Source organism: Streptomyces sp. NPDC090045 (genome assembly GCF_044747975.1).
Classification (GTDB): Bacteria; Actinomycetota; Actinomycetes; order Streptomycetales; family Streptomycetaceae; genus Streptomyces.
Genome location: NZ_JBIVFA010000002.1, coordinates 54,526 through 150,514 on the forward strand (window position 1 = coordinate 54,526; position 95,989 = coordinate 150,514).

Annotated in this window: 92 protein-coding genes and 2 pseudogenes (1 of these 94 cut by a window edge); 49 read left to right on the plus strand and 45 right to left on the minus strand. The window is 72.1% G+C overall.

Translation table 11 applies throughout. The features are described 5' to 3' along the window. The 13 genes from ACIPYQ_RS05130 to ACIPYQ_RS05190 form a co-directional block, all read right to left on the minus strand. Window positions 1–117: the beginning of a PAAR domain-containing protein gene (locus ACIPYQ_RS05130; protein ID WP_401246263.1), read on the minus strand. The gene continues 201 nt to the left of window position 1, outside the view; only the first 117 of its 318 coding nucleotides appear in the window; the start codon lies at window positions 115–117; its stop codon lies off the left edge, out of view. Window positions 118–168: 51 nt separating this feature from the next. Next, window positions 169–1,986 (minus strand): VgrG-related protein, encoded by a 1,818-nt coding sequence (locus ACIPYQ_RS05135; protein ID WP_401246266.1) that lies wholly within the window; start codon window positions 1,984–1,986, stop codon window positions 169–171. Then, window positions 1,983–2,708, minus strand: coding sequence for a LysM peptidoglycan-binding domain-containing protein (locus ACIPYQ_RS05140; RefSeq protein ID WP_361761627.1), 726 nt, complete (start codon window positions 2,706–2,708; stop codon window positions 1,983–1,985). Before ACIPYQ_RS05140 ends, ACIPYQ_RS05135 begins: the two co-directional genes overlap by 4 nt. Before the next feature lie 73 nt (window positions 2,709–2,781). Continuing rightward, a complete protein-coding gene (locus ACIPYQ_RS05145; RefSeq protein WP_030710062.1) occupies window positions 2,782–3,207 on the minus strand; it encodes a phage tail protein in 426 nt (141 codons plus the stop codon). Window positions 3,208–3,241: 34 nt separating this feature from the next. Beyond that, complete coding sequence (locus tag ACIPYQ_RS05150; protein ID WP_401246270.1) at window positions 3,242–6,796, minus strand: hypothetical protein; 3,555 nt, start codon at window positions 6,794–6,796, stop codon at window positions 3,242–3,244. 4 nt (window positions 6,797–6,800) lie between these two features. Further along, on the minus strand, window positions 6,801–6,959 hold the full coding sequence (locus tag ACIPYQ_RS05155; protein WP_185092612.1) for a DUF6760 family protein: 159 nt from the start codon (window positions 6,957–6,959) through the stop codon (window positions 6,801–6,803). Next, window positions 6,956–7,453, minus strand: coding sequence for a hypothetical protein (locus ACIPYQ_RS05160; protein ID WP_319732171.1), 498 nt, complete (start codon window positions 7,451–7,453; stop codon window positions 6,956–6,958). The genes ACIPYQ_RS05155 and ACIPYQ_RS05160 overlap by 4 nt, the downstream gene beginning before the upstream one ends. Further along, a complete protein-coding gene (locus tag ACIPYQ_RS05165) occupies window positions 7,450–7,890 on the minus strand; it encodes a phage tail protein (protein WP_030388073.1) in 441 nt (146 codons plus the stop codon). The genes ACIPYQ_RS05160 and ACIPYQ_RS05165 overlap by 4 nt, the downstream gene beginning before the upstream one ends. A gap of 59 nt (window positions 7,891–7,949) precedes the next feature. Next, a complete protein-coding gene (locus tag ACIPYQ_RS05170; RefSeq protein ID WP_401246275.1) occupies window positions 7,950–9,509 on the minus strand; it encodes a phage tail sheath family protein in 1,560 nt (519 codons plus the stop codon). Window positions 9,510–9,719: 210 nt separating this feature from the next. Next, window positions 9,720–11,813, minus strand: a complete 2,094-nt coding sequence (locus ACIPYQ_RS05175; protein WP_401246278.1) for an ATP-binding protein — start codon at window positions 11,811–11,813, stop codon at window positions 9,720–9,722. After that, window positions 11,810–12,514 carry a DUF4255 domain-containing protein gene (locus ACIPYQ_RS05180; RefSeq protein WP_401246281.1) on the minus strand — a complete coding sequence of 235 codons (705 nt, stop codon included), beginning with the start codon at window positions 12,512–12,514 and terminating at the stop codon, window positions 11,810–11,812. The genes ACIPYQ_RS05175 and ACIPYQ_RS05180 overlap by 4 nt, the downstream gene beginning before the upstream one ends. Then, complete coding sequence (locus ACIPYQ_RS05185; RefSeq protein WP_401246284.1) at window positions 12,511–15,702, minus strand: hypothetical protein; 3,192 nt, start codon at window positions 15,700–15,702, stop codon at window positions 12,511–12,513. The genes ACIPYQ_RS05180 and ACIPYQ_RS05185 overlap by 4 nt, the downstream gene beginning before the upstream one ends. A gap of 218 nt (window positions 15,703–15,920) precedes the next feature. Beyond that, a complete protein-coding gene (locus ACIPYQ_RS05190; RefSeq protein WP_361761649.1) occupies window positions 15,921–16,592 on the minus strand; it encodes a response regulator transcription factor in 672 nt (223 codons plus the stop codon). Window positions 16,593–16,760: 168 nt separating this feature from the next. Here ACIPYQ_RS05190 and ACIPYQ_RS05195 point away from each other — a divergent pair, with 168 nt between their 5' ends. Continuing rightward, window positions 16,761–18,161, plus strand: coding sequence for a hydrolytic protein (locus ACIPYQ_RS05195; RefSeq protein ID WP_401246287.1), 1,401 nt, complete (start codon window positions 16,761–16,763; stop codon window positions 18,159–18,161). Between the two features lie 301 nt (window positions 18,162–18,462). Beyond that, window positions 18,463–19,511, plus strand: a pseudogene (locus ACIPYQ_RS05200) (helix-turn-helix domain-containing protein). Here ACIPYQ_RS05200 and ACIPYQ_RS05205 read toward each other — a convergent pair. After that, window positions 19,508–21,166, minus strand: a complete 1,659-nt coding sequence (locus ACIPYQ_RS05205) for an ice-binding family protein (protein WP_401246290.1) — start codon at window positions 21,164–21,166, stop codon at window positions 19,508–19,510. The pseudogene ACIPYQ_RS05200 and the gene ACIPYQ_RS05205 overlap by 4 nt on opposite strands. 900 nt (window positions 21,167–22,066) lie before the next feature. Further along, entirely contained in the window at window positions 22,067–23,266 is a 1,200-nt protein-coding gene (locus ACIPYQ_RS05210) for a PP2C family protein-serine/threonine phosphatase (RefSeq protein ID WP_401246293.1), read from the minus strand. A gap of 205 nt (window positions 23,267–23,471) precedes the next feature. Between ACIPYQ_RS05210 and ACIPYQ_RS05215 the strand changes: the two genes are divergently transcribed. Then, window positions 23,472–24,740 carry an ATP-binding protein gene (locus ACIPYQ_RS05215; RefSeq protein ID WP_401246296.1) on the plus strand — a complete coding sequence of 423 codons (1,269 nt, stop codon included), beginning with the start codon at window positions 23,472–23,474 and terminating at the stop codon, window positions 24,738–24,740. Between the two features lie 14 nt (window positions 24,741–24,754). Here ACIPYQ_RS05215 and ACIPYQ_RS05220 read toward each other — a convergent pair whose 3' ends face one another. From ACIPYQ_RS05220 to ACIPYQ_RS05235, 4 genes are all read right to left on the minus strand, one after another. Further along, a complete protein-coding gene (locus tag ACIPYQ_RS05220) occupies window positions 24,755–25,039 on the minus strand; it encodes a hypothetical protein (RefSeq protein ID WP_361761670.1) in 285 nt (94 codons plus the stop codon). Window positions 25,040–25,107: 68 nt separating this feature from the next. Next, window positions 25,108–25,374, minus strand: coding sequence for a hypothetical protein (locus ACIPYQ_RS05225; RefSeq protein ID WP_030664179.1), 267 nt, complete (start codon window positions 25,372–25,374; stop codon window positions 25,108–25,110). 94 nt (window positions 25,375–25,468) lie between these two features. Continuing rightward, the gene (locus ACIPYQ_RS05230; RefSeq protein ID WP_401246299.1) at window positions 25,469–25,657 is read right to left on the minus strand and encodes a hypothetical protein; all 189 of its coding nucleotides are present in this window, start codon (window positions 25,655–25,657) and stop codon (window positions 25,469–25,471) included. A gap of 5 nt (window positions 25,658–25,662) precedes the next feature. After that, a complete protein-coding gene (locus ACIPYQ_RS05235; RefSeq protein ID WP_401246302.1) occupies window positions 25,663–26,235 on the minus strand; it encodes a DUF5994 family protein in 573 nt (190 codons plus the stop codon). 319 nt (window positions 26,236–26,554) lie between these two features. On the opposite strand from ACIPYQ_RS05235, the gene ACIPYQ_RS05240 reads away from it, so the two are divergent. Beyond that, window positions 26,555–27,052 carry a DUF5994 family protein gene (locus tag ACIPYQ_RS05240; protein ID WP_401246304.1) on the plus strand — a complete coding sequence of 166 codons (498 nt, stop codon included), beginning with the start codon at window positions 26,555–26,557 and terminating at the stop codon, window positions 27,050–27,052. A gap of 33 nt (window positions 27,053–27,085) precedes the next feature. Here the strand turns inward: ACIPYQ_RS05240 and ACIPYQ_RS05245 are convergent, their stop codons facing one another. Further along, window positions 27,086–27,286 carry a hypothetical protein gene (locus tag ACIPYQ_RS05245; protein ID WP_401246307.1) on the minus strand — a complete coding sequence of 67 codons (201 nt, stop codon included), beginning with the start codon at window positions 27,284–27,286 and terminating at the stop codon, window positions 27,086–27,088. Window positions 27,287–27,424: 138 nt separating this feature from the next. On the opposite strand from ACIPYQ_RS05245, the pseudogene ACIPYQ_RS05250 reads away from it, so the two are divergent. Next, window positions 27,425–27,640, plus strand: a pseudogene (locus tag ACIPYQ_RS05250) (hypothetical protein); the annotation flags it as partial. Between the two features lie 32 nt (window positions 27,641–27,672). Here ACIPYQ_RS05250 and ACIPYQ_RS05255 read toward each other — a convergent pair. Next, window positions 27,673–28,281, minus strand: a complete 609-nt coding sequence (locus ACIPYQ_RS05255) for a hypothetical protein (protein WP_361761685.1) — start codon at window positions 28,279–28,281, stop codon at window positions 27,673–27,675. Between the two features lie 133 nt (window positions 28,282–28,414). On the opposite strand from ACIPYQ_RS05255, the gene hemL reads away from it, so the two are divergent. From hemL to ACIPYQ_RS05300, 9 genes are all read left to right on the plus strand, one after another. Continuing rightward, complete coding sequence (gene hemL / locus ACIPYQ_RS05260) at window positions 28,415–29,737, plus strand: glutamate-1-semialdehyde 2,1-aminomutase (protein WP_078892852.1); 1,323 nt, start codon at window positions 28,415–28,417, stop codon at window positions 29,735–29,737. Then, window positions 29,734–30,414 carry a histidine phosphatase family protein gene (locus tag ACIPYQ_RS05265; protein ID WP_401246310.1) on the plus strand — a complete coding sequence of 227 codons (681 nt, stop codon included), beginning with the start codon at window positions 29,734–29,736 and terminating at the stop codon, window positions 30,412–30,414. The genes hemL and ACIPYQ_RS05265 overlap by 4 nt, the downstream gene beginning before the upstream one ends. A 175-nt stretch (window positions 30,415–30,589) precedes the next feature. After that, window positions 30,590–31,813: a hypothetical protein gene (locus tag ACIPYQ_RS05270; RefSeq protein WP_401246313.1), complete on the plus strand. Its 1,224-nt coding sequence runs from the start codon at window positions 30,590–30,592 to the stop codon at window positions 31,811–31,813. A 109-nt stretch (window positions 31,814–31,922) separates the two neighbouring features. Beyond that, window positions 31,923–32,570: a TlpA disulfide reductase family protein gene (locus tag ACIPYQ_RS05275; protein WP_361761696.1), complete on the plus strand. Its 648-nt coding sequence runs from the start codon at window positions 31,923–31,925 to the stop codon at window positions 32,568–32,570. 55 nt (window positions 32,571–32,625) lie between these two features. Continuing rightward, window positions 32,626–33,348: a cytochrome c biogenesis CcdA family protein gene (locus ACIPYQ_RS05280; RefSeq protein ID WP_401247651.1), complete on the plus strand. Its 723-nt coding sequence runs from the start codon at window positions 32,626–32,628 to the stop codon at window positions 33,346–33,348. Between the two features lie 13 nt (window positions 33,349–33,361). Next, on the plus strand, window positions 33,362–35,143 hold the full coding sequence (locus ACIPYQ_RS05285; RefSeq protein WP_401246316.1) for a cytochrome c biogenesis protein ResB: 1,782 nt from the start codon (window positions 33,362–33,364) through the stop codon (window positions 35,141–35,143). After that, entirely contained in the window at window positions 35,140–36,225 is a 1,086-nt protein-coding gene (gene ccsB, locus ACIPYQ_RS05290) for a c-type cytochrome biogenesis protein CcsB (protein WP_361761702.1), read from the plus strand. Before ACIPYQ_RS05285 ends, ccsB begins: the two co-directional genes overlap by 4 nt. Before the next feature lie 25 nt (window positions 36,226–36,250). Continuing rightward, on the plus strand, window positions 36,251–36,754 hold the full coding sequence (locus tag ACIPYQ_RS05295) for an SRPBCC domain-containing protein (protein ID WP_401246319.1): 504 nt from the start codon (window positions 36,251–36,253) through the stop codon (window positions 36,752–36,754). 187 nt (window positions 36,755–36,941) lie between these two features. Further along, window positions 36,942–37,406, plus strand: coding sequence for a hypothetical protein (locus ACIPYQ_RS05300; protein ID WP_401246322.1), 465 nt, complete (start codon window positions 36,942–36,944; stop codon window positions 37,404–37,406). A 131-nt stretch (window positions 37,407–37,537) separates the two neighbouring features. Here ACIPYQ_RS05300 and ACIPYQ_RS05305 read toward each other — a convergent pair whose 3' ends face one another. Next, window positions 37,538–38,002, minus strand: coding sequence for a MarR family winged helix-turn-helix transcriptional regulator (locus ACIPYQ_RS05305; RefSeq protein ID WP_401246325.1), 465 nt, complete (start codon window positions 38,000–38,002; stop codon window positions 37,538–37,540). A 94-nt stretch (window positions 38,003–38,096) separates the two neighbouring features. Between ACIPYQ_RS05305 and ACIPYQ_RS05310 the strand changes: the two genes are divergently transcribed. Continuing rightward, window positions 38,097–38,468 (plus strand): cupin domain-containing protein, encoded by a 372-nt coding sequence (locus ACIPYQ_RS05310; protein ID WP_401246328.1) that lies wholly within the window; start codon window positions 38,097–38,099, stop codon window positions 38,466–38,468. Continuing rightward, complete coding sequence (locus ACIPYQ_RS05315) at window positions 38,465–39,739, plus strand: hypothetical protein (protein WP_401246331.1); 1,275 nt, start codon at window positions 38,465–38,467, stop codon at window positions 39,737–39,739. The genes ACIPYQ_RS05310 and ACIPYQ_RS05315 overlap by 4 nt, the downstream gene beginning before the upstream one ends. On the opposite strand, the gene ACIPYQ_RS05320 is transcribed toward ACIPYQ_RS05315, so the two are convergent. Further along, window positions 39,736–40,074: a PLD nuclease N-terminal domain-containing protein gene (locus ACIPYQ_RS05320; RefSeq protein ID WP_401246334.1), complete on the minus strand. Its 339-nt coding sequence runs from the start codon at window positions 40,072–40,074 to the stop codon at window positions 39,736–39,738. The two genes, ACIPYQ_RS05315 and ACIPYQ_RS05320, sit on opposite strands and share 4 nt — an antisense overlap. Before the next feature lie 89 nt (window positions 40,075–40,163). Between ACIPYQ_RS05320 and ACIPYQ_RS05325 the strand changes: the two genes are divergently transcribed. The 4 genes from ACIPYQ_RS05325 to mqnP are packed head-to-tail and all read left to right on the plus strand — an operon-like array spanning window position 40,164 to window position 43,415. Next, a complete protein-coding gene (locus ACIPYQ_RS05325; protein WP_361761720.1) occupies window positions 40,164–41,621 on the plus strand; it encodes a menaquinone biosynthesis decarboxylase in 1,458 nt (485 codons plus the stop codon). Next, the gene (locus ACIPYQ_RS05330; RefSeq protein ID WP_401246338.1) at window positions 41,618–42,094 is read left to right on the plus strand and encodes a hypothetical protein; all 477 of its coding nucleotides are present in this window, start codon (window positions 41,618–41,620) and stop codon (window positions 42,092–42,094) included. Before ACIPYQ_RS05325 ends, ACIPYQ_RS05330 begins: the two co-directional genes overlap by 4 nt. Then, entirely contained in the window at window positions 42,091–42,495 is a 405-nt protein-coding gene (locus ACIPYQ_RS05335; protein ID WP_401246341.1) for a hypothetical protein, read from the plus strand. The genes ACIPYQ_RS05330 and ACIPYQ_RS05335 overlap by 4 nt, the downstream gene beginning before the upstream one ends. Then, the gene (gene mqnP / locus ACIPYQ_RS05340; protein WP_401246344.1) at window positions 42,492–43,415 is read left to right on the plus strand and encodes a menaquinone biosynthesis prenyltransferase MqnP; all 924 of its coding nucleotides are present in this window, start codon (window positions 42,492–42,494) and stop codon (window positions 43,413–43,415) included. Before ACIPYQ_RS05335 ends, mqnP begins: the two co-directional genes overlap by 4 nt. A 55-nt stretch (window positions 43,416–43,470) precedes the next feature. On the opposite strand, the gene ACIPYQ_RS05345 is transcribed toward mqnP, so the two are convergent. Further along, on the minus strand, window positions 43,471–44,091 hold the full coding sequence (locus ACIPYQ_RS05345) for a rhomboid family intramembrane serine protease (RefSeq protein ID WP_401246347.1): 621 nt from the start codon (window positions 44,089–44,091) through the stop codon (window positions 43,471–43,473). 91 nt (window positions 44,092–44,182) lie between these two features. On the opposite strand from ACIPYQ_RS05345, the gene ACIPYQ_RS05350 reads away from it, so the two are divergent. After that, the gene (locus ACIPYQ_RS05350; protein WP_401246350.1) at window positions 44,183–44,872 is read left to right on the plus strand and encodes a UbiX family flavin prenyltransferase; all 690 of its coding nucleotides are present in this window, start codon (window positions 44,183–44,185) and stop codon (window positions 44,870–44,872) included. Here the strand turns inward: ACIPYQ_RS05350 and ACIPYQ_RS05355 are convergent. Further along, on the minus strand, window positions 44,869–45,003 hold the full coding sequence (locus ACIPYQ_RS05355) for a hypothetical protein (protein ID WP_267884487.1): 135 nt from the start codon (window positions 45,001–45,003) through the stop codon (window positions 44,869–44,871). The two genes, ACIPYQ_RS05350 and ACIPYQ_RS05355, sit on opposite strands and share 4 nt — an antisense overlap. A 122-nt stretch (window positions 45,004–45,125) precedes the next feature. On the opposite strand from ACIPYQ_RS05355, the gene ACIPYQ_RS05360 reads away from it, so the two are divergent. From ACIPYQ_RS05360 to ACIPYQ_RS05380, 5 genes are all read left to right on the plus strand, one after another. Beyond that, window positions 45,126–45,581: an Lrp/AsnC family transcriptional regulator gene (locus tag ACIPYQ_RS05360; protein WP_030710106.1), complete on the plus strand. Its 456-nt coding sequence runs from the start codon at window positions 45,126–45,128 to the stop codon at window positions 45,579–45,581. Window positions 45,582–45,642: 61 nt separating this feature from the next. Further along, a complete protein-coding gene (gene mqnE, locus ACIPYQ_RS05365; RefSeq protein ID WP_030722449.1) occupies window positions 45,643–46,806 on the plus strand; it encodes an aminofutalosine synthase MqnE in 1,164 nt (387 codons plus the stop codon). Between the two features lie 107 nt (window positions 46,807–46,913). Then, window positions 46,914–47,438: a GNAT family N-acetyltransferase gene (locus tag ACIPYQ_RS05370; protein WP_362234022.1), complete on the plus strand. Its 525-nt coding sequence runs from the start codon at window positions 46,914–46,916 to the stop codon at window positions 47,436–47,438. Between the two features lie 135 nt (window positions 47,439–47,573). Continuing rightward, the gene (locus ACIPYQ_RS05375; RefSeq protein ID WP_361761743.1) at window positions 47,574–47,885 is read left to right on the plus strand and encodes a DUF4229 domain-containing protein; all 312 of its coding nucleotides are present in this window, start codon (window positions 47,574–47,576) and stop codon (window positions 47,883–47,885) included. 369 nt (window positions 47,886–48,254) lie between these two features. Continuing rightward, window positions 48,255–49,577: a dicarboxylate/amino acid:cation symporter gene (locus ACIPYQ_RS05380; protein ID WP_361761746.1), complete on the plus strand. Its 1,323-nt coding sequence runs from the start codon at window positions 48,255–48,257 to the stop codon at window positions 49,575–49,577. A 69-nt stretch (window positions 49,578–49,646) separates the two neighbouring features. Here ACIPYQ_RS05380 and ACIPYQ_RS05385 read toward each other — a convergent pair whose 3' ends face one another. From ACIPYQ_RS05385 to ACIPYQ_RS05400, 4 genes are read right to left on the minus strand one after another with little or no spacing between them, the layout of a single operon-like run. Next, window positions 49,647–49,985, minus strand: coding sequence for a hypothetical protein (locus ACIPYQ_RS05385; RefSeq protein ID WP_401246355.1), 339 nt, complete (start codon window positions 49,983–49,985; stop codon window positions 49,647–49,649). Then, window positions 49,958–50,278, minus strand: a complete 321-nt coding sequence (locus ACIPYQ_RS05390; RefSeq protein WP_401246358.1) for a hypothetical protein — start codon at window positions 50,276–50,278, stop codon at window positions 49,958–49,960. Before ACIPYQ_RS05390 ends, ACIPYQ_RS05385 begins: the two co-directional genes overlap by 28 nt. After that, on the minus strand, window positions 50,275–51,675 hold the full coding sequence (locus ACIPYQ_RS05395; RefSeq protein WP_401246361.1) for a hypothetical protein: 1,401 nt from the start codon (window positions 51,673–51,675) through the stop codon (window positions 50,275–50,277). The genes ACIPYQ_RS05390 and ACIPYQ_RS05395 overlap by 4 nt, the downstream gene beginning before the upstream one ends. Next, window positions 51,672–52,112 (minus strand): hypothetical protein, encoded by a 441-nt coding sequence (locus ACIPYQ_RS05400; RefSeq protein WP_401246364.1) that lies wholly within the window; start codon window positions 52,110–52,112, stop codon window positions 51,672–51,674. The genes ACIPYQ_RS05395 and ACIPYQ_RS05400 overlap by 4 nt, the downstream gene beginning before the upstream one ends. A 529-nt stretch (window positions 52,113–52,641) precedes the next feature. On the opposite strand from ACIPYQ_RS05400, the gene ACIPYQ_RS05405 reads away from it, so the two are divergent. After that, the gene (locus tag ACIPYQ_RS05405) at window positions 52,642–53,484 is read left to right on the plus strand and encodes a helix-turn-helix domain-containing protein (protein ID WP_401246367.1); all 843 of its coding nucleotides are present in this window, start codon (window positions 52,642–52,644) and stop codon (window positions 53,482–53,484) included. Between the two features lie 21 nt (window positions 53,485–53,505). On the opposite strand, the gene ACIPYQ_RS05410 is transcribed toward ACIPYQ_RS05405, so the two are convergent. After that, on the minus strand, window positions 53,506–53,934 hold the full coding sequence (locus ACIPYQ_RS05410) for a MarR family transcriptional regulator (protein ID WP_361770535.1): 429 nt from the start codon (window positions 53,932–53,934) through the stop codon (window positions 53,506–53,508). A 132-nt stretch (window positions 53,935–54,066) separates the two neighbouring features. Here ACIPYQ_RS05410 and ACIPYQ_RS05415 point away from each other — a divergent pair, with 132 nt between their 5' ends. The 3 genes from ACIPYQ_RS05415 to ACIPYQ_RS05425 are packed head-to-tail and all read left to right on the plus strand — an operon-like array spanning window position 54,067 to window position 56,320. Further along, window positions 54,067–54,951: an MBL fold metallo-hydrolase gene (locus ACIPYQ_RS05415; protein ID WP_401246371.1), complete on the plus strand. Its 885-nt coding sequence runs from the start codon at window positions 54,067–54,069 to the stop codon at window positions 54,949–54,951. Window positions 54,952–54,995: 44 nt separating this feature from the next. Continuing rightward, entirely contained in the window at window positions 54,996–55,343 is a 348-nt protein-coding gene (locus ACIPYQ_RS05420) for a GntR family transcriptional regulator (protein ID WP_361770541.1), read from the plus strand. Then, the gene (locus ACIPYQ_RS05425; RefSeq protein ID WP_401246375.1) at window positions 55,340–56,320 is read left to right on the plus strand and encodes a DUF1648 domain-containing protein; all 981 of its coding nucleotides are present in this window, start codon (window positions 55,340–55,342) and stop codon (window positions 56,318–56,320) included. Before ACIPYQ_RS05420 ends, ACIPYQ_RS05425 begins: the two co-directional genes overlap by 4 nt. 4 nt (window positions 56,321–56,324) lie before the next feature. Here ACIPYQ_RS05425 and ACIPYQ_RS05430 read toward each other — a convergent pair whose 3' ends face one another. Then, window positions 56,325–57,308, minus strand: a complete 984-nt coding sequence (locus ACIPYQ_RS05430) for an AraC family transcriptional regulator (protein ID WP_401246378.1) — start codon at window positions 57,306–57,308, stop codon at window positions 56,325–56,327. A gap of 82 nt (window positions 57,309–57,390) precedes the next feature. Between ACIPYQ_RS05430 and ACIPYQ_RS05435 the strand changes: the two genes are divergently transcribed. From ACIPYQ_RS05435 to ACIPYQ_RS05445, 3 genes are all read left to right on the plus strand, one after another. Beyond that, on the plus strand, window positions 57,391–58,221 hold the full coding sequence (locus ACIPYQ_RS05435; RefSeq protein ID WP_401246380.1) for an NAD(P)H-binding protein: 831 nt from the start codon (window positions 57,391–57,393) through the stop codon (window positions 58,219–58,221). 240 nt (window positions 58,222–58,461) lie between these two features. Continuing rightward, window positions 58,462–60,345, plus strand: coding sequence for an AMP-dependent synthetase/ligase (locus ACIPYQ_RS05440; protein ID WP_401246383.1), 1,884 nt, complete (start codon window positions 58,462–58,464; stop codon window positions 60,343–60,345). A gap of 762 nt (window positions 60,346–61,107) precedes the next feature. Further along, a complete protein-coding gene (locus tag ACIPYQ_RS05445; RefSeq protein WP_401246386.1) occupies window positions 61,108–62,655 on the plus strand; it encodes an alpha/beta hydrolase in 1,548 nt (515 codons plus the stop codon). 202 nt (window positions 62,656–62,857) lie between these two features. Here the strand turns inward: ACIPYQ_RS05445 and ACIPYQ_RS05450 are convergent, their stop codons facing one another. Continuing rightward, entirely contained in the window at window positions 62,858–63,070 is a 213-nt protein-coding gene (locus ACIPYQ_RS05450; RefSeq protein WP_401246389.1) for a hypothetical protein, read from the minus strand. A 341-nt stretch (window positions 63,071–63,411) separates the two neighbouring features. On the opposite strand from ACIPYQ_RS05450, the gene ACIPYQ_RS05455 reads away from it, so the two are divergent. The 7 genes from ACIPYQ_RS05455 to ACIPYQ_RS05485 all read left to right on the plus strand — a co-directional run bounded on the left by ACIPYQ_RS05455 (window position 63,412) and on the right by ACIPYQ_RS05485 (window position 69,753). Further along, window positions 63,412–63,987 (plus strand): hypothetical protein, encoded by a 576-nt coding sequence (locus ACIPYQ_RS05455; protein ID WP_401246392.1) that lies wholly within the window; start codon window positions 63,412–63,414, stop codon window positions 63,985–63,987. A 13-nt stretch (window positions 63,988–64,000) separates the two neighbouring features. Then, a complete protein-coding gene (locus ACIPYQ_RS05460) occupies window positions 64,001–64,594 on the plus strand; it encodes a hypothetical protein (protein ID WP_401246395.1) in 594 nt (197 codons plus the stop codon). A gap of 284 nt (window positions 64,595–64,878) precedes the next feature. Beyond that, complete coding sequence (locus ACIPYQ_RS05465) at window positions 64,879–66,807, plus strand: PQQ-binding-like beta-propeller repeat protein (protein ID WP_401246398.1); 1,929 nt, start codon at window positions 64,879–64,881, stop codon at window positions 66,805–66,807. Between the two features lie 444 nt (window positions 66,808–67,251). Beyond that, on the plus strand, window positions 67,252–67,803 hold the full coding sequence (locus tag ACIPYQ_RS05470) for a hypothetical protein (RefSeq protein ID WP_401246401.1): 552 nt from the start codon (window positions 67,252–67,254) through the stop codon (window positions 67,801–67,803). A gap of 75 nt (window positions 67,804–67,878) precedes the next feature. After that, complete coding sequence (locus ACIPYQ_RS05475) at window positions 67,879–68,502, plus strand: histidine phosphatase family protein (protein WP_401246404.1); 624 nt, start codon at window positions 67,879–67,881, stop codon at window positions 68,500–68,502. A 344-nt stretch (window positions 68,503–68,846) separates the two neighbouring features. Beyond that, window positions 68,847–69,116 carry a hypothetical protein gene (locus ACIPYQ_RS05480; protein ID WP_401246407.1) on the plus strand — a complete coding sequence of 90 codons (270 nt, stop codon included), beginning with the start codon at window positions 68,847–68,849 and terminating at the stop codon, window positions 69,114–69,116. Between the two features lie 97 nt (window positions 69,117–69,213). Continuing rightward, window positions 69,214–69,753: a hypothetical protein gene (locus ACIPYQ_RS05485; protein ID WP_401246410.1), complete on the plus strand. Its 540-nt coding sequence runs from the start codon at window positions 69,214–69,216 to the stop codon at window positions 69,751–69,753. Here ACIPYQ_RS05485 and ACIPYQ_RS05490 read toward each other — a convergent pair. The 3 genes from ACIPYQ_RS05490 to ACIPYQ_RS05500 form a co-directional block, all read right to left on the minus strand. After that, window positions 69,743–70,819, minus strand: coding sequence for an FUSC family protein (locus tag ACIPYQ_RS05490; protein ID WP_401246412.1), 1,077 nt, complete (start codon window positions 70,817–70,819; stop codon window positions 69,743–69,745). The genes ACIPYQ_RS05485 and ACIPYQ_RS05490 overlap by 11 nt on opposite strands. A 73-nt stretch (window positions 70,820–70,892) precedes the next feature. Then, window positions 70,893–71,090: a DUF397 domain-containing protein gene (locus ACIPYQ_RS05495; RefSeq protein ID WP_401246415.1), complete on the minus strand. Its 198-nt coding sequence runs from the start codon at window positions 71,088–71,090 to the stop codon at window positions 70,893–70,895. Further along, window positions 71,087–71,956, minus strand: coding sequence for a Scr1 family TA system antitoxin-like transcriptional regulator (locus tag ACIPYQ_RS05500; RefSeq protein WP_401246418.1), 870 nt, complete (start codon window positions 71,954–71,956; stop codon window positions 71,087–71,089). Before ACIPYQ_RS05500 ends, ACIPYQ_RS05495 begins: the two co-directional genes overlap by 4 nt. A gap of 139 nt (window positions 71,957–72,095) precedes the next feature. Between ACIPYQ_RS05500 and ACIPYQ_RS05505 the strand changes: the two genes are divergently transcribed. Further along, window positions 72,096–72,518: an ATP-binding protein gene (locus ACIPYQ_RS05505; protein ID WP_401247654.1), complete on the plus strand. Its 423-nt coding sequence runs from the start codon at window positions 72,096–72,098 to the stop codon at window positions 72,516–72,518. Between the two features lie 101 nt (window positions 72,519–72,619). Here ACIPYQ_RS05505 and ACIPYQ_RS05510 read toward each other — a convergent pair whose 3' ends face one another. The 3 genes from ACIPYQ_RS05510 to ACIPYQ_RS05520 all read right to left on the minus strand — a co-directional run bounded on the left by ACIPYQ_RS05510 (window position 72,620) and on the right by ACIPYQ_RS05520 (window position 74,673). Next, window positions 72,620–74,029 carry a Kelch repeat-containing protein gene (locus tag ACIPYQ_RS05510; protein WP_401246421.1) on the minus strand — a complete coding sequence of 470 codons (1,410 nt, stop codon included), beginning with the start codon at window positions 74,027–74,029 and terminating at the stop codon, window positions 72,620–72,622. Between the two features lie 150 nt (window positions 74,030–74,179). After that, the gene (locus tag ACIPYQ_RS05515; protein WP_401246424.1) at window positions 74,180–74,503 is read right to left on the minus strand and encodes a hypothetical protein; all 324 of its coding nucleotides are present in this window, start codon (window positions 74,501–74,503) and stop codon (window positions 74,180–74,182) included. Continuing rightward, complete coding sequence (locus ACIPYQ_RS05520) at window positions 74,503–74,673, minus strand: hypothetical protein (protein WP_401246427.1); 171 nt, start codon at window positions 74,671–74,673, stop codon at window positions 74,503–74,505. The genes ACIPYQ_RS05515 and ACIPYQ_RS05520 overlap by 1 nt, the downstream gene beginning before the upstream one ends. A 110-nt stretch (window positions 74,674–74,783) precedes the next feature. Between ACIPYQ_RS05520 and ACIPYQ_RS05525 the strand changes: the two genes are divergently transcribed. Next, entirely contained in the window at window positions 74,784–75,083 is a 300-nt protein-coding gene (locus ACIPYQ_RS05525; RefSeq protein WP_401246430.1) for a GNAT family N-acetyltransferase, read from the plus strand. Here ACIPYQ_RS05525 and ACIPYQ_RS05530 read toward each other — a convergent pair. Beyond that, window positions 75,065–77,797, minus strand: a complete 2,733-nt coding sequence (locus ACIPYQ_RS05530) for a PKD domain-containing protein (protein WP_401246433.1) — start codon at window positions 77,795–77,797, stop codon at window positions 75,065–75,067. The two genes, ACIPYQ_RS05525 and ACIPYQ_RS05530, sit on opposite strands and share 19 nt — an antisense overlap. A 136-nt stretch (window positions 77,798–77,933) precedes the next feature. Continuing rightward, window positions 77,934–78,530 carry a dihydrofolate reductase family protein gene (locus ACIPYQ_RS05535; protein ID WP_401246436.1) on the minus strand — a complete coding sequence of 199 codons (597 nt, stop codon included), beginning with the start codon at window positions 78,528–78,530 and terminating at the stop codon, window positions 77,934–77,936. A 291-nt stretch (window positions 78,531–78,821) separates the two neighbouring features. On the opposite strand from ACIPYQ_RS05535, the gene ACIPYQ_RS05540 reads away from it, so the two are divergent. Together ACIPYQ_RS05540 and ACIPYQ_RS05545 are read left to right on the plus strand one after the other, a co-directional pair. Continuing rightward, window positions 78,822–81,554 carry a PKD domain-containing protein gene (locus ACIPYQ_RS05540; protein ID WP_401246439.1) on the plus strand — a complete coding sequence of 911 codons (2,733 nt, stop codon included), beginning with the start codon at window positions 78,822–78,824 and terminating at the stop codon, window positions 81,552–81,554. 290 nt (window positions 81,555–81,844) lie between these two features. Then, on the plus strand, window positions 81,845–83,497 hold the full coding sequence (locus tag ACIPYQ_RS05545) for a hypothetical protein (RefSeq protein ID WP_401246442.1): 1,653 nt from the start codon (window positions 81,845–81,847) through the stop codon (window positions 83,495–83,497). 431 nt (window positions 83,498–83,928) lie between these two features. Here the strand turns inward: ACIPYQ_RS05545 and ACIPYQ_RS05550 are convergent, their stop codons facing one another. After that, window positions 83,929–84,132, minus strand: a complete 204-nt coding sequence (locus ACIPYQ_RS05550; RefSeq protein ID WP_007265804.1) for a cold-shock protein — start codon at window positions 84,130–84,132, stop codon at window positions 83,929–83,931. Between the two features lie 237 nt (window positions 84,133–84,369). Here ACIPYQ_RS05550 and ACIPYQ_RS05555 point away from each other — a divergent pair, with 237 nt between their 5' ends. The 3 genes from ACIPYQ_RS05555 to ACIPYQ_RS05565 all read left to right on the plus strand — a co-directional run bounded on the left by ACIPYQ_RS05555 (window position 84,370) and on the right by ACIPYQ_RS05565 (window position 90,980). Continuing rightward, the gene (locus tag ACIPYQ_RS05555; protein ID WP_401246445.1) at window positions 84,370–85,233 is read left to right on the plus strand and encodes a menaquinone biosynthetic enzyme MqnA/MqnD family protein; all 864 of its coding nucleotides are present in this window, start codon (window positions 84,370–84,372) and stop codon (window positions 85,231–85,233) included. Window positions 85,234–85,421: 188 nt separating this feature from the next. Next, a complete protein-coding gene (locus ACIPYQ_RS05560) occupies window positions 85,422–89,870 on the plus strand; it encodes an FtsK/SpoIIIE domain-containing protein (protein ID WP_401246448.1) in 4,449 nt (1,482 codons plus the stop codon). A gap of 258 nt (window positions 89,871–90,128) precedes the next feature. Then, window positions 90,129–90,980 carry a hypothetical protein gene (locus ACIPYQ_RS05565; protein WP_401246450.1) on the plus strand — a complete coding sequence of 284 codons (852 nt, stop codon included), beginning with the start codon at window positions 90,129–90,131 and terminating at the stop codon, window positions 90,978–90,980. A 40-nt stretch (window positions 90,981–91,020) separates the two neighbouring features. On the opposite strand, the gene ACIPYQ_RS05570 is transcribed toward ACIPYQ_RS05565, so the two are convergent. Further along, entirely contained in the window at window positions 91,021–92,421 is a 1,401-nt protein-coding gene (locus ACIPYQ_RS05570) for an ABC transporter permease (protein WP_401246453.1), read from the minus strand. A gap of 83 nt (window positions 92,422–92,504) precedes the next feature. On the opposite strand from ACIPYQ_RS05570, the gene ACIPYQ_RS05575 reads away from it, so the two are divergent. Beyond that, window positions 92,505–93,251 carry a hypothetical protein gene (locus tag ACIPYQ_RS05575; protein ID WP_401246456.1) on the plus strand — a complete coding sequence of 249 codons (747 nt, stop codon included), beginning with the start codon at window positions 92,505–92,507 and terminating at the stop codon, window positions 93,249–93,251. On the opposite strand, the gene ACIPYQ_RS05580 is transcribed toward ACIPYQ_RS05575, so the two are convergent. The 3 genes from ACIPYQ_RS05580 to ACIPYQ_RS05590 are packed head-to-tail and all read right to left on the minus strand — an operon-like array spanning window position 93,245 to window position 95,474. Beyond that, entirely contained in the window at window positions 93,245–93,772 is a 528-nt protein-coding gene (locus ACIPYQ_RS05580) for a hypothetical protein (RefSeq protein WP_401246458.1), read from the minus strand. The two genes, ACIPYQ_RS05575 and ACIPYQ_RS05580, sit on opposite strands and share 7 nt — an antisense overlap. A 50-nt stretch (window positions 93,773–93,822) precedes the next feature. Continuing rightward, window positions 93,823–94,833 (minus strand): hypothetical protein, encoded by a 1,011-nt coding sequence (locus ACIPYQ_RS05585; RefSeq protein ID WP_401246460.1) that lies wholly within the window; start codon window positions 94,831–94,833, stop codon window positions 93,823–93,825. Beyond that, complete coding sequence (locus tag ACIPYQ_RS05590) at window positions 94,821–95,474, minus strand: hypothetical protein (RefSeq protein WP_401246463.1); 654 nt, start codon at window positions 95,472–95,474, stop codon at window positions 94,821–94,823. The genes ACIPYQ_RS05585 and ACIPYQ_RS05590 overlap by 13 nt, the downstream gene beginning before the upstream one ends. A gap of 119 nt (window positions 95,475–95,593) precedes the next feature. Between ACIPYQ_RS05590 and ACIPYQ_RS05595 the strand changes: the two genes are divergently transcribed. Then, window positions 95,594–95,854 carry a hypothetical protein gene (locus ACIPYQ_RS05595; protein ID WP_401246465.1) on the plus strand — a complete coding sequence of 87 codons (261 nt, stop codon included), beginning with the start codon at window positions 95,594–95,596 and terminating at the stop codon, window positions 95,852–95,854. The last annotated feature ends 135 nt before the right edge of the window (window positions 95,855–95,989 follow it).

Consider the following 95,989-nt stretch of genomic DNA (forward strand, 5'->3'; position numbering starts at 1 on the left):
GGCGGCGGGCTGGCCGCCGATCAGCACCGTCGCCACCGACGCGGCGGCGCCGGGCGGCGGCGTGGCGATCCGGCCACCGTGGTTGGTGGGGTCGCCGGTGCGGGCTGCGGCTGGCATCGGGTTCTCCTCGGGGAAGGCGGTCGTGGTCCAAGCGGGAGGGGGCGGTGGTCAGTTGATCCGGATGAGCCGGGCCTTGAGGACGGCGAGCAGGCCGCCGTTGACGGTGACGTCCGAGGTGCCGTTCACCTTCACCGACCGGCCGCCGATGCTGACCCCGGCGGTGCCGTCGATGTCGACCTGGCGGCCGGACACCTTCACGTTGCCCTGGCGGGCGTCGAGCGTGATGCCGTTCTTGTCCATCACGACCGAGGTCAGCGGGCGGCCCCGCCCCGCGTACACGGTGAGCTCGATGCGGTCGCGGCGGTCGTCCATGCGTACTTCGAGCCGCTCGTCCCCGGTCACCAGCCGCAGCCCGGAGGGGCCCGGCGCCGGGGCGTCGAGCAGTTCCACGCGGTGGCCAGAACGCGACACGATCGAGCGGCGGTTGACCTTGCCGCTGGTCTTGTCGATCAGCGGCACGTCGTGGGGCGAGGGCTGGTCCACGCCGTTGTAGAGCCCGCCGATGACGTAGGGGCTGTCGAGCAGTCCCTGTTCGAACCCGACGAGCACCTCGTCGTTGACCTCGGGGCTCACCACGCCGCCTCCGCCCTTGCCGCCCCACTGGACGGTGCGCACCCAGTCGGTGACGTACGTGTCGTCGAGCCAGGGGAACTTCAGGCGTACCGCGCCGCGTTGGGACCCGTTCGGTTCGCGCACGTCCGTGACCACGCCGATCGCGAGACCGGGGATGCGCGGGCCGCGCCCCGGCGCGTTGGCGCCGGTCACCAGGCCGGCCAGGGAGCGGTCGGGGCTGGAGCTGACCCACACGGTGGTGCGGTAGCCGCCGTGCGGCTCCAGGACGTGCTGCACGGCCGTCGCCGTGTACCGGCCGGAGAAGGCCTGTCCGACGTTGCCGAGCGCGATCGCCTTGCCGGCCCGCAGCAGCGGGTTCCCCTCGGCCACCGCCTCCAGCTCGCCGAAACCGGAGCTGATCCGGTCCGCCGCCGCCTTCGCGACCGCCGTGGTCTCGGCCTGCGTACGGTACGGGGTGTCGGTGACGGCCACGGTCGACTTGCCGAAGCGCGCGGCGAGCGCGGGGCTGAGGCCCGGCACCACCGTGTCGCTGACCACCGACGGCTGCTGGGCGACCAGGGGCCGCTTGGTGGTCACGTCCCAGCCGCGGACCTGCACGGTCGAGGAGCCGTCGGCGGCCGAGAGCGCGGCCCGCAGGGCGAGGAGGTTCCGCCCGTACTCCAGGACCAGCGGATTGCGCACGGCCGACGTCGACGGGGCGGGCGCCCCGGACGCCTTCACCGGCCGGGTGAACTGGAGCGTCCCCTGGTCGTCGACGCGCACCTGCGCGCCGCTCTCGCCGGCGAGGTACTGCAGGAAGTCCCAGTCGGAGACGTTGGCCTGGGACAGCTGCTTGTACGTCACCGGCGCCGCCTCCACCTTCCCGACGGCCAGGCCCGCTCCGGCGGCGACCTTGCGGACGATCGCGGCGGCCGTCATGTTCCGGTAGGCGACGACCTTCCGGCCGCGCTGGAGGCGGTGCGCCTTGGAGTAGGCGCGGACGACGGTGAACGAGCCGGTGCGGTCCCGGTCGATCTCCAGGGCCGTGACCTCGCCGTTGAACAGCCGCTCCCGCGCCTGCCCCTTCACGGTCATCACCGATACGCGCAGCGGGCTGCCGATGGTGATGCCGGTGGCGCGCAGGAACTCGTGGTCGGGGTCGCGGTAGGTGAGCACGGCGGTGTCCGGCAGGCCCACGTTCTCGTCCACCACACAGCTCACCAGCTGCGCCGCCCAGATCGGCGGCAGTTCGCCGGGGGCCTCCACGATCGGGTCGGCCGCGAACGACCGGCCTCCGGGTTCGGACCCGCTCACCGCTGCTCCTCCTCGCCGTGCTGGTCGCGCGTGCCCGGCACCACGATCTCGGTGCCGGGGACGAGCGCCATCGGGTCGTCTATGCCGTTGGCCTCGGCGATGGCCCGCCAGGCCGTCGCGTCGCCGTATTCGCGCCAGGCCAGCATGGCCAGGCTGTCGCCCGCCACCACGGTGTGCGTGCTGCGGGCGGTGCGTGAGCCGGAGGTCGGGTTCTGGCCCGGCGGGTCGACGCTCGCCTCCTCGATGGACAGCGAGCAGGTGGCGCGCAGCGGCTTCCCGTCGACGTCGAAGAGCGTGTACGACACCGACAGGTTCGACAGGACCCCGTCGAACGAGGTTGTCCGCGCGCTGCCCCACTCGAAGCGCACCCAGGGGCTCGCCGGCTTCTTGCGGCCGAGGCTGGCCGGGGTCGGCACGCACGCCTTCATGAGCTTCTCCACCGCCTGTTCCACCGAGTTGTCGTGGGTGGCGGTGGCGTCCAGGAACACCTCCAGGCTCAGGGTGCGCGGACCGCTGCCGACGAACTCGGGCAGCGCCGACTGCCCCGCCATCCGGGACGGGGAGCGCCGCCACTCGGTGGTCTTGCCCAGCTGCAGGGTCGACGGGTTGAACTGGAGATCGAGCTTCGCGATCGTCCCGCCCGGCTTGGCCCCGACCGAGGTCGGGGGCTCCTTGAGGGTGAGCTGGGCCCTGGCGCGGCTGGCGCGTGCCGATGAGGCCATGGCGCGGACTCCCTTCCGGAGCGGGGGCGAGGACGAGGGCGAGGGCGAGGAGGATGGATGCGGGCGGGGGCGGTCAGGAGGGCAGCAGCCCCTGGTGGGCGATCTCCAACGTCTCCACCGCCGCGGCGGAGTTGGCGGGGTCGAAGGACGGCCCCTGCCAGCGGACCGGGACGATCCCGAACACCTGCCAGCTGATGATCCGGCTCAGGTCGGGTCGCAGGGCGACGATCTCGCCGTCCTTGGGCTCGACCCGCCGCAGCGTCTCGTCCAGCCAGCGGCCGATCTTCGCCGTGTCGGCGGTGACGGGCCGGGTGAGGGTGATGTTCGACCAGGTCACACGGCCCGGCAGCTGCCAGGTGAAGCCGTTGTTGCCGCCCTCGGCGTAGCTCTCCATCTCGACCTCGGCGCCCATGCCGGAGCAGGTGTGGAAGGCGCCCAGGTCGTTGCCGCCGATCGCCAGCCGGAAGAACACGCTGGTCGCGAAGATGTTGTCCGTCATCGGTCCGTCGTCCGTTTCTCGTGCGTACGTGTTCTCAGCGACGGCCGTCGAAGGGCCGGCCCGCGCGTTCCCGGCCGCGCCGCAGTTCGGTGCGCAGCAGGCGGGAGACCGGATCGAGCAGGCGGCGGGCGAGATCGTCCAGATCGGCGTCGGGGACCTGCGGTGCCGCGTGCCGGTCGGCCGGGGCGTGCCGGTCGGGCGTGCCGCCTCCGGCGGGGGCCGGGCCGGTCCGGGGGCCGCCGGGGGTGCGCTGCACGGGGGCCGCTGTCGGTGTCGGTGTCGGTGCCGGTGCCGGTGCCGCGGGGCTGGCGGCTCCCGGGACGGCGGTGGGGGCCGGTGTCCTGGGGCGCACGACGGGTACGGACTGCGCCGAGGGCACGGCCGGGGCCGGCTGGACCACGAGCGGCGGCGTGTGCGGGGAGGTCACGGGCAGGGGGGTGGCCGCGGCGCGGGCCGGGGCCGACGCGGGCGCGTGCCGCGGGCCGCGCGCCGGGCGTACGACGTGGCCGCCCCGCGGCCCGTCCACCGCGGCGCGCTGGACCTGCTGCGGTGCGGCGGACGGGGCGGGCCAGCGCGCCGCGACCACGGGGCGGCTCGCCGGGCGGGGGGCGGGCGGGGCCGCGCTCCCCATGTCCCGGGTGCCGAGGGGCAGCGGCCGCGCCGCCAGGAGCTGGAGGGCGCGGGAGGACGCCGCCGCGGAGGCGCCGACCGGCTTGTCGGTGACCGTGCGGGCGACGACCAGCGGGACCGGGCGGCCGGAACCGGAGGGCGTGCCGGGTGCGCCTGTACGGCGCGGTACGCCGCCGGCCCCCAGCAGGGGCGCGGGCGCACGCTGTACGTCGGCGGGGGAGGCGGGCCGAGCGGCCCGGGCCCGGTGTGCGGGGGAAACGGGCGGCGCCGCGCTCGGCGGCATCGAGGGCAGCGGAGCCCCCAGGCCGGTGCGGATGCGCGGCGCGGACCGGCCCTGGCCGGACCCGCGGGTCGGCTCGGCGGGCTGCGGCCCCGTGCTGTCGCCGGCCGACGGCTCCGCCTGGCGCTGCACGACGGGCAGCGCCGGGGCGGGCGCGGAGGCCGCTGCGGAACGGCCCGACGGCACGGCGGTGGCGGGCAGTTCGGTGAGAGGCGCGCCGAGCGGCGGCCGACTTCCCGCCCGCTGCCCGGGCGCGCCCGGGCCGGCTGTTGGCTCGGCCTGGCGCTGCGCGCCGGGCTTCGCCCCGCCGGTCTCGGAAGTGGCGGGCTCCGCCTGGCGCTGGACGACGGGCAGCGCCGGGGTGGGCGCGGAGGCCGTCGCGGAACGGCCCGACGGCGTGGCCGTGGCGGGGAGTTCGGTGAGGGGAGCGCCGAGCGGCGGGCGGCTCTGCGCGCGCTGCACGGGCACGCCCGGGCCGGCTGTTGGCTCGGCCTGGCGCTGCGCGCCGGGATTCGCCCCGCCGGTATCGGGAGCGGCGGGCTCCGCCTGGCGCTGGACGACGGGCAGCGCCGGGGCGGGCGCAGGGGCCGGTGCGGGCTGGCCCGACGGCGTGGCCGTGTTGGGGAGTTCGGTGAGGGGAGCGCCGAGCGGCGGCCGACTTCCCGCGCGCTGCCCGGGCGTGCCCGGGCCGGCTGTGGGCTCCGCCGGGCGCTGCGCGCCGGTCTCGGAAGTGGCGGGCTCCGCCTGGCGCTGGACGACGGGCAGCGCCGGGGCAGGCGTGGAGGCCGTCGCGGGCCGGCCCGATGGCGTGGCGGTGGAGGGGACTTCGGTGAGGGGCGTCCCGAGGGGCGGGCGGTTTCCCGCGCGCTGCACGGGCGCGTCCGGGCCGGTCGTGCTGTGCTTCGGGGCAGCGTTGCCGGGTGTGGCCGCGCCCTTGGCGGTGGGGTCTGCCTGGCGCTGCACGGGCGCGCCCGGGCTGGTCGCGCCGTGCTTCGGCGCAGCGTTGCCGGGAGTGGTGGGCTCCGGCTGGCGCTGGACCACGGGCATGGCCGGGGCGGGCGTGGGCGCCGTCGCGGGGTGGTCCGACGGTACGGCGGTGGCGGGGACCCCTGTGAGGGGAGTGCCGAGCGGCGGACGGATTTCGGCGCGCTGCAGGGGCGCGCCCGGGCCGGCTGCGGGCTCCGCCGGGCGCTGCGCGCCGGGCTTCGGCCGCCCGTTGCCGGGAGCGGTACCACCCTCGGCGGAGGGCTCGGCAAGGCGCTGGACCACGGGCAGCGCTGGGGTGGGCGCGGAGGCTGTCGCGGGGTGGTCCGACGGCGTGGCGGTGGAGGGGAGTTCGGTGAGGGGCGTCCCGAGGGGCGGGCGGTTTCCCGCGCGCTGTACGGGCGTGTCCGGGCCGGTCGTGCCGGGCGTCGGCGCACCGTTGCCGGGTGCGGTGGCGCCCTTGGCGGAGGGGTCTGCCTCGCGCTGCACGGTCGGCTGCTCCGCGCGGGGCTTCGTCGCACCGTTGCCGGGTGTGCCCGCGCCCTTGGCGGAGGGCTCCGCCTGGCGCTGCGCCGTCGGCTTCGTCGCGCTGTTGTCGGCAGCGGCGGGCTCCACCTGGCGCTGGACCATCGGCATGGCCGGGGCGGAGGGCGTTGCGGGGCGGTCCGACGGCGTGGCCGTGGAGGGCAGTTCGGTGACGGGCGTGCCGAGCGGTGCGCGGCTTCCCGCACCCTGCCCGGGCGTGTCCGAGGCGGCGGTGCCGAGCGGTGCGCGGCCTTCCGCGCCCTGTCCGGACGTGTCCGGGACGGGGGTGCCGAGGGGTGTGCGGTTCTCCGCGCGCTGTACGGGCGCGGCCAGGGCCGGCCGGACGGCGGGTACGCGGCGCCTGGGTGTGGCGGGGACGCGTGCGACGGTCAGTGTGCGGCCGACGGCGCGCGGCCGGACCGCGGCGGTGGCGGGGGTCTCCCCGCCCGTGCCCCCCGTAGAGCCGGACGGGCGGGCCGCGGACCGCTGGACGGGCGGCCCGGACGGGGGTGTGGCGGCACGCCCGGCGGACGCTCCCCGGGTCGCCGAGGCGTCGGGGACCACCGCGATCCGGCGGATCAGCGGGAACCGCGGCGGCGTCGGCGCACGGTCGGGTGCGGCAGGGGTCACGGCGGAGCGGCCGCCCGTCGCCGCGGCCCGCTGCACGGCGGGTACGGGCGTGGACGCGCCGCGTCCGCCCGGGCTGCTCGGACGGGACGACGGGGCGTCGGGGCGTACGGGTCCGGGGGCGCCCGGAGCCGGGGGCTGCTCCGCCGCGTCCGGCTGGCGCAGGGCCCGCAGCAGCAGCGGGCCGCCGCCAGCGGTGGAGCCGGGGCGGGCGGCGGCGGGGCGGGTGACCCCGCGTACGAGACCGGCCGGGGCGGACGGCAGCAGGGCGTGGGCGAGCCCGGTGTCGAACGACGGATCGCGCCACGCGGCCAGGCCGGACCGGAAGGCGAGCCCGTCGCTGACGCCGAGGGCCGCGCGGGACACGGTCAGTGCGGGCGGCGCCGTCATGCGCCAGCCGCCGTCCCAGTCGCCGGGTACGCCGGTCACCGGTGCGGCGGCCACCGGCGCGTCGGCCGTGTTCGGGGCCGTCGGCGCCGCTGCCCGGTCGGTCGCGGCGTCCGGCACGGCGGCGCGCCGACGCAGCCTGTCCCGCCATGCCATGCGTTCAACCGCCTTCGTTCACACGGGTGTTGATGCGAGCTATCTCGGAGACCCACTCCTGGCGCTCGCCGTGGGTGAGGTCGAGGATCTCCTCGCGTTGCCAGTGGAAGTGGTAGGCGATGTACGCGATCTCCTCCCTGAGCCGGGGGAGGGCGTACGTCACGATTCCCCCAGGCGCCCACCGGAGAGGTCGACCTCGAAGCCGCCTTCGCAGTGCGGGCAGGTGACCGCCGCGCGGGTGTGGCCCTCGCTGTTGACGCGCCGGTAGAAGTCCTGCAGGAACGCGACGTCGGTCGCGTACATCCGTTCCACGATCCCGGCGTGCACGTCGGTGATGGTGCCGAGCCGGGTGATCACCTGGCTGAGCAGCACCACGCTCAGGTACGCCGGGTTCTCCTTGACCCGCAGGTCGATCTGGGGCCGCAGTTCGTCGCGGGCGGTGGCCAGGCGCATGGAGCCGTGCCGGTGCACCGTGCCCGCTTCGTCGACATAGCCGCGCGGCAGCTCGAACTCGAACTCCGTCCGCAGCCCGTGGTCCTCGCGTGCCGCCGGAGCGGCGGCGGCCGGGGGCGCCGCCGCCTGCTCCGGGGCCGTCGTGGGCGCCGTGACCTGGAGGATCTCCTCCAGATTGCCCGCAGTCACCGTACGACGTCTCATTCGACGATGATCTCCTCGAACACGATGGTCACGGACTCGGTGGCCGCGGCGGACTCGCCGGCCTTGAGGGAGGGGCCCTCCCACTTGGAGGCCCAGCCCTGCATCAGCTGGATGCGGCGGACGGTCGCCCCCGTGGAGTCCTTGATCTCGATGGTGAGGTTCTGCCGAGCGGTGTCGACGGCCCCGTTGTTCAGGGTCTCCTTGATCCACTTGGTGAACTCGCTGCTCTTGTCGAGTCCCCGCGTGATCGTGACCTCGCCGGCCTGGCGGGCGCCGGGCTGCTTGCGGATGATCTGCTTGCCCTCCGCGCTGACCTGGCGGACCTCGACGACCTCTTCCTCGACGGTCAGGCCGCTGATCTCCTGGATCGATTCGACCAGGTAGCCGCCGAGCTGCACGCCGAAGATATGGGTGGAAAGAGCATCGCCCTCTGCCATGACTGTCCTTCACCTTTCCTTGCTGCTGCTGGTGCTGCCGGTGCTGCTGTCCCGGAGGGTCACTCGTCGACGAGGCTGGTGCTGTCGGAGAACTGGGCCAGCCGGAACACCACGAACTCGGCGGGCTTGACCGGCGACACGCCGATCTCACAGACCACGCGGCCCTGGTCGATCGACTCCTGCGGGTTGTTGTCCCGGTCGCACTTGACGTAGAACGCCTCCGCGGCCGTGCGGCCGAACAGTGCGCCGCGGCGCCACTCCTCGGTGAGGAACGCGGTGACGTTGCGCCGGATGCTCGACCAGAGCCGGTCGTCGTTGGGCTCGAAGACCACCCACTGGGTACCCAGGAGGATGGACTCCTCCAGGTAGTTGAAGAGGCGGCGCACGTTCAGGTAGCGCCAGGCCGGGTCGGAGGAGAGGGTGCGGGCACCCCAGATCCGGATGCCGCGGCCGGGGAAGGCCCGTACGCAGTTCACGCCGATCGGGTTGAGCAGGTCCTGCTCGCCCTTGCTCAGGCGCAGTTCGAGGTCCACCGCGCCGCGGATCACCTCGTTGGCGGGGGCCTTGTGCACACCGCGCTCGGCGTCGCTGCGCGCCCACACGCCGGCGACGTGGCCGCTGGGCGGGACGGTCGTGTTGCGGCCGGCGGCCGGGTCGAAGACCTTCACCCACGGGTAGTAGAGGGTGGCGTAGCGGGAGTCGTAGCCCGCCTCGTCGTTGCGCCAGGTGCGCACCTGCTGCGCGGAGAGTCCGGGCGGGGTGTCCAGGACGGCCACCCGGTCGCCCATCTGCTCGCAGTGCGAGATCACCGCGAGCTGCACGGTGCGGACGCCCTCGGAGTCGATGTCACCGCGCTGGTAGGCGCTCATCAGGTCCGGCACCGCGACCATGGTGATCTCGTCGATGGTCTCCAGGCCGGCGAAGCCGGTGCGGGCGGCGGAGTCGCCGACGTACTCGGCCGGGTCGAGCCGGGCCACGCCGCCGCGGCCGGCGGGGGCGGGCGACGCGGCGGCGGCGTCGGGCACGACGACGGTCTGCCCGGCGGGCCGGGTCTGGGTGGCGCCCCGCTGCTCGGTGACCTCGATCAGCTTCGAGGCGCGGGCCTGGGTGACGAGGTAGCCCTTGACGTTCTTGCGGGCGGAGACCTCGTAGGTCTCGGCCACCTGCTCGCCCTGGCGGACCAGGAGCTTGAAGCGGTCCTCGGGCGGGTTCTCGCCCTCCGCCTCGGCGATCTCCACGGACACGCCGGTGGCGCCCGGCCGGGCCGCGATCAGGAAGCCGCCGAGCTCGACCGGCTGCACGGCGCGGGGCTGCGTTGCGGTGCCCGCGGCGGCCGGTGCGGAGGCGTCCTGGGCCGGCCCGCCGATGCGGACGACGTAGGCGGCGCCGCCGCCGTTGGCGAAGTACCCGTAGACGGCGTGGGGCAGGTAGGTGCCCTCCGTGAAGCCGCCGAAGTGCTGGGAGTACTGGTCCCAGTTGGTGACCAGAGTCGGCTCGTGGAACGGACCGCTCTGGGCGAAGCCCACGAACGCGGCGACGGCGGTGCCGACCCCTTCGATCGGGCGAGCACCGGACTGCACCTCCTCCACGTACACGCCCGGGGTGAGGTACGTCGGCATGCTCGCTCCTTCGGGTTACGGCTTCACGATCAGGTCTGTCCACAGCCTTTCCGGAGGTCGCCGTCGGTGGCAGAGACATTCGGCCCTGGCCGGGGGCAAGTGCGATGCCCTCCGGGTCGCCCCCGCCGGACCGGCCAGGCACCGCGCCCGGCCGGTCGGCCAGGCACCGCGCCCGGCCGGTCGGCCAGGCGCCGTGCCCGGCCGCCCCGTTCACACCTGCGTGACCTCGCCCAGGTACGGCCCGAACTCGCTCTCCAGGACGAGGCGGCCGAGCTTGCGGTACTCCTGGGCGACGGCCGTCACCACCTGACTCATGGTCAGCGGTTCACCCGATGCGGCCGCGAAGTAGGCGGCCGTCACGGCGCAGGCCCGGATCGAGCCCCCGGCCAGTTCGAACCGGTCCGCGCAGAAGCCGAGATCGAGGTCCCCGGCCCGGGGCAGCCGGCCGCCGAGGCACCGCTCCCACAGGGCCAGGCGCTGGGTGGCGTCGGGCACCGGGAAGTCCGCGACCACGTCCAGGCGGCGGGTGAACGCCTCGTCGAGGTTGGCCCGCAGGTTGGTGGTCAGGATGGCGATGCCGTCGAACGACTCCATCCGCTGGAGCAGGTACGCCGATTCCATGTTGGCGTGCTTGTCGTGGGCGTCCTTCACCTCCGAGCGCTTGCCGAAGATCGCGTCGGCCTCGTCGAAGAGCAGGACCGCGTTGACGGCCGACGCCTCGGTGAAGATCCGCTCCAGGTTCTTCTCGGTCTCGCCGACGTACTTGTCGACGACCGTGGACAGGTCCACCACGTACAGGTCCATGCCCAGGTCGGCCGCCACGACCTCGGCGGACATGGTCTTGCCGGTGCCGGAGGACCCGGCGAACAGCGCGATCACCCCGCGCCCGCGCCCGCCGCCGGGCCGCATGCCCCACTGCCCGAGCACCTGGTCGCGGTGGCGGGCGCGTACGGCGAGTTCGCGCAGCCGGCGGTGGGTGGGGGCGGGCAGCACCAGGTCGTCCCAGCCCACGGCGGGCTCCACCCGGCGGGCGAGGCGGGCGAGCCCCGCGCCGTTCTGGGCCCGTACGGCGGTGCGCAGGTCGTCGGGGGAGAGCGGGCGGCCGTCGAGTGCGGCGGTGCGCACCGCGGTGTCGGCGGCGCGCCGCAGCTGCCCGGCGTCGAGGCGGTGCGCGGACACGGACCGGGCGAGCGCGTCGGCGTCCCCGCCCGTGCCGTGTTCCCCGTCGGCCCGCTCCAGCGCGTGCCGCCAGCGGGTGACGTGCCGGTCGGGAGTGGGGGCGGCCACCGTCAGCGTGACGGGGGTGTCGGCCGCCCAGGCCGGTTCCCAGCCGCTCGCTGCGTACGTGAACAGGGGGATGCCGCGCAGCACGGTGCAGAGGGTGCGCAGGACCCGGGCGCGTTCGTCGGGCTGGTCGGGCAGTTCTTCCAGCGGCCCGATCAGCACACCGGCGCCCGTCAGGCGGGCTTCGCGGGCGGTGGCGCGGGCGAGCTGCGGCAGGGCGCGGGCGTGGTGGGCCAGTGCCGCGGCGTCCAGAGCCAGGGGGCCCGGCCCGTGCGCCTGGAGGGCGGCGGTGGCCAGGCCTTCGGGATCGCCGCCGCGGGTGCGCAGGTGGACGTGGCGGGTGCCGCTGCCGGCCGCGGCGACGGCCTGCCGCAGCTCGGCCGGGTCGACGGCCGGGTCGTCGGTGGCCGTGCGGAGCACGTCGGCCAGACGCGGGTCGGGTGAGGCGTCGCCGAGCAGGTGGGCGGTGACCCGGTCCGGGACGGCCAGCACCCGCGACAGGGGCGGCCGTTCGGGCTCGGTGACCTCCAGCAGTCCGCCCGCGACGAGCGGTGCGGTGGGGGAGAGCCGGAACCGTGCCGCTGCCACGCCGGTGCGCCCGCACAGTTCGAGGGCGAGGCCGACGGTGGGCCGGCGGCGTGTCAGGTCGTCGTTGAGGTAGCCGTAGAGCCGTTCGAAGCGGGCGTCCAGGTCCGGCGCCATGGCCACCAGGAGCAGGTCCACGTCGAGCGGCTCCAGCCCGAAGCGCGTGGCGAGGAGGTCGAGCGGCGAGCCGGGCGGGGGCGCGGCGGGTGCGGGTGCGGGCAGGCCGGGGCCCTGGGGTGCGTCCAGGATGCGGGTGGCCGCGTCGGGCGTGAGGTACTGGCCCCGGTAGGGGTCGTCCGGGTCGGGATCGACGGCCCGCCGCAGCTCCACGGCCCGGCGTACCCGCTCCTCGACGAGCTGGAGCCGGGTCCACAGGTACGGGGTGGTGTCGGCCGGGACCGCGGGCGCGGCCTCCGGCGGGAGGGTGTGCGTCACGGCTGTCGTTCTCCCCGTCGGCGGCGGGCGGGGGCGTTCGGCCGTTCCCGGGAACTGCTGAAGCCCTCCGGTCCGGGCTCGGTCAGTCCGGTGTAGCGCAGCCGGCGGGCGTTCTCGGCCCCGTCCGGTTCGGCCTGCGGTACGGAGTTCACGACGAGCCCCTCGGTGACCGGCGGGGCCGTGATCGTGCTGATGCCCGCCAGCGGTGCCTTCACGCGCAGCCCGAGGGACGGCTTCAGCTCGCCGCCCAGTGCCGACCACACGTCGGAGGCGGCCGGTGCGTCCATGCCGGTGCCGCCCGCGTCCACGTCGACGAGCAGGCCGAGTTCGGCGAGCGTGCCGGTGAGCAGGCGCGGCGGCAGGGTGTCGGTGTTCACGAGGCAGGAGAGCACCTGGGAGAGCAGCCGGTGCTCGTCCTGCGGTCGGCTCGCCCACGCGGTGACCAGGTACGTCAGCTCGAACCAGCGCGGCGGGGTGCGGCGCGCGACGACGAAGCCGTCCGCGTCGTAGACCTCGCCCGCGCCGCTGCCGCGCCGGGTGTGGTCCTCGCGGATGTCGTACAGGAACACGCAGACCGTGGGCGCGCTGCGGCGGGCCGCCCATTCGCTCGTCGGGGCGTCGAAGACCACCTCGATGCCCGACGCCTCCAGGCCGGACTCCGCCAGCAGCCGGCGGAGCCCCTCGTCGACTTCGTGGATCATCGGCGGGTCACCTCGTCGGGCGGCTGCACCGAGCCGTTGACCACGAGGAAGTCGGTCTGCACCGGCGAGAAGCCGGGGCCGCTCGCGGTGATGATCCGGGGGCCCGTCTGGTCCTTGGCCAGGATCAGCAGCTGGCCGATGAACGTGCCGTCGCGCTGCGGGAGGGTCGGCGCCGCCGCCGCGGTGATGCCCGGCTTCCAGGCGAACCGCACGGGCACGCCGGGCGGGAAGTCCTCGCCGCGCACGGAGGTGACGAAGCCGGGCTTGCCGATCGGCGGCACGGCGACGATGCGCGGCTGGAGGATGCGCAGTTGCTGCTGGGCGGTGTTGTCGCGGGGGTCGGCGTCCGTGCCGGTCGTGGTCAGGTTGCCGGTCACCTGGGTGGTGAGCGCCTTGTCGGGGTTGAGGACGACCCGCAGGACGGTCCGGGCGCCCGGGGCCAGGTCGGGCAGGGAGCATTCCCCGTTCGCGCCGCATCCCGGCGGCATCCCGGCGTTCGGTACGCCCTGCGGGAGGCCGATGCGCAGCCGCAGGCCGGTGGCCAGCGCGTTGCGGCCGTTGCGGACGGTGTACGTGACGACGACCCGGCCGCCGACGTAGCCGGGGTTCGGCTGCGCCGTGATGCTCAGCCCGGGTCCGGCCGGGGGCGCGGGCGGCTCCGGCTGCGGCGCGGGAGTCGTCGGCGGGGCCGGGGTGGTGGGCGGGGTCGTGGGCGGGGCCGGGGTCGGCGTCGGCGGGGTGGGCTTCGGGGGTACGGGCGCCTCGCGCACCGGCACCACGGTCCGCCCGGAGTTGTCGCTGGGGCGGGGGTCGAGCACGGTGCCGGTGACCGACCAGTCGATCGGCTGGTCCCCGGGGGTGACGCAGGTGAGGGTGACGGTCACCGTGACGGTGGCGCCGGCGGGCACCACGCCCAGGGCGCAGGTCAGCGCGGCCGCGTCACAGGTGGCGCCGGGTGCGGTGAGCGCGGTGACGGTCAGGCCGAGCGGGGGCGCGACGGTCAGCCGGGTGCCGGGCGAGGCCGCCGGGCCGTGGTTGACGACGTCCACCCGGACCGTGCCGGAGCCGCCGACGGTGAGCGGAGGGGTCTTCTCGGGTGCCCGCACCGCGAGGTCCACCGACTGCTGCACGCCGGGTTCCTTCTGGCGGCCCGGCAGGCCGGTGACGAGCAGGTTGTGGTCCCCGGAGGCCACGTCCACCAGCTTCAGCTTCTCCGGGCTGTTGGGGGCCCGGGATCCGCGGGCACTGAGCACCAGGCTCTTGCCGTCGGCGGTCCATGCGGCGTCGCGGGGCTGGAACGGTCCCTTGGCCGTGGGTTCGGGCAGCTCCCGGCCGCAGGCCCCCGGCACGTCGCGGGCGGCGTCGGGCAGCAGGACCCGGCACCCCCCGCCGGTCGCGGAGGCGAGCAGGATGCCGCTGCGTTCGTCGACGCGGCCGGCGCCGTTCTTGCGGTTGAAGGCGATGGTGGTGCCGTCCGGCGAGAACGCCGGGCTGTCGTCGATGACCTCGCAGGCACCGGGACAGATGGTGGCGCTCAGGTCGCGCTGCCGGTCCAGGTGGTCCACGGGCACGGTCCAGACGTGCTTGTTGCCGCCGTTGCCGTTGATCACGAGGTTGCGGGTGAAGGCCAGTGCCGTGCCGTCGGAGGACCACGTGGGCTGGGCGTCGCCGCCCCGGGGCTGGCCGGCGGGCGGGGCGATCTCGCCGCGGATCGCGCCGGTGGCGGCGTCCGCGATCAGGATGCGGGAGGGTCCCGCGGCGCCGCCGACGCCGCCGGGCGAGGTGCGGGTGAAGGCCAGGAGGCGGCCGTCGGGGGAGAACGTGGGGTCGGTGTCCCAGTCCTTGGGGCCGCGGCCGGCGAGCGGCAGGGCTTCGGGATTGGTCCCGTCGGCGTCCGCCATCCAGATCCGCTGGATCCGGCTGTCGGGCTCGCCCTCGAAGCGGGTCAGCACGATCCTGCGCCCGTCGGGCGTGTAGTTCTGCCGTTCGGTCCACGGGTCGGAGCCGGGGGCCGGCTGGAACAGCGGATCCTTGGCCGGGTCGGTGTTGGTGTCGGCCGCCGGGTCCTCCTTGAGGATGTCCAGGCCGAGGTCGCGGGGGTCGGAGCCGTCCATCCGGGCGTCCTGGAGGGTCACCACGTGCGGTCCGGCCGCCGAGGTCCGCTCGACCACGCCGCCGCCGCCGGTCAGCGGGCCGAGCCAGGTGGCCGAACCGACCTCGCGGTCCTCGCTGAGCACCAGCTGGGGGGTTTCCGCCGCGTGCGCGGGCACCCGGAAGACGTGGTCCCAGTCGCCCTTGCAGTCACAGGTGCGGTCCGGGCTGAGGAAGAGCACGCCGTTCCCGTCGGGCAGCCACGCTGCCCCGCGGGTACGCCAGTTGGCCTGCGCGCCGGCCAGCAGCGGGCCGTCGGTGCGCCCGTCGGTCCACCGCAGGCGGGGCCCGGCGGAGTCGGGGCCGGTCGGGGTGGCGGTGTAGGCGATCACGTCCCGGTTCGCCTTGTCGTCCACCGGGTTCCACACCGGCTCGGTGGCCGTGCCGTTGCCGGGGCCGGTGACGCGGGTGGCGTCGCCGCCGCGCAGGGGGCGTACGTAGACCTGCCGTCCGGCGGCCCGGTCGCTGTCGGAGGAGTACGCCAGGCGGCCGCCCTCCGGGGAGACCGTGGGGTGCTCCTCGTTCGCGGGGGAGTCGGTCAGCCGGGTGAGGCCGGTGCCGTCGGTGCGCACCAGCCACAGGTCGCGCTGGATGCCGCCGGCCTGGGCGGGCTGGGCCGCGTCGAAGACGACCGACCGGCCGTCCGGGGTCAGCCGCGGGTTCGCCACGTCCAGGCCGCTGGTCAGGCGCCGTACCGAGCCGTCCGCGGAGCGCAGGTAGACCTGCGGGGTCCGCTCGTCGCGGCGGCTCGCGAAGACCAGCTGGTCGCCCAGTGCGGCCGGCTGGGTGTCCAGGTGGGCCGGACCCTCGCCGAACAGCGGCGTACTGGACGTGCCGGTCGCCACCCGGCCCAGGCTGCGGTGGCGCGTGCCGGCGTACACGACCCGGCCGTCACCGGCGTCGGCCGCCAGGGGGCGCGCCTCGGCGTCGCCCGGGCCGGTGGCCGCCGTCACCGCGAGCAGGGGCACCAGCAGCAGCAGCGGTGCGCCGGCCCTCCCCCAGCGGCGTCGACGACTGCCGGAGCCACCCGTGCCCATCACGGTCCACCTCACAGTCCGGTACAGCATTCACGTATGACCCCGCCACCTTGCGGCCCGGCGCGTGCGGCCGGCAGGGCCGTGGGGCCGCACCCGGGGGAAGCGCCCGGTGCGCTTTCGGGCAGCGCGGTGTGCGGCGGGCCGGTCCGCGCCGTACGTCGCCGGCCCTCGCCGTACGCCGCCGGCCCTCGCCGTGCGTGCCGGCTCCCGCCGCGCGGTCAGATCAGCCCGTTGCGCAGGGCGTAGCCGACCGCGTGCGTGCGATTGCGCAGCTGCAGCCGCGTGATGATCTCGTGCAGCACGTTCTTGACGGTCCGTTCGGAGTACGAGGTCTTGCGCGCGATCTCCGAGGTGTCCAGGCCCTCCGAGACCAGGCGCAGCATGTCCGCCTCGCGCGAGGTCAGCGTGGACAGGGAAACGGAGTGCGGGTCGAGGGTCGAACGCTGCAGGCTGCCCACGTGGTCGAGGAGTTTCGCGAGCAGGTCGCCGGGCAGCACGCCCTCGCCGTTGGCTATCGCCAGGACCAGGCGCAGGAGCCGGTCCTGGTCGGCCTCGGTGCGCCGCAGCACCGCGGTGACCCCGCATTCGATGGCGCGCTGCAGGGCGTCCCCGGACTCGAACGTGCCCACCACGAGCCCGGTGCGCGTGGCGGAGTTGTGCCGCAGCCGGTACAGCAGGGCGGCCGTCTCGTCGTCCACGCTGTCCACGGCGACGAGCGACACCTGCGCGCCGTCGGCGTCGGCGACGTCGACGAGTTCGATCTCGCGCCGCTGGCGCAACTGGTGGACGACTCCGACGTGCAGGACCGGGTCCGGTGCGTACACGGCCACGGTGACCCGTTCGCCGGCGCCGGATGAGGAGGCGGGTCCGTAGTTCTCAGTCTGGGTCATGTGTCGTACCTGTTCCATGATGCGTATGTGGGGCCACGGATGGAGAGGAATGGTCAACAGGGGTTTGCGTACCCGTAGTTGATGAGCGTCTGTGGGGGCATCGGGGTTGCCCGGGGCGTTGCCCTCGCGTCCGTGGATGCGGCCGGGACGGCGGCGTAGCGTCGAGGCGTGATATCCCCTGCTGCCTCTTCCAGCCCTGGCGCGCCCGGCCTCGACATCCCGCCGGTCTCGGTGACGCCGGGCGGTACCGCATCCACCACCCTGACCGTCCGCAACGACAGCGACATCGTCGAGGCGTACCGCCTGGAGGTCGTCGGCGACTGCGCTGCCTGGACCACGGTGGAACCCGAGCGCGTCTCCCTCTACCCCGGCACCTCGGAAACGGTGACGATCCGTCTGGCGCCGCCCCGTTCGCCGCAGGTGCGCGCGGGGGACGTACCGCTCGCCGTGCGCGTGCTGCCCACCGAGCACCCCGAGGCCGTGCGGGTCCCCGAGACCACCGTACATATCGAGGCATTCCGGGAACTCCGGGCTGAGAGCGCTCCCAAACGACGCCGCGGTTGGCTGCGCGGACGCTACCGACTGGCCGTGCGGAACGAGGGCAACTGCCCCGTGCAGCTCGGCTTCACGCCCGCCCAGCCGGGAGAGGAGCTGAAGTTCGCCTTCACCCCCGCGGTGCTGAAGCTGGAGCCGGGGGAGTCGGCGGAGGTGGGACTGCGGGTCCGCACCGGCAGCCCGGTGTGGTTCGGGGCGCCGGTGACCTGGCCGTTCACCGTGGAAGTGGCCGAAGTCGAAGCCGCAGCCGGTGACAGTGCCGCAGGCGCAGGCGCAGGCGCAGGCGCAGGCGAGGACGGCAGGGAGCGCCCGGAGCAGGAGCGCGTCCGGGCCTCGCTGGACGCGGAGTTCGTCCAGATCCCGATCTTCCCGACGTGGCTGCTCGCGGTGCTGGCCGCACTGCTCGCGCTGCTGCTCGCCTGGTTCCTGCTGGTACGTCCGGCCGTGCGCAGTACGGCCAAGGAGGCCGCCGACGAGGCGGTCCAGAAGAAGCCGACGCCCAGCGCGGACCTGAACGGGCAGACCCCGGTGACCGGCGGCGGCAAGCAGCCGGGCGGCGCGGGCAAGGGCACCCAGCCCGGCGCGGGCGGGGGCGGTACGGGAACCGGTACGGGTACGGGATCCGGCGGCGGCGGAGGCGGCGGTACGGGAGGCGGCGGGCAGCAGAGCTCGGCCACCATCGACCTGCAGACCGGCGGCGGGCAGAGCAAGACCGGCACCTACACGGTGCCCGCGGGCAAGGTCTTCGGGATCACGGACATCGTGGTCGCGAACTTCCAGGGTGACGAAGGCGTGGTCACCATCGACTTCGGCGACCGGAAGATCACCACGATCGCGCTGGAGACGTTCCGCAACCAGGACTACCACTGGGTCACCCCCATCAGCATCGCCGAGAGCCAGACTGTGACCGTCCAGGTGACCTGTGCGAAGCCGGGCACCCCGGCCACCGGCCGTCAGGCGCAGGAGTGTCACGAAGTACTCAATGTGAGCGGAGTACTGAGCGACCTCCGGTGACCGGGCGGCACGGACATCGTCGGTCAGGTTGCACGCCAGGGCAAAGGGGGCCCTTTGCCCTGGCGTCCGGAAATCGGTACTCCTGAGTAGCGAACGGACGTTCTCCTCGCTACCGCGCGCTTTCATTTCTGCAGCGCCTGGACCGGTTAACGCGGGTACGCAGGGCACCAGATGACGAAGCGCCAAAGATGGCCTGTTTTCGACTCTCCCTTTCGGTCCGGTCAGTGCGTGGGAACTCCCATCACAAGGTGTGGGCCGCAGCAGCTGATCTCCTGGCATATTGCCCGGAAACGTGCACCGGATGGCACCGTGCGCGACACGGTGCGAAGCCCGATCCCACAGCCCTTGGACATGGCAATCTGCTCGCCAGCGCAAGGGTTTGGAGCGGAGGAGAGCACGTCTCGTGGGTGTCACTGTCAATCCCACCGTCAGCAGGCGCCGACTGGGTTCGGAGCTGCGTCGGCTTCGGGAGATCAGCGGTATGACGACGCAGCAGGTGGCGGCACGCCTGCTGATTTCCCAGCCGAAGATCAGCCTGCTGGAGAACGGCCGCCGCCTCATCAAGCCGCGCGACGTGCGGGATCTCTGCGGGCTGTACGGAGTCCGGGACCAGCGGCGCGTCGATCATCTGATGCAACTGGCCAGGGAATCGGGCCGGCAGGGCTGGTGGAACGCCTACGACGACATCCCGTACGGCGCCTACATAGGCCTGGAGGCCGAGGCCGCCACGATCCGTATCTATGAGCCCTTGGTGATCCCCGGTCTGCTGCAGACTCCCGCCTACGCCCGGGCGGTCATCGCAGGAACGATCCCTCATGCCACTGCCGAACAGACCGCCACACGCCTCCAGGTACGGATGCGGCGCCAGGACCGGCTGCGCGCGCCGGGCAACCCGCTGCGGTTATGGGTCGTGCTGGACGAATCGGCGCTGCGGCGCGCGGTGGGCGGCCGCGAGGTCATGTGCGAGCAGCTGGACCATGTCGCCCGCCTCAGCGCTCAGCCGCACATCACCGTTCAGGTCCTCCCCCACGGTGTGGGTGCGCACCCGGGTGTCTCGGGACAGTTCTCGCTGCTCGATTCACCGATGCCGCCGATGCGACCGTGGTGTATCTGGAGAGGTTCACCAGCGACCTTTATCTGGAGAAACGATTTGACGTGTGCCGCTACAGCGACATGTACGCGCACCTGCAAGCCCAGGCACTGAGCCCGGACCGTACCCGGAACTTCCTTGGGGACGCCGTCAAGGCGCACGCGGGCACGGACCCCGCTGAGCCCCTGGACGGAGTGTCCAGGGGCTCAGCCGCCGGACGGCGGACCGGGTCGAAGACGGTCACGCCTGCGACGGGCTAGTCCTGTCGGGGTGTCGCACCTCGCCGGTTCCGCTTCATGGCGAAGAAGGCCGAGCCTCCGATGAAGGCGAACGCGGCTGCGGTGGCGGTCATGATGCCGGCCTCGCTGCCCGAGCCGGTCGCGGCGAGGTCTGCCGGCGCCGCCTTCGGCTGCCGGTCGGTGGCGGCGCTCACGTGGGCGAAGTTGACGCTCTTGGCGGTGTGGTCGGGGCGGAACTGGCCCAAGGCGTCGTCGAGGCCGCCGGGCAGGAAGTCAGCCCACGGGGGCTTGCCCTGGTCGGGGCCGTCGTGACCGTGGCCGGGCGGCTTTCCGTGGTCGTCGTCGTGACCGTGGCCGGGCTTGCCGTGGTCGTCATCGTCGTGACCGGGGCCGCCCTCGTGGCCCTCGTCGTCCTCGTCGTCGTGACCGTGATCGTGATCGCCCGAGTCACCCTTTTCGCCCTTGTCACCGCGAGGCCCCTTGGGCCCTGCGGGTCCGGCCGGTCCAGCGGGTCCAGCGGGTCCGGCGGGTCCGGCGGGTCCGGCGGGTCCTACGGGGCCGGCAGAACCAGTGGGTCCGGCGGGGCCGGGAGCGCCGTCAGGGCCGGGTGCACCAGGGGCGCCGGGGGCACCAGGGGCGCCGGGGCTGCCGGACGGGCCGGGTGCACCAGGGGCGCCGGGGCTGCCGGTCGGGCCGGGGGCGCCGTCGGGGCCGGGTGCGCCAGGGGCGCCGGGGGCTCCGGGTGCACCGGGGCTGCCGGTCGGGCCGGGGGCGCCGGGGCTGCCGTCGGGGCCAGGGGCTCCGGGTGCGCCGGGGCTGCCGGTCGGGCCGGGGGCACCAGGGGCGCCGGGGCTGCCGGACGGGCCAGGTGCACCAGGGGCGCCGGGGCTACCGGACGGGCCAGGGGGGCCGGGCTCACCCGTCGGGCCGGGAGAGCCGGTGGGGCCGGGAGAGCCCGTCGGGCCAGGCGAGCCAGTCGGTCCGGGAGGTCCGGGCGGGCCGGCGGCGCAGGTCGGCCTCGTAATGGTGTTGTTGTCCATCGTGACCGCGGCATTACGCGCCAGGGCGCGGCCTTCGATCACGGCGCTGTTGTTCACCGTGATGGAGTCCATGGCCAGGATGGTGCCCTTGAACTGGGTGGTCGTGCCGAGGGTGGCGGAGGTGCCCACCTGCCAGAACACGTTGCAGGCGTTTGCTCCGTTGATGAAGGCCACGACACTCGACGAAGCCGTGGTCAGGGTCGAGGGGATCCGGAAGATGAAGACGGAGTTGGGGTCGTTCTGGCCGTCGAGGGTGACCGTCCCGGTGAGTTGCAGGGACGGCGGGGACGCCGGGGCCGTGTAGACGCCGGGCCCCAGCGTCAGTCCGCCGATCTCGTCCGAAGCGAGAATGGTCCCGGGCCCCCGGCCTGCCGCGTCGTCGTAGGCGACGACGAGGTCGGACTTCGCCTGAGCGGCGGCGGCGTTGGGGGCCACGCGCGTCACTCCGTTGACGGTGCCGGGCGGGAAGCCGGTCACCGATGTGCCCGGATAGAGCCCCAGGTCGCCGTTGATGACGGTGGGGTTCGTGTTGGTGACCGTCGAACCCGCCAGGACCCCGTAACTGGCGGTGGTCCCCAGCAACACCGGGGCTTCTGCGGCGTGGGCGAGGGTCGGGACCAGGGCGGCCGACGCCATGAGCGCTGCGGGGAGGAGGGCAAAGGCTCCCCGTTTGAGCAGGTTGCGTTGAGGGCTTGCGTCGGGTGGAGCCGACCGGATGACATCCAATGCCATTGCAGGACCTTTCTTGTTGCTTCGGGTCCCGGACCTCCCGAAGGAGGAACCCGAGCTCCCGCGACGATGGCGACTCAGGGCCGCAAGTCCCCCTGCCTGCGCCGGTGTGCAGGCTCCCCTTGCGGGGACCGAGAACGACTCCCTGCCCGAGGTAGTGATACGCCGTCACGCGGGAGTAGTCACGCATATTTCGCAGCAATAGGCCGCAAATAAGAAAAAATGGTTCATTTGAGTGGCGCAATGTCAGAACCGCCGAACAGGCGGGGGCACCCCATCGGCCTGCCGGCTCGGGGCGGGCTCAGGCGGGCTCGGTGCAGCGGGCGACTTCGCGGCGTGATCCGGCAAGGGCGCAAGGCCACGCAAGGCCGGGCAGCCCCCCGTAGAGGGCCGCCCATCGTCGACGAAAGGCGAAGTCAGGGCCTGACCAGGTAGTACGGCTGGTGGCCCGCCTCGTGGAGGCGGTGGGAGAAGTCCTGCCACCCGTGGAGCAAATGACGGGCCCGTGGCCCTGACCTGGGGTTTCCCTATGAAATGTGTGCTGACCAGCGCGGCGGTGGCTGCCGGCAGATGTATGTGAGTCTGCGGGCACGGTGAGGGTGTAGCCGTTGCCCGCGCGTAGATGCCCGAGCCCGTCGGGGCGAGGTGATCGTATGTCCCTCGGGAGAGGGTCGGCTCTGCGGGTGAGGCGCAAGCTGCCGGGGGCCTGGTCGTAGGTGAAGGTGCCGGGCTCTGGGTGCCGGCTGTGGTCATCGAGGTTGCCCACCGTTCGCCGCTCCTGCTGGCAAGTTGTGGCACGGCCTTCCGTCATCCGCGCCATTCGAACAGGACGAGCGACGCATCGTCCGAGGTGGTCTCGCCGCGTGCCCTCTTGAGGGTGTGGGACAGGTCCCGGGCCACCGCGCGGATCCCGTGGTCGGCCTGCTCCAGCTGGTTCACCCAGTCGATCAGCTGCTTCTCGCCGAACTGCTCCTGCCCGGTTTCGTGTTCTTCGATCAGGCCGTCGGTGAAGCAGAGGACGCGGTCGCCAGGCTCCAGCTCCACCGCGCTGACCTGCGGCTGGGCCCCTCCGAAGCCGACAGGGAGGGTCGTGGGGCTGTCCAGACGGCGTACGACGCGATGCGCGCGGATCAGCATCGGCGCGGGATGCCCCGCGTTGACCCACTGGAGGCGCCCCGTGTCCGTGTCCAGGCGCATCATCTGGGCGGTCACGAAATGGTCCGGGTCGAACTGCTCCGCGACGGCCCGGTCCATGAAGAGGTAGATCTCGGACAGTTCGATGCTGATCCGGCGGGCGTGGCGGTACGCGCCGATGGCCACCGTGGCCATCGTGGCCGCGTCCAGGCCGTGCCCCATGGCGTCGACCATGGCGAGGTGCAGGACGTCGCCGTTCAGGGCGTAGTCGAAGCTGTCCCCCGCCACGGCGTAGGCGGGCTCCAGAACTCCGGCGACCGCGACGTGCGGCATCACCATCGACAGCGGTGGCAACAGGGACCACTGGATCTCCGCAGCCACGCTCATCGGTTCACCGCGGCGGGTCCGGAAGAAGAGGTCTGTGTAGCCGTTCTTGGTCTGCAGCAGGTCGGCCGCCAGGCCCGCGATCCTGCGCAGGAGGCGGCGGCTGTCGTCGTCGACCCCGTCCAGGGTGACCGCGAGCACCCCCACCTGGTCGCCGCCGTCCAGCAGTGGCAGGTGGACCCGTACGCCATCGGGCGTCAGGACTTCGACGGGGCGTGACTCCAGGAAGCACCGGCCGGCTTCGGACCGGTCGATGGGCAGCGGATCACCGGCGGCCACGCCGTCGGCGGGCAGGGGGACCAGCTGTTGCTGTCCGTAGTCCTGAAGCAGGATCTGCGGGTCACGTCCCCCCATGCGGGCCATCGTCTCCGCAACCAGCGGGCCGACCAGATGGGGTGGCAGCTCGTGCGCCCCGTCCAGGAGCACCCCGAGCAGTTCCTCCCCGAAGCTCTCCGAGCGGTCCGGGTCCGCGCGGCCTCCGACGGTCATCCTGTTGCCTCCAACCAGGCGGCGGGCGGCGTCCGGCTGCACGGGCGGCGTGGCTTCCAGGATGCTCCCCGGCGACCGGGCCCGCCACACGGCTTCGATGCTCCGCCCTCAAAAACGGCACTGCCGGGGCGCGCGCCGTCGCTGCCGCGCGCCCCGGCTCGCATCGGCCGATGATGGGAGTACGGCCGAACACGCGGAGCTGACCATGACCGGGTGGCGTGTCAGGGACTACACCCAGGACGATCTCGAATCGGTGCTCCGAGTCGACGCCGAGAGCGGCACGACCGAAGAGCCACCGCTCTTTCCGCTCTCGGACGCCGTGGCGGCCCTCCAGGCCCTCCACCCGGCGGTGGTGGCCACGGCGGACGACGTGGTGGTCGGTGCCGCGGTGAGCAGGGTGGACGGTGACCGGGCGTGGATCTTGCGCATCAGCATGGCGCCCGCCTGGCGGCACAAGGGGCTGGGCAGTGACCTGATCACGGCCTTGGAGCACCGGCTGTTCGCCGGTGGCGTCCGAACGGTGCACGCGGTCCTGCCCGACGGCGAGACCGGTGCCGCCGCCCTGTACAACTGCGGCTTCGGCGCCCGTCCGGGCCTGGTCTTCTTCGAGAAGCGCGGGCGAGTGACCCCTCAGGCGGTCAGCATGCTCGCGTCGCTGGGAGCGGAACTGCCGCCCGGGGGACTGTGGCAGAAGGTCGCGGGCATGCACCGAGAGAAGGAGCTCATCGAGCGGCGCCTGGTCCTGCCACTGGCCCATCCCGAAATGGCCGCCCAGCACGGCGTGGAGCTGCCGCGGGCCGTGATGCTGTTCGGGCCGCCCGGAACCGGCAAGAGCACGTTCGCGCACGCCATCGCCAGCCGCCTGCAATGGCCCTTCCTCGAACTGTTCCCCGCCCGGCTGGCCGCCGAGTACGGACTGGCGAGCGGGCTGAACCGGCGCTTCGACGAGATCGCCGGGCTCGACCACGTCCTGGTCTTCATCGACGAGGTCGAGGAGATCGCCGGGACCCGCAGCGGCGCGGACGCGACCGCGGTCGGCGTCGTCAACGAACTGCTCAAGGCGATCGTCCGGTTCCGGGGCCAGGACGGGCGGCTGCTCGTCTGCGCCACGAACGACGTGACCACGCTCGACTCCGCGTTCCTGCGGCACGGCCGTTTCGACTACGTCTTGCCGATCGGCCCCCCGGACCACCGCGCGCGGACCGCGCTGTGGGAGAGCTACCTGGACCGGGCGGGCGCGAAGGCCGACAGCACGGCGCTGGCGGACGCCAGCGAGGGGTTCACCCCCGCCGACATCGCCCATGTGGCGCGCACCGTCTCCCAGGTCCAGTTCGAGCACACCTTCGACACCGGGACCCGGGCCCGCCCCACCACCGAGGACTACCTGCGCACGATCGGCGAGACCAGGCCCACGGTCAGCGCGGCCATGGCACAGGAGTTCGCCCAGCAGACCGAGACGTTCGCCCGCATCTAGGTGTGCTGTACGGATCAGGCCGGGCCGGTGGCCGTCTCCTCCTCCTCTGCCTCCATGCGTCGGATTCCCTCGTGGGTGAGGGTGACCATCGCGGGGGTGTTGCCGGGTTCCCAGTCGACGGTGATCAGTCCTTCGCCCGCCAGGTAGGTGCAGGCGGCGGCGAGGTCCTGTTCCGGTACGTGGAGGTCGCGCCGCAGCTGCGCTCCGGTGATGCCGAGGAGGCGGTTGCCCTCGACGGCTTCGTACAGGACCCGGAGCACCTGGTCGCGGTAGGTCTTGCGTTCGCGCAGTGTGGCCATGACCGCGTCCTTTCGTGTGTGGGGTGGAGTGGGTTCCGGGGCCGTCGGGGCTTCTCCGAACCGTCCTCTCAGATCTCGTCGGAGTGCGCGCCGGTACCGGTCGGGGTCCTGCTGGCGGCCAGCCACGAGCGGGCGGGGCCGGCGGGTGTTGCCGTGTCCACGGTGAGGTGGAGGCGGGTGTTGCCGTCGAGGGCGGGGTAGCTGCGCTGTTCCGCGCCTGCGAAACAGCGGCGGAGCGCCTCCGCGACCGCTCGGGCGGCTTCGGGCGTGTGCGCGATGATCCGGACCTCGGCGTGCCCGAGCGAGGGCAGTGTCTGGGTCTCGATGTACTTCACGTAGGCGTGTTCCCTTTCGGAGTGGTGAGAGGCCGGCGGAGCGGGGCGCCGAGGCGTCCCGCCCGCTGCCCCCGGTCGGAGGAAGGTCTGTTCCTCACCGGTCGACACCCGGATGGTGGGCTCGACGACCGGTGTCGTCCGGCAGGCCGGGAGGCCTCGGCAGGGGGTCACTGAAGCGGTAGGCCTCGATCCGCGCGTCGTGCTGGGCGTTCAGCAGGTGGATCCAGCGCATTCCGATGCCGATCATGAGGATGATCACTGCGATGAGGACGACGGTTTCCACGGAGCTCACCTCCAGCCGTTTCCGGTCAGCGGCAGGGCGCTTCGTCCCATCGGCTCCCCGAAGGGGGACATGCAGGCCCCGCCTTCGCCCTCCCAGGTGGCTTCCCGGCGGCGGGCGTCGCGGATGCCGCGCCCGATGACGGTCTCGTTGGCCATCAGGACGTCGGCGGCCAGGACGCTGCCCGGGATCGCGGCGGCGGCCATCAGCCGGGCCGCGGCCGCGGGCTCGGTCTCGGGCGGGATCACCAGGAGGTCCCAGCGGCCGACGGTGTAGGAGAGCAGGATCAGCTTGTCGGGATCCTGTTCGGTGAACCAGCCCACGTGCAGCACGTGCCCGGCCACGGCAACCGTGCGCGGGACGACCGGCCAGCGGCTGGGGTTCACGCTGACGCGGGTGATGCGCCCCCAGGTCTCGTCCAGAGCGGCGGCGAGAGCGGGGAGCTCGGCTTCGAGGTCACGTGAGTACGGCCACCAGGCACCGTCCAGCCGGCCGGCGAGGGTGGTCTGCGGCGTAAGGGACAAGCGGGCCGGGCGCAGGACAACAGCCGGCTGCGCAGCGCGGTCGAGGGTCGTGGTCATGTCGCGGACCCGTCCCCGGACCGTTCGCGAACGGCCCGGTGCAGTGATCGCCGGAAACGACGTCCGCGTGGGAGCGGGTGTGCGAAATACTCCCGGTCTCTTCACCGTACTCCGGTTCGCGATCCAGGAAGCCGCTTCTGACCAGGTATTTTCCGGCGCAGACGGCGAGAGCGGCGCAGTCGGTTCCCCTCGCCGCACCGTGCGGGTGGGCGGAGTACCGTGAAACGACGGAGACGCTCCGCAGCTCAACAGCCTTTTCGACGCCGCTGCCGGCCGTCGAACGGGTAGCCGCCGCACGGCGAGACAGGGCGGAATCACCATGGCCGCATCCGACAACCCCGCGCCTTTGAAGCTCCTCCCGGACGCGATTCACCAAGCGGTCAAGCCGGGCGCCGCCCTGCTCCGGCTGGAAACCACGCGGTCCCGCCAAGGACTCTTGGACGGCGCCTGGTGGCCGCGCTCCAGGGACGTCACGATCGAGCTGCCCGCATTGATCACGGCACTGACCGCGCACCTCGGGCCCATCACGCGAGTTGGCCTGGACACCTCCGCCTGGCAGGACGTCCCGACCCGTCTGGTCATCGACGGCCAAGTCGTGCACCTCGACGCCGACCCCGTCGGCGACGACACCGTCCTCGTCACTCGCGGCCACAACGACCACTTCGCCCTGCTGGTGGTCCCCCCGGACACCACCGCCGACGCCGCCCGCGAAGCGATGGCCCGCGCCGTCCGCGCCGACAACATCACGCAGGCCACTCAGATCCTCATCGCGACCACACCCGAACCTGGGGACGGCGCCGCCGAGGCGGCGGGCTGACCCCGAATCCTCAGTGGCCGAGTGGTGCGCCGGTCAGAGCCCCTCGTCGTGCAGGTCCTCCTCGCGCAGAAGATCGTCCTCGCGGCGGCGCGAGGTCTCCTTCGGGCCGGACTTCTGTCCCTTCTCGCGGGAGGACTTGCCGGGCTGGGGCTGCGCGGGGTCGCCGGGGCGATGGTGTTCCTGCGCCTCGCGTCCCTTGCCCGGCTCCTGGCGCTTGTCCTGCCTACCGTCCATGACGGTCACTCCTCTTGATGCGTGGGGTACGGATTCCCCCTCCGTTCACGCTGACACGCGCCGCGACGGTCTGCATCATGTCGACCGCGAAGCGAGGCACACGAGGGACGCCCCTCCCCGGTGCGGCGTCGTCGGCAGTACTTCGGGCACTCCGACCCCGGCTTCACCTTGCGTACCTGCACGCACCTGCTGCCGGCGAGCGAGGGGCGGACGCGGAAGGCGATCGACGCGGCCTTCACAGACGACGGCACCGAGGTGCGAGGCACAGCCGGGGCACATTCCTCAGCCGTGTGCCCTCAATGTGCCCTGGCCCGCCTGACGGCGACTCCTGAGCAAGCTCGGGCAGCTGCCTGAAAGGAGCTGCCCGAGCACACCGACAGACCAGGTCAGGGCCAGACCAGGCAGTACGGCTGGTGGCCCGCCTCGTGGAGGCGGTGGGAGAAGTCCTGCCACTCGTGGAGCAGCTGGTAGACGTTGAAGGCGTCGCTCGGGCCGCCGCGGTCCGGGACCGTGGACCAGATGAAGGCCGCCGCGCCCACCGACTCCTCGCCGATGCCGCGCAGCGGGTCGACCACCGTCATGGGGAGCTTGACCACTGCGTAGTCGGGGTGGAGGACGACCAGCTCCAGCGGCGGGACCTTGTGGAGGGGTATGCCCTCGATGCCGGTCAGGACCATCGCGGCCACCGTCTCCGGCTTGATCTTGGTGAAGAGGCCGCCCATGCCGAGCTCGTCGCCGCCGAGCTCCTCGGGCCGCATGGTGACCGGGACGCGGGCGGCCGTGGCTCCGTCGGGGGCGCCGAAGTACTTGTACGTCACACCCATTCCGCGGCCCCTGGGCAGGTCCTCCTCGGGCGTCGTGGGTCCCGGGACGGCGTCGGCCGCCTCGGTGGCACGTCGGCGGTGCTTGCCCCGGCGGCGGGCCTCGCGGGCTTCGCGGGCGCGCTGCGGATCGAGGCCGTCCGTACCCTCGCCCGGTCCACCACCGCGTTGCATATCTCCACCCGACTGGTCTTGCTTGCCCCGGCCCCGCGGCCCCCGCCACGCAGCCTGATCATCATGGCAGTGACCTCCCCCGCGGCGACGCGGTGAAACGCCCGTCCGCAAGTCTGTCGCGGCCTCTGAGACCATGGCTGGTGTGAGCTACCCGTACCCGTATGAAGCCCCAGTTTCGCAGACGCTCTTCGAGCGCGCCTCCCTCGTGACCCCCGGCGGCGTGAACTCTCCCGTGCGCGCCTTCCGCGCCGTGGGCGGTACGCCCCGGTTCATGGTGTCCGGCACCGGTCCGTACCTCACCGATGCCGACGGTCGCGAGTACGTCGACCTCGTGTGCTCGTGGGGACCGATGATCCTCGGCCATTCCCACCCCGAGGTGATCGCGGCCGTCCAGGCGGCCGTGGCCCGCGGCACCTCCTTCGGCACGCCCGGCGAGGGCGAGGTGGCGCTCGCCGAGGAGATCGTGGCGCGCATCGAGCCCGTCGAGCAGGTGCGGCTCGTCTCCTCGGGGACGGAGGCCACGATGTCGGCGATCCGCCTGGCGCGCGGCTTCACCGGCCGGGCCAAGGTCGTGAAGTTCGCCGGTTGCTACCACGGACATGTGGACGCGCTGCTGGCCGCGGCCGGTTCCGGGCTCGCGACCTTCGCCCTGCCGGACACCCCCGGTGTGACGGGCGCGCAGGCCGGCGACACGATCGTCCTCCCCTACAACGACCTGGAAGCGGTCCGGGCGGCCTTCGCCGCGCACCCCGGCGAGATCGCCTGCGTGATCACCGAGGCCGCGCCCGGCAACATGGGCGTCGTGACCCCGGCCGAGGGCTTCAACCAGGGGCTCGCCGACCTCTGCCGCGAGAACGGCGCCCTGTACATCTCCGACGAGGTGATGACGGGCTTCCGTACCTCCCGCGCCGGCTGGTACGGCGTCGACGGGGTCAAGCCCGACCTGATGACCTTCGGCAAGGTCATGGGCGGCGGCTTCCCGGCGGCGGCCTTCGGCGGCCGCGCCGACGTCATGGGCCACCTCGCGCCCGCCGGCCCGGTCTACCAGGCCGGCACCCTCTCCGGTAACCCGATCGCCACCGCCGCCGGCCTCGCGCAGCTGCGCCTGCTGGACGCGGCCGCGTACGAGAAGGTCGACGCGGTGTCGAAGGAGATCCAGGGCCTGGTCAGCGGGGCGCTGGCCAAGGAGGGCGTGGCGCACCGGCTGCAGACCGCGTCGAACATGTTCTCCGTCTTCTTCACCGAGGACGAGGTGCGCAATTACGACGACGCCAAGAAGCAGGAGAGCTTCCGCTTCAACGGCTTCTTCCACTCGATGCTGGCGCAGGGCGTCTACCTGCCGCCGTCCGCCTTCGAGTCCTGGTTCGTTTCCACCGCCCACGACGAGCGGGCGATCGAGCGCATCGCGGCTGCGCTGCCCGCCGCCGCCCGAGCCGCCGCGGAGGCCACCGCATGAGCAGCAGCGAGATCACCGTCGTGCACCTGGTGCGCCACGGCGAGGTGCACAACCCGGACGGGGTCCTGTACGGGCGCCGCGAGGGCTACCACCTCTCCGATCTGGGCCGGCAGATGGCGGATCGGGTCGCCGAGCACCTCAAGACCCGGGACATCTCCTACGTGGTGTCCTCCCCGCTGGAGCGGGCGCAGGAGACGGCGGAGCCGATCGCCAAGGCCCACGGCCTGGGCCTGGCGACCGATGCCCGGCTGCTGGAGGCGGAGAACGTCTTCGAGGGCAAGACCTTCGGCGTCGGGGACGGCGCGCTGCGCAAGCCCGGCAACTGGAAGCACCTGACGAACCCGTTCAAGCCCTCCTGGGGCGAGCCGTACGTCGACCAGGTGGTCCGGATGATGAGCGCGCTGGAGGCCGCGCGCGACGCGGCCCGCGGCCACGAGGCCGTGGCGGTCAGCCACCAGCTGCCGATCTGGATCGTGCGCAGCTTCGCGGAGAAGCGCCGGCTGTGGCACGACCCGCGCCGCCGCCAGTGCACCCTCGCCTCGCTGACGTCCTTCACCTTCCAGGGCGACAAGCTGGTGTCGGTGGGCTACAGCGAGCCGGCCCGGGACCTGGTCCCGGCGCACCTGCTGGCCGGGGCGAAGCCGGTGAAGGGCGCGTCCAAGGCGTTCGGCGCCTGACGGATCGTTACTCCATCCGATTTCTTGATCGACGCTCTGTTACGAAGCGTTACAGTTTTACCTAAATAAATACAAGTTGCGCCGGGAATCACCCTTCCAGTGCCGCAAGTCGCTCCGAATTGTCCGTTTATATGGGATTCGGCGTGGGCTTGCGTGGGACGACGGGGAGGGTGGCGTGCGCGACTTCAGTCGAAGGGGAGTGCTCGGACTCGGACTTGGGGCCGCCGCCGCGGTGGGGATCGCGGGCTGCGGCGCACCCGCCGAGCCCGGCACCCCCGGATCGATCAAGAACCCCAGGCCCGGCGGGAAGGCGGCGGCGGCCGAGCTCATCGGCGACGGCTCCACCGCCGACACCGGCCCGCAGCCGAACCAGCCGGACCGGCCCGTGCCCCTGCAGCCTGGCGAGACCCCGCCGCAGTTCGTCGTCTTCAGCTGGGACGGCGCGGCGGAGATCGGCAACGGCCTCTTCCCGCGCTTCCTCAAGCTCGCCAGGGACCACGGTGCGGCCATGACCTTCTTCCTCTCCGGCATCTACCTGTTGCCCGAGTCGAAGCGGAGCCTCTACCGGCCGCCGAACAACCCCGTCGGGGCCTCGGACCTCGGCTACCTCAAGGACGAGAACGTCCGCTCCACCCTCAAGTGCCTCCGCGAGGCCTGGCTCGACGGGCACGAGATAGGCACGCACTTCAACGGCCACTTCTGCGACGGGCCCGGCTCCGTCGGCCGGTGGACCCCGGACGACTGGCGCAGCGAGATCGACCAGGCTGTGTCGTTCGTCACCAACTGGCGCACCCACACCGGTTTCACCGACCTCGACCCGCTGCCCTTCGACTACCGCAAGGAGCTGACCGGCGCCCGCACCCCCTGCCTCCTCGGCCGGGACGGCCTGCTGCCCACCGCCCAGCGGCTGGGCTGGCGCTACGACGCCAGCTCGCCCGGCGGCCTCCAGGTCTGGCCGGTGCGAAGGTCCGGCGTCTGGGACCTGCCGCTGCAGTCCCTGCCCTTCCCCGGGCACTCCTTCGAGGTGCTGTCGATGGACTACAACATCCTCGCCAACCAGTCGAAGAACACCACGAGGGGCGTGCCCGCCCACTACCCGGCCTGGCGCAGCCAGGCCACGGCCACCTACCTCGGCGGCTTCCGGCGGGCCTACGAGACCAACCGGGCGCCGCTCTTCATCGGCAACCACTTCGAGGAGTGGAACGGCGGCATCTACATGGACGCCGTCGAGGAGGCCCTCAAGGGCATGGCGGACAAAAGGGATGTACGGCTCGTATCCTTCCGGCAGTTCACCGACTGGCTGGACGTCCAGGACCCCAAGGTGCTCGCCAGGCTCCGCGGTCTGGGCCCGGGCCGGGCACCGGCTGGCGGGTGGAGCACGTACCTGACCGCGGCCTGACGGCGGCCTGACCGCGGCCGGTATCCGTCCGACCATCGCCTGACCAGGGCATTGACACCCCCGCGGGGGGCGCGGTAGATCGGCGAATTGCTCATGCGAAACTTTTCACATGAGCCTTAGCCGTGCTGCTGTCCGTCGAAGTAGCCGCCGCTCGACCAGCGGCCGCGCCACCGTCCTCACCGCGCTGACCGCGGTGACCGTCGCGGGCGTCATGACCCTGACATCCTGCACCGGCTCGGACGGCGGCAAGACGACCTCCACCGGTGGCAACTACGTCACGGGCGCGACCGGCATCACCACCGCCGCCAAGGGGGAGCGCGCCGAGGCCCCCAAGCTCGACGGCGAGACCGTCGACGGCAAGAACCTCGACGTCACCACCCTCAAGGGCAAGGTCGTCGTGCTCAACGTCTGGGGCTCCTGGTGCCCGCCGTGCCGCGCCGAGGCCCCCAGCTTCGCGAAGGTGTCCAAGGAGCTGGCCGACGCCGGCAAGGACATCGCCTTCGTCGGCATCAACACCCGCGACACCAGCACCCAGAACGCGGTCTCCTTCGAGGAGACCTTCGGGATCACCTACCCGAGCCTCTACGACCCCGCCGGGAAGCTGATACTGCGCTTCCCCAAGGGCACGCTCAACCCGAACGCGATCCCCTCCACGATCATCCTCGACCGGGAGGGCAAGATCGCCGCCCGCACCCTGGCCCCGCTGAGCGAGGAGCAGCTGCGCTCGATGATCGACCCGATCCTCGCGGAGCAGTGACCTCGTGGTCGACTACGTGCTCGCCGCCGAGGCGACGGGCGTGAACACCACCGTGATGAGCGGGGCGCTGCTGCTGGCCCTGCCCATCTCGGTCCTCGCCGGCCTCGTCTCCTTCTTCTCGCCCTGCGTGCTCCCGCTGGTCCCCGGCTACCTCTCGTACGTGACCGGCGTCAGCGGAGCCGACCTCGCCGAGGCGCGGCGCGGGCGGATGCTGGCGGGCGCGGCCCTGTTCATCGCGGGCTTCACCGCGGTCTTCGTCTCCACCGGCGCGCTCTTCGGCTACTTCGGGGAGACCCTCAAGGAGAACACCGAGATCATCTCCCGGGTCCTGGGCGGCCTGGTGATCCTTCTCGGCCTCTTCTTCATGGGAGCGATTCCGGGTCTGACGATGCGGGAGTTCCGCTTCCACAAGAAGCCGACGGCGGGCCTGCTCGGCGCCCCGGTGCTGGGTGTGCTCTTCGGGGTCGGCTGGACCCCCTGCATGGGCCCGACCCTCGCGGCCGTCACCACGCTCTCCCTCGACCAGGCGAGCGCCGGCCGGGGCGCGCTGCTGACCGTGGCCTACTGCCTCGGACTCGGCCTGCCGTTCATCCTCACCGCGATCGCGTTCCGCAAGGCGCTCGGCGCGTTCGGCTGGGTGAAGAAGCACTACGCGTGGGTGATGCGCATCGGCGGAGGCATGCTGATCCTGACCGGTCTGCTGCTCGTCACAGGAATGTGGGCCAGCATCGTCAGCGACATGCAGAGCTGGACCCAAAGCTTCACGGTGGGGATCTGAGGACAACACGGACATGAGTACGACTGACAAGGCACCCTCCGAGGCATCGCCCGAGTCCGCCACCGCGGACGCCACCGCGGACGCCACCGCGGACGCCACAGCGGACGCCGCCGAGTCCGCCGCCGCGGACCCCGCGGAGGCCGTGGCCGGCGCCCAGCTCTCCACCGCCCCCCTGGAGGACAGCCCCGCCGGGCCGGCCGTCGGCATCGGCGTGATCGGCTGGGCCCGCTGGTTCTGGCGGCAGCTCACCTCCATGCGGGTGGCGCTGATCCTGCTCTTCCTGCTGTCCCTGGGCGCCATCCCCGGCTCCCTCATCCCGCAGAGCAACGTCGACGAGACGAAGGTCGTCGACTGGAAGCGGGCCAACCCGTCCTGGGTGACCGTCGCCGAGAAGCTCCAGCTCTTCGACGTCTACAGCTCGGTGTGGTTCTCCGCGATCTACCTGCTGCTGTTCATCTCGCTGGTCGGCTGCATCCTGCCGCGCTCCTGGCAGTTCGTCGGCCAGCTCCGCGGCCGCCCGCCGGGCGCCCCCAAGCGGCTCGACCGGCTCCCCGCCCACACCACCTGGCGCACCGGGAAGACTCCGGACGAGGTCCTCTCGTACGCCACGGCGGTGCTCCGCGGGCGCCGCTTCCGGACCGAGGCGGGCCAGGGGCACGTCGCGGCGGAGAAGGGCTACCTCCGCGAGGCCGGCAACCTGATCTTCCACGTCGCGCTGATCGTGATGCTGGTGGCCTTCGCCTGGGGCCAGTACTTCAAGTCCGAGGGCGGCAAGCTGGTGCTGCGCGGCACCGGCTTCTCGAACACGCTCACCCAGTACGACGACTTCAAGTCCGGCACCCTCTTCCACCCGGACGACCTGCCGCCGTTCAGCTTCACGCTGGACCGGTTCGACGCGACGTACGAGCTGACCGGCCCGCAGAAGGGCACCCCGCGCGACTTCAAGGCGTACGTCACCTTCAGCGAAGGCGCCCACGGCAAGCCCCAGAAGCGCGAGATCCAGGTCAACAAGCCCCTCCAGGTCGACGGCTCCAAGGTCTACCTGCTGGGCCACGGATACGCGCCGATCATCTCGGTGACTGACCCCACCGGCAAGGTGATCTTCAAGGACGCCGTGCCGATGCTCCCGCAGGACTCCAACCTGACCTCCACCGGAGCGATCAAGGTCACCGACGGCTACAAGGACAAGAACGGCAAGCAGGAGCAGCTCGGCTTCAACGCCGTCTTCGTGCCGACCTACGCCGGCGAGGGCATGGGCACGATGTTCTCCCAGTTCCCGGCCGTGCTGCAGCCGCGGCTCATGCTCAACGCCTGGCACGGCAGCCTCGGCGTGGACTCGGGCCTGCCGCAGAACGTGTACGTGCTCAAGACGGACAAGATGCAGGCCTTCAAGGACGAGTCCGGCGAGGCGTTCAAGCAGAAGCTCTCGCTCGGCGACACGATGACCCTGCCGGACGGCGCGGGCACCGTGAAGTTCGAGGGCATCGAGCGGTGGGCCACCTTCTCCGTCACCCACCAGCCCGGCAGCGGCCTCGCCCTCGCCGGCGCGATCGCCGCCATCGCGGGCCTGGCCGGATCCCTGTTCATCCAGCGCCGCCGGATCTGGGTCCGCGCGGTGGCCGGCCCGGACGGCGTGACCGTCGTCGAAATGGCGGGTCTGGGCCGCAGCGAGTCCGCCCGGCTCCCGCAGGAGCTGGCGGCCCTCGCCGCCGCGCTGCACCAGCAGGCGCCGACCGCGCCCGCCGCACTTGCCGAACCACGTGTCGAAGAAACCCCTGAAGGAGAGCGCGGATGACGCCGCTCGCAGCCGCAGCCAATGAGAACCTGGCTCAGATCAGCAACTACCTGATCTATTCGTCGATGGCGGTCTACACGCTCGCCTTCTTCGCGCACATCGCCGAGTGGACCTTCGGCAGCCGCAGCAAGGTGGCCCGTACGGCCGCCGCGCTGACCGGCGCCGGGCAGGCCCAGGACGCGCCCGCCGTGCAGGTCCGCGGCAAGGGCGGCGGCACGGCCGTCCTCGACCAGCCGAAGGTCGTCACCCGTTCGGCCGCCGGCACCCGCGACGTGCCGGACGGCCCCGGCGCCGGCGGCGGCACCGTGCAGGGCGACCTCTACGGGCGGATCGCGATCTCGCTGACCGCGCTCGCCTTCCTCATCGAGGCGGGCGGTGTCCTCGCCCGCGCGCTGTCCGTGCAGCGGGCCCCGTGGGGCAACATGTACGAGTTCTCGATCACCTTCTCCACGGTGGCCGTCGGCACGTACCTGGTGCTGCTGGCCCTGAAGAAGAACGTGCGCTGGCTCGGCCTGATCCTGGTCACCAGCGTGCTGCTGGACCTCGGCATCGCCGTCAAGATCCTCTACACCGACAGTGACCAGCTGGTTCCGGCCCTGCACTCGTACTGGCTGTGGATCCACGTCTCCACCGCGATCTTCTGCGGCGCCGTCTTCTACATCGGCGCGGCCGGCGCGGTCCTCTACCTCTTCCGCGACGCCTACGAGGGCCGGCTGGCGAACGGCCGGACCGCGGGGAAGTTCTACGCGTCGGTCATGGAGCGGCTGCCCTCCGCGGCCTCGCTCGACAAGTTCTCGTACCGGATCAACGCGGCCGTCTTCCCGCTGTGGACCTTCACGATCATCGCGGGCGCGATCTGGGCGGGCGACGCCTGGGGCCGCTACTGGAACTGGGACCCCAAGGAGGTCTGGTCCTTCGTGACCTGGGTGGCGTACGCCGCCTACCTGCACGCCCGCGCCACCGCCGGCTGGAAGGGCCGCAAGGCCGCGTACCTCGCGCTCTTCGCCTTCGCCTGCTGGATCTGGAACTACTACGGCGTGAACATGTTCCTCAACGGCCTGCACTCCTACTCGGGCGTCTGACCGCCGGGAGTGGGACGCTGGTGGCATGTCTCTCGTGAGCCACGCCACCAGCGAGCGCCGCGGCGAGGACCGCTGGCTGCTCCGCTTCGAGCTGCACCTGCCGTGCTCCTACGCGGCGCTCTGGCCCGCCCTGACCACCCCGGACGGGCTGCGCGGCTGGCTGGCCGCGGCGGACGTCCTGGAGCGCAGGCTCGGCGGGGCGGTCACGCTGCGCTGGCTGAACACCGGAACCGTGGCGACCGGGCGGGTCACCGCCTGGGACACCGAACGGGTCGCTGAGTACACGGTCACCGAGCACGGCCGGATCCGCTTCCACCTGGAGGCGGTCGGGACCGATTCGACGGTGATCCGGTTCGTGAACGAGCGCGGCGGGCCGGAGGACGAGCGCCTCGACTGCCTGGCCGGCTGGCACGAGCACTTCGAGCTGCTGGAGTCCGCGCTGAGCGGCCGGCCGGCGAACTGGGCGGCCTGGACGGACGCCCGCTGGTCGCAGCTGCGCGACGCCTACGCCTCCTTCACCAGGGCTTAGGCCGTTCGAGACCCCCTTGTCGCCTTCTCAAGAGGCGGGCCGCTCCAGCCCTGTCAAGTCACGTCTTTTCGAGCCGTGACCCTTAGCGGGGCAAAGGGCCTACTTGGTGTGTGGTCACGCCGAAACGCGGCGGGGCCGAACCGATCCCGCGGTTTCGTTGCCGCCGGACACACATCAAGGAGCAGACATGGTCCACGACCTTCACGCCCCCGCCCCCGCCCCCAAGCGGCACATCGCGCGCCTCGGAATGGGCGTCACCGCGGCGGCCTTCGTCTCCGCCGCGATCGCTGTGCCGGCATCCGCTGCGATCGCCTCCCCGGCCCAGTCCACGGCCATGAGCGTCCGAGCCGTCGATCCCAACGCCCAGCCTGATGGCCAGTGCAAGTCGGGTTACGTCTGGCGGGACAGTTTTGAGGGCGACGGCCTGTGCGTCACACCATCGGAACGCGATACGGCGAAGGCCCAGAACCCCAACCGTCAGCCGGGAAGCAACGAGTGCCAGCCGGGGTACGTCTGGCGTGAAGCGTGGGACGGTGACGCGCACTGCGTCACGCCGGCGGAGCGCGCCAAGGCCAAGGCCAAGGCGAAGGCGAACGTCAAGGGCCAGCTGATCGACAACGGACCGAAGCTCACCGGCATACCGGGCCGGTGATCCTGAGCTCCGAGGGGCGCCCGTGTACCGGACGTACTCGGGCGCCCCGCCAACGCGGCGAGGTGCCGTGCCGGGCCGGGCCCGGCGAGATCAGGAAGGGCCGGCCCGGGCCGTCCGGCCGCCGCCCGCCGTCACCACACCGGGCGCAGGGGCGGCAGCCCGTCGTCCCCGTGGAGCGCGCGTACGAGGCGCCCGAGCTCCTGGCGCAGGACCGGGAGGTCGGCGCTGCCGGCGAGCTCCGCCTCCAGCCCGTGCAGGATCCGGCCCGCGACGGCGAGGTGGGCCTCGGCCGCCGGGGTCAGCACCACCAGTTTGCGGCGGCCGCCCCCGGGGTGCGGCTCGCGCCGGACGTAGCCCCGTTTCTCCAGGTCGTCGACGATCTGCCCGGCGGCCTGCTTGGTCACCCCGAGCCGTTCGGCGAGCTCGGTGGCGGTGGCGCCGGGGCCCTTCAGGGCCTGGAAGGCCATGCCGTGCAGGGGGCGCAGGTCCGTGTATCCGGCCTCGGCGACGCGCCGGGTGAACTCGCCCAGCAGCAGCTGGAAGCCCAGGCCGAGCAGGAAGGTCAGCTCGACGCCCTCGTTCTCGTCTCTCGTCACGCAAATATGGTGACACGACTGAGTCAAGCTGCTTTACTCACACTGTCGAGTAAAGCAGCTTGACTCATTCGCGACGAGAAGACCGAGGACCGCCTTGCACGTCATCACCGTTTCGCCCGAGCACGTCACCGCCACCCCGAACGCCACCATGACCGGCCGCGCCGCCCCCAGCCGCGGCAGCTCCGAGCTCAGCACCTGGCACGTCGACATGGCCGCCGGCATCACCGGACCCGAGCACTCCGTCAACCGCGAGCAGGTCTGGCTGCTCACCGCCGGCTCCCTGGAGGTCACCTGCGACGGCCGCACCGAGAAGGTCGCCGCCGGCCAGACCCTGGTCCTGCCGCCCGGTGCGCTGCGCCGGATCCACGCCTGCGAGCACTTCGAGGCGTACGTGGCCATGCGCGCCGACGGGGTGGCCACCGTCCCGGGCACCGAGGGCACCCGCGTCCTGCCCTGGGCGCAGTGACCCGGACGGCGCGGGAGCGCGCGGTCGCCGTACGGGCCTTCGCCGTACGGGCCTTCGCCGTACGGGCCTTCGCCGTACGCGCCTCCGCGCGCGCCGCGCTGGAAGCCTCCGGCCGAAACGTTCCTGCCTGCGGCACGCTTGGGGCCATGACGTCCGACGAGAATGCCAAGAGGCCCGCAGGTCAGACGAGTTGGCGGGCGACGGCGCTCCCGATCGGGATAGGCGCGGCCGCGCTGCTCGCGGGGGCTCTCCTGATGCTGGGGCCCGTGCGGAGCGCCGACGCGGCCGCCCGCGACTTCGCCGCCGCGCAGCCCTGCGCCCCCGGCCCGGCGCCGAGCGCGCAGGCGCAGTGCCGGAGCTCGGTCCCGGCGACGGTGGAGCGGTACTGGAAGACCGGGGCCAGGTCCATGGCCGGGCACATCGAGGTCGTGCGGCACGGCGACGGGCAACGGCAGATCCTCGACCTGGAGCGGGACTTCCGCCTGAGGGCCCCCGCGAGCGGAGACGAGGTGCGGCTGGTCGGCTGGCGGGGCGAGGTCCGTTACGTCACCTACGGTCCCGGGTACGGGCGCACCGTCTTCACCGAGGCGAATCCGTACACCGCCTACGCGGTGCCGTTCGGCTGGGGGGCCTTCCTGCTGTTCTTCGGGGCCATGCTGATCTGGATAGGTTCCTGGCAGCGCTGGCTGTCGCACCTCTCCCGGCGGGCCGCCCCCTGGCAGGTCATGGTGCCCACCGTGATGCTGGCCCTCCTGGCCGCCGGGGCGCCGGCCCTGGCCTTGGCCGGGGGCGTCCGGATCGAGGAGGCCCTGTCCGTGAGCGGCACCGGCGTCGGCCTCGCCGTCCTCGTCATCGGCGCCGTCTGGCTCTACAAGGCGTTGCGGGGGGAGAGCGACACGGTCGCGGTGGAGCCGCGCCGCGACGACCGGGAACACGTCTTCACCGCCCACGTCCTGGGGGACGACACCGGCTTCGGCCCCGGGCCCTACCTCGTGGTGGCGCCGGGGGTGCTCGCCTTCAGCGTCGACCCGACCGGGGCCTACCGCCGCGCCCCGCTGCCCTCCGGGCTGGTGCTGGAGCAGGTCCGCCCCGTCTTCGCCGCAGACCCCGGAGCCATGGACCTGTACGGCCGCCACGAGCCCGCGTACCTGGTGGCCCAGTGCCGGGACGGGGAGCGCGAGGTGCTCATCGCCGTCGCCCGCAAGAACATGCCGTGGCTGGTCGGCGCGCTGCCGCAGGCGGACCCGACGGCCGCGCCGGACCGGGCCTAGTCCTGGTCCTGGTCCCGGCCCGTGTCCTTGTCCTTCTTGTCTTTCCGGTCCTTGTTCTCCTGCTCGTCGCGCAGGGACTTGAGGAACTCCGGGTTGTCGTCGGGCGCGACCCACCGGGTCCGCCCCCGGGCCCCGCGACCGCCACCGCCGACGGCCGAGCGCTTCTTGCCCGCGAACAGCCAGACGACCGGTCCCACGATGGAGAAGAGCAGGATGATGATCACCCACACCACCTTGGGAAGGTGCTTGACCTCTTCCTCGGGGGTGTTGAGGCAGTCGATGAAGGCATAGATGGTCAGCGCGAGGATCAGCAGGAACGGCAGATAGCGCAGCACGGTGTGGAACCGACTCCCCGGCAGTGACGGCAGGCCCGCTCGGGCCCCGGTGACATCTCCAGAGTAGTTGGTGACGGATACTTGCCCCTATGGCTTACGACGATCTCCGCTCGCTGCTCCGGGCTCTGGAGCGGGAGGGCGACCTCAAGCGCATCAAGGCCGAAGTCGACCCGTACCTGGAGGTCGGGGAGATCGTCGACAGAGTGAACAAGGCGGGGGGCCCGGCCCTCCTCTTCGAGAACGTCAAGGGCTCGGCCATGCCGCTGGCCATGAACGTCTTCGGCACCGACCGCCGCCTCCTGAAGGCCCTCGGCCTGAAGTCGTACGGCGAGATCAGCGAGAAGATCGGCGGCCTGCTCAAGCCGGAGCTGCCCCAGGGCTTCATCGGCGTCCGCGAGGCCTTCGGCAAGCTCGGCTCGATGGTCCACGTGCCGCCGAAGAAGGTGAAGGGCGAATCCGCGCCCGTCCAGGAGGTCGTCCTCACCGGCGACGACGTGGACCTCGACCAGCTGCCGGCGCTCTTCACCTGGCCCAAGGACGGCGGGTCCTTCTTCAACCTCGGCCTGACCCACACCAAGCACCCCGAGACGGGCGTGCGCAACCTCGGGCTCTACCGCCTCCAGCGCCACGACAAGCGCACCATCGGCATGCACTGGCAGATCCACAAGGACAGCCGCAACCACTACGCCGTCGCCGCCAAGCGCGGCGAGCGGCTGCCGGTCGCGATCGCCTTCGGCTGCCCGCCCGCGGTGACGTACGCGTCCACCGCGCCGCTGCCGGGCGACATCGACGAGTACCTGTTCGCCGGCTTCGTCGCCGGCAAGCGGATCGAGATGGTCGACTGCAAGACCGTCCCGCTGCAGGTCCCGGCCAACGCCGAGGTCGTGATCGAGGGCTGGCTGGAGCCCGGCGAGACGCTTCCGGAGGGTCCCTTCGGCGACCACACCGGCTTCTACACCCCGCAGGAGCCGTTCCCGGCCCTGAAGATCGACTGCGTGACGATGCGCAGGCGTCCGCTGCTCCAGTCGATCGTGGTCGGCCGGCCGCCGACCGAGGACGGGCCGCTGGGGCGGGCCACGGAGCGGTTCTTCCTCCCGCTCCTCAAGATCATCGTTCCGGACATCGTGGACTACCACCTGCCCGAGTCGGGCGGCTTCCACAACTGCGCGATCGTCTCGATCGACAAGAAGTACCCCAAGCACGCGCAGAAGGTCATGCACGCCATCTGGGGTGCGCACATGATGTCGCTGACCAAGCTGATCATCGTGGTGGACGCCGACTGCGACGTCCACGACCTGCACGAGGTGTCCTGGCGGGCCCTCGGCAACACGGACTACTCCCGCGACCTCACCGTCGTCGAGGGGCCGGTGGACCACCTGGACCACGCCTCGTACCAGCAGTTCTGGGGCGGCAAGGCGGGCATCGACGCGACGAAGAAGCTGCCCGAGGAGGGCTACACCCGCGACGGCGGCTGGCCCGACATGGTCGAGTCCGACCCGGCGACCGCCGCCCTCGTGGACCGCCGCTGGAAGGAGTACGGCCTGTGAGCCCGATCCCCGTCACGGGCCCCGGCCTGCTCATCGGCAGCCCCACCGCCTACGTGACCCTCGAACGGCCGTGGATCGACCCCACCGACCCGGGCGTCCGGCAGGCCGCCGAGCGGGCGGGCGTGACGCCCGAGGAGTTCGCGGGCCCCGGCGACGTCTGGGCGCTGATGTGGGAACAGGAGGACGGCGAGGGCGGCGGCTTCGAGCTGCCGGGTCTGCGCGACGCCGAGGCCGAGGACTTCGCCGAGCGGCTGCGGCTCGCGCTGGGCAGCGGCGAGGCCTGCACGGTCGAGGCCGGGGCCGTGCTCCGTCTCGACGTCCGCCCGGCCGGCGCCGACGGCCACGCCTTCACCGCCCACGTCACCCCGCCCGAGGGCGAGGACGAGGAGGCGGCCGTGACCCTGGAGCTGGCCCCGGCCCGCACGGCTTCGCTCCTGGCCGACCTGGAAGAGTTCCACCGGAGCCTCGCGTGACCCCGAGACTGCGGATCGGTGACGACCAGGTCTGGGTCGCGCTCACCGGCCCCGAGGAGCCGTCCGACGGCTGGCGCGTCACCGCCGACTGGGACGGCGGGTTCACCGCGGACTTCGAGGCGTACGTGGAAGCCGAGGAGGTCGGCGCCTTCGCGGAGCGCCTGCTGGCCCGCACCCGCGCCGCCGAACCGGCCGCCTTCTGGGCCGAGGTGAGCGAGGGCCGCGGCAACCCCCTGCACCTGTCCGCCGTCCCCGTGTACGGCGAGGACGCGCTCGCGTTCGTGGTCCGGCTGACGCCCATGGGACACGACCAGACCAATCACCTCGACATGGAGATAGGGCCGGTACCGCTCGACGGGCTGAGGGCCGAACTCGAACAGTTCCGGAGGGATCTCGCATGATGACCACCGCCGAGGGCGTCCTCGGACCCGGCCCCACGCCGGAGACGAGCGGCAAGGTCAAGGCCTTCCTGCGGCTCGTGATGATCGAGCACTCGGTCTTCGCGCTGCCCTTCGCCTACATCGCGGCGCTCACCGCCATGTTCCAGCTCGACCGGAACGTGCACTGGGGCAAGCTGCTGCTCGTCACCGTCTGCATGGTGGGGCTGCGGACCTTCGCGATGGCGGCCAACCGGATCATCGACCGCGAGATCGACGCCCGCAACCCGCGCACGGCCGGCCGCGAGCTGGTCACCGGCGCGGTGTCGGTCCGCGCGGCCTGGACCGGCGCCGGCATCGCGCTCCTCGTCTTCCTCGGCTCGGCGGCGCTGCTGAACCCGCTGTGCCTGGTGCTGGCGCCCGTCGCGGTGATCCCGATGGTGGTGTACCCGTACGGCAAGCGGTTCACCAACTTCCCGCACGCCATCCTGGGCCTGGCCCAGGCCATAGGGCCGATCGGGGCCTGGCTGGCGGTCACCGGCGAGTGGTCCTGGGACACGGTGATCCTGGGCCTGGCGGTGGGCGTGTGGATCGGCGGCTTCGACCTGATCTTCGCCTCGCAGGACGTGGCCTCGGACCGCGCGGACGGCGTCAAGTCCGTCCCGGCCCGCTTCGGCGTCCCGGCCGCCCTCTGGGGCGCCCGCGGCGCGCACGTCGTGACCACGGCCCTGCTGGCCTGGTACGCCCTCGCCACCGACGCGGGCCCGCTGTTCTGGGTGGGCCTGGCGATCGTCGTCGTCGCCTTCTTCTACGAGCACACCATCGTGACCCCGCACGACCTGTCCCGCCTGAACCGCGCCTTCTTCACGGTCAACGGCTTCATCGGCATCGCGCTGTTCGTGTGCGCCCTGCTGGATCTCGTGGTCCGGGGTCTGACCTTCTGAGCGGTCCGGCCCGCCCGCGGACCCGTCAGCCCGTCAGCCCGTCAGCGTCAGCCTGTCAGCTCGTGAGGACGGGCCGGCGGCGGGCCGGGCGGCGGAAGAACAGGGCCGTCAGCACGCCGCCGACCAGGCCGCAGAGGTGGCCCTGCCAGCTGACGCCCGCGTCCGTCGGGAGGATGCCCGTCACGATCGTGCCGCCCCAGACGGCCGCGATGCCCACGGCGACGGCGACGCCCAGCGCCTTGCGCTCCACGAAGCCGCGGACCAGCAGATAGCCGAAGAGGCCGAAGACGACGCCCGAGGCGCCCAGGGTCATGGTGTTCGCCGGGGAGACCAGCCAGGTGCCGATGCCGTCCGCCAGGATGATCAGCCCGCACACGGCGAGGAAGTGCCGGATCCCGGACAGGGCCGCTATGAAGCCGAGGACCAGCAGCGGAACGCTGTTGGAGGCGACGTGGTCGAAGCCGAGGTGGAGGAAGGACCCGGTGACGACGCCCGTCAGGGTGTCCGGGTCGCGGGCCACCGTCCCGTACGCGTCCAGCGCGTGCCCGGTGGCGTAGTCGACGGCCTCCAGGACCCACAGCAGTGCCACCCAGCCCAGCATGAGCTTCGCGGCCGCCTTCGCCCGGTCGCTCTGCCGCCACTTGCCCTGATGCACCGTCGTGCTCGTCGTGCTCATCGTGTCCGTACCCCCTCGTCGCGCCCCAAGTACGGAACGTCCAGGCACCTTACCGAGTGCCCGTCGGCGGTGGCCGGATAGTCTCGGAGGTATGACTGAGCGCAAGCGCACCCCGTGGGTGGTCGGGGTTTCCGGGGCGTCCGGGACGCCGTACGCGGCGGCGGTGCTCCGCGGGCTGCTGGCGGCGGGCGAGAGCGTCGACCTGGTGGTCAGCCGGGCTTCGCGGCTCACCCTGTTGGACGAGACCGGGATCGCCTTCCGCGACGCGCACTGGCGGGACGATCTGGGGGAGTGGCTGCAGCGCGGGGCCGACGGGAAGCCCGGGACCTTCGCGCGGCCCGAACTGGACGACGTGCGCTACTGGGGCGCCGGGGACCTTGCCGCCGGACCGAGTTCGGGCTCGTACCCGGCCAAGGGGATGCTGATCGTCCCCGCCTCCACGGCCTGCGTGGCGGGGGTGGCGCTCGGACTGTCGAAGGACCTGCTCCAGCGCGTGGCGAGCGTGACGCTCAAGGAGCGGCGCCGGCTGGTGGTCGCGGTGCGGGAGACCCCGCTGAACGGGCAGACGCTGCGGCATCTGGTGGCGCTGGACGAGGCGGGCGCGATCGTGCTGCCCGCCTCTCCGGCGTTCTACGCGGGCGCGACGCACATCCAGGATCTGGTGGACTTCGTCGCGGGGCGGGTGCTGGACGCGGCAGGGGTGCCGCACCGGCTGTACCGCCGCTGGGAGGGGGAGCTGGGCGGTTCCCGTGCTCCCCGGGAGGCGAACGGTGGTGACTAGGCCTTCTTGCCGGACAGCGGCTTGCGGGCCTTGTCGACGCGGTAGGCGGCGGCGGGCTGGTGGGCACGGGATCGGTTGGCCAGCTCCTGGAGCTGTCGCATGTGTGCGTGGGCCATCTCGATCGTGAACACGGTGAACCACTCCTGAAGATCGTGATTGATCTGCTGAAAGATTTCGCAGGGTGTTGACCCTGTGTGCCTTAGATTCTATACCTAGACTTGCAGGATCGCCGAATAATGGAAGGCTCCACGTAATGGACACGGTGGACAGGCAGCTCATCCAGGCACTCCGGGAAAACGGTCGTGCCTCGTACGCGGAGCTGGGCCGTCTCGTGGGCCTCTCCGGCCCCAGCGTCACCGACCGCATCAACCGGCTGGAGACGGCCGGCGTCATCACCGGCTACCGCGCGACGGTGGACTCGCGTTCGCTCGGCCTCGGCGTCACCGCGCTGATCGGACTCTCCATGTCCGATGCCGCGGACCACGAGGACGTGGCCCGGCGGCTGCGCGACCTCAACGAGATCGAGGACTGCTGGTTCATCGCGGGCGACGACTCCTTCATGCTCAAGGTGCGCGCCAACGACGTGGACGGCCTGGAGAAGATCATCCGCAGGCTCTCCGGCACCAAGGGCGTCTCGCGCACCCGCACCACCATCGTGCTCTCCACGAAGTGGGAGAACCGGGTCGGGGAGCTGCCCGAGGAAGCCTGAGAGTACGGTTGGGCAGGGTTCGCAGGACAGGCAAGAGGCATCTAGAGGAGGCGACCGGTACATGGACGCTGGGCTCAAGCGTGAGCTGGAGGAGAAGGTCCGCTCCGGCGAGCGGCTGACCCGTGAGGACGGCATCGCCCTCTACGAGTCGGACGACCTGGCCTGGCTCGGTGGCCTCGCCCACGAGGTGCGCACGCGCAAGAACGGTGACGTCGTCCACTTCAACGTCAACCGGCACCTCAACATGACCAACGTGTGCACCGCCTCGTGCGCGTACTGCTCGTTCCAGCGCAAGCCGGGCGAGAAGGACGCGTACACGATGCGCATCGAGGAGGCCGTGCGCCTGGCCAAGGCCATGGAGAACGACAACCTCACCGAGCTGCACATCGTCAACGGCCTGCACCCGAACCTGCCGTGGCGCTACTACCCGCGCTCGCTCTCGGAGCTGAAGAAGGCGCTGCCGAACGTCTCGCTGAAGGCGTTCACGGCGACCGAGATCCACCACTTCGAGACGATCTCCGGCATGTCGGCCTCCGACATCCTGGACGAGCTGATCGAGGCCGGCCTGGAGTCGCTCACCGGCGGCGGCGCGGAGATCTTCGACTGGGAGGTGCGCCAGCACATCGTCGACCACCGCACCCACTGGGAGGACTGGTCGCGCATCCACCGGCTGGCGCACGAGAAGGGTCTCAAGACCCCCTCGACGATGCTGTACGGGCACATCGAGGAGCCGCGCCACCGCGTGGACCACGTGCTGCGGCTGCGCGAGCTCCAGGACGAGACCGGCGGTTTCCAGGTCTTCATCCCGCTGCGCTACCAGCACGACTTCGTGGACATGCAGGACGGCAAGGTGCGCAACAAGCTCCAGGCGCGCACGACGATGGCGACCGGCGCGGAGGCGCTGAAGACCTTCGCGGTCTCGCGGCTGCTCTTCGACAACGTGCCGCACGTCAAGGTCTTCTGGGTGATGCACGGCGTGCAGACCGCCCAGCTCGCGCTGCAGCACGGCGCGGACGACATGGACGGCTCGGTCGTCGAGTACAAGATCACGCACGACGCGGACAACTACGGCACCCCGAACAAGCTGGGTCGTGACGACCTCCTGGAGCTGATCCGGGAAGCGGGCTTCCGCCCGGTCGAGCGCAACACGCGCTACGAGATCATCCGCGAGTACCCCGGTCCGGACGCGGGCCTGCGCGAGACCCCGCAGGCGATGCGGGTCTGACGTCCCGTCGGCCCCGCCCGACCCCTCTCGGCGAGTTAACCCCGGCCCATGGGCCGGGGTTTAACTTTTTCTGGACGGGCCGATGAGGTAATGGGTAAACTTGCAAAATGACCCTTACTTTCACTCTGGATCCGGTCGTCGACCCTTCCCTGCGTGATGGAATCCTCGGGCTGTGGGCCGACGTCTCGAACGCGGGCGGCGCCGTGGGCTTCGTACCGCCGGTCACCTTCGACGACATCCGCCCCGCATTCGACAAGCACCTCGCCGGCGTCGCCGACGGGAGCTGCCGCCTGCTCGTCGGGCGCGACGAGGACGGCTCGGTCGCCGCGACCGCCTTCCTCACCCGCAACGCCCACCGGCTGCAGCTCCACTGGCTGTGGGCGTACACGGTCATGGTTCATCCCCGCCACCAGGGCAAGGGGTACGGGCGCGAGCTGATGGCCGCGACGGAGGCCGCGGCCCGCTCCCTCGGCGGCATCGACGCGATCCGCCTCACCTGCCGCGGCGGCCACGGCCTGGAGCACTTCTACGCGGCCTGCGGCTACAAGGAGGTCGGCCGCGTGCCCGGCGCGGTCCGGGTGGCCCCGGGCGACGACCGCGACGACATCACGATGCTGCTGCCGCTGTACTGACGGGCGCGGCGTCGTCCGCACCGAGGGCGCGGTGCCGTCCGCCCCGTACCCCGGCGGGCCGCGGCGCGGGCCCGGCGTGCTTCACTGGACGGGCACCAGCCGACGTACGACCACGACGAGAGAGAAGGGGTCACCGTGTCCCTCAAGCCGAGCGCGACGATCCGATACACCGCGATGCGCCTGGGCATCTTCGTCGGATGCCTCGTCGTCGTCGCGGGCCTCGTCCGGCTCCGGTGGGTGCCCGCCGGGCTCGGCGACGCCAACGCCGCCTGGGTCGTGCTGCTCGCCCTCGTCATCTCCGCCCCGCTCTCCTTCGTCCTCCTGCGCAAGCAGCGCGAGGAGATGTCCGAGCAGATCTCCGGGCGCGTCGCGGGTGCGAAGCAGAAGCTCGCCGCGAACCGCAGCCAGGAGGACCAGGCCGACGACGCGGCGCGCGCGAGCTCGTAACGCCACAGTTGGCTTCCTCACACATCGAACCGCCCCAGCACCGGGTATACCGCCCGTAACGCTGGGGCGGCCGTGTTTTCCGGGCCGGCGCAAGAGGGCCTCGTGCGCCGTTGTCTCAAAGGGCCCCTTTGAGATTCCCAAAGGAGAAGTGTTAGCGTGTTGAACATGTTGACCACAGCTGCGCACCCGATGACCACGAGCGTTCCGCTCGTGATGCGCCTGCACGTCGACCTCTGCCGCCGCGCGTCCGCGGCCTGTTGCTGTTGAGCTGAATCGATACAGCAGCGGTCCCGGCCGGCCTTTTCCGGCTGCCGCACCGCATCACCACCGCAGCACTTCCCCCCTGTCTTTGTGCGTCACCTCCGGAGAGTGTCCGTGTCCGCGACCCCCCAGGCCCCTGCCAAGGCCTCGTTCAAGTTCCCCTTCTGGGCCCAGATCGTCGCCGGTCTCGCCCTCGGCGTCCTGTTCGGCTGGATAGCCCGCAGCCAGGACGTCAGCTGGCTCGCCACCACCCTGGAGAAGACCGGCGACATCTTCGTCCAGCTGCTGAAGCTGGCCATCGCCCCGCTCGTCTTCTTCGCGATCCTGGTGTCGATCACCAACCTGCGGAAGGTGAACAACGCCGCGCGGCTCGCCTCGCGCACGCTGCTCTGGTTCATGATCACCTCGCTGATCGCGGTCGGCATCGGCCTCGCGATCGGCCTGCTGACCGACCCGGGTTCGGGCACCGGCCTCACCGCGGCCGACGGCAAGGAGCCCAAGAAGACCGGCTCCTGGATCGACTTCCTGACCGGGATCGTGCCGACGGACATCGTCACGCCCTTCACCGAGCTGAAGGTCCTTCAGATCGTCTTCCTGGCCGTCGTCGCCGGTATCGCCGCCCTCCAGCTGGGCAGCAAGGCGAAGCCCGTCCTGGACCTCGCCGAGTCCGCCCTGGAGCTGCTCCAGAAGGCCCTGTGGTGGGTCATCCGCCTCGCCCCGATCGGCACCATCGGCCTGATCGGCACCGCGATCGCCACGTACGGCTGGGACCTGATCGGCAAGTACGCGACCTTCACCGCCGACATCTACATCGGCTGCGCCCTCGTGATGTTCGGCGTCTACCCGCTGCTGCTCGCCACGGTCGCCAAGGTCAACCCGCTCCAGTTCTTCAAGGGCGCCTGGCCGGCCATCCAGCTGGCCTTCGTCTCCCGCTCCTCGGTCGGCACCATGCCGGTCACCCAGAAGGTCACCGAGCGCCTCGGCGTTCCGAAGGAGTACGCCTCCTTCGCCGTCCCGTTCGGCGCGACCACCAAGATGGACGGCTGCGCCGCGATCTACCCGGCGCTCGCCGCGATCTTCATCGCGCAGATCTTCGACGTGCAGCTGGGCATCAAGGAGTACCTGCTCATCGTCTTCGTCTCGGTCATCGGCTCGGCCGCCACGGCCGGTCTGACGGGCGCGACGGTCATGCTGACGCTGACCCTCTCCACGCTGGGCCTGCCGCTGGCGGGCGTCGGCCTGCTGATGGCGATCGACCCGATCCTCGACATGATCCGCACCGCCACGAACGTGGCCGGCCAGGCCCTGGTCCCGGTCATCGTCTCGGCCCGCGAGGGGATCCTGGACAAGGAGGCCTACGCCTCCGCCTCGGCCTCCCCGCTGGACGAGGAGCCCTCCTCCGCCCCGGCCCCGGTCGCCGTCGCGGCCTGACCTCCCGCTCTCGCCGCGGCCCCCGCCCCCGTCCGGGCGGGGGCCGCGGCGCGTCCGGACCCCGGGTCGTCAGACGGTCTGCGCGCGGAAGTACGCGACCGTCGCGAGCAGGAACGGCACGGCGAACCACCACCGGCCCATGGTCCGCCGGAACACCGGGGTAATGGTGATCAGCAGCCCCAGGAGACAGAAAACGAGGGAGATGGCGGCCATGAACCGGATGTCCTCGCGCACGCGGTAGTCGTAGGGGTCCGGCTGCATCTCCAGGGCGGCGTAGCAGAAGAACACCGCGGGGACGTAGACGAGGGCGAGCGGAACCCCGAGCACCCACTGCAGGCAGCCCCGGTCCTCGGGCAGGTCGACGTCTTCCCGGGGAAGCCTCAGCCGAGCGTCGCGCCACGCACCCATGCGATCACCCCCAGGACGAGCGGCGGGGCCAGCCACCACGGGCCCATGGCCCGGCGCACGCTCGGGATCAGGGTGACGAGCAGGCCCAGCACGCTCAGGGAGACGGCGAGGAAGCACATCGCGCCGACGTTCTCGTAGCCTTGGTGGTCCCACTCCGCCTGCGGCCCGGCGAACAGGGCCAAGGACACGGCAGCGCCGTTCAGCAGGTGGATGATCCCGAGCGGAACACCCAGCACCCAGCGCAGATATCCCCGGACTCCGGGCACGTCGCTGTTCTCGCACAGGTCCGTCATCGCATTGCATTCCTTGCCTGCCCGAGGCTGTCGACGAACCGGTCGCCGTAGCCTTGGGCCTTGGGGAGGTCCCAGTAGGGGCCTCCGTTGTACCGGGCGGCGATCTCCCGCATCTGGGCCTCCGTCATCTGATCGGCCGGGACGTCGGCGAGACCGCTCTCCGCCTTGATCTGAGCCAGGAAGCCGGCCGCTATGAACGCATTCTGCTTGGGGTCCTGGAGCGCCTCCTCCACCAGGGTCCGCTGGTGGTCCGTGAGGTTCGCCGGATCGTAGCCGAGCACTTCGGCGCCGCGGCGGAGCTGAATGGCGATCGGGCCGTACGAGGTCTCGTCCAGGTTCCCCCCGAGCCGCCACGGAAGGTTCTCGGGGATGACCGGGCTCAGCCCCCACGGAGCCGCGGCCTGCTCGCGGATGGTTCCGGTCACGTCGTCCATGAATCCGGGCTGCCAGCCCCCGACCTCCTGCCAGGCCACGCCGGCGAGGAGCTCCTCCGGGAGCCCCGCGTTCCTGGCGGCCGCCCGCAGGACTTCCTTGTTCTGGGAGACCCAATCCGCGTGCATGCCGTCCGTGACCACGGGGATCCAGTAGTTGTCCGCCGCATCCGGCAGTCCCGACACCCGCATCCGGATGTCGCGGAGCTGCGGGGAGACCGCGGTCTCCGGGCCGACGGGCCCGGACATCTCCCGCTTCGCGGCGCTGCCCGGCAGGTGGGTCAGCGGGCTGGTACGGGCCTCCAGTGCCTCCTGGCGGATGTCCGCCATCGCCGCGTACAGGTCGGGCCGGCTGCCGCCCCCCTTGACCTTGAACTCCGGCAGCAGCTCGTACGCCTGCTTCAGCGCGTGCACGCACGTGCTGCGCGCCTCCTGCTCGACCGTCTTCGCCAGGTGGAAGTCACCGCCCGCGGCGTCGTGGAGCCGGTTCGCCTCGTCGCGGATGTCGTCCACGTCCATGGCGACTTCGGCCAGGAAGTCGAGGACGCCGGTCGTGGCGCGCATGTCCTCCCACTGGCGCATCGGCTCCGCCTCCTGCGCCGTGCGGGTGACCGCGGTGCCCTTCGTCCCGATCAGCGCGGCGAGTGCACGCTCGGAGCGCTTGCCGTTGTCGTAGTGGGTCCTGGCGGTCGTGAGGGCGAGGGCGTACGCGTTCAGGGCGCTGGCCGCCTTGTCGTAGGCCTCGGCCATGTGGGTCACCAGCTGCCGGGCCTCGGCGAGCCGGCCGGTGTAGGTGTGGCTGCCGTCGCTCTGCCACTGCGTGCCGGTCTCCGCGCGCCGGGCGGGTTCCCCGACCTCGACGAGGAGATCGCGCAGCCGCCGGAACTCGGCCGCGTTGCGCTCGACGAGCGGCGCATTGCACTCCTGCAGGAACTGGACGTCCTTGCGGTAACTCAAGCCGCTCACTTGGCCTCCGGCTTCACGTACGTGCCCTCGTCGACGATCCGGGCGAGGAAGGACGCGGCGGTGTCGTCGTCCACGTGGGCAAAGCCGGTGCCGGTGGTCTTGAGGCGGGTGGCCAGGCCGGCGAACAGGGCGATGGTGTCCTTGAACTGGTCGTCGGCGAACCGGGCGAAGCGGAGGGCTTCCTTCGCCACGTCCTCGTGGGCGCGCGGTGCTCGGGCCATCGTGCCGGCGTCGCCGTCGGGGCGGCCCTCGTGGAGGAGCGCGGCGATCTCGATCAGCAGGTTCGCGTTGCCGTTGATGGAGGAGGCCCCGGCCACCAGGCTCCCCGCGTCGCCGCCGCCGGGCCCGGACGCCACCTGGGCGAGGCGCAGGGGGACGGGCCGCTCCCCGGCCTGCGCGGTGGCCTTGTGCTCGGCCCACTCCGCGTCGAATGACACCTGGTTCCCCCCGACGTGATCCGGTAATGCTGGCTGGATCATGTCCATGCTAATACCACCCGGAAATCGGCAGCCCGGCCGTCAAGAGAGCTTCCACAGGCGGATGGTGAAGTGGTGGGGTCAGGCGTGCGGGGCGAATCCCGTAGCAGAGTTTTCGCTCGCCGCCGGGTCGCGGGGGGCTGCGATCCGGCGTGCTTAGACGCATAAAGACCCAAAGAACCTGGGGAAAGAACCAACCAACCCAACCAAACCCGGCCCGTGTCGCTCGGACGGGTGAAACGTGCCAACTGGGCTGGATTTGGGGAGGGTTGGCTGGCATATGCTCGCCCCGACCACCTCAGAAAATGAGACGGCCCCCGACGGGACGGCAATCCCGGCCGAGGGCCTGACCAACAAGGAAGTCGACACCTTCCCAATGGCTCCACAGAACTTTAGCGCGCCGACGCGCGCAGCGGCCCGTGTTCGACCCGGGACCCCCCGATCCGGTGTCATCCACGTCAACACGCCACACACCCGTCACTTCACCGTGGTGGGCAACCACCTGCTCCAGCACGCCGACTTGTCGGCGACGGCGATCGGGGTCGCGGCCTACATCCAGTCGCTGCCGGACGGGGCCCCCGTCGGCGTCAAGGCGCTCACGGACCGGTTCCGCGAGGGGGAGATCCGGATCGCCTCCGCCCTGCGGGAGCTGGAGCGGCACGGCTACCTGGAGCGGCGGCGCGAGCGGCTGGCGACCGGGCAGGTGGTGACCCGGACGTTCTCGTACAACAGGCCGGGGGCCGTCGCGGGCCCCGTCGGCCCGCCGCCTTCCGATGCCCCGCCGCCTCCGGACGGCCCGCCTCCGCCTCCGCCCCCGGTCGGCCCGCCGCCTCCGGATGCCCCGCCTCCGCCCCCACCCCCACCCCCGTCACCGCCGGTCCAGGAGTCCGTGCCGGAGCCCGCCCTGGAGTCCGCCCCGGAGCCCGCGCCGGCACGGAGGGCCCGGGCTTTCGATGCGCTGCCCGTGCCGCTGGCGTTGCACCACGGTGCGGCCGATCTGCTCGCCGGGCTGCGGCGCTACGATCCGCGGCTCCTGCTGGCCGAGCGCGACGTGCGGCGGCTCGTGCCGGGGGCGTCGGCCTGGCTGGAGCGCGGGGCCGACCCCGAGGCGGTGGCGCAAGCACTGACCGGCGGCCTCCCCGAGCGCATGCGCGACCCCGCGTCCGTCCTCGCGTACCGGCTCACCACGCTGATCCCGCCGCACCTGCCCGCCGCCCCAGTGGTCCGGCGGCCCGCGCTGCCGGATCCGCTCCAGAACTGCAACGGCTGCGATCGCGCCTTCCGGGCCCCGGTGCCGGGGCGCTGCCGCGACTGCCCCCCGCGCGCCGCGTAGGGCGCGTGGGACGCGTAGGGCTCAGCGAGAGGTGACGGCCTGTTCCAGGAGGCCGTGCAGGGCGCGCTGTTCCTGCTGGGTGAGGCCGGACAGGGGGGAGTCCACGGCGAGGAGCGCGAGGAGGCGTTCGCGCAGTGCGGTGCCCTCGGCGGTGAGGACGAGGTGCTTGGCGCGGCGGTCCGTGGGGTGCGGGTGGCGCTCGACCAGGCTCTGCTTCTCCAGCTTGTCGACGACGAAGGTGGTGTTGGAGGGCTCGCAGCTCATGCGTTCGGCGAGCTCCCGCATGGTCATCGGCCCGCTCATCTCCCGCAGCGCCGTCGCCTGGGGCGCGGTGAGGCCGAGGGTGGCGGCACGCTCCCGCACGTGCTCGGCGATCCGCTGGGCCAGTCCGTTCACCAGGCCGCACAGCTGGCGCTCGGCGATCACCTGCTGCTCGGGGGGTGTCGTCATGCCACCACCCTAGCAAGTCCGTCAAGACTGAATATTTCCAGCTTGAATGATTCGAGCTTGATGCTTATGGTGACGTCGTCGCCGCGGGGAACGCCCCGCGGTCACCTGATGACGACTCACGGAAGAGGACCCATGGCTGACTTGACGGTGGACCAGGACGTGCGGCTGCGCCGGCCGGCGGGGATCCGCTCGATACGGCTGGGCGACACCAAGGTGTCGTACGTGCCGGACGGCGAGGTCCGCCTCCGGCCGCTGGGGCTGCTCCCGGACACCACCGACGAGGTGTGGGCCGCCCACCCGGAGTACCTGGACGCCGACGGCCACCTCGTGGGCAGCGTCGGCAGCCTGCTGGTGGAGCACGGCGACCGCGCCCTGCTGATCGACGCGGGCTTCGGCCCGCAGGAGTTCGACGTCGTGGTCGGTCCCCTCGCCACGGCCCGCGGCGGTGCGCTCCCGCAGCGCCTCGCCGAACTCGGGCGCCGCCCCGAGGACATCGAGGCGGTCGCCTTCACCCACCTCCACGCCGACCACCTCGGCTGGGCCTGCCACCCCGCCCCCGGCGGCGACCGGCCCCTGCTCGCCCACGCCGACTACCTGGTCTCCGAGGCGGAGTGGGGCGGGCGGGACCGGTCGGAGGTCCAGTACCTGGCCGAGCAGGTCGCCGCCCTCGCGCCGCGCGTGCGCACGGTCGCGGACGGGCAGGAGATCTTCCCCGGCGTACACGTGCGGATCGCCGCCGGCCACACCGTCGGGCACGCCGAGTACGTCATCACCGGGGGCGGGCGGCGCCTGATCGCCTTCGGTGACGCCATGCACTCGCCGATCCAGGTCGACCACCCAGAGTGGTCCTCGGGCTTCGACCACGACCAGGAGCGGACCGCCGACCACCGCCACCGCCTCGTCGCCGAGCTGGCGGAGCCCGGCACGATCGGCTTCGGCGTCCACTTCGCCGACGTCGTGTTCGGCCACGTCCAGCGGGACGGCGACGGTCCGGCCTGGCGCCCCCTGGATGCCTGACCGCTGGATCTGATGATGAGTATGGTGCTAGCTTCATTGGCACCATGTTGCTGAAGCTGAACATCGCGGACGACCGGCCACTGCACGAGCAGGTGGCCGGGGCCGTGCGGCGGGCCATCGCCGAGGGTGAATGTGCCCCCGGGGACCGGCTGCCGCCCGCGCGGGATCTCGCGCAGGCGCTCGGGGTGAACGCGAACACCGTCCTGCGCGGGCTGCGCGCCCTGCGTGACGAAGGGGTGCTGGAGTTCCGGCGGGGGCGCGGGGTGACCGTGGCCGCCGGGGCCGATACGCGCTCCGCGCTGCTGGAGCGCGTACGCGAGCTGGTGGCCGACGGGGCGCGCCTGGGCTACGGCAAGCAGGATCTCGTCGAAATGATCAAGGGGGCGCCGTGAGCGGGGCAGGCAGGGGCAAGGGCAGGGCCAGGGCCTTAGGGCTGGCCGGCTGGGTGGTCGGGGTCGCGGCGGTGCTGGTGGTGCTGCCTCTGGCGGCGAGCGCACGGCTGCCGGATCGGATGGCCACCCACTGGGGCGGCGGTGTCGGTGATTCCGGCGCACCCGACGGCTCGATGCCTTTCGGGGAGTCGATGGCCTTCCCGCTGGCGATCTGGTCCGTACTGGTCCTGGGGACCGCCGTGTTCGCCGTGACCCGGGCCCGGGCCGCGACCGTACTGCTGCCCGGCGGTGTGTTCCTGGTCGGCGCGCAGGCCTCGATCGTGCGGGCCAACCTGGACCACGAGGACTGGCGGCAGGCCGGTCCGGTGGACGGCCGGGTGCTGGCGGTGGTGCTCGCCGTGGCGGTCCTGGCGGCCTTCGCCGGAGTGGTGACCGACGGTCGGGGGCCGGTGGCGGCCGTGAGCCCGGCCGCCGATGGTCCCGTCATGGACATCCCCGCGGGTGAGCGGCTCGTATGGCTCGCGCGAACGTCGAACCCGTGGCTCCGGCTGACCGCCGCCGTCCTCGGAGCCGTCGCGGCCGTGGCCGCGATCGCCGGAGTGGGCGGGCTGCTCGGGCCGGTGTGGCAGCTCGTCGTGCCGTTGGGCGTCGCCTCCCTCGCGGTCCTCGCCTGCTCCTCCGTACGGGCACGGGTCACCGGGCAGGGGCTGGAGGTCGGCTTCGGGCCGCTCGGATGGCCCGTACGGCGCTGGGCCGCCGCGGACATCGAGTCGGCCCGCGCCGAGCACCGGCTGCCCTCCCAGGTCGGCGGATGGGGCTACCGGCTCAGCGGGCTCGGCACGACGGTGATGCTGCGCGCCGGGGAATGCCTGGTCGTCCGCTCCCGCGGCAAGGACTTCGCGGTGAGCGTCGACGACGCCGCCCGGGGTGCGGCCCTCCTCAACACCCTGGTCGCAGCCGCCCGTTCGGCCTCCTAGGAGCCTAGGAGGCGCTGCGGACCAGGCCGGCGGCCGCGCGGTGGTGGCTCGGGCGGGTGCCGTACACCCGCTGGAAGGCCACGCTCAGCCCGAAGGCGCTGCGGTAGCCGACCTGCCGGGCGATCGACTCCACCGTGGCCTCGGAGCGCACCAGCAGATCGGCGGCCAGGGCCAGCCGCCAGCCCGTCAGGTAGGCCATGGGCGGCTGGCCGACCAGCTCGCCGAAGCGGCGGGCGAGCGTCGCCCGCGATACGCCGGCCTCCTCGGCGAGCGCCGCCACCGTCCACGGCCGCGCGGGCCGGTCGTGGATCAGGCGCAGCGCCGGGCCCGCCACGGGGTCGCCCAGCGCCCGGTACCAGCCGGGCGGGTCGGATTCGGTGCAGGTGAACCACTCCCGCAGCGTGGACAGCAGCAACAGGTCCAGCAGTCGGTCCAGGACCGCCTGCTGGCCGGGGTCGTCCCGGCTGATCTCCAGGGCCGTGAGGTCCAGGATCGGGCCGGGCTCGCCGCCGTAGCGCACCACGAGCACCCGGGGGAGCGCGCTCAGCAGCCGCTCCGAGACCCGGCCGCCGACGTGGTAACTGCCGGTGAGCAGCACGTTCGGGGCGTCGGCGTCCAGGCTGTTCCCGCAGGTGCGCACGCCCAGGACGAGCTCCTCGCTGATCTCCGCGCCGTCCGCCGTCGTGCAGTGGTCGGGGCCGTGCACCACGTACAGCGGAGGCGCCACCGGGCCGTCTTCGGCGCCGCCGGCGGTGTCGGCGATGGTGAACGGCCGGCCCCCCACCACGATGGCCACGTCGCCGCGGTCGAGCGCGACGGGCTCGGCGTCGCCGCCGGGGAGGATCCGGCCCGCGCCGCGCAGCATGGTGACCAGGGTCAGGGGGGTCCGGTCGGCGAACCGGATCGACCACGGCGGGGCCAGGATGGCCCGGCTGAACAGGGCCCCGTCGGACCGGACTTCGTACAGCAGGCTCGCCAACGCATCCATACCGCAAGACCTTAGACGCTCAGACATCGATCTGAGCGGGAAGGCCATTCCACGCCTCAACGGAGGCGGCTTGACTGGCCGCATGACGACGAAACCGATACTGGTCCTCGGCAGCACCGGCAAGACGGGCCGCCGCGTGCTCTCCCGCCTCCGACAGCACGGACACGAGGTCCGGGCGGCCTCCCGGAAGGGGCCGACCCGCTTCGACTGGAACGACGAGAACACCTGGGAGCCGGCGCTGGCGGGGGCCGGCGCGGTCTATCTGGTCGACTCGCAGCAGAGCGACGCCGCGGCGTCGGTGCGCTCCTTCGCCGAGCTGGCCGTGGCCGGCGGTGTGGAGCGGCTGGTGCTGCTGTCGGCCCGCGACTGGGTGGTGCCGGACGGCGAGGAGAAGCTCCCCGCCGAGCGCGCGGTACGGGAGTCCGGCGCGCAGTGGACGATCCTGAAGCCGACGTGGTTCGCCCAGAACTTCAGCGAGGACCCCTTCTACCGCGGGCAGCTGCTCGACGGCGAGTTCGTGATGTCGACCGGGGACGGCATCGAGCCGTTCGTCGACGCCGAGGACATCGCCGACGTCGCGGTGGCCGCCCTCACCGAGGACGGGCACGGCGGTCAGGCCTACGAGCTGACCGGACCGCGGCTGCTGAGCCTGGGCGACGTGGTCGGGGAGATCGCCCGGGCCACCGGCCGGGACATCGCCTACCGCCCCGTCGCGGCGGAGGAGTACGCGGCCTACGCCCTCGGGAAGGGCCTGCCCGAGGACTACGTCGCCCTGCTGAACCTGCTCAACGGCTGGATCGAGGAGCGCCGCTTCGCCACCCTCGCCGACGGCGTGCAGCGCGCCCTCGGTCGGGAGCCCCGCGATTTCGCCGACTACGTCCGCCGCACCGCGGCGACCGGGGTGTGGCACTGATCCACACGGGTGGGGCGCCCATCCACACGGGTGGGGCGCCGATCCACACGGGTGGGGCGCCGATCCACACGGGTGGGGCGCCGATCTCCACGCGTGCGGCACAGATGGGTGTCCGTGGCACCGGTCGGTGTCAGTGGGGTGGAGCGTCCGTGAAGAAGGGCTCCAGGGGCTGGTCAGGCAGGGTTACCGCTACGTAAATTACCCGCGGTAACGCTCGTGCCGAGCCAAGGAGAGTGCGCCATGGGAGCCGAGCTGAAGCCGGCCGGGCCCGTCCGTTCCGTCGAACCCGTCACCACCGTGGTCGACGGGGTGGTGCGCGAGGTGCGGGTCCCCGCGCTGGTGGGACCGCCGCAGCGGGGATCCCTCGGGGACATCCCCTTCGACAACGCCCGGGAGGCCCCCGGCGAAGCGGTGCTCGCCCGCAAGGAGCGGGACGGCTCCTGGCGCGACGTCACCGCCGCCGAGTTCGCGGCCGAGGTGCTCGCCGTCGCCAAGGGCCTGATCGCCGAGGGGCTGCGCGAGGGCGACCGGCTGGCGATCATGGCCCGTACGACCTACGAGTGGACCCTGCTCGACTTCGCCGGATGGGCGGCCGGGCTGGTCACCGTACCGATCTACCCCACCTCCTCCGCCCTCCAGGCCCGCTGGATCATCCAGGACTCCGGAGCCGTGGCCTGCGCCGTCGAGGACACGGCGCAGGCCCGGCTCATCAGCAACGAGCGGGCCCACCTGCCGTGGCTCGCGCACCTGTGGGAATTCGACACCGGCGCCGTGGCCCGGCTGATCAAGGCCGGGGAGCGCATCCCCGACGCGGTGGTGCACAACAGGCGGCACGCCCGTACGCCGGACACCGTCGCCACCCTCATCTACACCTCCGGCACCACCGGGCAGCCCAAGGGATGCGTGATCACCCACGCCAACTTCTTCGCCCAGGTGGACAACGCGGTGGAGCTGCTGCACCCCGTCTTCAAGTCCGTCAGCAAGGACCCGGCCTCCACCCTCCTCTTCCTCCCGCTCAGCCACGTCTTCGGACGGATGGTGGCCATCGGCTGCATGCGGGCCCGCGTCAAGCTCGGGCACGCGCCCAGCATCAGTACCGAGGACCTCCTCGGCGACCTCGCCGGCTTCCGGCCGACCTTCCTCCTGGCCATCCCGTACGTACTGGAGAAGGTCTACAACACCGCCCGGGCCACCGCCGAGAGCATGGGCCGGGCCTCCTCCTTCGACCGGGCCGCCCGCATCGCGCAGCGCCTCGGCGAACTGGCCAAGGGCAAGGCCCCCGGGCTCGTGCTGCGCGCCGGCCGCGCCCTGTACGACCCGCTCGTCTACCGGCGGATCCGGGCCGCACTCGGCGGCCGCGTCCGCTACATCCTGAGCGGCGGCTCCCCGCTGGGCCGGCGGCTCGCCGCCTTCTACACCGGCGCCGGCATCGAGGTCTTCGAGGGCTACGGACTGACGGAGACGACCGGCGCGAGCACCGTGACCCCGCCGCAGCACCCCCGGCTCGGCACGGTGGGCTGGCCCCTTCCGGGCACGGCCGTACGGATCGCGGACGACGGGGAGGTGCTGCTGGGCGGCGGGCACGTCTTCGCCGGCTACTGGAACAGCGGGCACGCCCTCCCGTACGGGAGCTGGCTGGCCACCGGCGACATCGGGGAGCTCGACGCCGACGGGTACCTCACCATCACCGGCCGCAAGAAGGACCTGATCATCACCTCCGGCGGGAAGAACGTGGCCCCCGCACCCCTGGAGGACTGGCTGCGGGCCCACCCGCTGGTCGGCCAGTGCATGGTGGTCGGCGACAACCGGCCGTACATCACCGCGCTGATCACCCTGGAGCCCGACGGGCTGCAGCACTGGCGCCAGATGCACAAGAAGCAGGGCGTGCCGATGCGCGAGCTGGTGCGGGACGAGGCCCTGCTGGCGGACCTCCAGCGGGCGGTCGACGACGCGAACCGGCTGGTGTCACGGGCCGAGTCGATCCGCCGCTTCGCCGTCCTGCCCGGCGATTTCACCGAGGCCCGCGGCCACCTGACCCCGTCGATGAAACTCAAGCGGGGCGCGGTGGCCCGCGACTACGCGGACCGCATCGAGGAGCTGTACCGGGGCCCCCGAGACGCGTAGCCCCGGGCCGAGCCGCCGGGCGCCGGGCGGCCGGGCCGGGCCGGGCCGGGCCGCCGGCCGCCGGGCTCCGGGCGGCGGGCCGAGCGGTCCGGGCGGGCTTGGGCGCGGCGAGCCCGCCGGGCGTCCGCGCCGGACCCGCCGGGCACACGGCCGCCTGCCCCCGCGCGCCGGCGCCCACCCGGCGTCCGTGCCCGTGCCCGCCGGGTGTCTGCTGGGCGTCCGTGCCGGTGTCTGCCCGGCGTCCGTGCCGACGCCCGGCAGGCGTCCGTGCCTGACCTCGGGCCTGACCTTGAGCCGGCGCCCGCCCGGCGCCCACTCGGCGCCCACTCGGCGTCCGCCCGGCGCCCGGCCGGCGTCCGCCCGGTGTCTGCCCGGCGTCCGTGTCCGTGCCCGCCGGGTGTCTGCCGGGCGTCTGTGCTGACGCCCGGCAGGTGTCCGCGCCGGACCTCGGGCCTGACCTTGAGCCGGCGCCCGCCTGACGGCCGCCCGGCGTCCGTGCCCGTGCCCGCCGGGTGTCTGCTGGGCGTCCGTGCCGGTGTCTGCCCGGCGTCCGTGCCGGACCTCGCGCCTGACCTTGAGCCGGCGCCCCCGGCGTCCGTGCCCGACTTGCCCGGCGCCCGCCCCGGGCTTCCGTGGCGACGCCTGGCCGGTGCCCGCCGGGTGCCCGTGTCAGACCCTGCCCCGGCCCTCCGCCCCGTCGGGCGGGGGGTCGGGAGGCGGTCTAGGGTGCGGAGGGTCGGGGGGTCGTTCGAGGAGGGTGCTGTGCACCGTTCCCCCGCTCCTGCCGTCGTGGTCGCCTGCGCGCTGCTGCTGGCCTCGCTCGTGGCCGCACCGGCCCCCGGGCCCGCGCCTGCGCCGTCGGCCGTTCGCATCCGGTGGGGAGAGTGCCCCGAGCAGCCCGTCCCCGCCGGGATGCGGTGCGGGACCGTGGACGTACCGCTCGACCACGCCGCCCCGGCCAAGGGCACGGTCGCGGTGGCCCTGGCCCGGATCCCCGCCACCGACCGCGCGCGGCGCCTCGGCTCGCTCCTGCTGAACCTCGGCGGCCCCGGCAGCCCCGGCATCGCGAGCCTGGCCGCAGGCCACGCCGGGATCCTCGCCCGCCTCGGCGAGCGCTACGACCTCATCGCCTTCGACCCCCGCGGGGTCGGCCACAGCGAGCCCGTCTCCTGCGGCGGCTCACAGCAGACCGGCGAGGAGGCCGCCGCCGACACCACGGGGCTGCTGGCCGCCCTGCGCGCCGTGGCCGGGCGCTGCGCACTCGCCTCCGGCCCGGTCCTCCCGTACATGGGCACCGTCAACGTCTCCCGCGACATGGACGTGGTGCGCCGGGCGCTCGGGGACGAGAAGCTCAACTTCCTCGGCTTCTCCTACGGGTCCCGGCTCGGGGCCGTGTACGCCGCGCAGTTCCCCCGGAGCACCGGCCGGATGGTCCTCGACGGCGTCGGCACCCTCACCCAACCGCTGGCCGCGCGGGCGCTCGTCGCGGCGCGGGCCCAGCAGCGGGCCCTCGACGGTTTCCTCGCCTGGTGCGCCACCCGGCGGGACTGCGTGCACGGGACGGACCCCCGTACGGCCGAGGAGGAGGTCGCCGCCCTGGTGGCGCGGCTCGACGCGGAGCCGCTGCTCCGCCCCGACGGCTCGTACGGGACCGGGCAGGACGCCGTGGCCGCGATCGCCGCCGCCGTGGACGCGCGGAGCCGGTGGCCCGCGCTCGCCCGGGCGCTGTCCAGGGCCGAGCGGAACGGGGACCCGGCCGCCCTGCTGCAGCTCGGCGGCCCGTCGAGTCCATCGCGTCCGTCGGACCCCTCGGGCCCTCGGGACGGGGCCGGGCCGTCGGACGCCGCCGAGGCCCCGGTGCCCGCCGACAACGGCGCGGCCGCCCGGGTCGCCGTGAACTGCGCCGACGACCCCGACCGGTCGGGCGACCGGGCCACCACGGCCGGCGTCGAGCGGGAACTGGCCGACCTGGAGGGCGAGTTCCGGGGCGCCTCGGAGATCTTCGGGCCGCTGCAGCTGTCGGCCGTGCTCTCCTGCCACGGGCGGCCCGCCGGCACCGACTTCATCCGCCGGATCCACCACCCGGGCGCCCCGCGGATGCTGCTGGTCGCCGCCCGCGGCGACCCGGCGTCCCCGTACGCGTGGACGCGGGAGACCGCCGAGCGGCTGGGCTCGGCGGTGGTCGTGGACCACGGCGGCGCCGGCCACACCGGCTACCCGGCCTCGCCCTGCGTACGGGAGTACGTGGACCACTTCCTGCTCGACGGGCGCCTGCCACCCGGGACGCGCTCCTGCCCCGGCGGGGAGTGATCCCCGCCGGGGCCGCGCCGGATCAGCAGTTGGCGTGGGTGGAGCGGCCCGCGAAGCGGTCCGCCAGCCAGTTCCCGGCCGCTGGCGACGATGTCGCCGGGGCCGGGGGCGGAGGCCGTGGCGGCGCCGGCGGTCGGGATCGCGGCCGGGAGGGCCGAGACGGCCAGGGCGGCCTCGGCCGTTCCCCGCCTGGGATGCCGTATCAGGCGGCGCGCGCCCCGCGGCTGCCGCGCGGCGTCCGCCCGGCGGACTCGGGCCCGCTGCGGGCGGGCCTCATGGGGACGAGCGTGCCGGTGGTGGGGGTGGTGGGGGTGGTGTGGGTGCTGGGGGAGGCGCCGAGGGCGCCGGGGGCCACGCGTATGGCTCCCACAGCGATGGCGGCCTTGAGGAGAGCGAGGCGGTGGATGCTGGTCATGGGGTTCTCCTTCACGCTGTGGGGAGCGGGGCCCGGTCGGCCGGGATGCGGAGGCCGAGCCTCGTGCTTCCATTGGGCTCCGGCGGCAGCGACCCGTCACGCCACTCGATCTCGGGACTTGACAGCGGGCCGGGACCGGGGTGGCAGCTGAGGCCGGGGCCGGGCGAAGGGGTCTCACGACCGGCCTTCCCAAACGTTTGCTAACGTCAAGATTGACCAGTTCTTGGCGGCGTGCTCGGGGGAGGGTCATCGTGAACGCCGGGCCAGACGCGGGGAGTTCAGCCCCCATGGATGGACGAGATCGTCGACCGCATAACAGCGGACTTCGCGACGCTCCACGGATGAGGGAACCCCTGACCTCGGAGACCTGGGCGGACGCGCTCGACCTGTACGAGTCGAGCTACACCTTCGTCTCCGTTGCGCCCCGCGACCATGCGCAGTGGTGGCTCGACTTTGCCTCGATCGTCCGGCTGGAGGCCCGCGACCCGCGCGGATGGCGGTCGATCGATCCGGACGAGGAGGAGTTCGACCTCCGGGTGGATCCGATCTACCCGTGGCTCGCGCCTCCGGCCACGGCCGAGGAGGCGCAGCGGTTCCACAGCCAGGTGAGGGAGCTCCCCCGCTCCTCGGTCCGGTCACTGCTCGTGCTGCTCGGCATCCTCGGCCTGGACGTGGCGAAGGCATGGGACTGGGAACGGCGCCGCCCCGGGATGGAGCGGAGGGCCGATGTGATCATGTCCCGCTTCCCGAGCGATACGCGCTTCCATTCGAACGTCGGCTGGAAGGGCGACCACCCGGACTTCTGCGAGCAGCCCGTGACCCGGCTGAACCCGTTCAGCCGGTTCGGCTGGGACGCCGGGCTCATCGCCGTGAACGACGCCGAAGTCGGCGTGTTCTGGGCCTTCGACCCCACCTGACGTCAGGAAACCGATGCGGCAAGAACTGCATGCGCAAGCATGGGCCGACGCGCTCAAGCTGTACACGTGGGTCTGCACGTTCGTCGGCGTCGCACCGCGTGCGCACGACGAGTGGTGGCTCGACGTGGGGGCGGTCATGCGTCTGGAGACCCGGGACCCGCGGGGCTGGGAATCCATCGACCCCTACGAGGGTGAGGGTGAGGACGAGGACGAGCGTCTCGACGATCCGCTGTTCCCGTGGCGGGAGACGCCTTCCACACCTGTGGACGCGGAACGCTACCGGGGGCGGGTGGACGAAATCCCCCGGTCCTCGGTGCGGTCGCTGATCATCCTGCTCGGAGCCGGAACGAGCCGCCTGGACCTCTCCGCGTCACCGGGCTGGGAGGAACGCAAGCAGGAGACGGAACGCCGGGCCGAGACGATCCTGTCGCGCTTCCCCGACGGCACCCGCTTCTACACCAACCTCGGCTGGCAGAGCGACCACCCGGACTTCTGCACACAGCCCTTCCGGACCCACGACCCCTTCAGCCAGTACGACTGGGACGCCGGACTGATCGCCGTGAACGACGACGAAGTCGCCGTGTTCTGGAACTTCCTGTCCACCTGACCAGACCGCCGAACCGGGAAGCCCACGCGCTAGAAGCCCAGCCGGGCCGCCAGCTCCGCGATCGGCTCCCGCTCTCCGCGAGCCCCGCGATCGCCGCGTCCCGCCGCACGTGGTCCTTCAGCTGCTGGAAGGAGAGTGAGAGCAGGTACTGATGCTCGTCGCAGTACCTCCCGCATGTGTGCCAGGTCCGATTCGAGTGACGATGGTGAGCACTGTGGAATCGCCATCTCGGTAGGGGCCTTTACGGGAGAATGCGCGTAGTCCTTGGAAGGCGGGGGGAGCCGGTGGCGCAGCGTGTGATCGCGGGCAGGTATGAGTTGGAGAGGTTGCTGGGCCGGGGCGGGATGGGGGAGGTCTGGGCGGCCCGTGACAGCGTGATGGAGCGTGGGGTGGCGGTCAAACTGCTCCAGGAGCATCTCGGGACGACCGAGGGCGAGGAGCTGTTCTTCCGGGAGGCCCGCACAGCGGGGGCGCTGAGCCATCCGGGGATCGTAACCGTCCACGACCTCGGACGGGACGGCGACGGCACGCTCTACCTGGTAATGGAAAACGTTCCCGGGCGGAACCTGGGCGTTGTGCTGAAAGGTGGCCATCCGCCGGTCGCGGACGTCCTGGCGTGGACCGCGCAGGCCGCCGACGCGCTGCACGCCGCGCACACCGTCCGGATCCTGCACCGTGACCTCAAGCCTGCCAACCTGATGCTCACCCCGGCGGGCAGCGTGAAGATCCTCGACTTCGGAATCGCCCGCTACATCTCCACCCTGACCATTGCCAGCCGCGTCGTCGGCACGGTCGCCTACATGCCGCCTGAGCGGCTTCTGGGCAAGGTCGGCGACGCCCGCGGGGACCTGTACGCGCTGGGATGCGTGCTGTACGAGCTGCTGACCGGCCGCACCCCGTTTGGTGACCTCGACACCCCAGCTCTCATGTACGCCCATGTAAACACCCCGCCCGCACCGCCCTCCAGCCACCGCCCCGGCCTGCCGCCCCATCTCGACGCACTGCTGGCCGAACTCCTTGCCAAGGAACCGGGCGACCGGCCCGCCAGTGCCGCCGATGTCCGTGACCGCCTCAGCCACTCAGCCGCGTCCTCGCCTCCCGGACCACCGCCAACCCTGCGGGCAGAGCCCAGCCATCGGCTTGTCGGCACCGTCACCGGCGGTCTCCGGCCCCCGCCGGCCCGGCCCACCATGGCGAAGCCCGTCCATCAGCTCTGCTGGACGCACACCACCGGCGACTGGGTCTGTTCGTTGCCGGCGGTCGTGGATGGCACCGTCTACATCGGCAGTCACGACAAGCAGGTGTACGCGTTGGACGCGGCCACCGGCACTCCCCGCTGGACGCACACCACCGGCAGCACCTGGAGGTATTACCTCACCGCCTCATGGGCCACTTCGTCGCCGGCGGTCGTGGACGGCACCGTCTACGTCGGCAGCACGGATAAGAAGGTGTACGCGTTGGACGCGGCCACCGGTACCCCCCGTTGGACGCGCACCACCGGCGGCGGCGTCCAGTCGTCGCCGGCGGTCGTGGACGGCACCGTCTACGTCGGCAGTCACGACAAGAAGGTGTACGCGTTGGACGCGGCCACCGGTACCCCCCGTTGGACGCTCATCACCGGCGGCGCCGTCCAGTCGTCGCCGGCGGTCGTGGACGGCACCGTCTACGTCGGCAGCAGCGACTTCAAGATGTACGCGTTGGACGCGGCCACTGGCACCCCCTGCTGGACGCACACCACTGGCGGCGCCATCGACTCGTCGCCGGCGGTCGTGGACGGCACCGTCTACGTCGGCAGCACCGACAAGAACGTGTACGCGCTGGACGCGGCCACCGGCACTCCCCGCTGGACGTACACCACCGGCGGCGCCGTCCGCTCGTCGCCGGCGGTCGTGGACGGCACCGTCTACGTCGGCAGTCACGACAAGAAGGTGTACGCGTTGGACGCGGCCACCGGTACCCCCCGCTGGACGCTCATCACCGGCGGCCGCGTCGAATCGTCGCCGGCGGTCGTGGACGGCACCGTCTACGTCGGCAGCACCGACAAGAAGGTGTACGCGCTGGACGCGGCCACCGGGACCCCCCGCTGGACGTACACCACCGGCGATGCCGTCCGCTCGTCGCCGGCGGTCGTGGACGGCACCGTCTACATCGGCAGCACGGACAAGAACGTGTACGCGCTGGACGCGGCCACCGGTCGGGACGGTTCCCCATGACCGGTTGGAGAGGGGGGCGGGGGTTTCCCGTCGGTCTCATCGTCTTCCGTGGCGGGACGGTCCCTCAAGGGCGCTCCTTCGTCGCGTCGCTGCGCGATGGCCTGCGGCCACCCTTGACCGACCGTCCCGCCACGGAAATTCGAAGACAGCCGGGAAACCCCCAAAAGAACGGGCCGGGCGAACGGGGTAGGGACGGGCGTGTCGGTGGCCGACGGCCCGGTCCGGGCCGCGCGTCAGATCGCTACGCGGTTTCGCGGGTCTGGCGGCTGCCGGCCGTCTGGAGTTGGACATAAGCCGCCACCGCTTTGCTGGGTGGTGCGCGCGTCTTGGCGGCTGCCGGCCGTCTGGAGTTGGGCATAAGCCGCCATCGCTTTGGTGGGTGGTGCTGTGTGACGCGACCGCAGGATGATCGGGTGTCATGACGAACTGACTAGCATCGCCCCCATGACCACCGTAGTTGTGACGATCGCGCTGGCGTTCGTCGGATACGCGGCCACCTACCTCAACAGCATGCGCCTGTCGCAGCGCCAAGAGCGCCTGGCCCGCTTGAATCGCCAACTCAGTGACTTCTACGGGCCGCTCTTCGCGCTCACCGAGGCGAACAGCCGCATTTTCGCCGCGTTCATGGAACGCAATGCTCGTCCTGACGGCACGTCGCCCTTCGCGCACGAGATGCCACCGTCCGAGGAGGAGCTCGTCGAGTGGCGCTTGTGGGTCAGGACCGTCTTCCTCCCGAACATCCGGGCCATGCGCGACCTCGTCATCAGGCACGCCGACCTCCTGAGCGAGTCGGAGATGCCACCCATCCTGCTGCAGCTGTGCGCTCATGTGTCCGGGTACGAGATCACAGCCGCCCGTTGGGACCAGGGGAGCTACGACGAGCACCTCTCCATCGTGGCCTTCCCCAGCGAAGAGATCGCCGTATACGCACGGCGCGGGTTCGCCGACCTGAAACAGGAACAGGGCCGCCTGCTCGGCCGACGACGGACTCGCTGACGATCGGGAACCGGCCCTGGAGTGGACCGCGTCCAGTGATGCACAAGATCGACAACCGATCCGAAGGAGTTCGGCATGACCGGCACGGCCACGCGGTACCTCTATCTCGCCCGGCACGGCGAGGCGTTGCCGGACGAGAGCGGACTGACGGAGGACGGCCGCCGGCAGGCCACGTTGCTCGGCCGCCGACTCCAGGGGGTTCCCCTGGCCGCTGTCCACCACGGCCCGCTGCCCCGGGCCGAGCAGACCGCACGCTTGATCGGCGACCAGCTGAAGAACGTTCCCGTGCACTGCTCGGAAGCTGCCGGTGACTACGTTCCCCACATGCCGCAGAGGGAGGAACTCCCGGCGGAATCGGCCGACTACTACCTCCGCTTCCTCGAAGGCGCCTCCGCCGAGGAGCGGGAGCAGGGACCCGCGCTGACCCGCCGGGCCATGGACCTGTTCACCGGTCCGGTGGACGGCGAAGAGGACCGGCACGAACTGGTCGTCACCCACAACTTCCTGGTCGCCTGGCTCGTCCGGGACGCCATGTACGCACCGAAGTGGCGCTGGCTCGGCCTCAATCACGCCAATGCCGCCCTGACGGTCATCCGGTACGCACCCGGCCGGCCCGCCGCGGTCCTCTTCTCCAACGACATGCGGCACCTGCCCGCCGAACTCCGCTGGACCGGCTTCCCGCCCGAGTTGCACGTCTGACTCCTGGAGAGCCCGGGCGGGCGGGGAACCGATCTGCAGACACCAGCGCCCGCTCGAAGTGCTCCGCTCAGGGCGCGTTGATCCCGAGGTTCTGGTTGGTGGTGGCTGTTTCCGGGGAGGGGGGAGCAGCCCGCCTGAGGTGGTTGCGGACGGCCCGGGCACGGAACTGCCCGCCGGCGGCTTCCTCGCTCGGCACGGCGAACCGTCCGTGTCTCGCACCTTCGGCTACGACCTGGGCCGAGACCGCACCGCACCCGAACGACGCAATCGGCCGTGCCAGTCGGGCGAACGACACGCCTCGCCCGGACCATGCCCATAACCGGCCGGGCGGCGTTGGGGCGGTCATGGCTCACCTCACCCTCGCCCGCATCGTGTCGGGTGTCGCCCTGACCCTCGCCATCGGCCTTCTCTCCGCCCCTGTCGCCCAGGCCGCGCCCGCCACCGTGCGCCCGGTGCCCACTACGGGGGCCGGCGCCCTCAGCCTGGACAACCTGCTGTCGCTGCGCTTCCTCACCCCGACCGTCCAGGACGCGAAGCGCCAGGTCACCGGCCTTGTCCGCGGTCTGTCCCCGGCACCGACCACCGCCACCGCCCTCGGCGGCCTGCTCAAGTAGCGAAGCCACCCCCACCACCCCACCCGCGTTACGCCCCGCCCCCTGCGGGTATTGGCTTCCGCGGGAGAGGGGAGGCGGCGGGGTGCGAGGTGCTGCCGTGCGGAGGCTGGGGCGGGGGGTGGCCGGGGTCGGTGTGGTCGTGACGCTCTCGGTGGCCGGGTGGCTGGTGTGGCTGCTGCCCGGGCCGCAGATGGCGGCGGTGTTCGGCTTCGGGCCCGTGGACGGGGTCGTCTCGATCCACAAGTGCTACGAGGCCGCCGACGCCGAGGGCTATGCGACCGGTACCGACTGCACGGGCTGGTACACCCCCCGGCGGTCCGAGGAGGAGCCGGGGCGCGAGATCGTGCTGGACACGGCCGGAGACACGTACCGGTTCGGGACCGACGTCGAGGTCAGGACGGCGCGGGGACGGGCCTACGAGCTCTCCGGGAGCGCCGTGTTCAACTTCAGCACCGCCACCGGCCTGCTCCTCGTGCCGTTCCTGACGCTGGCGTCCTGGCTGTTCTCCTGCGCGCGCCACGGCAGGGTCGAGGACGGCGAGCTCTACTTCCTCGCGGCCATGGCCGGTCTGCTGGCCGCCATCGTGCTGGGGGCGGTGGCCGGCATGGCGGTCGGCATCGGCACGTTCATCTTCTGACGGTTCCGTCACTTGGACCGTCACCGCGGTCCAGGTCGTCCAGCATCCGCTGGAACGGCCTGCGCAGAACGACGGCGACCGGACCGGAGTCGGCGTGGGCGTAGGCGGTGAGTGCGGTGCGGGCTCTGGTCAGGGCGGGCACGATGTCGCGCGCGCCGTCGGCGGCGAGAGAGTCCTCGATGACCTCCGCCGTGGCGGCGGCGAGTCCCGGCAGGTGCCGGCCGGCGCGGCTGAGGTCGGCGGCCAGGTCGTCCCGGCCGGCGAAGGCGACGACCTCCCTGGCGAGCGTCGTGAGCTGCGCGGTCAGCCCGTCGGCGGTGGCGATACCGCCCGCCAGTTCTCGTACGGCCTCGCGGTGGCGGCGGCGCACGGGATTGAACCGCATGGCGCGTACGGCTTCGCGCGCGCGAGCGGCGTCGGCGTGGACGGCGTCGTTGTGGGCGTTGACGAGGGTGAGGTTGTCGCCGGCCGCCACGGGCCCGGTGGCGAGGGCCGCGGTGGTGGCGGTGAGCGCCCGGGTCAGGTGGGTGCGGCAGTCGGCGGCGAGGGCCGACAGGGTGCGCCGCGGATCGGGCGGCCACAGGAGCGGGGCCAGCACGATGGTCACCGCCGCACCGGCCACGGTCTCCCAGAGACGGTCCAGGGCGTACGCGTCGGGTGAGGCGCTGGCGAAGACCAGCAACGACGAGGCCGCCACCTGGATGTTCAGCCCACCACCGGCCCGGAGCAGCATCCCGGCCCCCAGGCCCAGGGTCACCACCAGGGCGAGCGTCCCCGTGGAGGGGCTCAACAGGTTGAGGGCCACGATGGCGATCACCACGCCAGCCACGACCCCGAGGACCCGCTGCAGCGAGGCCCCCAGGGCGGTGAACGGGTCGCCGCGCAGGGCGACGAGCGGAACGACCGCCGCGAACACCGGGGGCTGGTCGGCGCCCAGCCACAGGGCGACCTGCCATGCGGCCACGACGGTGACCACGATGCGCGCCGCGGCGGGCCCGTCGGTACGCAGGATGTCCTGCGCCCCGGCCGCATGGGCCCGCAGGCCGGCGCCGACGGGGCGGTTCATCCGTACAGCGTGCAGCGGTCGGGCGGCCCACCGCCTCCATTGGGCCGGAGGCGGCATGTCGCTGCTCGGAGGTCTACTCCGGCAGGCGGGCCGCGGTGATCCCGTACAGGAAGGCGTTCCAACTGGCCGGGGCCACCGAGAGGTGAGGGCTGGCCGACACCTTGGAGTCGCGGACGTGGACGGCGGCGGGGCAGGCGGCGACCTCGACGCACTGGCCGCCCTCGCCGCTGCTGTAGCTGCTCTTGAACCAGGCCAGGTCTGCGGTGTTCATAGGTCTCCCAGCGTCTTCTCGATCAGGTCCAGGGACTCGCTGGGCCTGAGCGCCTCTGCCCGGATGATTCCATAGCGCTCGGCCATGATGCGTACCTGCGCCGGGTCGGTGATGAGGTGGGGACGGGTGTAGCTCTCGATGTAGGCGACCTGGGCACGTCCCTTGGGGTGAAGGAGCGTGAACGAGCCGTCCATGGCCGCTTGTTCTCCGCGTGCGAACGGCACCACCTGGAGTTCCACCGTACGGAGCTGCCCCACCTCCAGGATCCGTCCTAGTTGCTCCCGGTGCACCTCGCGACCGCCGACCTGACGGTGTAGAAGGCTCTCGTCGAGGACCAGGCTGATAGTGGGGGAAGGCCACTGCTGCAGGATCTGTTGGCGGTCCAGTCGATCCTGGACACGCTTCTCGATGGTCTCCTCGTCGAGCAGTGGGCGCCGCTTGGTGAAGATCGCGCGGGCATGGGCCTCGGTCTGAAGCAGCCCCATCAGCCCTTGGTGGCTGTAGTCGTGGATGGCGTCGGCGGTGGCCTCCGCGACGGCATAGTCCCGGAACCAGTCCGGATGCCGCGTCCGGGCCCGTTTCAGGGCCTCCTTGACCTCCGGGATCGCCACCAGCAGGACCCCTCGTGCCTGGAGGATCCGGTCCGCGCGTTCCAGGAGGTCCGGCTGGGGGGTGCGGACGCCGCGTTCGATCGCGCCGATGAGGTCCTCGCCGACGTTCAGGCGGGTGGCGAGTTCCTTCTGGAGGAGGCCGGCCGCCTCGCGGAGGGTTTTGATCTGTTTGCCCAGGGCGCGGAACAGGTGGGCCGTGCCGTCCGCCTCCACCGGGCGTTCGGGGCGTTCTTCGCGGTCTGACAGGTCGTTCATCGGCTGAACCGCCCTCATCCGTACGGGCCGTACACGAACAGGCCGACGTCCCTACGGATCACCGTCGTAGCGCCGCCGTCACTGGAAAGCGTAAGGCGCGGTCGCCACGCTCGGTGAGGTGACGACCGAATTGAGTGACATGGCACTGGCCTTCCGGCAGCGGTTCAGTTCGACGCGCCGCGGGGCCCGGCTCGCCCGGCGGCTCGCGCAGGCGCAGCTGGCCTTCTGGGGCGTGCCCTACGGCTGCCCGCTCTCCGACGACGTGGGGCTCGTCGTCGGGGAGCTCGCCGCCAACGCCGTACTGCACGGGCGGGTGCCGGGGCGGGACTTCGAGCTGCGGATGGGGTACGACGGAGGGCAGCACGTGCGCGTCGCGGTCAGCGACACCCGGGAGGACGCGAGCCCGCCGGGGGAGCCGTCGGCGGTCGATCCGTGGTCGGCGGAGGGCGGGCGGGGGCTGCTGGTGGTGCAGGCGCTGGCGCGGGAGTGGGGCGTGGCGCCGAGGGGGCGGGGGCCGGGCAAGACCGTGTGGGCGGACCTGTCGGGCACGGGTGCCCGGTGATCCACCTCGCGGGGTGATCGCATGCCGGAGTCCTGCCCGGTCGGCCGTACGACGCGAAGGGCCGGCGCCGTGGCGGCGCCGGCCCTGGGAGACGGGACCGGCTAGCGGACGTCGTCCGCTTCCTCTTCATCGGCCGGGACATCGACCTCCGGGTCGAGGCCCGCGTCGGGTGCGGGTGCGGGGGCGGTCTGGGGGGCGTCGGCCGGGGGCTTGGGCGCCGGCTTGGCGTCGGGCTTCGGCTCGGGCTTCGGCTCCGGCTTGGGCCAGGGCTTCACGTCGGGCTGCGGCTTCACCTCCGGCGCGGGCTTGACGTCGGGCTGGGGCAGCGGGGCCGGTGCGGGGTCCGGCTGCGGGGCGTTCGGCACCGTGGGCGTGGGCTCCGGCCTCGGCTGGGGCCTGTTGCTCTGGCGCTCGATCGCGAAGGCCTCGGTCGTGCCCGTGGTGATGGGGGGACGTGCATCGCCGTTGACCAGGTTTCCGATGGCGTACACGCAGTGGTGCCTCGTGTCCTTGGGGCACGGCGCCGCGGCCACGCCGTGTTCCGTGTGGCCCGTCGGCGTGGAGGGCAGCGTCACCCATGCGCTGGTCACTGGGGTGTAGGCCTCGACCGTGGTCAGGCCCGGGGCGCCGGGGGTGGCGCTTCCTCCCACGGTGTAGATGCAGCCGTTGCTCATGCCGTCGGGGCAGGGGGCTGTTGCCGCCCTCCCGGTGATGCGGGCGGTCGGGATCTCGGCCGCGGGTCCCCATTGGTTGTTGACGGGGTTGTAGAAGTCCACCGAGCGCGGGTTGGTGTTGGTCCCGCTGATGGCGTACACGCAGAGGTGCCGAGGGTTCGGGTCCCCGGGGCAGGGCGCGGACGCACCGGCGTGATTGCTTCGGGTGGTCGGCAGGGTCGCCACGGAGGCCCAGCGGTTGGTGGCCGGGTTGTACGCCTCGGCCGTGCCGGTGGCGCCGGTGTTGCCGCCGAAGACGTACACGCACGTGCCCCGCAGGCCTTCGGGGCACGGCGCCGTGGCCGCCGCCGCGTTGACCCGGGCCTGCGTCAGGGGTGTCAGGGACAGCCACGCGTTGGTCTCCGTGCTGTACGCCTCGGCGGCCCTGCCCGCGGTGTCGGCACCCCCGAGGAGGTAGACGCAGTCGCCCCGTACCCCGTTGGGGCAGGGCGCCGTCGTCGCCGCGGCCCCGACGCGGGGGGGCTTCAGCACCGGCAGCGTGGCCCAGGTGCCGCTGGCGGGGCTGTACGCCTCGAACTTCTCCGGAGACGGGACGCCGCCGGCGACGTACACGCAGGTGCCGCGCAGCCCCTCCGGGCAGTCCGCGCCCGTGCTCGCCAGCCCGGCACGCGCCGTCGGCAGGTCCGGGACGTGGATCCACACGCCCTGGGCGGTGGCGGTGGTGGCTGACAGGGCCAGCAGCGGGGCCAGGGCCGCGACGGCCAGCCGCCGCCAGCCCCGATGCCCGGTCCGACCGGGCGGCGATTCGTCTTGGTCACTTCGCGCAGTGCGCCTCATGGGGCACCTCTCGTGGCATGCCTCGGCACGGTCTGCCGCGGCGGAAGGCGGGGCACCTGCGAAATTACATAGGGTCATATGGCGTCGCTCGTCGTGACGGCCATATGCGTCAACGCCCCGCCGCCAGGCACCGGACCAACCGGCGCCAGGTCATTCCTTGGCGGCCCGGCCCTCGCCGGCCATGAAGCGCCAGACCAGGGCGTGCCCCAGCACGATCAGGCCGATCAGCATCAGCGCCTCGGCCTGGATGGGGTCCAGCCCGAACGGCTCGGCGAGTTCGGGGACCGCGCCGACCACGGCGATCAGGGCGTAGAGCAGCGCGGCGCCGGCCTGCTGCCAGGTCAGGAAGCGGTCTCCGCGTGCCCGGGCCAGCAGCCGCAGGGTGCTCGCGCAGCCGACCAGCGCGAGGACGATGAAGGCCGCCCGCCAGACCTGCGGCTGCTCGCTACCGCCGACCTGGGCGAACAGGCCCATCAGGGCGGGCAGCAGGAAGGACAGGTGAGGACGATGAAGGCCGGCTCGGTGATTCCGCCGGAGTCCCCTGAGCCGTCGGCCGCGGCAGGGCTCGCGCCCGCACCTGCACCCGCACCCGTCGCGAGGAGCGCGGCGAGGAAGGCGGCGGCGATCCTTGGCGAACGGAACACGAGACTCTCCCAGAAGCAGGCCGGACGGACGTCATGGCACTCTCGCAGCGGCGGCTCTGCCATGGCGTGCGCCCGGGGCCGGGACACGTCTGAAGGCATCCCATCAGCCTATGCTCGGCGCCCTCGGGCTGCACCGGATCGAGCTCGACACCTGGAGCGGCAACGATCGGGCCCTCCGTGCCTTCGCCAAGGCGGGCTTCCGCGAGGAGGGCCGGCGCCGGTCCACCCTGCTGGTGGCGGGCAAGCGCTACTGCTCGATGAGGGCGTGGGCTCGGCCGGCTGCGCCGAAGCCCGGGCCTGGGTCCCCCTCCTTCACACCGCCGCCGCCCCGGCCCCCGCACGTCGTGTGCGGGGCCGGGGCGGCGGTGTGTCCTGCGTGTACCGGGTGGTTCTACGGGTGGGTGAAGTAGCCGAGGAGGTCGGTGATGACGTGGTTGCCGCCGCCCCAGCTGTTGAAGACGCTGACCTTGCCCGAACCGACCGGGGTGGTCACGTGGTTGGGGACGGTGGTGCCGGGCAGCGTGTTGAGGCTGCTGGCGCCCGGGAGCGTGCCGCCGAAGGCGTACGCCGTCAGGAAGCCCGGGCCGGTGGTGTCGGTCGCGGTGACGTTCAGGACCGCGCCCACCGCGTTCGCCGGCAGACCGGAGACCGTCGTCGTGGCGCCCGGGGCGAGCTTGCCCGTGGTGCGGGTGTCGGCGAGACGCTTCGGGACGACCGGCTTGAACAGAGCCTTGCCGTCCTTCCCGTAGTAGCCCACCGCATCCAGCACCAGGTGCGTGGACCCGGAGTTGGTGAAGAGGGTGATCGTGCCGTCCTTGCCGACCGGCACGATGGCCTGGTTCGACTTGTCCTTGCCCGGCTCCAGGTTCAGGTTGGAGGTGGCGGTCCGCCTGGCCGGGTCGGGGTAGGCGATGACGTGCGCGTCCTCGGTCGAGCCGGTGCCGGTCAGGTTGAAGGCGACGGCGGTGGCGTCGGCGGGGATGCCGTTGACGCCGGTGACCTTGACGGTGCGGGTGTTGCCGCCGGTCAGCGCGCCGCCGCCGGTGCGGGTGTCGAGCATCCGGGTCGGGGCGAGCGGGCTGAACCGCTGCCCGATGTTGGGCTGGTAGTAGCCCACGAAGTCCGCGATGATCGACGCCCTGCCGGAGTTGAGCTGCGCCAGGACCCCGCCGTGTTCGCCGACCGGCACCGTGACGGTGTTGGACGTGGTGGCGCCGGCCCGGACGCTGACGTTCGAGGTCGTGGGGCGGTCCTGCCCGGCGGGCCAGAGCGTGAGGTGGGTGTCCTCCAGGGCGCCGGTGACGGTCACGTTGAGGACGACCGCGGCCATGCTGCCCGAGAACGCGTGCCCGAACGGGTCGTGCCCGGTGGGCATCTGCATCCAGAGGGGCGTGCCGCCCGGCATCGAGGGGGTGTCGTCGCGGGTGTCGTAGATCCGGACCGGCTCGACGGGGACGAAGCCGGACGCCGCGTAGTCGGCCTTGACCGTGCGGCTGGAGCTGGACGTCGTGCCCTTGGAGTCCTGGGCGGTGACGGTCACCTTGTAGTCGCCGGGCGTCCGGTAGACGTGCGTGAGCTTGGACAGGTCGGAGACGCGCTCGGTGGTGCCGTCGCCGAAGTCCACGTCGACGCGGCTCAGCGGCCACGGCGCCACGGTGGCCGACGGGTCGACCTGGAAGGTCAGCGGGGAGATGCGCTCGGTCGGGCCGGCCGAGGCCGGCAGGACCGGCTCGGCGGTGAATGCCGTGGTCAGTACGCCGGCCGGGGTCACCTTGACCTGCTGCTCGGCGAAGGCCTTCTTCCCGGAGGCGTTGGACGCGGTCACCTTGACCACGCACGCGCACGGAGAGCCGTAGACGTGCGAGGCGACGGCCTGGGCGGCCTCGCCCTGCCGGGTGACGACCGGGGCGCTCCCGTCGCCGAAGTCCACGCTGTACGACATGCCGGTGGGCCACTGGCTGTTCGACGAGGCCTTCACCTCCACCGTGGTGCCCACCGGTGCCCAGGCCTGGTCGACCGACATGGTGACCGTGCTCAGGTAGTCGTGGGTCTCACTGACCCCGCGGTCGAGGAACCCGCCGTCCTTGCCGGTGTTGGCCACGCGGGGGTCGTCGATCGGGCCGAAACCGGCGATGTCCAGGGAGGCCAGCGCGCCCGGCGCCGTCGCGTCGGCGGAGTCGACGAGGGCGGCGTTGACGTCCGCCGGGTTCAGGAGGTCCTGCCCGCCCTGGCCGGTCGCCGCCCGGAACTCCGAGGGGGTTTTGTAGTCGGTGCCCGCCCAGTGGTACGGAGCATCCGTGACCTCGGGCTGGCGATTGAGGACGTTGTAGTCGGCGCGGGTGCCGGCCGCCGCGCTCTGCGCCACCAGGAGACCGTGGCGTGACGGGGAGGGCGTCTTGCAGGCGGGCTGGGAGCGCTCGGCGATGATCAGGTTGTTGAACACCGAGGTTCCGGTGGAACCGCCGCTGACCGAGATGCCCGTACCGCAGTGGCTGGTGACGTTGTTGTTGGCGATGGACGTGCCGGGGGCGTCCACCACGGAGATCGCGGGCTGGGAAATGCTGTGGCGGACCCTGTTGCGGCTGAGGACCGTGCGCTGGGCGCCGGCTCCGATCTGCGCGGAGATGACGGTGCTCCGGCTGACCCGTACGTCCGCGCTTCCCGCACCGATCACGAGCTCGCGCAGAATCTCGGACGTTTCCACGGTGATGTCGCTGGAACGCTCGACCTTGGCGCCGCTCCGCGTATTGATCCCGCGGAACACGAGGTGGGAGGCGCCGTCGATGGTCAAGGCGCCGCCCAGATTCGCCTTGCGGGCGCCGCCGGTCTCGGTGGTGAAGGTGATCGGCTTGCCCGGCTCTCCGGAGCGGTCGATCGTGAGGGCTCCGGGGTAGGAGCCCTCCGTGATCCGCACCGTCTGGCCCGGTTCGGCCGCCTTGGCCGCCGACTGGATCGAGCAGAACGGGGCGCTCTGCGTTCCGGTGCCGGTGTCGGAGCAGTTGGCGTTCTCGCCGTTGTTCACGAACAGTTCGGTCGGGGTCTCGGCGGCGGAGACCGCCGGTATGCCGAGGATGGTGACGAGGCCCGCGGTGAACAGGACCGCCGCACGAGTAGGACGTGCCAACAGTTTTCCTTCGAGGACGGCCCGTTCCCCCGAAGGGCGTCAGGCGCATGAGACATACAGATGCTGCTCATGATCCCTTGGCGGACAGGCCGTTGTCACCATCGAATGGAACGCGCTCAACACGGGTCGGGCAGGTCTAGCCCCGGGTCACCGGCCGGTAGGTGCACACGTGGACGCCCGCCGGGCTGATGGCGGTGGAGGTCAGCTCGAAGGTGTGCAGACCGCCGTCGGCCGGGAAGATCGACTTGCCGCCGCCGAGGAGCACCGGCATGACCATGAGCCGGAGCTCGTCGGCCAGGCCCTCGCTCAGCAGGGTGCGTACGAGGGTGGGGCTGCCCATGACCACCAGGTCGCCGCCGTCGCCCGCCCGCAGTTCGCGGATGCGGGCCACGGCCTGGTCGCCCGCGATGCGCGTGGTGTTGTTCCACGTCAGCTCGTCCTCGCCCAGGGTCGTGGACACCACGTACTTCGGGAGCGCGTTCATCCGGTCCGCGAACGGGTCGCCGGCGCGGTCGGGCCACGCCGCGGCCATCGTCTGCCAGGTGCGGCGACCGAACAGCAGTCCCTCCGCGTGCTTCGTCGCGTCGTCGAAGGCGCCGCCCACGACCTTCTCGTCGAAGAAGGGGTGCGACCAGCCGCCGTGGGCGAAGCCGCCGTCGTTGTCCTCGCCCTGGCCGCCGGGGGCCTGAACGACTCCGTCGAGGCTGATGAATTCGGTGATGACGATGCGCATGGGGTGTTCCTCTTCCTGGGGCCGGTCGGTGCGTACAGAGGAGAGACTGCCGCGCCCGCCGGAATTCATCGCGCCCCCACGCACGTCCCGTAGTGATGCGGGTCACGCGGTCACCTGTCGGTGCTGGCTGATTACGAGTGACAGTGGCTGGTTCGCGAGGGATGATGATCAGCGTCTGTCCGCGTTCGCGTGCGCCCGACTGACGCTGGGGGAACAGAACGTCTACCAGTCGTGCGGCGCCGCGACCGGCGCGACCCCCACGTCACTTCTGGCTTGAAGGAAACCCTTCTGGTGCGTCCCACTCGTGCGACGGTCCTGCTGACCGCAGGTCTCGTCAGTCTTCTCGGTGTTCCGGCCGCCGCGGCCGCCGAGGCCCCGACCACGCTCTACGTGAACAACTACGCCGGCTCCTCCTGCTCGGACGGCGGCCCCGGCTCGCAGGCCGTGCCCTTCTGCACCATCTCGGCCGCGGCCAAGGTCGTGGCGCCGGGCCAGACCGTGCGGATCAAGACGGGCAAGACGTACCCCGAGGCCGTCACCATCGACCGCTCCGGCGCACCGGGCAAGCCGGTCACCTTCGTGGCCGACGGGCCGGTGGGCAATGTGGTGAACCTGGGCAAAGAGACGCTCACCATCAGCGGCGCCTCGCACGTGGTGGTCCGCGATCTGAACGCCAGCGGCGGCTTCAGGATCAACCGGTCCGCCGACGTCGAACTGGACCGGATCAAATCGTTCGGCCCGACGACCGGGGTGTCCCTGGTGGTCGGCGACGCGAGCACGGACGTGCGCGTCAGCCGGGCGCTGCTGTACGGCGCCCGGATCGAGGGCGGCGCCGAGCGCACCGTACTCAGCCGCAACGAGATCCACGGCACCGAGGACGATCCGATCGCCGTGATGGACGCCCCCGGCACCGTCATCACGAACAACACGATCTCCTTCGGCTGTGGCACGGCCGTGTCGCTCGGCGGCGGTTCGACCGGCTCCGCCGTGTTCAACAACGCGATCAACGCCACGTACCGGTCCGTTACGTGCGACCCGGCGCGGGGACGCGGCGGCATCGCGGTGGCGCAGAGCGCGACGGCCGCCACCCGCTCCGACTACAACCTGATCGCCGGCGACTACCAGGCCGGACCGGTCTACAAGTGGGGCGGCGCCGACTACCGGGACCAGGCGGCGTTCCACGCCGCGACGGGCCAGGGCGGCCGGGACATCGTGGCCCCGTCGGCCCAGGAAATCGGCACGAAGGCCGTCGACTCCGCCGACGCGACGGCACCCGGCGTGCTGCTCACCGACTCCCGGGGATATCCGGTCGCGGACGACCCGCGCGTGCCCAACACCGGCAAGGACGGCGGGTACCTCGACCGCGGCGCCCGCGAGGGCCAGGACTGGCTGGAGAGCGTCCGGCTGGAGCTCGACCAGCCCTGGGCGCCGGCCGGCACCACCGTGAAGGCGACGGCCACCGCGGTCAGCGCGTGGTCCGGTCCGCTCACCTACCACTTCTCGTTCGGTGACGGGTCCGCCCCGGTCGTCACCAAGGAGCGCACCGCCACGCACGTCTACAGCGCGCCGTGCGAGTGCACGGCCACGGTGACCGCGTACAACGACGCCAACCTGAACACCAGCGCCGGGTTCAAGGCCAAGGTCACCGCGCCCGGTCCGCTGACGGCCGGCTTCACCTCCAAGCCGTTCCTGCCGAGCGCCGAGGACCCGAGGGCGTACGTCGCCCCGCTGACGGTCGAGGTCGACCCGCGGAACTCCGCCGCACCGTGGCCCGTCCAGCAGGTGGACGTGGACTTCGGTGACGGGGCCAAGGAGCGGGTGTCCGCGCTGGAGCCCGTCCGGCACGCCTACGCGCAGCCCGGCGAGTACAAGGTGACCGTGACCCTCAAGGACGCCAAGGGCGCCACCTCCACGGTCACCCGGACCGTGCAGGCCGCGTACGCGGCGTCGGGCTACGTGCCTGTGTTCCCGTTCCGTGTCCTGGACAGCCGTCTCTCCAACAGCCCGGTGCAGGCCGGCACCCCCGCCCATGTGGCCGTGCCGGTCGTCTACTACAGCTCGGGCCCCCACCACACGGGCGGGGCGACCGCGGCCGTCCTCAACGTGACGGTGACCGGCGCGACCCAGGACACCCACCTGAACGTCTGGCCCTCGGGCCAGCCGCGCCCGACGACCTCGAACGTGAACGTCCGCGCGGGCGGCACCTCGTCCAACACGGTCACCGTGCCCATCGGCGCCGACGGCAAGATCCTCGCCCAGCTCAACTCCGGCCAGGGCCACGTCGTCGTCGACTTCGTCGGCTACTACCAGCCCAACACCGGGCAGCGGTTCAACCCGGTCACCCCGACCAGGCTCGCCGACACCCGCACCATGGGCGGCGCGCTGGGCGCCGGCAAGACCCGGACCGTCAAGGTGGCGGGCGTGCGGAGCATCCCGCCGGACGCCGCCGCCGTCGCGCTCAACCTGACCAGCACCGGTGCCACGACCGACACGCACGTGATCGCCTATCCGGAGTCGGACAAGCGCCCCGCCACCTCGAACCTCAACCCGGAGCCGGGCAAGGACAAGTCCAACCAGGTCATCGTCCCGGTCGGCCCGGACGGCACCATCACCCTCTACAACAACGCCGGCTCCACCGACCTCGTCCTCGACGTCGTCGGCTACTACCACGAGTGGGGCGGCGGGGCGTTCTTCACTCCGGCCGTTCCCAAGCGGCTCGCCGACACCCGCACCACGGGCAAGCTCGCCCCCGGCGCGACCAGCACCGTCGCCGGCATGCCGGCCAACGCCGTCGGCGCGGCCCTGAACGTCACCGCGACCGAGACCACCGACGCCGGCTTCCTCACCGTCCACGGGTACGGGACCGCCCGCACGGACGCCAGCAGCCTCAACACCCGTCCCGGCGAGACCGTCCCCAACCACGTCATCACCCCCGTCGGGGACGGCAAGGTCAGCATCTGGAACAGCTGGGGCGGCAGCAACCACGTGATCACCGACCTGTTCGGCTACTTCACCCAGGGCTAGCCGACCCGGGAACACCCGCAGCACACCGGAGCCCCGGCCCCCGCACACCGCGGAGGCCGGGGCTCCGGCCGTTCGGCACTCCGATCCGAAACAGCGCCCATCGGGGCAATCCGGGCGAGGAGTTGGGGTCTTTGTGCGTTCGGTCATGAGACCGTGGTGAAGCCGAGACGAATGGTGCGTCACATCTGCCGGGCGGACGGCGAGTCGGGTCCGAATACCTGATAGACAGTGGATATGCACGGCTAGACCGGCCGTAGACCTTTGACGGCTCCTGGGGGGATCGCCGCACTGTGAAGCCGCTTCACCGTCACCTCGTCAACACCTCGCGCAAGGTCCTGTGCACGGCCGCACTCGCGGCCAGCCTGACCACCGCCGCGGTCGTGACCAGTCCGTCGACCGCCGACGCGGGCGAGTCGGAGCCGACCCCGGACAGCCCGCAGGCCACCGACCGCGGTGACGCCCGGCTGGACCTGCCCGACATCGTCGCAGACCCGCCGCCCGCCGGCGCGGGCACGCAGGAGGGGGCCAGCGGGATACCCGCCACCGCCCTCGACGCCTATCACCGCGCCGAACTCTCGGTGGCGGCCGCACTCCCCGGCTGCAAGCTGCCCTGGCAGCTGCTCGCGGGCATCGGCCGGGTCGAGTCCGTCCACGCCTCCGGCTACGGGCTCAAGGCCGACGGCTACACCGAGAAGCCGATCCGCGGCCCCCGCCTCGACGGCAACGGCTTCGCCGAGATCCGGGACACCGACAAGGGCGAGTGGGACGCGGACACGGTCTACGACCGCGCCGTCGGCCCGATGCAGTTCATCCCGTCCACCTGGGCCACCTGGGGCGCCGACGGCAACGGCGACGCCAAGCGCGACCCGAACAACATCTACGACGCGGCGCTGGGCGCGGGGCTCTACCTGTGCGCGGGCGACCGGGACCTGTCGAACCAGGCCAAGCTCGACGCGGCGATCCTCAGCTACAACAACTCCCGCGAGTACGTGAACACCGTCCTCGGCTACATGCGGCAGTACCAGAACGGCGCCGCCGAGGTGCCGAACCCGCCGGCCGGGAACTACCCGCCCCAGCAGCCGGGCACCTCGCTGCCCACCCCGGTGCAGACCCCGGTCACGCCGACCCCGACGCCCAAGCCGACGCCGACGCCGACTCCGACGCCGACCCCCACCCCGACGCCCACGCCGACCCCGACCCCGGAGAAGCCGGCCCCGCACCTGAAGGACCTGACGCTGGTCGACGGGCCCGGACTGACGGCCGAGGCCGGCGCGGCCTTCACCGTGACCCCGAAGGTCAAGCTGGCCCTGAGCGACGGCAAGCCCGCCGCCGACCGCGAGGTGATCTTCACGGTCGAGGAGGACACCACCGGCGGCACGCTCTTCGGAGCGGAGAAGTCCCTGGTGATCAAGACGGGCGCCGACGGCATCGCCGCCGCGCCCGGCCTGAAGGCGGGCACCAAGGCGGGCACCTTCACGCTGCGCGCCTCCGCCTACGACACCACGACCCGGCTCACGGTGAACTTCGAGGGCCGCGTGACGGTGACGGTCGCCGACAAGCTGGCCCGCCCGGAGGGCTCGAAGCCGCTGGAGACGGTCGCCGGTACGAGCCTCACGGGCGTGCAGGTCCTCGCCACGGCCGCCGGCAAGGCCGTCGCGGGCACGGAGGCCGTCGCCGACCTGGTCGTGAAGGACGCGGACGGCAAGTGGGTCCCGGTGGACCCGGCGACTGCGAAGGGCCCGTACTTCAAGGACGAGGACGGCAAGAAGGTCTTCGGCCGGGTGCTGCCCAAGACGGGCGCCGACGGCAAGATCGTCCTGCCGGAGCTGTTCACCACGGACGTGCCCCCGGGCACGTACTCCCTGCGTCTGACCACCAAGGAGAACGTGACCCTGATCCTGGACATCAAGATCACCTCCCCCACCACCCAGCCCCCGGCCTAACCCGGCCCGGGCCTGCCCGGCCCGCCCCTGGCGGCCCCGGGCAACCCCGGGCAACCGGACGGCCGAGGCCGCCGGGGCCCCTGGCAGGCCAGGGCCCCGGTCGCAGCCCCGGCCCCGGTCTTGCCGGGGGCCGCCGGGCCCGCCCAGGCCCAGCCTGCCGGGCCGGGGCCCAGCCCCGCCCAGCCTGCCGGGCCCGCCCTAGCCCGGCCTGCCGGGGCCCGGGCCCGGCCCGCCCCGGCGGCTCCGGGCCCGGGCGCCGGCCCGTACGGCAAGTGGCCCCCGGCACCGTCCCACGGTGCCGGGGGCCACTGCCGTACCCGCCCCCCACCCCGGGAGGGAAAAGGCAGGAGCCCTGCCGCTCTGCTCGCGCAGAGGGGACAGGGCTCCTTGGGTACTGCTTTTCCAACCCGCGATGAGGTTGGCCCAGGCGATTAGGCCGGGGTGACGTTCTCCGCCTGCGGGCCCTTCGGACCCTGCGTGACGTCGAAGTTCACCTGCTGGTTCTCCTCGAGGGAGCGGAAGCCAGAGGCGTTGATCGCGGAGTAGTGGACGAAGACATCCGGGCCGCCGCCGTCCTGGGCGATGAAGCCGAAGCCCTTTTCAGCGTTGAACCACTTCACGGTTCCGGTAGCCATGAGCCCTCCTATGGGCCAAAGGGTCGCCCTGCTCCAGAACCTGCTAAGAAGTCTGAAAACTACAAAAGCCTGCGGGTCACATTCTCCGCAGGCCTCGTACTGCAAGGGAAACCAAACTGCAACTTGCGGTGAGCCTAGCACGCACCCTGTGGCGGAGACCAGAGGGAAAGATCACGTCACCCGGACGTTTGAGACCCGCCCGAAGGCTGACGCGGACACGGGGACTAGTCTCGCGATGTGGACGTCTACCGCAGCCGGCCCCGCGTCGGCCACATTCAGTTCCTGAACTGCCTTCCCCTCTACTGGGGCCTGGCCAGAACCGGCACACTGCTGGACCTGGAGCTGACCAAGGACTCCCCCGAGAAACTCAGTGAGCGCCTCGTCCAGGGGGACCTGGACATGGGCCCGATCACCCTCGTGGAGTTCCTCCGCAACGCCGACCAGCTCGTCGCCTTCCCCGACATCGCGGTCGGCTGCGACGGTCCCGTGATGTCCTGCGTGATCGTCTCGCAGGTGCCCCTGGAGCAGCTCGACGGCGCCCGCGTCGCCCTCGGCTCCACCTCTCGTACGTCCGTACGCCTCGCTCAGCTGCTGCTTTCCGAGCAGTACGGGGTGCGGCCCGACTACTACACCTGCCCGCCGGACCTGAGCGCGATGATGCAGGAGGCGGACGCGGCGGTACTGATCGGGGACGCCGCGCTGCGCGCCTCCCTCCACGACGCACCCCGGCTCGGGCTGACCGTGCACGACCTGGGGAACATGTGGAAGGAGTGGACCGGACTGCCGTTCGTCTTCGCCGTCTGGGCCGCCCGCAAGGACTACCTCGCCCGCGAGCCCGGTGTCGTGCGCGAGGTCCACGAGGCATTCCTCGCCTCCCGGGACGTCTCCCTGGAGGAGGTCGCCAAGGTCGCCGAGCAGGCGGCCCGCTGGGAGGCCTTCGACGCGGACCTGCTGGAGCGGTACTTCACGACGCTCGACTTCCGCTTCGGCCCCGATCAGCTGGCCGGCGTAAGGGAATTCGCACGCCGTACGGGACCCACGACGGGCTATGCCTCGGATGTCGCCGTGGAACTCCTGAACGTGGCGGCCGTGGAAAGCTGACCGGGTTACCGGGAATTCACGTCCTTTTCGTGCTTCCGGTGGTTGCGGCGGAATGCGCTTGGTGAATAGGGGAGTTCCCCGGGGGGCGGCTGTTCCGGCCCGTCCGCCCAGCGGCTAGCCTCGGTTGATCAGCGAGGGCCCAGTGGGTGGTCGGGCGCGGCACGCGCCGGCGGTGAGGGGACAAGGTCATGCGAGTCCTGGTGACGGTCGTACAGGGGGGCATATCCCCGCAGGACGTCGTGATCAACGCGGACGAGACGGCAACGGCAAGGGACGTGGCGGAGGCGGTGGCCTCGGCCTTCGGCCTCGCCCACCCCGGGCAGGCCGCCGGGCTGCGCGAGGTGGTCGTACCGCTGCACGCCGGCTTCGCGCCGCACGCGCCGGCCGGACCGACCCTCTGGGCCGACGGGCACCGCTGCGATCCGGCCACACCGGTCTCGGGGATCCTGCGCGACGGCATGCGGGTCTCCGTGGACGACGCGATCGGCCCGCTGCTGCGCAGGGGCGAGCCCGCCGGGCACTACGAGCTGCGGGTCTCGGGCGGTCCGGCCGCGGGCCGGGTGGTCCGCCTGGGCGTCGGTACGGCGACGATCGGTTCGGCTCCCACCTGCACGCTGCCAGTGGCGGACGGCGCGCTGGCCCCCGTCGCCGCGCGCGTGACCATCGACGTCAAGGGGAATGCCACCCTCCAGGCCCAGGCGGGCGCGGGGGTCCTGCTGGACGGGGAGCAGGCCGAGGGGGAGCAGGCCTGGCCGCTGGGGACCTTCGTACGGGCCGGGGACTCGCTGCTCGTCCTCGACCGGGTCAGTGAGCCGGACGCGCACCTCTCCGCCACCGGCGAAGGCGGGCTCGCCTACAACCGCCCGCCCCGGCTGTCGCCGCTGCGGCCGCGGCCCCGGGTGGTCGTCCCCGTCCTGCCGTCCAAATCGGAGCGGGCCCGCTTCCAGATGATCGCGGCCTTCACCCCGATGCTCTTCGGCCTGTTGATGTTCGCGGTCACCCAGCAGATCTACATGCTGCTCTTCTGCGCGATGACCCCGATCATGATGCTGGGGCAGTGGATCAGCGACAACCGCGAGGGCAAGAAGAAGAACAAGACCTCGATGAAGCAGTACAAGAAGGACGTCGCTGCCTTCGAGGCCGAGCTGGCCCGGCTCGGCAAGCAGGACCAGGGCTACCGGCGGGGCGACAGCCCCGACCCGGCCGAGATCCTCCTGTTCGCCACCGGACCGCGCCGCCGCCTGTGGGAGCGCAGGATCACCGACGTGGACGCGCTCCAGCTGCGGGTGGGCATCGGCGTCCTCCCGGCCGACGTGGAGTTCGCCATGGCCCGCGGCGGGTACGCCGAGGACAGGCCGGAACCGCCGCTGGTGGACGACGTACCGGTCACCCTGCCGTTCGCCGAACTCCGTGTCGTCGGTGTCGCCGGCGACCGCCCCCGCGCCCTCGCCACCGTGCGCTGGCTCGCCGTGCAGGCCGCCGTGCTGCACAGCCCCCGCGACCTCTCGCTGGTCGTGCTGTCCTCCGTGCGCGAGGCGGGCGCCGACTGGGAGTGGGCCCACTGGCTTCCGCACACCTCGCCCCAGCTCGGGCAGGACTGCGTCGCCCTGGTCGGATCCGACTCCGAGGCCGTCACCCGCCGCGTGACCGAGCTCCTCAACGAGCTGGCCCGGCGCAAGGCCGCCCGCGAGGACCACAGTTCGATGAGCGGCGGCATGGCCCCGGACCCCTTCGTCCTGCTGGTGCTGGACGGGGCGCGGCTCCTGCGCCGGGTCCCGGGAGTGCCGCAGCTGCTCCAGGAGGGGCCGGAGTACGGGATCTTCGCGCTCTGCGTGGACGAGGACCAGCGGGTGCTCCCCGAGGAGTGCTCGGCGGTCGTCGCCTGGAACCTCGACTCGCCGACCCGGGTACGGCTGCACGGAAGCGGGCTGGAGGCCGTCGGCGAGGTGCTGGCCGACCAGGTCGGGCCCGAGTGGTGCGAGCTGCTCGCCCGCTCCCTCGCGCCGGTGCGTGACGTGAGCCGCGACGACGCTGGTGGATCCCTGCCGACGGCGGCCCGGCTCCTGAACCTCCTCGGCATGCCCGACCCGACGGGCTCCGACATCGAGAAGGTCTGGCGGGCCGGAGGCTCGACCACCTCGGCGCCCGTGGGCATCGCCGCCGACGGAACCTTCACCCTGGACATTCGGCGCGACGGCCCGCACGCCCTCGTCGCCGGTACGACCGGCGCGGGCAAGTCCGAGCTGCTCCAGACGATCATCGCCTCGCTGGCCGTGGCCAACCGTCCCGACGCCCTCAACTTCGTCCTCATCGACTACAAGGGCGGCAGCGCCTTCATGGACTGCGCCCGCCTCCCGCACACCGTCGGCATGGTCAGCGACCTCGACGCCCACCTGACCGAACGGGCCCTGGCCTCGCTCGCAGCCGAACTCCACCACCGCGAGACGATCCTGTTCAACGCGGCGACCAAGGACATCGAGGACTACAACGACACCCGCAAGCTGCGCCCCGAGCTGGAGCCGATGCCCCGGCTGGTGCTCGTCATCGACGAGTTCGCCTCGCTGGTCGCCGAGCTCCCCGACTTCATCGCCGGTCTCGTCGACATCGCGCGCCGAGGCCGTTCGCTCGGCGTGCACCTGATCCTCGCGACGCAGCGCCCGGCCGGTGTGGTGAGCGCGGACATCCGGGCCAACACCAACCTCCGCATCGCGCTGCGCGTGACCGACGGCACCGAGTCCCAGGACGTCATCGACGCCCCGGACTCCGGCGCCATCGCCAAGTCGACCCCGGGACGCATGTTCGTACGCTCCGGCGCGCAGTCCCTGGTGGGCGTGCAGTCCGCCCGGATCGGTGGCCGGCGCCCGGCCACCGGGAACAGCGGCCCGAAGGCGAACCTGGTCCCGCTCTCCTGGGCCTCGTACAGCCGCCCGCTGCCCAGGGTCGCCGACTCGAGCGACGACGGCACGATGGTCACCGACCTCGCCGTGCTCGTCGACGCCGTCCGGTCGGGCTCGGAGTCCATGGGTTTCCCCGCGCCGCGCAGCCCGTGGCTGGACCCGCTGCCCGAGCACGTGACGCTGGAGGACCTGCCCGCGGCGCCCGCCCAGACGCACGGGGACGTCCCGCCGATCGGATACGCGCTCACCGACCTGCCCGCGAAGCAGGCCCGCGCGGCGTTCGGACTCGACCTGGTGGGCGGCGAGCACACCATGCTGGCCGGCGGTGCCCGCTCGGGGCGGTCCACGGCCCTGCGCACCCTGGCCGGAGCGCTGGCCCGCAGCACCGACCCGGGCGACGTCCACATGTACGGGATCGACTGCGGGTCGAACGCCCTGCTGCCCCTCGTACGGCTTCCGCACGTCGGCGCGGTGGTCAACCGTGACGAGCCCGACCGGGTGCGGCGGCTCATCGACCGCCTGCTGAAGGAGATCAACCGGCGCCAGCAGCTGCTGGCCATGGAAGGGGCGTCGAGCGCGGCCGAACAGCGGGCGGCGGCCGCTCCGGAGGACCGCCTTCCGTGGATGGTCCTGCTGCTGGACAGCTGGGAGGGCTTCTTCTCCGCCTTCGAGGCCTACAACTACGGCCAGCTGGTCGAGATGGTCCAGCGGATCTTCCGCGAGGGTTCGGCGGTGGGCCTCAAGGTGGTCATGACGGCCGACCGCAGCGGCCTCAGCGGCATGGTGGCCTCCGCCTTCCAGGACCGGCTGATCCTGCGCTTCGCCGACCCCAACGACTACGCGATCGCCGGCCTCAACGTCCGCGAGGTCCCGAAGAACATGGGCCCGGGCCGCGCGCTGCGCATCACCGACACCGGCATCGACGAGACGCAGCTGGCCCTGCTCGACCCGGACCCGTCGGGCCAGGCCCAGGTGCGGATGCTGCGGGAGATCACGGAGGAGGTGCAGGTCCGGTACGGCCGCGTCCCGGTGCGCCGCCGCCCGCTGCGGGTCGATGCCCTGCCCGCGCGGATCACGGCCCAGGAGGCGCTCGCCCTGGACCCGGAGTTCACCGCGCCGTCGCCGCTGTGGGCGCTGCTCGCGGTGGGCGGGGACGAACTGGCTCCGCTCGGCATCGACCTGGAGGAGTCCGGCCCCGGCTTCGTGATCGCGGGTCCCCCGAAGTCCGGCCGCTCGACGTCCCTGGTGTGCGCGGCGGAGTCCCTCCTGGCGGCGGGCACCCCGCTGGTCCTCATCACCCCGCGGCGCTCGCCGCTGCGGGACCTGGAGGGGCATCCGGGCGTCCTGGGCGGGCTGAACGCGGAGAGCCGCGAGGAGGACCTGGCGGAACTGACGGAGAAGGCGGAAGGGCGCCCGTACGTGGTGGTCGTCGACGACGCCGAACTGCTCTACGACACCCCGCTGGACGAACCGCTGGAAGCCCTGCTGCGCAAGGGCGCGGACGGTGGCCTCGGCCTGCTGACGGCCGGCACGACGGACGCCCTGTCGTCGCAGTACCGGGGTTTCGTGACCGCGGCGCGCAAGTCGCGCAACGGGCTGCTGCTGACCCCGCAGAGTTCGCAGGACGGAGAGATGTTCGGCATCCGGCTGCCGTCGAACACGGGCGGCGGCGCGCCGGGCAGCGGACTGCTCGCGTCGGGCGGCTCCTTCAAGCCGGTACAGGGCGTGATGCGGGGCTGAGGCACCGGGCTGGGACATGGGGGGCGCCCGCCGGGTCCGGTGGGCGCCCCGCCGCCTTCTCGGCGCGCGCACCGGATCGACGCCCTCCGGCCGCAGTAGGTTCGTATGCTGATCCCGTCATTGATCGACAGCGGGGGAGGCTGTGATGGAGAGACCGGACACGCAGGGGCGCACGCGACGGCGGGTGCCCCGCGACGAGGCCCATGAGGCCCACGAGGAAGCGAATTTCGTCCAGAACTCCCGGAAGTGAGCCACCAGATGCCTTCCTACGACAGTTCCCGCGCCCGTTTCCGGCTCGCCGACCGGCACATCGCGGTCCTCGCCCACCTGGTGGACGGTGAGACGCCGCCGGCGGAGCTGACGGAATCCATGGGTGAGCTCCAGCGCGTCGGCCTCGTCGGGGAGGAGGGGGAACTGGCGCCCGTACTGCGGGAGTTGCTCGGGACCCTGGCGAACCCGCTGACGATGGTGCAGATCGAGATCACCGGGGAGCACGGCCCCGTCGACCACGGGATCGTGGTGGGCCCCGAGGCGGTCGTCTCCTTCGACTCGTGGCCGGGCGAGGACGAGGCGGAGTACGTTCCCGTCGAGCCCGGGATGCTCGTGTGGGAGCTGTCGCGCAAGATCAACCTGCGGCGCGCCGAGCCGGACGTCGAGCTCCCCGAGGTGACCCGGATCGAGACCACCATGGGCACCCTGGACGCGGTGTTCGTGGCGCTCAACGAGGCGGCGGCAGGCGGGGCGACCGGGGGCGACACGGAGATCCGCGACCTGACCCGCCGGGCGGCGACCGGGGTGGACCCCGCTCTGACCGGCCCGGCGCTGGAGCAGTTCCTGGAACTGGTCCTCGCGCTCAACTCGACCTGGCGGGTCACCACCGTCTGGGACGGCCGCCACGAGGGCGAGCGCGCCACCATGGTCCGGGCCCTGGCGGCCTGGGACTGCGGTCCGCTGGGCTACTGGATCCGGGAGGCCCCGGAGGAGCCCATCATGCCGGGCCAGGTCACCCCGGAGAGCACCCTGAGGGTCGTGCGCTCCACGCCGGGCGAGATCTGGGACAAGCTCGTCGATCTCCTGCCGGACAAGGAAGACCTGTACCTGGAGGGCTGAGCAGCGGGGGCGGGCCTGGTCGGGCCCGCCCCGTGGCTCATCAGTCGAACGGGTTGAGCTTCTTGAGCGCGCCCTTGGTCTTTTCCTTCACCCAGTCCTTGGCCTTGCCCGCTCCGGCCTTGATGCCGTCCCAGTTCTCGACGATCTTCGCGCCGCCGTAGATGACACCCGTGACCACCGCCGCGCCGATCGTGATGGGGGTCGGGGCGATCATCGCCGCCGTCAGCGAGGCGTTGAAGCCGACCTCGGCCCAGTCGCCGATGTACTTGGCCTTGTTCTCCTTCCACGCCTTGCCGTGATCCTTGTCGATGGCGTTCCACGCGCTGAAGCCGGTGGCGGCGACGCCGCCGACCACGCCGGCGCCGCGCAGGAACCCCGCCGTCTTCGCGGCCGCACCCAGGCCCGCCCGGAACGGGGATCCGGCGGGCGCTCCCGGGACGGCATTCACCCCCCGCTGGAGCTCGGCCGCGTTCCCGGCGACAGTGAACAGGTTCGCCTGGCCCGCGCGGGTCACGGCCTGCCCGGAGTGGGTCACCCCTCCGAAGACCTTGGCGGCCGTATCGGAGCCGACGACGAAGTCGATGGCGGCGTTGGCCTTGGAGCCCTGCATGAAGGGGAGGGCGCGGAAGCGGTCCCAACCCCTGCCGAACAGGTCACCGCGCACGTTCGTGGTGCCCGGGACGCGCGCGGCGTCCTGGTAGGTCGAGCTGTTCGCGAACATGCCGCCGAGCCGCCCGGGCATCCAACTGCCGGGCGCGGACACGGACCGGATGGGGGGCGACCACTTGACGATCTTGTTGCCGCTCCAACGGACCAGGCCGACGTCCGAGGACCGCAGCATGGCACCGATCCGGATGCGCAGGGCCCTGCCGGAGGTGGTGTTCACGTGGTTGCCGACCAGTACCCGGGTCAGCGAGGTGCCGGAGATGCTGACCACTCCGGCGGCCATGGCGACGCTGTGCCAGTCACCGAAGATGCCCACCAGGGTGGCGATCGTCTCTTCGTGCAGCGGCATGCCGGGTATCTGTTCCAGGGCGTGCGCCGTGAGCCGCTCGATGTAGTCGTTGACGGTTTCCTCGGGTTTGCGCTTGAAGTCGTACGCCTTCGGATCGTCGCTGGCGGCCACCGAGTTGGCCAGCAGGAAGAGATCGGGTGTCAGCCCGTCCCCCTGGTACTTCGCCAGCTCCTCCGGCGTGAAACCGGCCCACAGCAAGCCTGCTTGCGGGTCGCCATCCTCCAGGCGGGCGATGGTGGCCCTCTTGCGGAGGTCCGGAGCGGTGTCGTTCGCCCAGGCGCGGAGCGGCTTGAGCGCCCCTAGCTTGCTGGTCACGCCCAGCGACGCGGCGCGGGTGAACGCCTCGTCCACCTTGTCCCGTACCCCGCCCCGGCCGTCGATCAGCTTGGCGAGCTGATCGAGATCGTTCGGATTGGCCTTTCGCATGATGCCTCCCCCGAGAACATGCTGTCGATCAACTGATCGTATGCGGCAAGATGGGCCGACGAGGCTTAACGGGAGGGAATTTCATGGTGTTCGGGAAGAAGAAGCAGGCCCAGCCCGCTGTCGATCCGGGGCCGTGGGAGCGGATTTCCAAGTTCACGGTCGGGACGGTCACACGGAACGCCTTCCGTACGGCGAAGCGGGGAGAAGGGCCGCTGGCCGTGCGGGCGTTCAGCTGGGTGGAGGGCGACGTGGAGCGGACCCCGTTCCTGTACGTGGTCCCGAACGAGCCGGAGGCTCCGGTGCGGGCGAAGGGATTCAGGCTGTACCCGACCCCGGACGCAACCGGCACGCCGGTGTGCTCGGTGCTGCCGGACGCGAAGGCGGGGGGACGGTACCAGGTCCTGGACGCCGAGGGCGTGGAGCTGGGGGCGGTGCTGCGGACACCGGTCGCCAAGCGTTCGGTCCAGCACGGCTGGTGGCTGGAGGCACCCGGCCATCCTGAGATCGCGGCCAGGTACCACTGGACCGAGAACACGGCTTCGGACGTCGGAGAGCGTGCCGCCTTCCAGGTGATGAAGGTCCCCTTCCTGGTGCTCCAGGAGGTGGTCACCCTGGGCGGCAGCAGCGAAGGCGGCGACACCGCGCAACCGAAAGCCCCCAAGCCGGCCACCTGGCGCTCGGGAGACACCACCGTGATCACCGCCGACCACCAGTTCGGCGCGCGCTGGTACGCCATCAAGGCACCGTGGCTGGACCGTCGGCTCGGCTTCGCCCTGGCGGTGCTGCGCGACGGGAACCGCAAGCCGGCGGAGGGTGCGACCCCTCAGTAGGCGGCGCCGGTCGCCTGGGCCAAGGCCGTCAGGAAGGCCGTCCGGTCGTGGGTGGCGATGGAGAGCTGCTCGCCCTGGCGGGTCGCGATCACCACGCTGTCCATGCCCATCGGGACGCCCCAGCCACCTCCGACGAGCCGCGGCGCACCGAAGTCCGAGGCCCGCAGGCCGGGGATCGGGGCGTCGATGGAACCCGCCGAGGTGGCGTAGCGCGCCGCCATCCCGGGCGTCGCCTGCTGGAGGGCCGCGTGGACGGACCCCGGGTCGATGGTGGCGAGGGCGAACTGCGCACGGCCGACGCGCAGGGTGCCCTTCGAGGGGTCGATTCGGATGCGGTTGTAGATGCGCTTCGAGATCGGTACGCCGAGGCAGGGCAGCAGGAGCAGCAGGAAGATTGCCGAGACGGCGAGCCAGGCCCCGGTGTCCTGGGGGATCGAGTCCACGCCCATGGCGATGACCCCGGCCAGGTAGAGGCCGACGCATATGGCGGACCAGGTCTTGGGGAGCTTCTCGACGTACATCTCGGGTCCTCGGTTCGTCTCGTGTCGTCTTGTGGGCGGTCGGCGAGCGACTACCGGTTGATGGCCTGGATCTCCTGGACCGTCACGTCCTGGGTCGTGCCGAAGGTGCCGCTGGGCAGCTGGCCGCCCTGGCCGGTACTGCTGCTCCATTCGACCTTCCAGGTCACCGTCGCCCGGAGCTTGTGCGGGCCGGTGCCGGTGGTGGAGCGGAGGTACGTGACACCGCAGGGCGGGGCCTGGTTCGCCTTGTCCGGGCTGAACGGGGCTCCGATGCTGCCGTCGCCGGCGATGGGGCAGACCCCGCCCGCCGGGTGGACCTGGGCGTCCGGCGTGCCGGGGTCGATCTTGAGCGACACCGGGGTGGCGGTGGTGGTCGCCGACAGGCCGGAGTTGGGGATGCTCGCCGTCACGGAGACGGGCCTGAACGTCGACTTGTCGAGCCAGGTCCACGTGGGCAGGTTCACCGTGGACTTGTCGCCCGGCTTCATGGTGATCGTGGTGTCGGGCAGCCGCAGCTCGTCGTACGCGTACTCGGCGAGGACCTGCGGGCTGACGGCGAGCGGCTCCGCGGGAGTCTGGCCGTTGGGCACCCAGAAGGGCAGCTTGTCGCATGCCGTGGCCGCGGGGTCGTCCTTGCGCTTGGGGTTGACCACGGACGCCCAGAACATGCCCTGGCCCTGCTTGTCCAGGTTGTAGTCCTTGTAGGGCGTGCCGTCCTTGTAGTAGCCGTTGAGGATCGAGGCGAACGTGTCGCCGAACAGCGGAAGGCCGTCGATGGCCTTGACCGTGGACTCGATCTCCTTCGGGGAGAAGGCGGGTTCGTACCAGCACGCCGGGGGAGTCCAGTTGCTGTCCTCCGAGCTCAGCGTGCCGGTCTTGGCGGAACCGGGACTTCCCGGCGTGCTGACCTGGATCTTCGTTTCGGCGGTGATGTTCTGGCCGCTCTTGCCGCCCTTGGTGCCGCCGCCCCGGTCCGCTTGAGCGGCGGGTGCGGCCTGGGCTGCGGCGAACACACTCAGGATCAGGACGGTTGCCGTCCTCCGGCGCGTCAGGGCTGGCATGCCTGGAATCCTCGCTCCGAGATCGTCTTGGTCGTCTGCCAAACGCCCTTGTCGTTCTGCTCAAGGCGTTCGTTGTAGAACACGTACGAGTTCTTGGTGACGGGTGTCACGTCGACCTTGCCCGTCTTCAGGTCCTTCGTGTACCCCTTCGTCTCGTCGGCGCAGTACGTGAGCGCAGCGGCGCCGTCCTTGAGGAAGGTGACCTTGCGGGAGAAGTACCTGACCGTGCCGGTCACGGTCTTGCCGTCCTTGATGAAGCCGTTGATCCAGTTGGTGGCATCCACCAGGGCCGTGTCCTTCGTGTAGAAGGCCACCGCCTGGGACTTGGGGTCCTTGCGGGCGATCGCGTCGTCGACTGCCCGTACGTGCTCGGCGTTGTCGCGAAGTACCGCGTCCATCTTCGGATCCCCGCTGTTCTCGCCTTCGAAGACGAGGACGTCGTCGGCGGGGAGGGAGATCTTCGGGCGGTCCGCACCACTGGGTGCGGAAGGGCTGGGCGAGGCCGACGCGGAGGCGGAACCGCTGTCCACGCCGGGGATCGCCTTGTCTGCCTCCGGCTTGGAACCGCCGCCGCAGGCCGTCACCGTGAGGGCCAACGAGGCGACGAGGGCGGCGAGGCCGACCCGGTTTCGCACGATCATGGTCAACTTCCGTAAGTTTGCTGCAACTAGATCATGGGCTCATCAGATGATGGCATGAAGGCGGGGCCCGCCCCCGTCGATATGCTGAGACGGTTGTCGAGACAGCGGGGGAGGCTGCCATGGGTAACCCGGACATTCAAGAACTCAACCAGCGCGCTGGCGCTCTGAGGTCGCTAGCCGACCACATCGAGAAGATGATGGAGACACCGCGCAACTTCAGCACGGGGGAGATGAAGACCTGGGAAGGTCCGAACGCCACCGATGTGCGCGGCAAGTTGGGCACCTGGCACACGACGTGCGGCACAGTTGCAAAGTCTCTCCGCGAAGAGGCCCAGCAGAGCTCGGACGCGGCCAAGGAGCTTCAGAAGCCCAAGCAGTGAGCCACGGACGGCGGGGGGGCCCCCCCGGGGGGGGGGGGGGCCCCCCCCCCCCGGGGGGGCCCCCCCCCCCCGCCCCCCCCCGGCCCCCCCCCCCCCGGGGGGCCCCGGGGAGCAGCCCGCGGCGGGCGGGGAGGG

Bases quoted from the DNA above. Each gene is read 5' to 3' on its own strand.
- ACIPYQ_RS05460 (WP_401246395.1), top strand. From the start codon at position 64,001: ATGCGGCAAGAACTGCATGCGCAAGCATGGGCCGACGCGCTCAAGCTG.
- ACIPYQ_RS05420 (WP_361770541.1), top strand. From the start codon at position 54,996: ATGTTGCTGAAGCTGAACATCGCGGACGACCGGCCACTGCACGAGCAG.
- ACIPYQ_RS05390 (WP_401246358.1), bottom strand. From the start codon at position 50,278: ATGACGGACCTGTGCGAGAACAGCGACGTGCCCGGAGTCCGGGGATAT.
- ACIPYQ_RS05345 (WP_401246347.1), bottom strand. From the start codon at position 44,091: ATGAGCACGACGAGCACGACGGTGCATCAGGGCAAGTGGCGGCAGAGC.
- ACIPYQ_RS05550 (WP_007265804.1), bottom strand. From the start codon at position 84,132: ATGGCTACCGGAACCGTGAAGTGGTTCAACGCTGAAAAGGGCTTCGGC.
- ACIPYQ_RS05575 (WP_401246456.1), top strand. From the start codon at position 92,505: ATGGTGTTCGGGAAGAAGAAGCAGGCCCAGCCCGCTGTCGATCCGGGG.
- ACIPYQ_RS05350 (WP_401246350.1), top strand. From the start codon at position 44,183: ATGACTGAGCGCAAGCGCACCCCGTGGGTGGTCGGGGTTTCCGGGGCG.
- ACIPYQ_RS05215 (WP_401246296.1), top strand. From the start codon at position 23,472: ATGACCGGGTGGCGTGTCAGGGACTACACCCAGGACGATCTCGAATCG.
- mqnE (WP_030722449.1), top strand. From the start codon at position 45,643: ATGGACGCTGGGCTCAAGCGTGAGCTGGAGGAGAAGGTCCGCTCCGGC.
- ACIPYQ_RS05435 (WP_401246380.1), top strand. From the start codon at position 57,391: ATGACGACGAAACCGATACTGGTCCTCGGCAGCACCGGCAAGACGGGC.
- hemL (WP_078892852.1), top strand. From the start codon at position 28,415: ATGGCTGGTGTGAGCTACCCGTACCCGTATGAAGCCCCAGTTTCGCAG.
- ACIPYQ_RS05430 (WP_401246378.1), bottom strand. From the start codon at position 57,308: ATGGATGCGTTGGCGAGCCTGCTGTACGAAGTCCGGTCCGACGGGGCC.
- ACIPYQ_RS05285 (WP_401246316.1), top strand. From the start codon at position 33,362: ATGAGTACGACTGACAAGGCACCCTCCGAGGCATCGCCCGAGTCCGCC.
- ACIPYQ_RS05255 (WP_361761685.1), bottom strand. From the start codon at position 28,281: ATGCAACGCGGTGGTGGACCGGGCGAGGGTACGGACGGCCTCGATCCG.
- ACIPYQ_RS05515 (WP_401246424.1), bottom strand. From the start codon at position 74,503: ATGGGCCTGTTCGCCCAGGTCGGCGGTAGCGAGCAGCCGCAGGTCTGG.
- ACIPYQ_RS05495 (WP_401246415.1), bottom strand. From the start codon at position 71,090: ATGAACACCGCAGACCTGGCCTGGTTCAAGAGCAGCTACAGCAGCGGC.
- ACIPYQ_RS05180 (WP_401246281.1), bottom strand. From the start codon at position 12,514: ATGATCCACGAAGTCGACGAGGGGCTCCGCCGGCTGCTGGCGGAGTCC.
- ACIPYQ_RS05580 (WP_401246458.1), bottom strand. From the start codon at position 93,772: ATGTACGTCGAGAAGCTCCCCAAGACCTGGTCCGCCATATGCGTCGGC.
- ACIPYQ_RS05480 (WP_401246407.1), top strand. From the start codon at position 68,847: ATGGCTCACCTCACCCTCGCCCGCATCGTGTCGGGTGTCGCCCTGACC.
- ccsB (WP_361761702.1), top strand. From the start codon at position 35,140: ATGACGCCGCTCGCAGCCGCAGCCAATGAGAACCTGGCTCAGATCAGC.
- ACIPYQ_RS05455 (WP_401246392.1), top strand. From the start codon at position 63,412: ATGAGGGAACCCCTGACCTCGGAGACCTGGGCGGACGCGCTCGACCTG.
- ACIPYQ_RS05265 (WP_401246310.1), top strand. From the start codon at position 29,734: ATGAGCAGCAGCGAGATCACCGTCGTGCACCTGGTGCGCCACGGCGAG.
- ACIPYQ_RS05440 (WP_401246383.1), top strand. From the start codon at position 58,462: ATGGGAGCCGAGCTGAAGCCGGCCGGGCCCGTCCGTTCCGTCGAACCC.
- ACIPYQ_RS05360 (WP_030710106.1), top strand. From the start codon at position 45,126: ATGGACACGGTGGACAGGCAGCTCATCCAGGCACTCCGGGAAAACGGT.
- ACIPYQ_RS05370 (WP_362234022.1), top strand. From the start codon at position 46,914: ATGACCCTTACTTTCACTCTGGATCCGGTCGTCGACCCTTCCCTGCGT.
- ACIPYQ_RS05525 (WP_401246430.1), top strand. From the start codon at position 74,784: ATGCTCGGCGCCCTCGGGCTGCACCGGATCGAGCTCGACACCTGGAGC.
- ACIPYQ_RS05165 (WP_030388073.1), bottom strand. From the start codon at position 7,890: ATGGCAGAGGGCGATGCTCTTTCCACCCATATCTTCGGCGTGCAGCTC.
- ACIPYQ_RS05220 (WP_361761670.1), bottom strand. From the start codon at position 25,039: ATGGCCACACTGCGCGAACGCAAGACCTACCGCGACCAGGTGCTCCGG.
- ACIPYQ_RS05140 (WP_361761627.1), bottom strand. From the start codon at position 2,708: ATGGCCTCATCGGCACGCGCCAGCCGCGCCAGGGCCCAGCTCACCCTC.
- ACIPYQ_RS05415 (WP_401246371.1), top strand. From the start codon at position 54,067: ATGGCTGACTTGACGGTGGACCAGGACGTGCGGCTGCGCCGGCCGGCG.
- ACIPYQ_RS05510 (WP_401246421.1), bottom strand. From the start codon at position 74,029: ATGAGGCGCACTGCGCGAAGTGACCAAGACGAATCGCCGCCCGGTCGG.
- ACIPYQ_RS05295 (WP_401246319.1), top strand. From the start codon at position 36,251: ATGTCTCTCGTGAGCCACGCCACCAGCGAGCGCCGCGGCGAGGACCGC.
- ACIPYQ_RS05595 (WP_401246465.1), top strand. From the start codon at position 95,594: ATGGGTAACCCGGACATTCAAGAACTCAACCAGCGCGCTGGCGCTCTG.
- ACIPYQ_RS05570 (WP_401246453.1), bottom strand. From the start codon at position 92,421: ATGCGAAAGGCCAATCCGAACGATCTCGATCAGCTCGCCAAGCTGATC.
- ACIPYQ_RS05245 (WP_401246307.1), bottom strand. From the start codon at position 27,286: ATGGACGGTAGGCAGGACAAGCGCCAGGAGCCGGGCAAGGGACGCGAG.
- ACIPYQ_RS05490 (WP_401246412.1), bottom strand. From the start codon at position 70,819: ATGAACCGCCCCGTCGGCGCCGGCCTGCGGGCCCATGCGGCCGGGGCG.
- ACIPYQ_RS05585 (WP_401246460.1), bottom strand. From the start codon at position 94,833: ATGCCAGCCCTGACGCGCCGGAGGACGGCAACCGTCCTGATCCTGAGT.
- ACIPYQ_RS05410 (WP_361770535.1), bottom strand. From the start codon at position 53,934: ATGACGACACCCCCCGAGCAGCAGGTGATCGCCGAGCGCCAGCTGTGC.
- ACIPYQ_RS05505 (WP_401247654.1), top strand. From the start codon at position 72,096: ATGGCACTGGCCTTCCGGCAGCGGTTCAGTTCGACGCGCCGCGGGGCC.
- ACIPYQ_RS05535 (WP_401246436.1), bottom strand. From the start codon at position 78,530: ATGCGCATCGTCATCACCGAATTCATCAGCCTCGACGGAGTCGTTCAG.
- ACIPYQ_RS05275 (WP_361761696.1), top strand. From the start codon at position 31,923: ATGAGCCTTAGCCGTGCTGCTGTCCGTCGAAGTAGCCGCCGCTCGACC.
- ACIPYQ_RS05500 (WP_401246418.1), bottom strand. From the start codon at position 71,956: ATGAACGACCTGTCAGACCGCGAAGAACGCCCCGAACGCCCGGTGGAG.
- ACIPYQ_RS05190 (WP_361761649.1), bottom strand. From the start codon at position 16,592: ATGACCCAGACTGAGAACTACGGACCCGCCTCCTCATCCGGCGCCGGC.
- ACIPYQ_RS05470 (WP_401246401.1), top strand. From the start codon at position 67,252: ATGACCACCGTAGTTGTGACGATCGCGCTGGCGTTCGTCGGATACGCG.
- ACIPYQ_RS05145 (WP_030710062.1), bottom strand. From the start codon at position 3,207: ATGACGGACAACATCTTCGCGACCAGCGTGTTCTTCCGGCTGGCGATC.
- ACIPYQ_RS05205 (WP_401246290.1), bottom strand. From the start codon at position 21,166: ATGGCGTCGGCCGCCCTGGTCCCGACCCTCGCCCACGCCGCAGAAGCC.
- ACIPYQ_RS05210 (WP_401246293.1), bottom strand. From the start codon at position 23,266: ATGACCGTCGGAGGCCGCGCGGACCCGGACCGCTCGGAGAGCTTCGGG.
- mqnP (WP_401246344.1), top strand. From the start codon at position 42,492: ATGATGACCACCGCCGAGGGCGTCCTCGGACCCGGCCCCACGCCGGAG.
- ACIPYQ_RS05450 (WP_401246389.1), bottom strand. From the start codon at position 63,070: ATGACCAGCATCCACCGCCTCGCTCTCCTCAAGGCCGCCATCGCTGTG.
- ACIPYQ_RS05150 (WP_401246270.1), bottom strand. From the start codon at position 6,796: ATGGCATGGCGGGACAGGCTGCGTCGGCGCGCCGCCGTGCCGGACGCC.
- ACIPYQ_RS05475 (WP_401246404.1), top strand. From the start codon at position 67,879: ATGACCGGCACGGCCACGCGGTACCTCTATCTCGCCCGGCACGGCGAG.
- ACIPYQ_RS05185 (WP_401246284.1), bottom strand. From the start codon at position 15,702: ATGGGCACGGGTGGCTCCGGCAGTCGTCGACGCCGCTGGGGGAGGGCC.
- ACIPYQ_RS05170 (WP_401246275.1), bottom strand. From the start codon at position 9,509: ATGCCGACGTACCTCACCCCGGGCGTGTACGTGGAGGAGGTGCAGTCC.
- ACIPYQ_RS05565 (WP_401246450.1), top strand. From the start codon at position 90,129: ATGCCTTCCTACGACAGTTCCCGCGCCCGTTTCCGGCTCGCCGACCGG.
- ACIPYQ_RS05280 (WP_401247651.1), top strand. From the start codon at position 32,626: ATGAGCGGGGCGCTGCTGCTGGCCCTGCCCATCTCGGTCCTCGCCGGC.
- ACIPYQ_RS05235 (WP_401246302.1), bottom strand. From the start codon at position 26,235: ATGACCACGACCCTCGACCGCGCTGCGCAGCCGGCTGTTGTCCTGCGC.
- ACIPYQ_RS05325 (WP_361761720.1), top strand. From the start codon at position 40,164: ATGGCTTACGACGATCTCCGCTCGCTGCTCCGGGCTCTGGAGCGGGAG.
- ACIPYQ_RS05385 (WP_401246355.1), bottom strand. From the start codon at position 49,985: ATGGGTGCGTGGCGCGACGCTCGGCTGAGGCTTCCCCGGGAAGACGTC.
- ACIPYQ_RS05560 (WP_401246448.1), top strand. From the start codon at position 85,422: ATGCGAGTCCTGGTGACGGTCGTACAGGGGGGCATATCCCCGCAGGAC.
- ACIPYQ_RS05300 (WP_401246322.1), top strand. From the start codon at position 36,942: ATGGTCCACGACCTTCACGCCCCCGCCCCCGCCCCCAAGCGGCACATC.
- ACIPYQ_RS05160 (WP_319732171.1), bottom strand. From the start codon at position 7,453: ATGAGACGTCGTACGGTGACTGCGGGCAATCTGGAGGAGATCCTCCAG.
- ACIPYQ_RS05240 (WP_401246304.1), top strand. From the start codon at position 26,555: ATGGCCGCATCCGACAACCCCGCGCCTTTGAAGCTCCTCCCGGACGCG.
- ACIPYQ_RS05590 (WP_401246463.1), bottom strand. From the start codon at position 95,474: ATGATCGTGCGAAACCGGGTCGGCCTCGCCGCCCTCGTCGCCTCGTTG.